This window comes from Rhodoferax sp. BLA1, from assembly GCF_013416775.1.
In the GTDB taxonomy this organism is placed as follows: domain Bacteria; phylum Pseudomonadota; class Gammaproteobacteria; order Burkholderiales; family Burkholderiaceae_C; genus Rhodoferax.
The window spans coordinates 1-112,987 of the sequence record NZ_SZVI01000013.1 but is presented as its reverse complement, the minus strand read 5'-3'; the positions used below and the strand labels follow the sequence as shown (position 1 = coordinate 112,987).

The 112,987-nt window shown below is 59.9% G+C and carries 112 protein-coding genes, 1 tRNA gene and 1 pseudogene (1 of these 114 cut by a window edge); 69 read left to right on the top strand and 45 right to left on the bottom strand.

What is annotated here, in order from left to right; all coding sequences use genetic code 11:
- The 3 genes in view from FDG13_RS16000 to FDG13_RS15990 are tightly spaced (at most 10 nt apart) and all read right to left on the bottom strand, a layout consistent with a single transcriptional unit that may run on beyond the window.
- Window positions 1–918, bottom strand: the 5' portion of a protein-coding gene (locus tag FDG13_RS16000) for an NAD(P)H-hydrate dehydratase (protein ID WP_180129966.1). It extends 546 nt beyond the left edge of the window; only the first 918 of its 1,464 coding nucleotides appear in the window; it begins with the start codon at window positions 916–918; the stop codon falls past the left edge of the window.
- 3 nt (window positions 919–921) lie between these two features.
- Window positions 922–1,809 carry an MBL fold metallo-hydrolase gene (locus FDG13_RS15995; RefSeq protein ID WP_180129963.1) on the bottom strand — a complete coding sequence of 296 codons (888 nt, stop codon included), beginning with the start codon at window positions 1,807–1,809 and terminating at the stop codon, window positions 922–924.
- Window positions 1,810–1,819: 10 nt separating this feature from the next.
- Window positions 1,820–2,671 (bottom strand): HDOD domain-containing protein, encoded by an 852-nt coding sequence (locus FDG13_RS15990; protein WP_180129960.1) that lies wholly within the window; start codon window positions 2,669–2,671, stop codon window positions 1,820–1,822.
- A gap of 296 nt (window positions 2,672–2,967) precedes the next feature.
- On the opposite strand from FDG13_RS15990, the gene rpsB reads away from it, so the two are divergent.
- The 21 genes from rpsB (at window position 2,968) to FDG13_RS15885 (ending at window position 24,681) form a co-directional block, all read left to right on the top strand.
- A complete protein-coding gene (gene rpsB / locus FDG13_RS15985; RefSeq protein ID WP_180129956.1) occupies window positions 2,968–3,720 on the top strand; it encodes a 30S ribosomal protein S2 in 753 nt (250 codons plus the stop codon).
- An 87-nt stretch (window positions 3,721–3,807) separates the two neighbouring features.
- Entirely contained in the window at window positions 3,808–4,731 is a 924-nt protein-coding gene (gene tsf, locus FDG13_RS15980) for a translation elongation factor Ts (RefSeq protein WP_180129951.1), read from the top strand.
- 63 nt (window positions 4,732–4,794) lie between these two features.
- Window positions 4,795–5,517 carry a UMP kinase gene (gene pyrH / locus FDG13_RS15975; RefSeq protein WP_180129947.1) on the top strand — a complete coding sequence of 241 codons (723 nt, stop codon included), beginning with the start codon at window positions 4,795–4,797 and terminating at the stop codon, window positions 5,515–5,517.
- A gap of 55 nt (window positions 5,518–5,572) precedes the next feature.
- Window positions 5,573–6,133 (top strand): ribosome recycling factor, encoded by a 561-nt coding sequence (gene frr, locus FDG13_RS15970; protein WP_180129942.1) that lies wholly within the window; start codon window positions 5,573–5,575, stop codon window positions 6,131–6,133.
- 6 nt (window positions 6,134–6,139) lie between these two features.
- Window positions 6,140–6,868: a polyprenyl diphosphate synthase gene (gene uppS, locus FDG13_RS15965; protein WP_180129937.1), complete on the top strand. Its 729-nt coding sequence runs from the start codon at window positions 6,140–6,142 to the stop codon at window positions 6,866–6,868.
- A 6-nt stretch (window positions 6,869–6,874) separates the two neighbouring features.
- Window positions 6,875–7,720, top strand: a complete 846-nt coding sequence (locus tag FDG13_RS15960; RefSeq protein ID WP_180129932.1) for a phosphatidate cytidylyltransferase — start codon at window positions 6,875–6,877, stop codon at window positions 7,718–7,720.
- Window positions 7,721–7,728: 8 nt separating this feature from the next.
- Window positions 7,729–8,940, top strand: coding sequence for a 1-deoxy-D-xylulose-5-phosphate reductoisomerase (gene ispC / locus FDG13_RS15955; protein WP_180129928.1), 1,212 nt, complete (start codon window positions 7,729–7,731; stop codon window positions 8,938–8,940).
- 21 nt (window positions 8,941–8,961) lie between these two features.
- Entirely contained in the window at window positions 8,962–10,320 is a 1,359-nt protein-coding gene (gene rseP, locus FDG13_RS15950; protein ID WP_180129923.1) for an RIP metalloprotease RseP, read from the top strand.
- Window positions 10,321–10,365: 45 nt separating this feature from the next.
- Window positions 10,366–12,666 (top strand): outer membrane protein assembly factor BamA, encoded by a 2,301-nt coding sequence (gene bamA, locus FDG13_RS15945; protein WP_180129920.1) that lies wholly within the window; start codon window positions 10,366–10,368, stop codon window positions 12,664–12,666.
- Window positions 12,666–13,181, top strand: a complete 516-nt coding sequence (locus FDG13_RS15940; RefSeq protein WP_180129917.1) for an OmpH family outer membrane protein — start codon at window positions 12,666–12,668, stop codon at window positions 13,179–13,181. The genes bamA and FDG13_RS15940 overlap by 1 nt, the downstream gene beginning before the upstream one ends.
- Before the next feature lie 22 nt (window positions 13,182–13,203).
- A complete protein-coding gene (lpxD, locus tag FDG13_RS15935) occupies window positions 13,204–14,202 on the top strand; it encodes a UDP-3-O-(3-hydroxymyristoyl)glucosamine N-acyltransferase (protein ID WP_180129913.1) in 999 nt (332 codons plus the stop codon).
- A 16-nt stretch (window positions 14,203–14,218) separates the two neighbouring features.
- Window positions 14,219–14,656, top strand: coding sequence for a 3-hydroxyacyl-ACP dehydratase FabZ (gene fabZ / locus FDG13_RS15930; RefSeq protein ID WP_180129906.1), 438 nt, complete (start codon window positions 14,219–14,221; stop codon window positions 14,654–14,656).
- 10 nt (window positions 14,657–14,666) lie between these two features.
- Window positions 14,667–15,461 carry an acyl-ACP--UDP-N-acetylglucosamine O-acyltransferase gene (gene lpxA, locus FDG13_RS15925; RefSeq protein WP_180129901.1) on the top strand — a complete coding sequence of 265 codons (795 nt, stop codon included), beginning with the start codon at window positions 14,667–14,669 and terminating at the stop codon, window positions 15,459–15,461.
- 16 nt (window positions 15,462–15,477) lie between these two features.
- Window positions 15,478–16,620, top strand: a complete 1,143-nt coding sequence (lpxB, locus tag FDG13_RS15920) for a lipid-A-disaccharide synthase (protein WP_180129897.1) — start codon at window positions 15,478–15,480, stop codon at window positions 16,618–16,620.
- Between the two features lie 31 nt (window positions 16,621–16,651).
- Window positions 16,652–17,329: a ribonuclease HII gene (rnhB, locus tag FDG13_RS15915; protein WP_180129893.1), complete on the top strand. Its 678-nt coding sequence runs from the start codon at window positions 16,652–16,654 to the stop codon at window positions 17,327–17,329.
- Window positions 17,326–18,123: an RNA methyltransferase gene (locus FDG13_RS15910; RefSeq protein WP_180129888.1), complete on the top strand. Its 798-nt coding sequence runs from the start codon at window positions 17,326–17,328 to the stop codon at window positions 18,121–18,123. Before rnhB ends, FDG13_RS15910 begins: the two co-directional genes overlap by 4 nt.
- Before the next feature lie 175 nt (window positions 18,124–18,298).
- Window positions 18,299–19,486, top strand: a complete 1,188-nt coding sequence (carA, locus tag FDG13_RS15905) for a glutamine-hydrolyzing carbamoyl-phosphate synthase small subunit (RefSeq protein WP_180129883.1) — start codon at window positions 18,299–18,301, stop codon at window positions 19,484–19,486.
- On the top strand, window positions 19,483–20,163 hold the full coding sequence (gene leuE / locus FDG13_RS15900; RefSeq protein WP_078363241.1) for a leucine efflux protein LeuE: 681 nt from the start codon (window positions 19,483–19,485) through the stop codon (window positions 20,161–20,163). The genes carA and leuE overlap by 4 nt, the downstream gene beginning before the upstream one ends.
- Window positions 20,164–20,231: 68 nt before the next feature.
- On the top strand, window positions 20,232–23,531 hold the full coding sequence (gene carB, locus FDG13_RS15895) for a carbamoyl-phosphate synthase large subunit (protein ID WP_180129865.1): 3,300 nt from the start codon (window positions 20,232–20,234) through the stop codon (window positions 23,529–23,531).
- 204 nt (window positions 23,532–23,735) lie between these two features.
- Window positions 23,736–24,212, top strand: coding sequence for a transcription elongation factor GreA (gene greA, locus FDG13_RS15890; protein ID WP_078363239.1), 477 nt, complete (start codon window positions 23,736–23,738; stop codon window positions 24,210–24,212).
- Between the two features lie 46 nt (window positions 24,213–24,258).
- Window positions 24,259–24,681, top strand: coding sequence for a DUF4149 domain-containing protein (locus FDG13_RS15885; RefSeq protein WP_180129845.1), 423 nt, complete (start codon window positions 24,259–24,261; stop codon window positions 24,679–24,681).
- Between the two features lie 76 nt (window positions 24,682–24,757).
- Here FDG13_RS15885 and FDG13_RS15880 read toward each other — a convergent pair whose 3' ends face one another.
- A complete protein-coding gene (locus FDG13_RS15880) occupies window positions 24,758–25,231 on the bottom strand; it encodes a YhbY family RNA-binding protein (RefSeq protein ID WP_078363237.1) in 474 nt (157 codons plus the stop codon).
- Window positions 25,232–25,258: 27 nt separating this feature from the next.
- Here FDG13_RS15880 and FDG13_RS15875 point away from each other — a divergent pair, with 27 nt between their 5' ends.
- The 7 genes from FDG13_RS15875 to FDG13_RS15845 all read left to right on the top strand — a co-directional run bounded on the left by FDG13_RS15875 (window position 25,259) and on the right by FDG13_RS15845 (window position 31,426).
- On the top strand, window positions 25,259–25,951 hold the full coding sequence (locus FDG13_RS15875) for an RlmE family RNA methyltransferase (RefSeq protein ID WP_180129842.1): 693 nt from the start codon (window positions 25,259–25,261) through the stop codon (window positions 25,949–25,951).
- Window positions 25,952–26,050: 99 nt separating this feature from the next.
- Window positions 26,051–27,970 carry an ATP-dependent zinc metalloprotease FtsH gene (gene ftsH / locus FDG13_RS15870; protein WP_078363235.1) on the top strand — a complete coding sequence of 640 codons (1,920 nt, stop codon included), beginning with the start codon at window positions 26,051–26,053 and terminating at the stop codon, window positions 27,968–27,970.
- Window positions 27,971–28,019: 49 nt separating this feature from the next.
- Window positions 28,020–28,925 (top strand): dihydropteroate synthase, encoded by a 906-nt coding sequence (folP, locus tag FDG13_RS15865; RefSeq protein ID WP_180129840.1) that lies wholly within the window; start codon window positions 28,020–28,022, stop codon window positions 28,923–28,925.
- Complete coding sequence (gene glmM, locus FDG13_RS15860) at window positions 28,922–30,253, top strand: phosphoglucosamine mutase (RefSeq protein WP_180129837.1); 1,332 nt, start codon at window positions 28,922–28,924, stop codon at window positions 30,251–30,253. Before folP ends, glmM begins: the two co-directional genes overlap by 4 nt.
- A gap of 9 nt (window positions 30,254–30,262) precedes the next feature.
- Complete coding sequence (locus tag FDG13_RS15855; protein WP_180129834.1) at window positions 30,263–30,766, top strand: N-acetyltransferase; 504 nt, start codon at window positions 30,263–30,265, stop codon at window positions 30,764–30,766.
- Window positions 30,767–30,787: 21 nt separating this feature from the next.
- On the top strand, window positions 30,788–31,120 hold the full coding sequence (locus tag FDG13_RS15850; protein WP_180129830.1) for a hypothetical protein: 333 nt from the start codon (window positions 30,788–30,790) through the stop codon (window positions 31,118–31,120).
- Window positions 31,121–31,207: 87 nt separating this feature from the next.
- The gene (locus tag FDG13_RS15845; protein WP_180129827.1) at window positions 31,208–31,426 is read left to right on the top strand and encodes a hypothetical protein; all 219 of its coding nucleotides are present in this window, start codon (window positions 31,208–31,210) and stop codon (window positions 31,424–31,426) included.
- Here the strand turns inward: FDG13_RS15845 and FDG13_RS15840 are convergent.
- From FDG13_RS15840 to FDG13_RS15835, 3 genes and pseudogenes are all read right to left on the bottom strand, one after another.
- Window positions 31,421–31,741, bottom strand: a pseudogene (locus tag FDG13_RS15840) (transposase); the annotation flags it as partial. The gene FDG13_RS15845 and the pseudogene FDG13_RS15840 sit on opposite strands and share 6 nt — an antisense overlap.
- A 113-nt stretch (window positions 31,742–31,854) precedes the next feature.
- Window positions 31,855–31,980: a hypothetical protein gene (locus FDG13_RS21195; RefSeq protein WP_255435294.1), complete on the bottom strand. Its 126-nt coding sequence runs from the start codon at window positions 31,978–31,980 to the stop codon at window positions 31,855–31,857.
- Window positions 31,981–31,984: 4 nt separating this feature from the next.
- The gene (locus tag FDG13_RS15835; protein ID WP_180129823.1) at window positions 31,985–33,205 is read right to left on the bottom strand and encodes an MFS transporter; all 1,221 of its coding nucleotides are present in this window, start codon (window positions 33,203–33,205) and stop codon (window positions 31,985–31,987) included.
- A gap of 122 nt (window positions 33,206–33,327) precedes the next feature.
- On the opposite strand from FDG13_RS15835, the gene FDG13_RS15830 reads away from it, so the two are divergent.
- From FDG13_RS15830 to FDG13_RS15800, 7 genes are all read left to right on the top strand, one after another.
- Window positions 33,328–35,298, top strand: coding sequence for a DNA topoisomerase IV subunit B (locus tag FDG13_RS15830; protein ID WP_180129819.1), 1,971 nt, complete (start codon window positions 33,328–33,330; stop codon window positions 35,296–35,298).
- A gap of 74 nt (window positions 35,299–35,372) precedes the next feature.
- The gene (gene parC / locus FDG13_RS15825; RefSeq protein ID WP_180129814.1) at window positions 35,373–37,766 is read left to right on the top strand and encodes a DNA topoisomerase IV subunit A; all 2,394 of its coding nucleotides are present in this window, start codon (window positions 35,373–35,375) and stop codon (window positions 37,764–37,766) included.
- Between the two features lie 182 nt (window positions 37,767–37,948).
- Window positions 37,949–38,659, top strand: coding sequence for an alpha/beta fold hydrolase (locus FDG13_RS15820; protein ID WP_180129811.1), 711 nt, complete (start codon window positions 37,949–37,951; stop codon window positions 38,657–38,659).
- A gap of 367 nt (window positions 38,660–39,026) precedes the next feature.
- A complete protein-coding gene (locus FDG13_RS15815) occupies window positions 39,027–40,079 on the top strand; it encodes an aromatic ring-hydroxylating dioxygenase subunit alpha (RefSeq protein ID WP_180129808.1) in 1,053 nt (350 codons plus the stop codon).
- A gap of 19 nt (window positions 40,080–40,098) precedes the next feature.
- Window positions 40,099–41,064, top strand: a complete 966-nt coding sequence (locus tag FDG13_RS15810; protein WP_180129804.1) for a PDR/VanB family oxidoreductase — start codon at window positions 40,099–40,101, stop codon at window positions 41,062–41,064.
- Window positions 41,065–41,243: 179 nt separating this feature from the next.
- Entirely contained in the window at window positions 41,244–41,417 is a 174-nt protein-coding gene (locus tag FDG13_RS15805; RefSeq protein ID WP_180129800.1) for a hypothetical protein, read from the top strand.
- Window positions 41,410–42,216: a hypothetical protein gene (locus FDG13_RS15800; RefSeq protein ID WP_180129797.1), complete on the top strand. Its 807-nt coding sequence runs from the start codon at window positions 41,410–41,412 to the stop codon at window positions 42,214–42,216. Before FDG13_RS15805 ends, FDG13_RS15800 begins: the two co-directional genes overlap by 8 nt.
- A gap of 136 nt (window positions 42,217–42,352) precedes the next feature.
- On the opposite strand, the gene FDG13_RS15795 is transcribed toward FDG13_RS15800, so the two are convergent.
- The 8 genes from FDG13_RS15795 to FDG13_RS15760 form a co-directional block, all read right to left on the bottom strand.
- Window positions 42,353–42,937, bottom strand: coding sequence for a hemerythrin domain-containing protein (locus FDG13_RS15795; RefSeq protein ID WP_180129794.1), 585 nt, complete (start codon window positions 42,935–42,937; stop codon window positions 42,353–42,355).
- Window positions 42,938–43,027: 90 nt separating this feature from the next.
- A complete protein-coding gene (locus FDG13_RS15790) occupies window positions 43,028–43,753 on the bottom strand; it encodes an ABC transporter ATP-binding protein (protein WP_180129779.1) in 726 nt (241 codons plus the stop codon).
- Window positions 43,746–44,531 carry an ABC transporter ATP-binding protein gene (locus tag FDG13_RS15785; RefSeq protein ID WP_180129775.1) on the bottom strand — a complete coding sequence of 262 codons (786 nt, stop codon included), beginning with the start codon at window positions 44,529–44,531 and terminating at the stop codon, window positions 43,746–43,748. Before FDG13_RS15785 ends, FDG13_RS15790 begins: the two co-directional genes overlap by 8 nt.
- Complete coding sequence (locus tag FDG13_RS15780) at window positions 44,528–45,502, bottom strand: branched-chain amino acid ABC transporter permease (RefSeq protein ID WP_180129772.1); 975 nt, start codon at window positions 45,500–45,502, stop codon at window positions 44,528–44,530. Before FDG13_RS15780 ends, FDG13_RS15785 begins: the two co-directional genes overlap by 4 nt.
- Window positions 45,503–45,504: 2 nt before the next feature.
- Entirely contained in the window at window positions 45,505–46,377 is an 873-nt protein-coding gene (locus FDG13_RS15775) for a branched-chain amino acid ABC transporter permease (RefSeq protein WP_180129769.1), read from the bottom strand.
- A 282-nt stretch (window positions 46,378–46,659) separates the two neighbouring features.
- The gene (locus FDG13_RS15770; protein ID WP_180129766.1) at window positions 46,660–47,832 is read right to left on the bottom strand and encodes an ABC transporter substrate-binding protein; all 1,173 of its coding nucleotides are present in this window, start codon (window positions 47,830–47,832) and stop codon (window positions 46,660–46,662) included.
- A 259-nt stretch (window positions 47,833–48,091) separates the two neighbouring features.
- Complete coding sequence (locus tag FDG13_RS15765) at window positions 48,092–48,889, bottom strand: GntR family transcriptional regulator (RefSeq protein ID WP_180129764.1); 798 nt, start codon at window positions 48,887–48,889, stop codon at window positions 48,092–48,094.
- A gap of 19 nt (window positions 48,890–48,908) precedes the next feature.
- Window positions 48,909–49,820 (bottom strand): LysR substrate-binding domain-containing protein, encoded by a 912-nt coding sequence (locus tag FDG13_RS15760; protein ID WP_180129761.1) that lies wholly within the window; start codon window positions 49,818–49,820, stop codon window positions 48,909–48,911.
- Window positions 49,821–49,924: 104 nt separating this feature from the next.
- On the opposite strand from FDG13_RS15760, the gene FDG13_RS15755 reads away from it, so the two are divergent.
- From FDG13_RS15755 to FDG13_RS15710, 10 genes are all read left to right on the top strand, one after another.
- Complete coding sequence (locus FDG13_RS15755) at window positions 49,925–50,635, top strand: substrate-binding domain-containing protein (RefSeq protein ID WP_255435293.1); 711 nt, start codon at window positions 49,925–49,927, stop codon at window positions 50,633–50,635.
- Between the two features lie 86 nt (window positions 50,636–50,721).
- On the top strand, window positions 50,722–51,915 hold the full coding sequence (gene pobA / locus FDG13_RS15750; protein ID WP_180132528.1) for a 4-hydroxybenzoate 3-monooxygenase: 1,194 nt from the start codon (window positions 50,722–50,724) through the stop codon (window positions 51,913–51,915).
- Window positions 51,916–51,998: 83 nt separating this feature from the next.
- Window positions 51,999–53,027, top strand: a complete 1,029-nt coding sequence (locus tag FDG13_RS15745) for an amidohydrolase family protein (protein ID WP_180129758.1) — start codon at window positions 51,999–52,001, stop codon at window positions 53,025–53,027.
- A gap of 25 nt (window positions 53,028–53,052) precedes the next feature.
- Window positions 53,053–53,736 carry a 4-carboxy-4-hydroxy-2-oxoadipate aldolase/oxaloacetate decarboxylase gene (gene ligK, locus FDG13_RS15740; RefSeq protein ID WP_180129755.1) on the top strand — a complete coding sequence of 228 codons (684 nt, stop codon included), beginning with the start codon at window positions 53,053–53,055 and terminating at the stop codon, window positions 53,734–53,736.
- Window positions 53,737–53,780: 44 nt separating this feature from the next.
- Window positions 53,781–54,725: an NAD(P)-dependent oxidoreductase gene (locus FDG13_RS15735; protein ID WP_180129752.1), complete on the top strand. Its 945-nt coding sequence runs from the start codon at window positions 53,781–53,783 to the stop codon at window positions 54,723–54,725.
- Between the two features lie 7 nt (window positions 54,726–54,732).
- A complete protein-coding gene (locus FDG13_RS15730; RefSeq protein WP_180132527.1) occupies window positions 54,733–55,656 on the top strand; it encodes an amidohydrolase family protein in 924 nt (307 codons plus the stop codon).
- Between the two features lie 74 nt (window positions 55,657–55,730).
- Window positions 55,731–56,171 carry a protocatechuate 4,5-dioxygenase subunit alpha gene (ligA, locus tag FDG13_RS15725; protein WP_180129749.1) on the top strand — a complete coding sequence of 147 codons (441 nt, stop codon included), beginning with the start codon at window positions 55,731–55,733 and terminating at the stop codon, window positions 56,169–56,171.
- A 3-nt stretch (window positions 56,172–56,174) separates the two neighbouring features.
- A complete protein-coding gene (locus tag FDG13_RS15720; RefSeq protein ID WP_180129747.1) occupies window positions 56,175–57,032 on the top strand; it encodes a class III extradiol dioxygenase subunit beta in 858 nt (285 codons plus the stop codon).
- 18 nt (window positions 57,033–57,050) lie between these two features.
- A complete protein-coding gene (locus tag FDG13_RS15715) occupies window positions 57,051–58,004 on the top strand; it encodes a Gfo/Idh/MocA family oxidoreductase (protein WP_180129744.1) in 954 nt (317 codons plus the stop codon).
- Window positions 58,005–58,045: 41 nt separating this feature from the next.
- Window positions 58,046–59,050, top strand: a complete 1,005-nt coding sequence (locus tag FDG13_RS15710) for an aldo/keto reductase (protein ID WP_180129742.1) — start codon at window positions 58,046–58,048, stop codon at window positions 59,048–59,050.
- Window positions 59,051–59,129: 79 nt separating this feature from the next.
- On the opposite strand, the gene FDG13_RS15705 is transcribed toward FDG13_RS15710, so the two are convergent.
- The 3 genes from FDG13_RS15705 to FDG13_RS15695 all read right to left on the bottom strand — a co-directional run bounded on the left by FDG13_RS15705 (window position 59,130) and on the right by FDG13_RS15695 (window position 61,190).
- Window positions 59,130–59,205, bottom strand: a tRNA-Lys gene (locus FDG13_RS15705).
- 175 nt (window positions 59,206–59,380) lie between these two features.
- Window positions 59,381–60,025 (bottom strand): hemolysin III family protein, encoded by a 645-nt coding sequence (locus FDG13_RS15700; RefSeq protein ID WP_180129740.1) that lies wholly within the window; start codon window positions 60,023–60,025, stop codon window positions 59,381–59,383.
- A 64-nt stretch (window positions 60,026–60,089) separates the two neighbouring features.
- Window positions 60,090–61,190 (bottom strand): quinone-dependent dihydroorotate dehydrogenase, encoded by a 1,101-nt coding sequence (locus tag FDG13_RS15695; RefSeq protein ID WP_180129737.1) that lies wholly within the window; start codon window positions 61,188–61,190, stop codon window positions 60,090–60,092.
- A 47-nt stretch (window positions 61,191–61,237) separates the two neighbouring features.
- On the opposite strand from FDG13_RS15695, the gene rpiA reads away from it, so the two are divergent.
- Entirely contained in the window at window positions 61,238–61,942 is a 705-nt protein-coding gene (gene rpiA, locus FDG13_RS15690; protein ID WP_180129734.1) for a ribose-5-phosphate isomerase RpiA, read from the top strand.
- A gap of 27 nt (window positions 61,943–61,969) precedes the next feature.
- On the opposite strand, the gene FDG13_RS15685 is transcribed toward rpiA, so the two are convergent.
- Complete coding sequence (locus FDG13_RS15685; protein ID WP_180129732.1) at window positions 61,970–62,980, bottom strand: nucleoside hydrolase; 1,011 nt, start codon at window positions 62,978–62,980, stop codon at window positions 61,970–61,972.
- Window positions 62,981–63,175: 195 nt separating this feature from the next.
- Here FDG13_RS15685 and FDG13_RS15680 point away from each other — a divergent pair, with 195 nt between their 5' ends.
- The 4 genes from FDG13_RS15680 to FDG13_RS15665 all read left to right on the top strand — a co-directional run bounded on the left by FDG13_RS15680 (window position 63,176) and on the right by FDG13_RS15665 (window position 67,988).
- Complete coding sequence (locus FDG13_RS15680) at window positions 63,176–64,156, top strand: BMP family protein (protein ID WP_078363327.1); 981 nt, start codon at window positions 63,176–63,178, stop codon at window positions 64,154–64,156.
- A gap of 244 nt (window positions 64,157–64,400) precedes the next feature.
- Entirely contained in the window at window positions 64,401–65,903 is a 1,503-nt protein-coding gene (locus FDG13_RS15675) for an ABC transporter ATP-binding protein (RefSeq protein WP_255435292.1), read from the top strand.
- Complete coding sequence (locus tag FDG13_RS15670; RefSeq protein ID WP_180129727.1) at window positions 65,900–67,027, top strand: ABC transporter permease; 1,128 nt, start codon at window positions 65,900–65,902, stop codon at window positions 67,025–67,027. The genes FDG13_RS15675 and FDG13_RS15670 overlap by 4 nt, the downstream gene beginning before the upstream one ends.
- Window positions 67,020–67,988, top strand: a complete 969-nt coding sequence (locus tag FDG13_RS15665) for an ABC transporter permease (protein ID WP_180129724.1) — start codon at window positions 67,020–67,022, stop codon at window positions 67,986–67,988. Before FDG13_RS15670 ends, FDG13_RS15665 begins: the two co-directional genes overlap by 8 nt.
- Window positions 67,989–67,993: 5 nt before the next feature.
- Here the strand turns inward: FDG13_RS15665 and FDG13_RS15660 are convergent, their stop codons facing one another.
- Together FDG13_RS15660 and FDG13_RS15655 are read right to left on the bottom strand one after the other, a co-directional pair.
- Window positions 67,994–69,757, bottom strand: a complete 1,764-nt coding sequence (locus FDG13_RS15660; protein WP_180129721.1) for an FAD-dependent oxidoreductase — start codon at window positions 69,755–69,757, stop codon at window positions 67,994–67,996.
- A gap of 48 nt (window positions 69,758–69,805) precedes the next feature.
- Window positions 69,806–70,078 carry an oxidative damage protection protein gene (locus FDG13_RS15655; RefSeq protein ID WP_078363322.1) on the bottom strand — a complete coding sequence of 91 codons (273 nt, stop codon included), beginning with the start codon at window positions 70,076–70,078 and terminating at the stop codon, window positions 69,806–69,808.
- 84 nt (window positions 70,079–70,162) lie between these two features.
- Between FDG13_RS15655 and FDG13_RS15650 the strand changes: the two genes are divergently transcribed.
- A complete protein-coding gene (locus FDG13_RS15650) occupies window positions 70,163–70,420 on the top strand; it encodes a hypothetical protein (RefSeq protein ID WP_180129719.1) in 258 nt (85 codons plus the stop codon).
- Between the two features lie 136 nt (window positions 70,421–70,556).
- Here FDG13_RS15650 and FDG13_RS15645 read toward each other — a convergent pair whose 3' ends face one another.
- From FDG13_RS15645 to FDG13_RS15635, 3 genes are all read right to left on the bottom strand, one after another.
- Complete coding sequence (locus FDG13_RS15645; protein WP_180129717.1) at window positions 70,557–71,261, bottom strand: mobilization protein; 705 nt, start codon at window positions 71,259–71,261, stop codon at window positions 70,557–70,559.
- An 89-nt stretch (window positions 71,262–71,350) separates the two neighbouring features.
- Complete coding sequence (gene argA, locus FDG13_RS15640; RefSeq protein ID WP_180129715.1) at window positions 71,351–72,700, bottom strand: amino-acid N-acetyltransferase; 1,350 nt, start codon at window positions 72,698–72,700, stop codon at window positions 71,351–71,353.
- 376 nt (window positions 72,701–73,076) lie between these two features.
- Window positions 73,077–74,267, bottom strand: coding sequence for a toll/interleukin-1 receptor domain-containing protein (locus FDG13_RS15635; protein WP_218942764.1), 1,191 nt, complete (start codon window positions 74,265–74,267; stop codon window positions 73,077–73,079).
- Between the two features lie 187 nt (window positions 74,268–74,454).
- Between FDG13_RS15635 and hrpA the strand changes: the two genes are divergently transcribed.
- On the top strand, window positions 74,455–78,384 hold the full coding sequence (hrpA, locus tag FDG13_RS15630; RefSeq protein WP_180129712.1) for an ATP-dependent RNA helicase HrpA: 3,930 nt from the start codon (window positions 74,455–74,457) through the stop codon (window positions 78,382–78,384).
- A gap of 106 nt (window positions 78,385–78,490) precedes the next feature.
- Here hrpA and FDG13_RS15625 read toward each other — a convergent pair whose 3' ends face one another.
- Window positions 78,491–78,937, bottom strand: coding sequence for a BLUF domain-containing protein (locus tag FDG13_RS15625; RefSeq protein ID WP_180129709.1), 447 nt, complete (start codon window positions 78,935–78,937; stop codon window positions 78,491–78,493).
- A gap of 113 nt (window positions 78,938–79,050) precedes the next feature.
- On the opposite strand from FDG13_RS15625, the gene FDG13_RS15620 reads away from it, so the two are divergent.
- The 3 genes from FDG13_RS15620 (at window position 79,051) to FDG13_RS15610 (ending at window position 82,536) form a co-directional block, all read left to right on the top strand.
- On the top strand, window positions 79,051–80,265 hold the full coding sequence (locus tag FDG13_RS15620; protein ID WP_180129707.1) for an FAD-dependent monooxygenase: 1,215 nt from the start codon (window positions 79,051–79,053) through the stop codon (window positions 80,263–80,265).
- A gap of 81 nt (window positions 80,266–80,346) precedes the next feature.
- Window positions 80,347–80,631: a FeoA family protein gene (locus tag FDG13_RS15615; protein WP_180129705.1), complete on the top strand. Its 285-nt coding sequence runs from the start codon at window positions 80,347–80,349 to the stop codon at window positions 80,629–80,631.
- A gap of 15 nt (window positions 80,632–80,646) precedes the next feature.
- Complete coding sequence (locus FDG13_RS15610) at window positions 80,647–82,536, top strand: ferrous iron transporter B (protein WP_180129702.1); 1,890 nt, start codon at window positions 80,647–80,649, stop codon at window positions 82,534–82,536.
- A 274-nt stretch (window positions 82,537–82,810) separates the two neighbouring features.
- Here FDG13_RS15610 and FDG13_RS15605 read toward each other — a convergent pair whose 3' ends face one another.
- The 5 genes from FDG13_RS15605 to FDG13_RS15585 are packed head-to-tail and all read right to left on the bottom strand — an operon-like array spanning window position 82,811 to window position 86,468.
- Complete coding sequence (locus tag FDG13_RS15605; RefSeq protein WP_180129700.1) at window positions 82,811–82,999, bottom strand: hypothetical protein; 189 nt, start codon at window positions 82,997–82,999, stop codon at window positions 82,811–82,813.
- Window positions 83,000–83,043: 44 nt separating this feature from the next.
- Window positions 83,044–83,910 (bottom strand): HDOD domain-containing protein, encoded by an 867-nt coding sequence (locus tag FDG13_RS15600; RefSeq protein WP_180129697.1) that lies wholly within the window; start codon window positions 83,908–83,910, stop codon window positions 83,044–83,046.
- Complete coding sequence (locus FDG13_RS15595) at window positions 83,910–84,236, bottom strand: hypothetical protein (protein WP_180129694.1); 327 nt, start codon at window positions 84,234–84,236, stop codon at window positions 83,910–83,912. Before FDG13_RS15595 ends, FDG13_RS15600 begins: the two co-directional genes overlap by 1 nt.
- 40 nt (window positions 84,237–84,276) lie before the next feature.
- Window positions 84,277–85,251, bottom strand: coding sequence for an ornithine carbamoyltransferase (gene argF / locus FDG13_RS15590; protein ID WP_180129691.1), 975 nt, complete (start codon window positions 85,249–85,251; stop codon window positions 84,277–84,279).
- The gene (locus FDG13_RS15585; RefSeq protein WP_180129688.1) at window positions 85,248–86,468 is read right to left on the bottom strand and encodes an aspartate aminotransferase family protein; all 1,221 of its coding nucleotides are present in this window, start codon (window positions 86,466–86,468) and stop codon (window positions 85,248–85,250) included. Before FDG13_RS15585 ends, argF begins: the two co-directional genes overlap by 4 nt.
- Before the next feature lie 226 nt (window positions 86,469–86,694).
- Here FDG13_RS15585 and FDG13_RS15580 point away from each other — a divergent pair, with 226 nt between their 5' ends.
- Window positions 86,695–87,030, top strand: coding sequence for a DUF3579 domain-containing protein (locus FDG13_RS15580; RefSeq protein ID WP_180132525.1), 336 nt, complete (start codon window positions 86,695–86,697; stop codon window positions 87,028–87,030).
- Window positions 87,031–87,050: 20 nt separating this feature from the next.
- Here FDG13_RS15580 and FDG13_RS15575 read toward each other — a convergent pair whose 3' ends face one another.
- From FDG13_RS15575 to rpsT, 3 genes are all read right to left on the bottom strand, one after another.
- Window positions 87,051–87,602 carry a YgjV family protein gene (locus FDG13_RS15575; RefSeq protein ID WP_180129686.1) on the bottom strand — a complete coding sequence of 184 codons (552 nt, stop codon included), beginning with the start codon at window positions 87,600–87,602 and terminating at the stop codon, window positions 87,051–87,053.
- Window positions 87,603–87,614: 12 nt separating this feature from the next.
- Complete coding sequence (locus FDG13_RS15570) at window positions 87,615–88,130, bottom strand: YgjV family protein (protein ID WP_180129683.1); 516 nt, start codon at window positions 88,128–88,130, stop codon at window positions 87,615–87,617.
- A 257-nt stretch (window positions 88,131–88,387) separates the two neighbouring features.
- Window positions 88,388–88,687: a 30S ribosomal protein S20 gene (gene rpsT / locus FDG13_RS15565; RefSeq protein ID WP_078363299.1), complete on the bottom strand. Its 300-nt coding sequence runs from the start codon at window positions 88,685–88,687 to the stop codon at window positions 88,388–88,390.
- Window positions 88,688–88,792: 105 nt separating this feature from the next.
- Between rpsT and murJ the strand changes: the two genes are divergently transcribed.
- Both murJ and FDG13_RS15555 read left to right on the top strand, forming a co-directional pair.
- Window positions 88,793–90,358 (top strand): murein biosynthesis integral membrane protein MurJ, encoded by a 1,566-nt coding sequence (murJ, locus tag FDG13_RS15560; RefSeq protein WP_180129681.1) that lies wholly within the window; start codon window positions 88,793–88,795, stop codon window positions 90,356–90,358.
- A gap of 12 nt (window positions 90,359–90,370) precedes the next feature.
- The gene (locus FDG13_RS15555; protein ID WP_180129678.1) at window positions 90,371–91,222 is read left to right on the top strand and encodes a SirB1 family protein; all 852 of its coding nucleotides are present in this window, start codon (window positions 90,371–90,373) and stop codon (window positions 91,220–91,222) included.
- 51 nt (window positions 91,223–91,273) lie between these two features.
- Here the strand turns inward: FDG13_RS15555 and FDG13_RS15550 are convergent, their stop codons facing one another.
- The 4 genes from FDG13_RS15550 to FDG13_RS15535 all read right to left on the bottom strand — a co-directional run bounded on the left by FDG13_RS15550 (window position 91,274) and on the right by FDG13_RS15535 (window position 94,728).
- Entirely contained in the window at window positions 91,274–92,272 is a 999-nt protein-coding gene (locus FDG13_RS15550) for a GlxA family transcriptional regulator (RefSeq protein WP_180129676.1), read from the bottom strand.
- Window positions 92,259–92,882 carry a DJ-1/PfpI family protein gene (locus FDG13_RS15545; protein ID WP_180129674.1) on the bottom strand — a complete coding sequence of 208 codons (624 nt, stop codon included), beginning with the start codon at window positions 92,880–92,882 and terminating at the stop codon, window positions 92,259–92,261. Before FDG13_RS15545 ends, FDG13_RS15550 begins: the two co-directional genes overlap by 14 nt.
- The gene (locus tag FDG13_RS15540) at window positions 92,879–93,448 is read right to left on the bottom strand and encodes an isochorismatase family protein (protein ID WP_180129672.1); all 570 of its coding nucleotides are present in this window, start codon (window positions 93,446–93,448) and stop codon (window positions 92,879–92,881) included. Before FDG13_RS15540 ends, FDG13_RS15545 begins: the two co-directional genes overlap by 4 nt.
- 143 nt (window positions 93,449–93,591) lie before the next feature.
- On the bottom strand, window positions 93,592–94,728 hold the full coding sequence (locus FDG13_RS15535; protein ID WP_255435290.1) for an alpha/beta fold hydrolase: 1,137 nt from the start codon (window positions 94,726–94,728) through the stop codon (window positions 93,592–93,594).
- Between the two features lie 189 nt (window positions 94,729–94,917).
- On the opposite strand from FDG13_RS15535, the gene FDG13_RS15530 reads away from it, so the two are divergent.
- Both FDG13_RS15530 and FDG13_RS15525 read left to right on the top strand, forming a co-directional pair.
- Complete coding sequence (locus FDG13_RS15530) at window positions 94,918–95,442, top strand: Rrf2 family transcriptional regulator (protein ID WP_180129670.1); 525 nt, start codon at window positions 94,918–94,920, stop codon at window positions 95,440–95,442.
- 118 nt (window positions 95,443–95,560) lie between these two features.
- Complete coding sequence (locus tag FDG13_RS15525) at window positions 95,561–95,755, top strand: hypothetical protein (protein ID WP_180129667.1); 195 nt, start codon at window positions 95,561–95,563, stop codon at window positions 95,753–95,755.
- A gap of 218 nt (window positions 95,756–95,973) precedes the next feature.
- On the opposite strand, the gene FDG13_RS15520 is transcribed toward FDG13_RS15525, so the two are convergent.
- From FDG13_RS15520 to FDG13_RS15510, 3 genes are all read right to left on the bottom strand, one after another.
- On the bottom strand, window positions 95,974–96,858 hold the full coding sequence (locus FDG13_RS15520; protein WP_180129665.1) for a universal stress protein: 885 nt from the start codon (window positions 96,856–96,858) through the stop codon (window positions 95,974–95,976).
- A gap of 105 nt (window positions 96,859–96,963) precedes the next feature.
- A complete protein-coding gene (locus FDG13_RS15515) occupies window positions 96,964–97,272 on the bottom strand; it encodes a hypothetical protein (RefSeq protein ID WP_180129663.1) in 309 nt (102 codons plus the stop codon).
- Between the two features lie 145 nt (window positions 97,273–97,417).
- On the bottom strand, window positions 97,418–97,819 hold the full coding sequence (locus FDG13_RS15510) for a GreA/GreB family elongation factor (protein ID WP_180129661.1): 402 nt from the start codon (window positions 97,817–97,819) through the stop codon (window positions 97,418–97,420).
- Between the two features lie 495 nt (window positions 97,820–98,314).
- Here FDG13_RS15510 and FDG13_RS15505 point away from each other — a divergent pair, with 495 nt between their 5' ends.
- Window positions 98,315–100,066 (top strand): ABC transporter ATP-binding protein, encoded by a 1,752-nt coding sequence (locus FDG13_RS15505; protein WP_180129658.1) that lies wholly within the window; start codon window positions 98,315–98,317, stop codon window positions 100,064–100,066.
- Window positions 100,056–101,813, top strand: coding sequence for an ABC transporter ATP-binding protein (locus FDG13_RS15500; protein WP_180129649.1), 1,758 nt, complete (start codon window positions 100,056–100,058; stop codon window positions 101,811–101,813). Before FDG13_RS15505 ends, FDG13_RS15500 begins: the two co-directional genes overlap by 11 nt.
- A 42-nt stretch (window positions 101,814–101,855) precedes the next feature.
- Here the strand turns inward: FDG13_RS15500 and yghU are convergent, their stop codons facing one another.
- From yghU to FDG13_RS15480, 4 genes are all read right to left on the bottom strand, one after another.
- Entirely contained in the window at window positions 101,856–102,731 is an 876-nt protein-coding gene (gene yghU, locus FDG13_RS15495) for a glutathione-dependent disulfide-bond oxidoreductase (protein ID WP_180129639.1), read from the bottom strand.
- 490 nt (window positions 102,732–103,221) lie between these two features.
- Window positions 103,222–104,079: a DMT family transporter gene (locus FDG13_RS15490; RefSeq protein WP_180129637.1), complete on the bottom strand. Its 858-nt coding sequence runs from the start codon at window positions 104,077–104,079 to the stop codon at window positions 103,222–103,224.
- Window positions 104,080–104,101: 22 nt separating this feature from the next.
- Window positions 104,102–104,617 carry a superoxide dismutase family protein gene (locus FDG13_RS15485; RefSeq protein WP_180129635.1) on the bottom strand — a complete coding sequence of 172 codons (516 nt, stop codon included), beginning with the start codon at window positions 104,615–104,617 and terminating at the stop codon, window positions 104,102–104,104.
- A 104-nt stretch (window positions 104,618–104,721) separates the two neighbouring features.
- Window positions 104,722–104,883, bottom strand: a complete 162-nt coding sequence (locus FDG13_RS15480) for a hypothetical protein (RefSeq protein ID WP_180129633.1) — start codon at window positions 104,881–104,883, stop codon at window positions 104,722–104,724.
- A gap of 200 nt (window positions 104,884–105,083) precedes the next feature.
- Between FDG13_RS15480 and FDG13_RS15475 the strand changes: the two genes are divergently transcribed.
- Window positions 105,084–105,647 (top strand): hypothetical protein, encoded by a 564-nt coding sequence (locus tag FDG13_RS15475; protein WP_180129631.1) that lies wholly within the window; start codon window positions 105,084–105,086, stop codon window positions 105,645–105,647.
- Window positions 105,648–105,873: 226 nt separating this feature from the next.
- On the opposite strand, the gene purM is transcribed toward FDG13_RS15475, so the two are convergent.
- Window positions 105,874–106,920: a phosphoribosylformylglycinamidine cyclo-ligase gene (gene purM / locus FDG13_RS15470; protein WP_180129629.1), complete on the bottom strand. Its 1,047-nt coding sequence runs from the start codon at window positions 106,918–106,920 to the stop codon at window positions 105,874–105,876.
- 132 nt (window positions 106,921–107,052) lie between these two features.
- Here purM and FDG13_RS15465 point away from each other — a divergent pair, with 132 nt between their 5' ends.
- From FDG13_RS15465 to FDG13_RS21315, 6 genes are all read left to right on the top strand, one after another.
- A complete protein-coding gene (locus tag FDG13_RS15465; protein WP_180129626.1) occupies window positions 107,053–108,138 on the top strand; it encodes an AI-2E family transporter in 1,086 nt (361 codons plus the stop codon).
- Window positions 108,138–108,824 (top strand): DnaA regulatory inactivator Hda, encoded by a 687-nt coding sequence (gene hda / locus FDG13_RS15460; RefSeq protein ID WP_180132523.1) that lies wholly within the window; start codon window positions 108,138–108,140, stop codon window positions 108,822–108,824. Before FDG13_RS15465 ends, hda begins: the two co-directional genes overlap by 1 nt.
- A gap of 45 nt (window positions 108,825–108,869) precedes the next feature.
- On the top strand, window positions 108,870–109,538 hold the full coding sequence (locus FDG13_RS15455; protein ID WP_180129624.1) for an HAD family phosphatase: 669 nt from the start codon (window positions 108,870–108,872) through the stop codon (window positions 109,536–109,538).
- A gap of 50 nt (window positions 109,539–109,588) precedes the next feature.
- Window positions 109,589–111,199, top strand: coding sequence for a polynucleotide adenylyltransferase PcnB (gene pcnB, locus FDG13_RS15450; protein WP_180129622.1), 1,611 nt, complete (start codon window positions 109,589–109,591; stop codon window positions 111,197–111,199).
- A 10-nt stretch (window positions 111,200–111,209) separates the two neighbouring features.
- Window positions 111,210–111,707 (top strand): 2-amino-4-hydroxy-6-hydroxymethyldihydropteridine diphosphokinase, encoded by a 498-nt coding sequence (gene folK, locus FDG13_RS15445; RefSeq protein ID WP_180129619.1) that lies wholly within the window; start codon window positions 111,210–111,212, stop codon window positions 111,705–111,707.
- Between the two features lie 85 nt (window positions 111,708–111,792).
- Window positions 111,793–112,987: methyl-accepting chemotaxis protein (locus tag FDG13_RS21315; protein ID WP_180129616.1), on the top strand; the 1,195-nt coding region annotated here is incomplete at its 3' end.

Sequence of the window (112,987 nt, the reverse complement as noted above, 5' to 3'; positions counted from 1 at the left end):
CATTGCGGACAGATCGAGTGACCTGAACGCACGAAACATCAGTTCGGGCTGTTGGACATCCACATACAAGGCTTGCTCATCCAGCAGTGCTACAAACACCCGACCCACGCCAGCATGTAATGCCGCACTGGCGGCCAGCAAGGCCGCGCCGGTCATGCCAGCGGCGCCGCCAATCACCGCCACATCGCCATAACTGCCTTTGTGACTGGCGTGTTGTCGGGCATGCACCACAGGGCGGGCATTCAGGCGAGCCAGGGGTGCCACTGTGTCTAGTGTGTGCTTCTCAGCGCCCAAGGCATCGAACCAGATCGCACCCGCCGCATCGCGTCCCTGGGTCGTGAACAGGCCAGGCTTCAGGGTGAGCAGGCTCAAGGTATGGCTGGCTTGCACAGACAGCTGGGTGGTCTGGCCAGTGTCGGCATGTAGGCCGGTCGGTAGATCAACGGACAGCACTGGCCCGCCCTGGGCGTTGATCTGCCGGATCCAGTCGGCCATGGGACCTTGGGGTTCCCGCAGGCTGGTGCCGATGCCGAGCAGGGCGTCGATGCACAGGTCAAAGTGGCCGCTGGGCAACTTTGTCTGAATGGAAAAACCTGCGTCCAGCAGTTTTTGGTGAGCCGCTGCTGAGTCGGCGGGGGCGTGTCCTGCGTCTCCGAGCCAGGTCACCACACAGTGTTTACCCCATTGCTGCAGGTGCAAGGCGGCTTCCAGTCCGTCGCCACCATTGTTGCCAGGGCCACAAGCGATCCAGATGCGTTGTGCGTGGGGTGCAATGGCCAGAGCCAGACGCGCAACCGCCAGGCCGGCGCGCTGCATCAGTGTGTGAGCGGGCAGGGTCAGCGCAAGGGATTGTTCCAGCTGTCGTGTTTGAGCTACCCCGTGCAAGAGGTGGTCGGTGCCGGAGGTGATGAGTTGCACGGTCTAGAACTCGTAACTGTCGCCTTCTTTGGCCAGTCGGTAGATAGGGTCTCCGGCTTGGCGCGGGTGTTCACGTAACACCTGTTCAAACACCTGGTCGAGTGCGTCGTCACTGCGAGTTGGTTCGTGATGGGTGCAAAACAACATCTTGGCCCCGGCCAGTTTGGCGTACTCGATGCTGGTGTCAAAGGTGCCGTGCCCCCAGCCTTTTTTGGCTGGGTATTCCGCGCGGGTGTAAGAGCTGTCGGCGATCAGAACGTCGACGCCAGCCATGGCCTGCAGGATGTCGGCCGTCTTGGCGTCGACAAAGCTCTGGTACTCGGCGAACTCGGGGTCTTCGGGGTCGTAAATATTGGGCGGGGGTTCATGGTCGCCGGTGAAAAAGACCGACTTGCCATTGGCTTCGATGCGGTAACCAAAGTCGATCACCGGGTGGTTCATCATGTAGGCTGTGATGGTGGCTGAACCTATTTGGATGCTCTCGTTGGGCGTCAGGGTGACGTACTCGATGCGAGCTTTTAACTCTGCCTCGCGCACCGGGAAGTAGCTGTACTGCAGCTGTACCGACATCACCTGCTCGACCCCCTTGCCCGATACCGGGTCATAAGCACCGTGCAGGCGCAAGGTATTGCCGGGGATGAAGTTGGGTACAAACAAAGGCAGCCCCTGGATGTGGTCCCAATGTGAATGGGTGATCAACACATTGGCAGTGACGGGTAACTCGGCCAGCAGGGACTGGGATAGCGGGAAGATGCCGGTGCCAGCATCGAGGATGATGAGTTCGTTGTTGTCGGTGCGCACCTCAATGCAGGTGGTGTTGCCACCATACCTGACTGTGGCTGGCCCCGGCGAGGCGATAGAACCCCGGACACCCCAAAATTTGACTCTCATGCAGCGCCTGTCATAAGGTGGCAAACAGTTTGGCGTCGTCGAACACCGAGTTCCAGTCATCCGACGCGGCAATGACTTCATCCAGTGTGCCGCCCATACGTCGCTGCACTTGTTCAGGAAGTGGGTGAATACACGGGTTGCCACCAAATCCAAACCCCAACTGTTTGCTGATCTGGTTGGCGGTGAAAACGCAGGCGAACAGGCCGGTATCGACTTGGTTGGCCTCATACTGGTGAGAAATGGTGTGGATCAGCTCGGGTGCAAAGCGCCATTTTTCAACCAACATGGCGCCTACCAGCGCATGGTCAACCCCAACCGTTTGGCGCAGGGCCTCGTGCAAGGACGACTTGTTGGTCTGACTCAGGCGCAAAGCCTGGCGGAATTCTTCGGGCAAAAACTGGGCAAACACCACCTTGCCAAAATCATGTAACAAGCCGCCAATGAAGCAGTCCATCGGGTCGGCATCGCCAATTTGGGACGCTAACTTTCTGGCGATGCCGGCCGTGGAGAGTGAGTGAAGCAGGTATTGGTCCACATCAAAGTCAGCCGCATTGTGTTTGGGCATCATGCCGATGGCTGCGATCGCCAGCGCCAGATTCTTGATGGTGTTGAAACCCAGGTACACCACGGCATTGTTCACCGAGGTGATTTGCCGAGGCAGGCTGTAATAGGCCGAATTGACCACCTTGAGTATCTTGACGGTGACCACCGGGTCTTTGTCAATCACCTGCACGATGTCTTTGGGTGTGCAATTCACGTCACGTGTGAGTTGCAGGATTTTCTCAACACTTTTAGGAAAGGCAGGCATGCCGTCAACCGCGTTGGCGAGTTTCAGAGAAAGATCCGGGGGTATGGTCTGCATGTTCTGGCGCTCGCGCATCGGGTCGTACGGCCTCGTCTTTTTAAATATTGCCTGTCAAGGTCATAGTCTAGGGTATTTGTCGCTTGGCTAAACCCGCGCACTCGTTTGGGCGAGGGGCTGATTGGACGTCAGCGATGCTATACTTGACAGGCTTTGTAGGTGGTGCTGGCAAGACGCTGGTACAGTGCAAAGCAAATCGCAAACCAGCCTCATCAAGGTGTTGCGGCGGCCAAGCAGAAAGATGTTTGGTTGATGCAAAACGAGCTGGATTTTAGACTTAACCTTCGGAGTTATATATGGCAGTTACTATGCGCGACATGCTGGAAGCCGGCGTCCATTTTGGTCACCAAACCCGCTTCTGGAATCCCAAGATGGCCCCCTTCATTTTTGGCCATCGCAATAAAATTCACATTATTAACCTGGAAAAATCGCTCCCGATGTTCCAGGAGGCTGCCAAGTTTGTGCGTCAAATTTCCGCTAAGCGCGGCACGGTGCTGATGGTGGGTACCAAGCGTCAAGCGCGTGAAACCGTGGCTCTTGAGGCGCAACGTGCTGGTGTGCCTTATGTTGATCAGCGTTGGTTGGGTGGTATGTTGACCAACTTCAAGACGGTCAAGACCTCCATCAAACGTCTCAAAGATATGAAGACGCAGCAAGAAGCTGGTCTGGATGCTATGAGCAAGAAAGAGCAGCTGATGTTTGCTCGCGAGCTGGAAAAGCTCGAAAAAGACATTGGTGGTATCCAGGATATGACCGTGTTGCCTGATGCTATTTTTGTCATCGATGTGGGTTACCACAAGATTGCCATTGCTGAAGCCAAGAAGCTGGGTATCCCGCTGGTGGCTGTGGTTGACTCCAACCATTCCCCTGAAGGCATTGATTATGTGATTCCGGGTAATGATGACTCCTCCAAGGCTGTGACGCTGTATGCGCGTGGTATTGCGGATGCCATCATTGAAGGTCGTGCTAATGCGATTGATGATGTGGTCAAGGCTGTGGCTGCTGAGAGTGCTGACGAATTTGTGGAAGTGAACGAGGCGACTGCCTGAGGTTCTTGCGACCCCAAAAAAGGGGGCTTGGGTGCCCCTTTTTTTTAATTCGATTTTTAACTGACTGAACTGAATCCGGAGATACAAATGGCTGCAATTACCGCAAGCATGGTGGCTGAACTGCGTGGCAAGACCGATGCCCCAATGATGGAGTGCAAACGTGCGCTGACCGAGGCTGAAGGCGATATGGCCAAGGCTGAAGAAATTTTGCGTGTGCGTCTGGGCAGCAAGGCAGGCAAGGCCTCCAGCCGTGTGACGGCTGAGGGTGTTGTGACTTACGCCGTAGAAGGTGATGTGGGTGCTTTGTTGGAAGTTAACTGCGAAACCGACTTTGTCACCAAGAATGACAGTTTCTTGGCTTTGGCTAATGCGGCTGCTTTGCTGATTGTCAAAAACAATCCTGCAGATCTGGAGGCCTTGGGTGCTTGTGCCTATGCGCAAGAAGGTTTTGGCCCCACCTTGGAAGACGTCCGCAAGGGTTTAATTGGCAAGATTGGTGAAAACATGAGCTTTCGCCGTTTCAAGCGCTTCGCTGCGGGTAACAAATTGGCTTCCTATTTGCACGGCACCCGCATTGGTGTGGTGGTCGAGTTTGAAGGTGATGAAGCTGCCGCCAAAGACGTGGCTATGCACGTCGCTGCCATGAAGCCAGTGGCTTTGTCGAGCGACGATGTGCCTGCCGATCTGGTGGCGCGCGAGCGCTCGGTGGCAGCTGCCAAAGCAGCTGAAGATGCAGCTGTGGCTACCGCCGCTGGCAAACCTGTGCAGTCTGCTGAAATCGTGGCTAAGCGCATCGAAGGTGGTGTGCAGAAGTACCTCAAAGAAGTCTCTCTGTTCAATCAACCGTTTGTCAAAAACGACAAACAAAGTGTTGAGCAAATGCTCAAGGCCGCAGCAACACAGGTGAAATCCTTCACCTTGTACGTTGTTGGTGAAGGTATTGAGAAGAAGGTGGATGACTTCGCTGCCGAAGTGGCTGCCCAGGTCGCTGCCGCCAAACAAGCTGCTTGATCGGCAGTTCCTTCCTGCCACCCAGGTCGTTTATCCATCAACCCCATTCAAAAGGAACGTCTCATGACAACTGCCAAACCTGCTTACAAGCGCATTTTGCTCAAGCTGTCAGGTGAGGCGCTCATGGGGGATGACCAGTTTGGCATCAACCGCAACACCATCGTGCGCATGGTGGATGAGATTGTGGAAGTGACCCAACTGGGGGTTGAGGTGGCTGTGGTGATTGGTGGTGGCAATATTTTCAGGGGTGTGGCCGGTGGCTCGGTGGGTATGGACCGGGCGACGGCCGACTACATGGGAATGTTGGCCACAGTCATGAATTCGCTGGCCTTGGGTGACACCATGAACAAGGCCGGGCTGACGGCTCGGGTGATGTCAGCTATTGCCATTGAGCAGGTGGTTGAGCCCTATGTCCGCCCCAAAGCTTTGCAATACCTGGAAGAGGGTAAAGTGGTCATTTTTGCGGCCGGTACCGGCAACCCGTTTTTCACCACCGACACGGCCGCAGCGCTGCGGGGTGCAGAAATAGGTGCCCAAATTGTGCTCAAAGCGACCAAGGTGGATGGTGTTTATTCAGCCGATCCCAAAAAGGATCCAACGGCAACGCGTTACAGCAAAATATCTTTTGACGATGCGATCTCGCAAAATCTGGGCATCATGGATGCCACGGCTTTTGCGCTGTGTCGAGATCAGAAGTTGCCCATCAAGGTCTTTTCGATTTTCAAGAACGGTGCACTTAAGCGGGTGGTTCTGGGTGAAGACGAAGGTACCCTGGTGTACGCCTAAGCGAGCGACAATTCGCTTTTTGCTGAAGTCATGACTGTGGAGTGAGGAGTAGAAGATGCCAATTGCAGATGTCAAGCGGACTGCCGAAGCCAAGATGGACCAGTCCATTGCTGCGTTTCAACACAACTTGACCAAGATTCGTACGGGGCGAGTGAATCCGGCCATTCTGGATACGGTGCATGTGGATTATTACGGAGCGATGGTGCCGATCAGCCAAGTGGCCAATGTGTCCTTGCTCGATTCCCGCACACTGAGTGTGCAGCCTTGGGAAAAAGGTTTGGGTGCCAAGATTGAGAAGGCCATTCGTGACAGCGACTTGGGTCTGAATCCGTCGTCCATGGGTGATTTGATTCGTGTGCCAATGCCCGCCATGTCGGAGGAGCGCCGCAAAGAGCTCACCAAAGTGGTTCGGGGCGAAGGTGAAACCGCCAAAATTGCCGTGCGCAATCTGCGCCGTGACGCCAATGAAGCGGTGAAAAAACTGGTGAAGGACAAGCTGGCCTCAGAGGATGAGCAAAAGCGCTGCGAGGCTGATATTCAAAAAGTGACCGACAAACACATTGTGGTCATTGATCAGTTGGTGGCAAGCAAAGAACAAGACATCATGGCGGTCTGACCGGCCATGGCCTACGACCAGGTGCCTCACCATATTGCCATCGTGATGGATGGCAATGGACGTTGGGCGAATAAGCGGTTTTTGCCGCGTATTGCCGGACATCGGCAAGGTGTTGAATCGCTCAAGCGTTGCGCCAAAGCCTGTGATGCCAGAGGTGTTCGGGTACTCACGGTGTTTGCTTTTTCGTCCGAAAACTGGAAACGTCCGACAGAAGAGGTGTCGGGTCTGATGGACCTGTTTGCCATGGCGCTGACGCGTGAGGTGAACCAACTCAAGGCTGCTGGTGTTCAGTTGCGTTTTGTCGGTGATCGCCGGGGCCTGTCACCGCGGGTGCTGCGCAGCATGGAAGAGGGTGAAGCGGCCACGGCGGGCAACACCCGGCTGATCCTCAATGCCTGTTTTAATTACGGTGGTCGCTGGGACATTGCCCAAGCGGCGCGCAAGGTGGCCGAACAGGGTTTGCCCCTCACCGAAGACAATTTGAACGGCGCCATGTCACTGGCACATGTGCCGGACCCCGACCTGTTGATCCGCACTGGTGGCGAACACCGCATGAGCAACTTTTTGCTCTGGCAAGGCGCTTATTCCGAGTTCTTTTTCACCGATGTGTTGTGGCCCGATTTTGACGAAGCTGCGCTGGATCAAGCCATAAGCTCGTTTGCCCAGCGCGAGCGGCGCTTTGGCATGACCTCAGACCAGCTCGATGGTGATGCCTCGTCGACGGGGTCGCGTTAGTCTGCCATGCTCAAACAACGGGTATTGACCGCGCTGGTGCTGCTGATGGTGCTGTTGCCAGCACTCTTCTATACACAACCTGAACCTTTTTTTGTGATTGCGGCGTTATTTATCGCAGCGGCTGGCTGGGAATGGGCGCGCATGAACGGCTTGAGCATGTCCACGTCACTGGTCGCTGGGGGCTTGTGTGTGTTGGCCTGTTTCGGGATGTGGTGGTCTGGCTTGTTGGCGGAGGCTTGGCCACGTGTCTGGTTGCTGACAGGTGCGGTCTGGGTGCTGGCCGGGGCCTGGATGCTCAAAGCGGGCGTGGCCGCGTGGTCTCAGGTGGTGCGTCCGGTGCGTCTGGTGCTGGGTTTGTTGGCCCTGTGGCTGACCTGGTTGGCTGTGGTGCAGGCGCGTTTGTTGGGTATCAACTTCCTGTTGTCGGTGCTGGCCCTGGTCTGGATGGCAGACATTGGCGCTTATTTTTCTGGCAGAGCTTTGGGCGGGCGTTTCATCCGCCGCAAGCTGGCGGTCTCCATCAGTCCCGGCAAAAGTTGGGAAGGTGTCTGGGGTGGTATGGCCGGGGTGATCCTGATGGCTTGCATCTGGCGTTATGCCGATGCCGCCAATGGCGCCAGCTCACCGAGTTTTTACACCCTGTTGGGTCAACGCGGCTTGGGTTTCATGGTGGTGGCTGTGGTGTTTATGGCGGCCATGAGTGTGGTGGGTGATCTGATTGAGTCGCTGGTGAAGCGCAGTGCTGGTGTGAAAGACAGCAGCGCCTTGTTGCCCGGACATGGCGGTGTGCTGGACCGGGTTGATGCGCTGCTGCCCACGCTGCCACTGGCAATGATGTTGGTATCTTTCTGAGAAGCTTCATGACAGAACAAACCGGACTGACAAAACAACGCGTGGTGATTCTGGGTTCTACCGGGTCGATTGGTGTCAGCACGTTGGAAGTCATTGCACTGCACCCCGAGCGTTTTGAGGTGTTTGCCCTGAGCGCGTCGACCCAGGTTGACAAGATGTTGGCGCAATGTGTGCAATTCAAGCCGGTGTTTGCGGTCATGGCCAGTGTGGAGCATGGCCGGGTTCTTGAGCAGAAATGTAAGGAAAATAGCCTTACAACCCGCGTCCTGTCTGGATCAAAAGCTATTGAAGAGATAGCGGAGCATGCGCAGGTGGATACCGTCATGGCGGCCATTGTGGGGGCTGCAGGTCTGGCGTCTTGCCTGGCCGCCGCACGTGCGGGCAAACGCCTGCTGTTGGCCAACAAAGAAGCGTTGGTGGTGGGCGGGGATTATTTCCTGGCGGCGGTGGCGGACGGTGGTGCCAAGCTGTTGCCGATTGACAGCGAACATTCTGCGGTGTTCCAGTCGTTGCCAGATGACGCCAGCACCTGGGCCAACCAGATTGACAAGATCATCCTGACCGCCTCTGGTGGGCCGTTCCGTCGCCGTGATCCTGCCGAATTTGCCGGTATCACGCCCGATCAGGCCTGTGCCCACCCGAACTGGGTGATGGGGCGCAAGATTTCGGTGGACTCGGCCACCATGATGAACAAGGCGCTGGAAGTGATCGAAGCCAAGTACCTGTTTGGCGTGCGGCCAGCACAAATTGAGGTGGTGATCCACCCGCAAAGCGTGATTCACTCGATGGTGCAGTACCGCGACCATTCTGTCATTGCCCAGCTCGGCACCCCCGACATGAAAGTACCTATTGCTTACGGGCTGTCCTGGCCGGACCGCGTGACCTCAGGCGCCACCGCGCTCGATTTTAGCCGCATGGCAGACATGAGCTTCGAGTCAATAAATTCCCATGGACATGCAGAACGTTTCCCCGGCTTGAAACTGGCCTGGTCGGTGCTGGATGCTGCACCGGGCAGCACAGCGGTGTTAAATGCCGCCAACGAAGTGGCTGTGGCCGCCTTTCTGGCAAAAAGAATCCGTTTTGATCAGATCCATACGGTCAATCTGGACACCTTGGCTGCTGTGTTTCCCAGCCCACCTCGTTCGCTGGACGACTTGCTGGCCCTGGACGCTGTGTCGCGCAGTGCGGCCGAGTCTGTGGTACAGCGTATTGGCCGCTGACCGCCGACCCATCTCTCGCGCATGTTGACCCTTCCCGCATTTCTGGTGGCGATAGCGCTGCTGATTGCCATCCATGAGTATGGTCACTATCGGATGGCGGTGGCCTGTGGTGTCAAGGTGTTGCGGTTTTCCATCGGTTTTGGCAAGCCCTTGCTGCGCTGGCAGTCCACGCCGACGTCGACCGAATTTGTGTTGGCCTTGTTTCCGGTGGGTGGTTTTGTCAAGATGCTCGATGAGCGTGAAGGACCGGTTGCCCCTGAGCTGAAACACATGGCCTTCAACACCCAGTCCTTGCGCCGTCGTGCTGCGATAGTGGCGGCGGGTCCGGCTGCTAATTTGTTGCTGGCGGTGTTGTTGTACGCGCTGGTCAACTGGATCGGAGTGCTCTTGCCCGAAGCCATTCTGAGTCCGCCGCCTGCCGCTTCTTTGGCGGCAAAGGCTGGTTTGCAGGGGGGTGAACGTGTTCTTCGCATGGGCGCCGTGGGGGCTGAGCCGACGGAGGTGGGGTCGTTTGAGGATGTTCGCTGGGCATTAACGCGTGGTGCCATGGATGGGGAAGACGTCAGCCTGGTGGTGGCTGGTGCCAACAACATCGAACGCGAAGTGCAGTTGTCCTTGTCCACGCTTGACAGCAGCCAGGTGGATGCCGAGTTGTTCAAAAGCATAGGCATTGCCATTCCCCTGACTTGCCCAACCATGGGCGAACTGCAGGCTGACGGAGCGGCGGCGCTGGCGGGTTTGCTTGAGGGTGATGAGGTGCAGTCGGTGGATGGCCAGCCCATCATGGACGGGCAACAACTGCGCAGTGTCATTCGCAACGTTGCCAGCCAAGGGCAGACCAAGACCCAGCGCTGGAAAGTGCTGCGTGGGACCCAGTTGCTGGAGTTGTCCGTGACCCCAAAACTGGTGCTTGATGGTGGTCAGACCATTGGTCGTATTGGCGGCTTTGTGGGCTCCCGCCCAGCCATGGTCACGGTGAGTTATGGACCGCTGGATGGGCTTTGGCGCGGCGTGAGCCAGACCTGGGACATTTCGGTATTGACGCTCAAGATGATGGGCAAGATGTTGGTGGGGCAGGCGTCCATCAAAAACATCAGTGGTCCGCTGACGATTGCCGACTATGCTGGCAAATCTGCTGGCATGGGTGTGATCCAATACCTGACGTTTCTGGCGCTGGTCAGCGTCAGTTTGGGGGTGCTGAACCTGCTGCCGCTGCCGGTGCTCGACGGTGGGCACCTGATGTATTATCTTTGGGAGGGCGCGACAGGTAAGCCGGTGTCCGAACGCTGGATGGAACGTCTGCAACAAGGAGGCATTGCGCTTTTGATCCTGATGATGTCTATCGCCCTTTTTAACGATCTCTCCCGCTTGCTCGGTTAACTTTTGTTGTGCTGTTGGCACAACCTACATTTCTTCATTTTCACCATGCAACTCAATCGTTTTCGCCTGAACGCACTCGCTGCGGTGGCCGCTTTGGTATTGGCCGCTCCCTCGGCTTGGGCCGTTGACCCCTTCACTGTCCGTGACATCCGTATTGAAGGTTTGCAGCGTGTTGAGCCGGGCACCGTGTTTGTGTCCATGCCAGTGCAAGTCGGCGACACTTATAACGATGACAAGGGCTCTGCGGCGATTCGTGCTCTGTTTGCCTTGGGCTTGTTCAAGGATGTGCGTATTGACATCAATGGTGATGTGCTGGTGGTGGTGGTCGAAGAGCGTCCCACCGTGGCCAACGTGGAATTTGTTGGTACCAAGGAATTTGACAAGGAAGTGCTGATCAAGTCGCTGCGTGATGTGGGCTTGGCCGACGGCCGACCCTTCGACAAGGCACAACTTGATCGCGCTGAGCAGGAACTCAAACGCCAGTACATCAACCGCAGTCTGTACGCGGCTCAGGTGGTGACCACGGTGACACCGATTGAACGCAACCGGGTCAACCTGACCTTCACCGTGAGCGAAGGTGAGCCCGCCAAGATCAGCGAGATTCACATTGTGGGCAACAAGGTGTTCAGTGAATCCACCTTGCGCGACCTGTTTGACCTGGACACCGGTGGCTGGATGAGCTGGTACACCAAGTCCAATCGCTACTCGCGCGCCAAGTTGAATGCTGACATTGAGACGCTACGTTCTTATTACCTGGCGCGCGGTTATTTGGAGTTCAAGGTCGACTCGACACAGGTGGCGATTGATCCCAACAAGACCGACATCGGCATCACCATCAACATCACCGAAGGTGAACGTTTTGTGGTCAGTGGTGTCAAGCTGGCTGGCAATTACCTTGGCAAAGACGACGAGTTCAAGTCTCTGGTGTCGATTCGCCCCGGCCAGGCCTATAACGCCGATGAAGTCGCCACAACCAGTAAGGCCTTCACCGACTATTTTGGTAACTTTGGCTACGCCTTTGCCCGGGTGGATGCCGTGCCTGAGATTGACCGGGCCAACAACCTGGTGACCTTGACCCTGCAGGCCAATCCGTCGCGACGCGCCTATGTGCGCAACATCAATGTGGCTGGCAACACCCGTACCCGCGATGTGGTGGTCCGGCGCGAATTCCGTCAGCTGGAGGCCTCCTGGTACAACGGTGACAAGATCCGTTTGTCTCGTGATCGGGTCGACCGTTTGGGCTATTTTTCGGATGTGGCGGTCGAAACCCAGGAAGTGGCTGGGGCACCAGACCAGGTGGACCTGACGCTCAACGTGGTCGAAAAACCCACGGGCAGTCTGAGTTTGGGCGCTGGTTTTTCCAGCGGTGACGGCTTGGGCTTGTCCTTCGGGTTGTCGCAGGAAAATGCGTTTGGCTCCGGTAACTCACTGGGCATCAAGATCAACACCAGCGATAGCAATCAATCCTTGGTGATCAGTACCACCGACCCGTATTTCACGGATGACGGTGTTTCCAGAACCCTGGACGTGTATCGTAGAGTCTCCAGCCCCTATGAGGACGAGGACTACTACAAGCTGGTGTCCTCTGGGGCGGCCATTCGTTTTGGGGTGCCTTTTACCGAGATTGACACGGTGTACTTTGGTGCCGGGATCGAGAGTACGACCATCAAGCCTGGCACGCTGTTGCCCACCTCTTACAAAGCCTATGGTGATGAATATGGGTATTCCAGTTCGGCCATCCCGTTCACCATGGGCTGGGCCCGTGACAGCCGCGACAGTGCCTTGGCACCCACCAAAGGCCGTTACCAGAAAGCCAATGCCGAGTGGTCGTTTGCCGGCGATGCCCGTTACCTGCGCACCACCTACCAGTTCCAGCAGTATCTTCCGTTGAGCAAGCAGTACACCGCAGCATTCAACGTCGAAGTGGGTGTGGGCAAAGTGATGGGTGAGCGCTCTTACCCGGTGTTCAAGAACTTCTATGGTGGTGGTTTGGGCTCGGTGCGGGGTTTCGAGTCCGGTACCCTGGGGCCAAAGGATATCAGTGACACCCACATCGGTGGCAACCGCAAAGTAAATGTCAACCTGGAGTTGCTGACACCGTTCCCGGGTGCTGGCAATGACCGTTCTCTGCGGATGTATGGTTTTGTTGATGCCGGTATGGTCAGTGGCAACAACGGTGGTCTGGCGATCAACGAAAACGCCAGCGCGCTGCGTGCCTCGACGGGTGTGGGTATCAGCTGGATTTCGCCAGTGGGTCCCTTGCGTCTGGCCTTTGCCAAACCTTTGAAGAAGTACGATGGCGATAAAATCCAGAGTATGCAATTTCAAATCGGAACGAGTTTCTAATGAATCAATATGTACGTCAGCTGGCCTTGGTGCTGGTGGGTGGTTTGTGTTTGGCTTCGGCGCAGGCCGAGGAAGTCAAAATTGGTTTTGTCAGTACCGATCGGGTGCTCAAAGAAGCGGCCACCGCCAAAGCGGCCCAAACCAAGCTGGAACAGGAATTTTCCAAGCGCGAGAAAGAGCTAACGGCGCTGGGTGCAAGCATCAAGACCTCTGCTGACACGTTTGAGCGTGAGGCCCCCACCTTGCCAGAGGTGCAGCGTGTCACCCGCCAGAAGCAACTGCTTGAGCAAGACCGGGACTTCCAGCGGAAACGCCGTGAGTTCCAGGAAGACCTGAACGCCCGCAAGAATGAAGAATTGCAACAGGTGATTGCGCGCGCCAACAAGGCCATCAAGGACATCGCCGCCGCTGAAAAATACGACATCATTTTTCAGGACGCGGTTTACGTGAACCCCAAGATCGACATGACCGATAAGGTCATCAAGGCGCTCAACGCCGCCACACCTGCCAAGTAACCGAGCGAAAGGTTGGCCGCAGGTGGCTTTGCGTGCGGAAACCCTCGTTGAGGCACTGGGTGGTGTGTTGTTCGGAGATGCTGATCGCTTGATCGAAGGCCTGGCGCCGCTGGAAACAGCGCAGCCAGCGCAGCTGAGTTTTCTCAGTCATCCCAAATACCAGCAACAACTCGCTGTCTCCAAGGCAGGGTGTGTCATTGTGGGTCCGCAGATGCAGACCCTGGCGCAGGCACGGGGTGACTGCATCGTGACCGACAACCCGTATCTGTATTTCGCCCGTGCCACCCAACTCTGGAAGGTCAGCCTGCCGCGCCGGGAAGCCCCTTTGATCCACCCGTCTGCCGTGATCGATCCTGAGGCCACTGTTCACCCGAGTGCGCGGATTGGCGCCTTGTGTGTGGTGGAGGCCGGTGCCAGCATCGGTGCAGATACCGTCTTGAAGTCACGTGTGACCATCAGCGAGAACTGCAGCATTGGTGAGCGCTGCCTGTTGCACCCTGGTGTGGTGATTGGTGCCGATGGTTTTGGTTTTGCGCCTGACAACGGGACCTGGGTCAAGATTGAACAACTCGGCAACGTGCGCATTGGCAACGATGTTGAAATTGGTGCCAACACCTGCATTGACCGCGGTGCGCTTGCGGATACGGTGATTGAAGACGGCGTTAAGCTTGACAACCTAGTCCAGATTGGCCACAACGTGTTTGTTGGTCAACACACTGCCATGGCAGGTTGTGCCGGTGTGGCAGGCAGTGCCCACATTGGTGCGCATTGCACTGTGGGTGGTGGCGCGGTGGTGCTTGGACATCTGACGCTGGCTGATGGGGTCAACATCTCGGCGGCCTCGGTGGCCACCCGCTCGATTCTCAAGCCTGGTCATTACACGGGCATGTTCCCCATTGACGACAATGCCGCGTGGGAAAAAAACGCGGCGTCTGTCAAGCAGTTGGCCAGTTTGCGCGAGCGCATTCGTGCGCTGGAAGCCCAGGTCAAGCTGCTGGCTCCCAATCCTTCTTCCAATTAAAAACAAGGTCAGATTCATGGATATCTATCAAATTCTCAAACAGTTGCCCCACCGATACCCGTTTTTGCTGGTGGACCGCGTGCTTGAGATCGACAAGGGCAAAACCATCAAGGCCCTGAAAAATGTCACCATCAACGAACCCTTTTTTGAAGGCCATTTCCCCCACCGTCCGGTGATGCCGGGTGTGCTGATGCTCGAAGCCCTGGCGCAGGCCGCCGCTTTGCTGGCCTTTGATGCGCTGGACACCTCGCCCACTGACGACATGGTCTATTACTTCGCCGGCATCGACGGTGCACGTTTTAAACAGCCGGTGGAGCCGGGTGACCAGCTGATCCTGTCGGTGGAACTGCTGCGTATGAAAGCCGGCATTTTCAAATTCAAAGCCCGTGCTGAAGTGGATGGCAATTTGGCGGTTGAAGCCGAGTTGACCTGTGCCATGCGCAAAGTGAGCTGAAGACAACACCATGACCACCATCCACGCCACCGCCATCGTGGACCCGGCGGCCGAGCTGGACAGCTCGGTCAGCGTCGGGCCCTACAGCGTTATTGGACCCCACGTCAAGATTGCTGCGGGCACCACGGTTGGCCCGCATGTGGTGATCGAGGGCCACACCACCATCGGTCGTGACAACCGTATCTTCCAATTTGCGTCGCTCGGTGCCATCCCGCAGGACAAAAAGTACGCCAATGAGCCCTGTGAGCTGGTCATTGGTGACCGCAACACCATCCGCGAGTTCTGCACCTTCAACATTGGCTCGCCCGGTGATGTGGGTGTGACCCGTGTGGGTGACGACAACTGGCTGATGGCCTATGTGCACCTGGCCCATGATTGCCAAGTGGGCAACAACACCATTTTTGCCAACAACACCCAGCTGGCTGGCCATGTGCATGTCGGTGACTGGGCTATTTTTGGTGGTTTTACCGTGGTGCACCAGTTTGTGCGCATTGGCGCCCACAGCATGACCGCGATGTGCACCCTGCTGTTTGCCGACCTGCCACCGTTTGTGATGTGCCAGGGCCAACCCGCTGCGGCGCGTTCGATGAACTTTGAAGGCTTGCGCCGCCGTGGTTTCTCGCCAGACCGCATCTCGGCCGTTAAAGCCATGCACAAGGCGCTGTACCGTGACGACCTGACCTTGCAGGTGGCCATGGAGCGCATCGCCGGTTTAAGTGAAAACCACCCAGAGGCCTTGTCAGACGTGGAGATGATGCTGTCATTTTTGAAGCAATCATCACCCCAGCGCGGCATTGTGCGCTAACCAGGTAGCTCCGTTCATGAACAACGCGGCGCTGGTGGCGGGTGAAACCTCTGGCGACCTGCTGGCGGGTTTGTTGCTGGACGGCCTGCGCGCGCGTTGGCCCGATTTACACAGCATGGGCATTGGTGGCCCGCAGATGGCGCAGCGCGGGTTTGAGGCCTGGTGGCCACACGACAAACTGTCCGTACATGGTTTTGGCTGGGAGGTGTTGCGCCGTTACCGCGAGATCGTTGGCATCCGCAAACAACTCAAACAGCGCCTGCTGGCCAGCCCGCCCGATGTGTTCATTGGTGTGGATGCGCCTGACTTCAATCTGGACCTGGAAGCAGACTTGCGCGCACAGGGCATCAAGACCGTGCATTTTGTCTGCCCCTCGGTCTGGGCCTGGCGGCCTGAGCGGCTGGAAAAAATCAAACGCAGCGTCGACCACGTCTTGTGCATTTTTCCCTTCGAGCCTGAACTGCTGGCCAGCCACGGTATCGCCGCCACCTATGTCGGCCACCCGCTGACCCAGGTGATCCCGATGCAGCCAGACCGGGCGCAAGCCCGCGCCAAACTGGGTCTGGGCGCCGAGGGCAGGGTGGTGGCGATCCTACCGGGCAGCCGTGAGTCCGAGGTGCGCCATCTGGTGGATGTGTTCTTTCAGGCTGCAGCCCTTATCAAAAAAGCGCAACCAACTACACAATTTGTAGTGCCCGCGATACCCGAATTGCAACAACGTATCGATGCCGCCGCTACGGCTAGCGGTTTGGGCGAGGCCTTGAAAGTCGTGCGCGGGCAGTCCCACGCGGTGTTGGCCGCCTGTGATGTCACCCTGATCGCCAGCGGCACCGCCACGCTGGAGGCGGCTTTGTTCAAACGCCCGATGGTGATTGCTTACCGCATGGGTGCGCTGTCCTGGCAGATCATGCGGCGCAAGCAGCTGCAACCCTGGGTTGGCCTGCCCAACATCCTGTGCCGCGAGTTTGTGGTGCCCGAGTTGCTCCAGGACGCTGCCACACCGCAGGCCCTGGCCAAAGAAGTCTTGACCTGGCTCGACGCCGTAGCCCATGCGCCTGCGACAATCCAGCGCCTTGAAAACCGCTTTAGCGCGCTGCACGCCGAGTTGCAGCGCGACACCCCGACCCTTGCCGCCCATGCCATTGCCAGCATCCTCTAAACCCAGACCGCGCCGCGCTGTGCAGGACAGCATGCAACAAGTTGCTCTGCAGTGGGAAGCGCAGGGCCTGGTGGCCGGGGTCGACGAGGCGGGTCGGGGTCCCCTGGCTGGGCCAGTGATGGCTGCCGCCGTGATTTTGGATGATCAACATCCCATTGCCGGGCTGGCCGATTCCAAACAGCTCACCGCGCTCAAACGTGACCAGCTGTTTGATGAGATTCGTGCCAAGGCCCTGTGTTTTGCCGTGGCTCAGGCCACAGTGGAGGAGATCGACCAGCTCAACATCCTGCAGGCCACGTTACTGGCGATGCGCCGTGCGGTGCTGGGCTTGCGCCTGCCGCCTAAACTGGTGTTGGTCGATGGCAACCGCCTGCCGGTGCTGCCGATGCGTTGTGAAGCCATCGTCAAGGGTGACGCTCTGGTTGCTGCGATTTCGGCGGCGTCGATCCTGGCCAAGGTCACACGTGACCGCTGGTGTGACGAGGTTGAAGTTCACTATCCGGCTTACGGCTTTGCCCAGCATAAAGGTTATGGCACGGCGCAGCATCTGGCAGCCTTGCAGACCCATGGCGCCTGCCCCTTACACCGCAAAAGCTTTGCCCCGGTGCGTGAGGTACTGGCCGCCAGGGCAGAGCACAGCGCTCTGCCGGTGGCACAGCGTCCTGCCTCTTGCCGGGTCGAGCCTCTTGGTATGGATGCCTTGTTATGACGTCTTCAGCGCCCCATCCGCAGCTGATCAGCTCGCGCGACAACCCTTTGCTCAAGGAAGTCAAGCGCCTGGCGCATGGCAGCACCGATTACCGCAAGTTCGGTCGTTTCTGGGCTGAAGGGGACCACCTGGTGCGTGCCGCACTGCTGCGCGGTGTGCACCCGGCGATTGGCATTTTTTCAGAGTCTTTTTGGCCTTTAGCCCAAGAGAAATATGGGCAGGCTGCTGCAAAAAACATAGTAATTCCTGATGCGCTGTATGACGGCCTGAGTGCGCTGGAGTCACCTGCGCGCATGGGGTTTGTGTTTGACCTGCCGACTGCCGCTCCTATACAAGCGGAGCTGGCCACGGTGGTACTGGACCGGGTTCAGGACGCGGGCAACGTGGGCGCGATTCTGCGCAGTGCCTCGGCCTTTGGCTTCAAACAAATCATCGCGCTCAAGGGCACTGCGGCCTTGTGGAGTCCCAAGGTTTTGCGTGCTGGCATGGGCGCCCATTGGGGTCTGCACCTGTTGGAAAGTGCCGAACTGACGGCGCTTGATCAGCTCGATCTGCCGCTGCTGGTGACCAGTTCCCACCGGGGTGATTTCCTGCACCAGTTGCTGCAACAACGAGTGCTGCCCATGCCTTGTGTCTGGGCGCTGGGACATGAAGGGCAGGGGATTTGTGCGGAACTCGAAGCACGTGCCAACCAGCATGTGCGCATTGCCCAGCCCGGTGGTGAAGAATCTCTGAATGTGGCCACCGCAGCCGCGATTTGCCTGCACGCCAGTGCTACCGCCCAGCTCGGGTAAACCCTAGTAAAGCCCCTGTCCTGGCGGGGGGTGACAAGAGCTGTCGGCTATACTTGGGGGCTTTTTCGCACCCAAGTACGTTCCCAGACACACAAGCCCCAACCCTACCAAAAGCAAGCCAGGAGGTCACTCTTGAGTGTGTATGGGCGTACCCGCAACACTTTCGGAGAACCCAGTGCTTTTGTCTCTCAAGGGAAATACCCCACCCGCCATCCTGGCGCTCGCAGACGGCACGGTCTATGTCGGTCATGCCATTGGTGCCACTGGCGCCACCGTAGGCGAGGTGGTGTTCAACACCTCCATGACCGGTTACCAGGAAATCCTGACTGACCCGAGCTACTGCCAGCAAATCGTCACGCTGACCTACCCCCACATCGGCAACTATGGTGTCAACCCGCAAGATGTGGAGGCCAACAAGGTCCACGCAGCGGGCCTGATCATCAAGGATCTGCCGCTCCTGGCGTCCAACTTCCGTTCCACCCAGACACTCAGTGAGTATCTTGTGGTTGAAGGCACGGTCGCCATTGCCAACATCGACACTCGCCAGCTCACCCGTCAGCTGCGCACGCAGGGCGCACAAAACGGCTGCATCTTCGCGCTGGCTGCCGGTGAAACGGTCACCCCGGCCGTGATCGAGAAAGCCGTGGCACTGGCCAAATCTGCACCCAGCATGGCTGGAGCCGACTTGGCCAAAGTGGTGTCTGGCACCACGTCTTACGATTGGCTTGAGACCGAATGGCAGCTGTTTAACCCGGCCCTGGGCAATACCCCGGGTTATGGCACGTTGACCGAGCCGCGCTTTCATGTGGTGGCTTATGACTTTGGTGTCAAGAAAAACATCCTGCGTATGCTGGCCCAGCGCGGCTGCAAGGTCACCGTGGTGCCCGCGCAGACCTCTGCGGCGGATGTGCTTAAACACCAGCCTGACGGTATCTTCCTGAGCAACGGCCCGGGTGACCCGGAACCCTGTGACTACGCGATCACCGCTGCCGCCGAGCTGATCGAATCTGGTATCCCCACTTTTGGTATCTGCCTGGGCCACCAGATCATGGCGCTGGCCAGTGGTGCAAAAACCTTCAAGATGAAGTTTGGCCACCATGGCGCCAACCACCCGGTCAAAGACCTCGATAGCGGCCGTGTCTCGATCACCAGCCAGAACCACGGTTTTGCCGTGGACGAGAAAACGCTGCCGGCCAACCTGCGTGCCACCCATGTGAGTCTGTTCGACGGCACCTTGCAAGGCCTGGCGCGCACCGACAAACCGGCGTTCTGCTTCCAGGGTCACCCGGAGGCCTCACCCGGTCCGCATGACATTGGTTACTTGTTTGACCGCTTCATCGCGTCAATGGAGGCGCAGGCGTGAGTTTCTACGGCGTCACCGACCTGTGGACCTACGTGGTGGGTGCGTTTGGCATCATCCTGCTGCCTGGCCCGAACTCGCTGTATGTGTTGTCGGTCGCCACCGCGCGCGGCGTGCGTGCCGGTTACCAGGGGGCCTTGGGTGTGTTTGTCGGTGACACGGTGTTGTTGATCTGTACCGCACTGGGGGCGGCCAGTTTGCTGCGCACCCACCCGGCGCTGTTTTTGGTGGTCAAGTACGCTGGTGCGGCCTACCTGTTCTGGGTCGGGCTGAACCTGATGTGGGGTGCGCTCAAAGGGTTGCGGGCAAACAAGGACGTGGTGCAGGCCACGGTCTCAGCCTCTGCGCCTGCCACGGCGGCCACCGCAGCCCATCTGCAGCAGCCGTTTCGTCGGGCGCTGGTCATCAGCCTGCTCAACCCGAAGGCGATTTTGTTTTTGCTCTCATTTTTTGTGCAGTTCATCGACCCCACATACGCCCAGCCTGAGGTGCCGTTCCTGATTTTGAGCGCCATCCTGATGAGTTTCAGCGCCGCTTACCTGACGGCGCTGATTTTTGCCGGTGCCCGCCTGGCACAGACTTTTCGGCAGCGCAAGCGCCTGTCGTCTGGCCTGTCGAGTCTGGTGGGGGCTTTGTTTGTCTGGTTTGGTAGCAAGCTGGCGACCGCCAGTCTCAATTAAGTTGATATAAAAATAGGAGCTGTCAACCCTTTTATCCATTGGGCTAGAGGCAGTTTTAATAGAAAATTATGACAAAACGTACTGACATCCAAAGCATCCTGATCATTGGTGCGGGTCCGATCATCATCGGCCAGGCCTGCGAGTTTGACTACTCTGGCGTGCAGGCCTGCAAGGCGCTGCGTGAGGAGGGCTACAAGGTCATCCTGATCAACAGCAACCCGGCCACCATCATGACCGACCCGGCCACGGCGGACGTGACCTACATCGAGCCGATCACCTGGCAGACGGTCGAAAAAATCATCGCCAAAGAGCGCCCGGACGCGATCCTGCCAACCATGGGTGGCCAGACCGCGCTGAACTGCGCACTGGACCTGTGGCACAACGGCGTGCTCGACAAATACACCGGTGCCGCTACAGGCAAGCCGGTCGAGCTGATTGGCGCCACACCGGAAGCCATCGACAAGGCCGAAGACCGCCTCAAGTTCAAGGACGCGATGACCAAGATTGGTCTCGGTTCGGCCCGCTCTGGCATCGCCCACAGCATGGCCGAGGCCTGGGAGGTGCAGCGCACGGTTGGTTTCCCCACGGTGATCCGCCCCAGCTTCACACTCGGCGGCACCGGTGGCGGCATCGCCTACAACCCCGAAGAATTTGAAGTGATCTGCAAGCGCGGCTTGGAAGCCTCGCCCACCAATGAGTTGCTGATTGAAGAATCCCTGCTCGGCTGGAAAGAGTACGAGATGGAAGTGGTGCGCGACAAGGCGGACAACTGCATCATCGTCTGCTCGATCGAGAATTTGGACCCGATGGGCGTGCATACCGGCGACTCGATCACCGTGGCTCCGGCACAGACGCTGACCGACAAGGAATATCAGATTCTGCGTAACGCGTCTTTGGCGGTGCTGCGCGAGATTGGTGTGGACACCGGCGGCTCCAACGTGCAGTTCTCGATCAACCCGAAAGACGGCCGCATGGTCGTCATTGAGATGAACCCGCGCGTGAGCCGTTCCTCCGCATTGGCCTCCAAAGCCACCGGTTTTCCGATTGCCAAGGTGGCGGCTAAGCTGGCGGTGGGTTACACGCTCGATGAACTGCGCAACGAGATCACCGGCGGTGCCACGCCAGCCTCGTTCGAGCCGTCGATCGACTACGTGGTCACCAAGATCCCGCGTTTTGCCTTTGAGAAATTCCCGGCCGCCGACAGCCGCCTCACGACCCAGATGAAGTCGGTGGGTGAGGTGATGGCCATGGGTCGCACCTTTCAGGAATCGTTCCAGAAAGCCCTGCGTGGCCTCGAAGTCGGTGTGGACGGCATGAATGAAAAAACGCAGGACCGTGAGCTGCTCGAGAAAGAACTCGGTGAACCCGGCCCGGACCGCATCTGGTACGTCGGTGACGCGTTTGCTGCGGGCTGGAGTGTGGATGAGGTGTTTGACATCACCAAGATTGACAAGTGGTTTTTGGTGCAAATCGAGCAGATTGTCCAGCTGGAGCTGGAAATCGAACGCTTGCCACAACCTGCCGTGGGTACTGCGCTGGACAGCATTGATGCGGCCACCCTGCGTGCCCTCAAACAAAAGGGTTTCTCGGACCGTCGCCTGGCCAAGCAGTTCAAGACCACCGACACCGCTGTGCGCGCGCGCCGCCACGCCTTGGGTGTGCGCCCGGTCTACAAACGGGTCGACACCTGCGCCGCCGAATTTGCCACCAACACCGCCTACCTGTATTCCACCTACGAAGCCGAAGGCTCGGAATGTGAGGCGCAGCCCACCAACAAGAAAAAAATCATGGTGCTCGGTGGTGGCCCGAACCGCATTGGCCAGGGTATTGAATTCGACTACTGCTGCGTGCATGCCGCATTGGCGATGCGTGAAGACGGCTACGAGACCATCATGGTCAACTGCAACCCCGAAACCGTGTCCACCGACTACGACACCTCGGACAGGTTGTACTTCGAGCCGCTGACGCTCGAAGACGTGTTGGAGATCGTCGACAAGGAAAAACCGCACGGCGTGATCGTGCAATACGGCGGCCAGACGCCTTTGAAACTGGCGCTGGACTTGGAGGCCAATGGCGTGCCGATCATCGGCACCAGCCCCGACATGATTGATGCGGCCGAAGACCGCGAACGTTTCCAGAAGTTACTGAACGAACTCAAATTGCGCCAGCCGCCCAACGCCACCGCCCGTACCGAGGCAGAGGCCCTGGAAAAAGCGTCCGAACTGGGTTACCCGCTGGTGGTGCGCCCAAGCTACGTGCTCGGTGGCCGTGCCATGGAAATCGTGCACGAACAGCGCGACCTGGAGCGTTACATGCGCGAAGCGGTCAAAGTGTCACATGACTCGCCAGTGCTGCTGGACCGTTTCCTGAACGACGCTATCGAGTGTGATGTGGACGCGGTGCGCGACTCGGTAGGTCGGGTCTTCATTGGTGGGGTGATGGAACACATCGAACAAGCCGGTGTGCACAGTGGTGACTCGGCTTGCTCGTTGCCACCGTATTACCTGAAACAAGCCACCGTCGATGAGCTCAAACGCCAGACCGCAGCCATGGCCGAAGGCCTGAACGTGGTGGGTTTGATGAATGTGCAGTTTGCCATCCAGCAAAAGGATGGCCAGGACATCATCTTTGTGCTCGAAGTGAACCCACGTGCCTCGCGCACCGTACCCTTTGTCTCCAAGGCCACCGGCATCCAGTTGGCCAAGGTCGCTGCACGTTGTATGGTCGGCCAGACGCTTGATGCCCAAGGCATTGGCGCCGAGGTGCATCCTCCCTATTTCTGTGTCAAGGAAGCGGTCTTCCCGTTTGTCAAGTTCCCCGGTGTGGACACGATTCTTGGCCCGGAGATGAAATCCACCGGTGAGGTGATGGGTGTGGGCAAAACCTTTGGTGAAGCCTTTGTCAAGTCGCAGATGGGGGCCGGCTCCAAGCTGCCGCGTCCATTCAAGGCCGATGGTTCACCCAGTGGCAAGGTGTTTATCTCGGTCAAGGGCAGTGACAAGCCGCAGGCGATCGAGGTGGCACGGGCGCTCACTGCTATGAATTTTGCTGTGGTGGCCACCAAAGGCACGGCGGCATCCATCAACGCCGCTGGTGTGCCTTGTGCTGTGGTCAACAAGGTCACCGAAGGCCGCCCACATATTGTGGACATGCTCAAAAACGACGAGATTGTGCTGGTGATCAACACCGTGGAAGAGCGTCGCAACGCGATTGCCGACTCGCGCCAGATCCGCACCTCCGCGCTGCTCAACCGCGTGACCACCTTCACCACGATTGCCGGGGCCGAGGCGGCGGTGGAGGGCATGCGTTGTATGGACTCGCTGGATGTGATTTCGGTGCAGGAGATGCACGCGCAATTGAAGGGTTAAAAGAGTCGTCAACGCGCCCAATTCGCGGCATAATTGAACAACACCGCCGGACGGCAACGTTCGGCGGTTTCATTTTGGCTTGCGCAAAACCGTTCCCACAGTCTGCTCCCACCTGGCGGTACCCCTTGTGTCTGCCGGGGTGGTCTATCTGTTGGGAGGGTTGTGTGTGTGTCTGGTTGAACTATTTTTATAACGGAGCTTCACGTGGCGACACTTCCCATCACCAAACGCGGTGCAGACAAACTCAAAGCTGAGTTGCACCAACTCAAAGCCTTTGAACGTCCAGCGGTGATCAACGCGATTGCCGAAGCGCGGGCACAGGGTGATCTGAGCGAAAACGCCGAGTACGAAGCCGCCAAGGACAAGCAGGGTTTTGTGGAAGGGCGCATCCAGGAGATTGAAGGCAAACTCTCGGCTGCACAAATCATTGACCCAGCCGATTTACACGCCGATGGCCGTGTGGTGTTTGGCTCGACCGTCGCACTGGAAGACGAAGACACCGGCGACAAAGCCAGCTACCAGATTGTTGGGGAAGACGAAGCCGACATCAAACTGGGTCTGGTCAACGTCAACAGCCCGATTGCCCGTGCCCTGATTGGCAAAGAAGTGGGTGATGTGGCTGAAGTGCAAGCACCTGGTGGCCTGCGCCGCTGGGAAGTGATCAGCGTCAGCTACCTGTGATGGTCTTGGCCTGGTTGTTCCAGCAGGTGAAAGCAGGCCTTTGTTCATGAGAGATTTTTTACCTCGCTCCTCGGTCTGGGTTGCGGCCCTGTGGTGGGGCAGCCTGACCACGGTGGCTGGGTATGTTGTGCCAATGTTGTTTGCCCACCTGCCGAGCCCGGCCATGGCGGGCAACATGGCGGCCAAGCTGTTCACCGCACAGACCTGGGTGGCGCTGGTGTGTGGCCTGTTGCTGTTGATGGTTTCAAGGTCAAATCAGCCTCTGGCCCAGGTAGAGCAAGCGCAGTCTGCTATTGTTTATATAGTGTTTGGGATGTTGCTGGCCTTGTTGTCAGAGCTGGCCGTGGCGCCACGCATCGTGGCACGCCAGAATTTGCCGCTGTGGCACAGCGTGGGTGTGGGGCTTTACATTGCACAGTGGCTGTGTGCAAGCCTCACGTTCAAGAAGCTGCTTGGCAGAGCCGGTTGATCAGAGAAGTTGGGTGTAGAGCGATCCGTGGGGTGCACGGATCGCAGCGTTAGCAAACGCCGATGAGCGCAGCGGCTCAGTTCTGGTTGCGTTTTTTGATGCTGATGGGTTTCTTTTTGGCGCGTTTGATCTGGCCACCGGAGGTCAGGCGCTGGTTGCCCAGTACACGCAGGGTTTTGACTTCGGGGCGTTGGCCGCCGCGTTTACTGAACTTGAGGACTTTCACATCCTTGGGGCCAGGCATACGGTCTTCGTCAACGGTTTTTTCGCGCTCGGGCATGGGCCGCCAGAGCACCAGCAGTTTGCCGATGTGCTGGATCGGCGCCGCGTTCAGTTCGTCGGCGAGGGTGGCAAACATGGTTTCGCGGGCGGCGCGGTCATCGGAAAACACCCGCACCTTGATCAGCCCGTGGGCATTCAGGGCGGCATCGGTTTCTTTTTTGACGGCAGCAGTCAGGCCGTCACCACCGATCATGACCACGGGGTCGAGGTGGTGCGCGTCGGCGCGGTGTGATTTGCGCTGGGCAGGGGTCAGTAATATTTGAGGCATGGCCGTATTATCGGCGAGATACACAAAATGAAATCAGCAGTTAAAAGCAGCAAGGTCAATCGCGCGTGGCTCAATGACCACGTGAACGATACCTACGTCAAATTGGCCCAAAAAGACGGTTATCGGGCGCGGGCGGCCTACAAACTCAAGGAAATTGATGAGAACCTGCACCTCATCAAACCCGGGCAACTGGTGGTGGATCTGGGGTCCACACCGGGCGCCTGGAGCCAGTATGTGCGGCGCAAGATGTCGCCCAAGTCGGCGCAGGGCGGGGGCGCCGCTGCGGGGCAACTCAATGGCCGCATCATTGCACTGGACATCCTGCCGATGCAGCCGATTGAAGACGTGTTGTTCATCCAGGGTGATATCCGTGAAGATGATGTGCTCGCTGAACTGGCTGGTCATCTACAGGGTCAACTGGCTGATCTGGTGATCTCGGATATGGCGCCTAATCTGTCGGGCATTGATTCAGCCGATGCTGCCCGTGTTGAGCATCTGGTGGAACTGGCGCTTGAATTTGCGCAGTTGCACCTGAAACCACAAGGGGCCTTGGTGGCCAAGGTGTTCCACGGGGGCAGTTATGACAGCCTGGTCAAACGCTTTCGCGAGATGTTTGTCACTGTCAAGTGCATCAAGCCCAAGGCATCACGAGACCGTTCGTCCGAGACTTTTCTGGTGGGGATGGTGCAAAAAAATGCTGCATTTCCATGTGCTCGCTGAGGATGATCCCTTCTCGGTGCTGGTTGCCAGCAGCTGAAAAGCCTAGAATTGTGCCCTTGAGTTTTTAACGCCTGTCATGCGTTTTTATTGGAGCTTCGCTTGAACAATCCATGGTTTTCAAAAATTGCGGTCTGGCTGGTTATCGCGATGGTGTTGTTTACTGTTTTCAAACAGTTTGACACCCGTCCGGCTGCCGGTGCCTCGTATGTAGGCTATTCCGATTTTCTGGATGAAGTTCGCAACAACCAGATCAAGAGCGCGGTCATTCTGGAAGGGCAAAACGGCACGGAAATTGTGGCCACCACCAGTGATGACCGCCGAGTCCGCACCACCGCCACTTACCTGGACCGCGGTCTGGTGGGAGACCTGATTGCCAATGACGTCAAGTTTGATGTGCGTCCCAAAGAAGAGGGCTCGCTCCTGATGACCCTGCTGGTCAGCTGGGGCCCGATGTTGTTGTTGATCGGCGTCTGGGTGTATTTCATGCGCCAGATGCAAGGCGGTGGCAAGGGCGGAGCGTTCAGCTTCGGCAAAAGCAAAGCCCGTCTGCTCGATGAAAACACCAACACCGTGACTTTTGCCGATGTGGCTGGTTGTGACGAGGCCAAGGAAGAAGTCAAGGAAGTGGTTGACTTCCTCAAAGACCCGGCCAAGTTTCAGAAGCTTGGCGGTCGCATTCCGCGCGGTCTGCTGCTGGTGGGCCCGCCCGGCACCGGTAAAACCCTGCTGGCCAAGAGCATCGCCGGTGAAGCCAAGGTGCCATTTTTCAGCATCTCGGGTTCTGATTTTGTCGAGATGTTTGTGGGCGTGGGTGCCTCCCGGGTGCGTGACATGTTCGAAAACGCCAAAAAGAACGCACCTTGCATCATCTTCATCGATGAAATTGATGCGGTCGGCCGCCAACGTGGCGCAGGCCTGGGTGGTGGCAATGACGAACGTGAACAAACCCTCAACCAGATGCTGGTTGAAATGGACGGTTTCGAAACCAACCTGGGCGTGATTGTGGTGGCTGCCACCAATCGCCCCGACATTCTGGACGCTGCATTGTTGCGTCCGGGCCGTTTTGACCGCCAGGTGTATGTGACCCTGCCCGACATCCGTGGCCGGGAACAGATTCTGAACGTGCACATGCGCAAGGTGCCGGTCAGCGCCGATGTGAACCCCGGCGTGATTGCCCGTGGCACACCCGGCATGAGTGGTGCGGACCTGGCCAACCTCTGCAACGAAGCTGCCTTGATGGCGGCACGACGCAACGCCCGCACGGTGGAGATGCAGGACTTCGAGAAGGCCAAGGACAAGATCCTGATGGGCCCCGAGCGCAAGAGCATGGTCATGCCCGAGGAAGAGCGCCGTAACACCGCGTACCACGAGTCGGGTCACGCTTTGATTGGCAAGTTGCTGCCTAAATGTGACCCGGTACACAAGGTCACCATCATCCCGCGTGGCCGCGCTCTGGGCGTGACCATGAGCCTGCCCGCGCAAGACCGCTACAGCTACGACAAGGAGTTCATGCTCAACCAGATCAGCATGTTGTTTGGTGGCCGGATCGCTGAAGAAGTGTTCATGAACCAGATGACCACCGGTGCCAGCAATGACTTTGAGCGCGCCACCCAGATCGCCCGCGACATGGTGATGCGTTACGGTATGACGGCGGCCTTGGGTCCGATGGTCTATGCCGAGAACGAAGGCGAAGTGTTCCTGGGCCGCTCGGTGACCAAAACCACCAACATGAGTGAAGAAACCATGCAGAAGGTGGATGCCGAAGTGCGCCGCATCATTGACGAGCAGTACGCCCTGGCGCGTCGCCTGATCGAAGAACATAGCTCCAAGATGCACGCCATGGCCAAGGCCTTGCTGGAATGGGAAACCATCGACAGCGAGCAACTCGACGACATCATGGCTGGCAAGGAGCCACGTCCGCCCAAGGACTGGACACCGCGTATGCCAACGGCTGGTTCAGACACTGGCAGTGGCGGTACTCCCGCTGTGAAAACAGACGCAGCGCCTCACGCGGCCTGATCTAAGCAGATTAAAAAAAACGGGGCGCGAGCCCCGTTTTTTATGGACTATGTATTGGCAAACCACCCGCTTCCAGATTGACCTGAGCGCCCCGAAGGTGATGGGCATCGTCAACGTCACGCCCGATTCCTTCTCGGATGGTGGCCACCATGACAGCACAACAGCGGCGCTGCGGCATGGCGAGTTGCTGCTACGCGACGGAGCCGATATCCTGGACATTGGTGGTGAATCGACGAGGCCCGGTGCGCCACCTGTGGGATTGGCGGAGGAACTGGCACGGGTTGTGCCGGTGGTCAAAGAGGCCGTCAAATTGGGTGTGCCGGTGTCGGTGGATACCTACAAACCGCAGGTCATGAAGGCTGTACTTGACCTAGGGGCCGACATCATCAACGATGTGTGGGCCTTGCGCTGGCGTGATGCGCAGGGTCTGGCCGATGCCACATGGGTCGTGGCGTCGCACCCGAATTGTGGTGTGTGCTTGATGCACATGCACCTGGAGCCACAAACCATGCAAGTTCAGCCCATGCAGGCTGATGTGGTTCCCCAGGTACTCTCGTTTCTGGAGCAATCAGCTCAGGTTCTATGCGGGCTAGGGGTTGAAAAGACCAGAATTTTGCTGGACCCGGGCATCGGCTTTGGCAAAACCGTGGCGCAGAATTTTGCGCTGCTGGCTCGCCAGTCCGAGCTGCTCGTAGCAGGCTACCCCTTGCTGGCGGGTTGGTCACGCAAGTCGTCACTGGCGGGCATGACAGTGCGCGCAGATCAGGGCGAGAAGCTCGCGCCCCAGGAGCGGCTGGCACCCAGCCTGGCGGCTGTTCTGTGTGCTGTGCAGCAGGGAGCGTCAGTGGTGCGTGTGCACGATGTCAAGGAAACCGTGCAGATTTTGAAGGTGCTCGAGGCGATAAGATCAACCCAACTCACTCCGATGGATTCACAAGGACACACCGCTTCATGACGCGTCAATATTTTGGAACCGATGGCATTCGTGGCACCGTGGGGCAAAGCCCTATCACCGCCGATTTTGTGTTGCGTCTGGCGCATGCTGTGGGGCGCGTGCTCAAACGCTCCGAGGCGCGGCCCACCGTGCTGATTGGCAAGGACACCCGCATCTCGGGCTACATGCTGGAGAGTGCGCTGGAGAGTGGCTTCAACTCGGCCGGTGTCGACGTGGTCTTGCTTGGCCCTTTGCCTACACCCGGCGTGGCCTACCTGACCAGGGCGCAGCGCGCCTCTCTGGGCGTTGTGATCAGCGCCAGCCACAACCCGTTTGATGACAACGGCATCAAGTTCTTCAGCGCCCAGGGCACCAAGCTTTCCGACGAATGGGAGCGTGATGTGGAAGCGGTTCTGGCGATGGAGCCGGTTTGGGGGGATTCGGCCAATCTGGGACGTTCACGTCGCCTGGATGACGCCGCTGGTCGTTACATCGAGTTCTGTAAAAGCACCTTCGCCAACAACCTGACGCTCAAAGGGATGCGCATCGTGGTCGATGCCGCCCATGGCGCCGCCTACAACATCGCGCCCAAGGTGTTCCATGAACTGGGTGCTGAGGTGATTGCCATCGGCTGTGCGCCCGACGGTCTCAACATCAACCGTGGCGTGGGCGCCACCCATCCCGAGGCGCTGGTGGAGGCCGTCAAGGCACACCGGGCCGACATGGGCGTGGCACTCGATGGTGACGCCGACCGGCTGCAGATTGTGGATGCCCAAGGGCGGCTGTACAACGGTGACGAGTTGCTCTACCTGATGGTCGATGACCGGCTTCGTCGTGGTGAACCGGTGCCGGGTGTGGTCGGCACCTTGATGACCAATATGGCGGTGGAACTGGCCTTGATCGCACGTGGTGTGGCTTTTGTACGCGCCAAGGTGGGTGACCGTTATGTGCTCGAAGAGCTCGAAAAAAACCAGTGGTTGCTGGGTGGTGAGGGTTCCGGGCATTTGCTGGCACTGGACAAACACTCCACAGGTGACGGTCTGATTTCTGCCCTGCAGGTGCTGCAAACCGTGGTGCGCAGCGGCCAGAGCTTGGCTACCTTGGTCAAGGAGGTGGTGCTATTTCCCCAGACCATGATCAATGTGCGCCTGCAACCGGGTCAGGACTGGAAGGCCAGTCCGCAGCTGGCACCGGAGACCCGTGCGGTCGAGGCCGAATTGGGCCAAAGCGGGCGGGTGCTGATCCGTGCCAGCGGTACCGAGCCCCTGGTGCGCGTCATGGTCGAAGCGCGTGACGCCACCCAAGCCAAGGCATGCGCCCAACGTATTGCCAAAACCCTTGCAGCCTGAGATCAGCCAATGAGTCGCACCCCGAACTTGCGCCTGTGTCGCGCCGCCTACACCAACCCGATCCATGCGTCTGCCCTGGTGGGTTTGCTGGATGCTTACGCCCAAGACCCGACCGGTGGTGGCGAGCCTTTGTCAGCCTTCACCAAGGCCAATTTGCCTGCCGCTTTGCAGGCGCGCCCCACAATTTTCAGTGTGCTGGCGTTTGATGATGCGCAAGCGGGTTTGCCCGTGGGCCTGGTCAACTGTGTTGAGGGTTTCTCGACCTTTGCCTGCCAGCCGCTGGTGAATATCCACGATGTGGTGGTGGCCGCCAGCCACCGTGGGCTGCGTATTGCGGAGCAGATGCTGGCCTTGGTGGAGCAGCTCGCGCGTGAGCGCGGTGCCTGCAAACTGACGCTGGAAGTGCTCTCGGGCAATGCACCGGCAGCCAAACTGTATCGGCGCATTGGGTTTGACAACTACCAGCTTGAACCCAGCATGGGCCACGCTCAGTTCATGCAGAAGTGGCTCTGAAGCCACCAGCAAGCACACACCATGTCTTGGCTCAACAAACTTCCGGGTTATCAGAGAACGCCTTACGGTTTTGAGTGGCGTTTGCTCAAACGCTTGCCACAGGTTCTGTTGGCTGGCACGGTCTTACCTGCGCTAGCGGCCTGGCTGGCGCGGTTTTTGCTGACGCAGGGCAGTGCCTCCGAAATTGAACGACATGTTCAGGCGTTTGATTTCTTGATGGTGGGCATCGTGGCTTTTGTCTGGACGGCTGTTTTGACCGTTGGCATTGGCTGCATCATTGTCTGGCTGATGAAAGGGCCAGCGTATGTGGCTGATGGCTACGAGGTGTCGCACAGCGACAAACCCAAGCTCTGACCCCGAGGCTGTTGTGTAACGGTAAATAACCATTGTTACAAAGTGGGTTTGGTCACATGGCTGAGTTGCCCTTAAAGTGCAAGCAACATGCTGTTCAAGAAATTACTAAAACGTCAAGAGTCCGTGCCGGTCAAAGGGGGCAAAGGATCAGCTGTTTCTGAGAACCTTGCCAGCAACCCCGCAGACAACACCCTGCCAGAACGGCGGCGTTTTCCGCGCCCCATGCCCATCCCCGAGGTGATTGAGCACGATTGGGACGTCTGGGTGGATCTGACGAAAGATAAAACCTCTAAAAAATCAAATTAAGGCCGCATCATCCATGGACAGGCCGATGAACCATCGAAACAACAGGTTATATTGGGTCTGTTCCATGAGCATGCGCTCTGAGCGGATGCTGTAGAAAATTTGCAGGAGCATGGCACGCAACAACTTCTCTGGCGCAATGCTGGGTCGCCCGCCTTTGATGATGGCGACGTACATGCCTGAGAGCAGTGGTTCGATGTTCTTCAAGGCTTGGTTGACCATCTTTCGCACGGGACGCAGCGGGTGGCTAACTGGAACGAAGTCATCCAGACGGCGCATCGTGAACAAGCTCTCTGTGAAGGTGTCGGCGCCGCGCATGCTCGGTGTCTTTTGTCTCGGGTGGAGGGGGTTGTGGCTACGCCGCTTCAAACTTTACCGCTCAGGGGGGGTATTTCAGTAGCCTGCTAGCTGTCTGTCTGGAACAGAGACACTCAGAAACAGCCCCAGACCTGGTTTGCCAAGGTCAACATGAAGTCGGGCTGGCCATACAAAGCAAACACCAGCGCCAGCAGCCCGAGCATCAGGGCGTACCCCAGGAGTTTGATGGCGGGTTTCATGGTCTCATGCGGCCTGTGGCGCGGGGGTGCGCACAATCGCCGCTTCTTTGATCGGCAGGTTCACCAGCGCGGCCAGCACCCCCAATGCAATGGCGATGTACCAGACGATGTCGTAACTGCCGGTGCGGTCATACAACCAGCCGCCGAGCCAGACCCCCAGAAACGAGCCGATCTGGTGGCTGAAAAACACAAAACCACCCAGCATCGACAAATGCGCCACCCCAAAAATCTGCGCCACCGCCGCATTGGTGGGCGGCACGGTGGACAGCCACAGCAGGCCCATTACCGCTGAAAAAACGTAGACGCTTAACGGTGTCAGCGGCACCAGTAAGAAGACACTGATCACCACCGCACGCGCCAGGTAAATGAAAGCCAGGATGTGTCTCTTTTGCAGGCGTTGCCCCAGCACGCCGGCGGCATAGGTGCCAAACACGTTGAACAAGCCAATCAAGGCCAGCGAATAACTGGCCACCTGGGGCGACAGGCCATGGTCCTTGAGGTAGCTTGGCATGTGCACACCAATGAACACCACCTGAAAGCCACACACAAAATACCCGGCCATGAGCAGCTGGAAGCTGCGGTAGTGCAGAGCCTCACGCAGCGCCTGCAGGATCGACTGCTCACGGAAATGTCCGGCGCCACCCCGGGCATCGGGTTCACGCAGCCCCCAGGCCAGCGGAAGCAGCACCAGCGCGGCCAGCGCCAGGGTGACCAGTGCGTTCTGCCAACCCAGTTGGTTGATCAGGAAACCTTCGGTCGGCACCATCAGAAACTGGCCAAACGAGCCCGCGGCAGCGGCAATGCCCATGGCCCAGGAGCGTTTGCTGGCCGGCACATTGCGGCCAATCACGCCGTAGACGATGGCGTAGGTGGTGCCGGCCTGCGCCAACCCAATCAACACCCCGGCGGTTAATGAAAAAGCCAGCGCCGTGGTGGCATACGCCATACCCAACAAACCCAGCGCATACAGCAGGGCACCAGCCACAATCACGCGAAAGGCGCCAAACCGGTCTGCCAACATGCCGGCAAAAATGCCAGCCACGCCCCACACCAGATTCTGGATCGCCAACGCCAGGGCAAAGGTTTCACGGCTCCAACTCTGCGCCTGTGTGATCGGTTGCAACCACAGGCCAAAACCGTGGCGGATGCCCATCGAAACGGTCACGATGGCGGCACCACAGATCAGAATTTGGGTGAGGGAGAGTTTGGGGCTGTGTTCAGACATCGCTGGAATATAGCCAATTGGCATGAAACCAGTCACATCCGGGTTAAGGGCTCAGCCGTTTGGGTTTAAAAGCCTGTTTTTGTATCCAGTGGATTGCCGGCCCATGACTACAATCACGGGCTATGGCTACCAAACCCAACTCTGAATACTCTGAAGGCTCGATCCGCGTTTTGAAAGGGCTCGAGCCCGTCAAACAGCGTCCGGGCATGTACACCCGCACCGACAACCCGCTACACATCATCCAGGAAGTGCTGGACAACGCGGCCGACGAAGCGCTGGCCGGACATGGCAAAAAGATCAAGGTCACGGTGCATGGCGACGGCTCAGTCAGCATCGAGGACGATGGCCGCGGCATCCCGTTTGGCCTGCACCCGACCGAAAACGCACCGGTGATTGAACTGGTGTTCACCCAGTTGCACGCCGGTGGCAAGTTCGACAAAGGTACTGGCGGCGCTTACAGCTTCTCGGGTGGTTTGCATGGTGTGGGTGTCAGTGTGACCAATGCCTTGAGCAGCCGTCTGGAGGCCACCACCTACCGTGAGAGCCAGGTGGCGCGGCTGGTGTTCTCGGGCGGTGATGTGATTGAGCCGCTGGAAGTGCGGCCAGCGGGGGACGGCGAACGGCGCAGCGGCACGCTGGTGCGGGTCTGGCCCGATGCCAAATATTTCGAATCGATGGCGCTGCCGATGGCGCACCTGGAGCACCTGTTACGCAGCAAAGCCGTGTTGATGCCCGGTGTGACGGTGACCCTGACCCAGGAGAAGACCAAGGACACCCAAACCTGGCTGTTCAAAGGGGGTCTGCGCGACTACCTGACCCAAACCCTGAACGGTGAACCGGTGATCCCGCTGTTTGAAGGGGATGGTTTTGCCGACGCCCAAAACGACAGTTTTGCCGATGGCGAAGGTGCCGCCTGGTGTGTCGCCTTCACCGAAGATGGCCAGCCGGTGCGTGAAAGTTATGTCAACCTGATCCCGACCACCGCCGGAGGCACCCACGAGTCCGGCCTGCGCGACGGCCTGTTTACCGCCGTTAAAAGCTTCGTCGAGATGCATTCCTTGCTGCCCAAGGGCATCAAGCTGTTGCCCGACGACGTGTTTGCACGCGCCAGTTATGTGCTCTCGACCAAGGTGCTGGACCCGCAGTTCCAGGGCCAGATCAAGGAGCGCCTCAACTCGCGCGACGCGGTGCGGCTGGTGTCGAGTTTTGTGCGCCCGGCGCTGGAGTTATGGCTCAACCAGAACGTGGAACACGGCAAGAAGCTGGCCGAACTCGCGATCAAGGCCGCACAAAGCCGCCAGAAGGCCAGCCAGAAGGTCGAAAAACGCAAGGGCTCAGGCGTGGCGGTGTTGCCCGGCAAGCTGACCGACTGCGAAAGCCGCGATATTCTCGAGAACGAAATGTTCCTGGTCGAAGGTGACTCGGCCGGTGGCAGCGCCAAGATGGGCCGCAACAAGGAAAGCCAGGCCGTGCTGCCGCTGCGTGGCAAGGTGCTCAACACCTGGGAGGTCGAGCGTGACCGCCTGTTTGCCAACAACGAAATCCACGACATTGCGGTGGCCATTGGGGTCGACCCGCATGGTGCCAACGATGCACCGGACTTGAGCGGTTTGCGTTACGGCAAGATCTGTATCCTGAGTGATGCGGACGTGGACGGCTCACACATCCAGGTGCTGTTGCTGACCCTGTTTTTCAAACACTTCCCCAAGCTGGTGGATGCCGGTCATATTTATGTGGCGCGCCCGCCCTTGTTCCGGGTCGATGCACCTGCGCGTGGCAAAAAGCCCGCGTCCAAGGCCTATGCGCTGGACGAAGGTGAGCTGACGGTGATCCTGGACAAGTTACGCAAGGAAGGTGTGCGTGAAGGCGCCTGGACCATCAGCCGTTTCAAAGGTCTGGGTGAAATGAATGCCGAACAACTGTGGGACACCACCCTGAACCCCGACACCCGGCGTCTGCTGCAGGTGGGGCTGGGCGGGCTGGATACCACACAGACCGCCGAGCTGATGACCAAGCTCATGGGCAAGGGTGAAGCCGGTGCCCGGCGCGACCTGATGGAGTTGCACGGCGATTCGGTGGAGCTGGATATTTAGTCTTTTTTGCCACCAGCCCTTATAAGTAAAGGGCTAAAAGCTACAACAGTTAGAGCAGATCACAAGAGTTCCCCATGACCGACATCATTCTGATAGACCCACCCCAACCGATCCAGCCCGAGCCGGACGAGACCCCCAGCCTGGCCAGTTACGCCCAGCGCGCTTACCTGGAGTACGCGCTCAGTGTGGTCAAGGGCCGCGCCTTGCCCGATGTGTGTGACGGCCAGAAGCCGGTGCAGCGGCGCATTCTTTATTCGATGTCGCGCATGGGTCTTGGTTTTGGTGGTGCCAATGGCAACACTGGCGCCAAGCCGGTCAAGTGTGCCCGCGTGGTCGGTGATGTGCTGGGCCGTTACCACCCGCACGGCGACAGTGCGGCGTATGACGCGCTGGTGCGTATGGCGCAGGACTTTTCGCAGCGCTACCCGCTGATCGACGGCCAGGGCAACTTTGGCAGCCGGGACGGCGACGGTGCCGCCGCCATGCGTTACACCGAAGCGCGTTTGGCCAAGATCACCAGCCTGTTGCTCGACGAAATTGACGAAGGCACGGTCGACTTCACGCCCAATTACGACGGAAGCACCGAAGAGCCGCGCCAGTTACCCGCGCGCCTGCCGTTTGCGCTGCTCAACGGCGCCAGCGGTATTGCGGTCGGTTTGGCCACCGAAATCCCGAGCCACAACCTGGGTGAAGTAGCACAAGCCTGTGTCGCCCTGATCAAGAACCCCGAGCTGAGTGACGAGGACTTGTTCACGCTGGTGCCGGGGCCGGATTACCCCGGTGGTGGTCAGATCATCAGCAGCGCGGGTGAGATTGCCGAGGCGTATCGCACAGGCCGGGGCTCGCTCAAATGCCGTGCACGCTGGAAGATCGAAGACCTGGCGCGAGGCCAGTGGCAACTGGTGGTGACCGAGTTGCCGCCCGGTGTCAGCACCCAGCGCGTTTTGGAAGAGATTGAGGACCTGAGCAACCCCAAGGTCAAGGCCGGTAAAAAGGCGCTCACGTTGGAGCAGAACCAGCTCAAGGCCACGCTGCTCTCGGTGCTCGACGGGGTGCGCGACGAGTCCAGCAAAGATGCCGCCGTGCGCCTGGTGTGTGAACCCAAAACCAGCCGCATTGGCCAGCAGGAGCTGATCAACACCTTGCTGGCGCACACCAGCCTGGAGACCACCAGCCCGATCAACCTGACCATGATTGGCCTGGATGGCCGACCCACACAGAAATCGCTACGCCAGATGTTCACCGAGTGGATTGCGTTCCGCCAGACCACGATAGAGCGGCGTTCTCAGCATCGTTTGAACAAGGTGCTGGAGCGCATCCACATTTTGGAGGGTAGGGTGCTGGTCTTGCTCAACATCGACGAGGTGATTGCGATCATCCGCCAGAGTGACGAGCCCAAGGTCGCGCTGATCGAGCGCTTCCGACTATCAGAACGCCAAGCCGAAGACATCCTCGAAATCCGGCTGCGTCAGTTGGCCCGATTGGAGGCGATCAAGATCGAGCAGGAGTTGACGGGTCTGCGCGGTGAGCAGCAAAAGCTTGAAGAATTATTGGGCAGCCCGGCTGTGTTGCGCCGCCTGATGGTCAAGGAGATCGAGGCGGATGCCAAAACCTTTGCCGACCCACGCCGCACGCTGATCCAGGCCGAGAAGAAAGTCGTGCTCGAAGTCAAGGTGGTTGATGAGCCGGTGACCGTGGTGGTCAGCCAAAAAGGCTGGGTGCGTGCGCAAAAAGGCTGGGCCAAGGAACGCACGGCAGGTGCAGCAACGGCCGGTGCCGCGCAGCCGGAATACACCTTCAAGGCTGGGGATGCCTTGTACGGCACGTTTGAATGCCGCACCATCGACACCTTGCTGGCCTTTGGCTCCAATGGCCGGGTCTATTCGGTGCCGGTGTCGCTGTTGCCGGGTGGCCGGGGTGACGGCCAGCCGATCACCAGCCTGATCGAACTGGAAGCGGGCACCCAGCTGCTGTATTACTTTGCTGGGCCGATGAGCGCCACACTGCTGCTCTCCAGTTCTGCCGCTTATGGTTTCCTGGCGTCTGTTGAGAACATGGTCAGCAAATTCAAGGCGGGCAAGGCCTTTGTCACGGTGAACGACGGCGAAGTGCTGTGTGCGCCTTCGGTGGTCGCTTGTGAGGCGGGATCGACGCCGTGGCCAGCCGCCAGCCATGTGGCCTGTGCCTCGGTGGGTGGGCGGATTCTGACTTTTGAGATCAGTGAACTCAAAACCATGGCCAATGGCGGACGTGGTCTGATGCTGATTGACCTGGAAGACAAGGACTCGCTGGCTGGTGCCTGCGCCTACAACCGAAGCGTGCGCATCGACGGCATCGGTCGTGGTGGCAAGGTGCGCGATGAAACCCTGGAGATCCGTAGCCTCAACAACGCCCGGGCCGCACGGGCGCGCAAGGGCAAGCTGGCGGACCTGGGCTTCAAACCGGCGTCGGTGACACGGGTCGAGTGATCTGACAGCCAGTTGTCATACCAGGCTGCGATGATCTGAGGTGTCGGCGCCGGGATGTCGGTCAGACCACGCTGTGCACCAGACCCGACCTTGTTCTGGACGGGATACTGGCAAGCTTATTGCAGTGTCCTGGTGCTTGTGCCTGCTGTGTTGGCCCCTGCGATTGACTGGAGTGACTTGAGATGAAACCCGTTTTGATCCTTTGCCCCGGGCTGATGTGTGATGACGCCGTCTGGGCACCACAACTGCCCGCCTTGTCGGCCACCCATGACTGCATCGTGATGGACTACGGCCTGCACACCACCTTGGCCGACATGGCCCGCCAGGTGCTGGAGACCGCACCGCCAGGGGTGTTTGCGCTGGCTGGCCATTCGATGGGCGGGCGCGTTGCGCTAGAGGTGGTGCGCCTGGCGCCGCAGCGTGTGTCACATCTGGCCTTGCTCGATACCGGCACCCACCCCCTGGCCGAGGGGGAGCCCGGCGTCAAGGAAAAAGCGGGCCGACTGGCCCTGGTGGCACTGGCCAAAGAGCAGGGCATGCGGGTCATGGGGCGCCAATGGCTACCCAACATGGTGCACCCGGATGTGCACGGTACGCCGCTGTTCGAGTCGATTCTGGACATGTTGGAGCGCAGCAACCCCGAGCGTTTTGCCGCACAGATCCACGCGCTGCTGGCCCGTCCGGACGCGGCGGTGGTGTTGCCCACCATCAACGGCCCGACCCTGGTGCTGACCGGTGAGCAAGACCTGTGGAGCCCGCCCGAGCAACACGCGGCGTTTGCCCGCGTCATCCGCGATGCCGAGCTGGTGGTGGTCCGCCACTGCGGCCACATGAGCACACTGGAGCAGCCCGAGGCCGTCACGGCCGCGATGCAACGCTGGTTGCAGCGTTAAGCTGCTGCAATATCAGGAGCTACTGGCCCTTGTTGGATAAGGACTAGATGCCGATTTGGCTTGAAATCCGTGGCCAAGCCGACACCCTAACCGGGCACACGGGTTTGCCTCGCAGCTGACTTCAAAACACCAAACCTCCTACCCCGTTGATCCGGGGCGCTCACCTTCTCCACGGTGGCGCTTGGCGGGGTCGCTGTCAGGTGCAGGGGTGAGCGGTTCAACATCTTGTTATATCTGCTATTGGATACAACAGACTAGGATTTACCCTTTATCAAGGGCAAATCAGCTTGTTTTAGGGGTTTGTTGTATACAGAATTGGTGCATCCAACGGTTTACTTAGCCCTTAGCCTATCCCATAGAGGTCACCATGTTCCTGAAAAACACCTGGTATGTTGCTGCCACCCCAAACGAGATCGACGACAAACCCCTGGGCCGCACCATCTGCGGCGAGTCCATCGCCTTCTACCGTGGCGAGGCCAACAAGGTGGCTGCGGTGGAAGACTTTTGCCCGCACCGGGGCGCACCGCTGTCACTCGGTTATGTGTCTGAGGGCAAGCTGATCTGTGGTTACCACGGCCTGGAAATGGGCTGTCAGGGCAAAACCATTGCCATGCCGGGCCAGCGGGTGCGCGGTTTTCCCGCGATCAAAAGTTACCCGGTGGTGGAGCGTTACGGCTTCATCTGGGTCTGGCCAGGTGATGCGGCCCAGGCCGACGAGGCCCAAATCCCGCACATGGACTGGTATGACAACCCCGAGTGGGCCTATGGTGGTGGGCTGTACCACATCGCTTGCGACTACCGCCTGATGATCGACAACCTGATGGACCTGACGCACGAGACCTATGTCCATGCCAGCAGCATCGGTCAGAAAGAAATTGATGAGACGCCCTGTAAGACCACCACCGAGGGCGACATGGTGGTCACCAGCCGCTTCATGAGCGGCATCCAGCCGCCGCCGTTTTGGAAAATGGGTTTGCGTGCCAACAACCTGGCCGATGATGTGCCGGTGGACCGCTGGCAGATTTGCCGCTTCACCCCGCCGAGCCATGTGATGATTGAAGTGGGTGTGGCGCACCAGGGGCATGGTGGTTACGACGCGCCCAACCACAAAAAAGCTTACAGCGTGGTGGTCGACTTCATTACGCCCGAGACCGAGACCTCGATCCATTACTTCTGGGGCATGGCGCGCAAGTTCAAACCTGAAGACCGGGCGCTGACCGCCAGCATCCGCGAGGGCCAGGGCAAAATTTTTGCCGAAGACCTGGAGATGCTGGAGCGCCAGCAAAAGAACCTGCTGGCGCACCCCGAGCGCGCCCTGCTGATGCTCAACATCGACGCCGGTGGTGTGCAGTCGCGCCGTGTGCTGGACCGCTTGATCGCCCAGGAAGCCGCACAGCCCCCGTCCGTGTTGGCTGCTTGACTATTTTTCTCATAACAACATGACAAGTTCGACACTTTCTGTGCAGGTGGCACGCAAATGGACCGAGGCGCAGGACATCTGTGCGCTGGAGTTACACGCCTTGCCGGGGCAGAGCCTGCCCGCGTTTTCGGCGGGCGCCCACATCGACGTGCATTTGCCCGGCGGCTTGACCCGTTCTTATTCGTTGTGCAACGACCCGCAGGAGCAGCATCGTTATGTGATTGGTGTGCTGCGCGACCCGGTCTCGCGCGGTGGTTCGGTGGCCGTGCACAACCTGGTGAACGCTGGGCAAACCTTGCAGATCAGTCCACCCAAAAACCACTTTGCCTTGCAGCAGGATGCCCAACGCCATCTGCTGCTGGCCGGTGGCATTGGCATCACGCCCATTCTGTGTATGGCTGAGCAACTGGCCAAGATGGGGGCTGACTTTGAGCTGCATTACTGCAGCCGTTCTCGGGAACGTACCGCCTTTGTCCAGCACATCGCAGCGTCGGCCTTTGCCCAGCGTGTCCAGTTCCATTTTGATGACGCCGCACCCGCACAACAACTGGACCTGACGGCGCTGCTGGCAACCCCCACACAGGGCTTGCACCTGTATGTTTGTGGTCCCAAGGGTTTCATGGATGCGGTGCTGGGCAAGGCCCGCGCCAACGGCTGGCCCGAGGCACAGTTGCACTACGAGTTTTTTGCCGCCGAGGTGGAACACAGCGCGGACGAGGCCAGCTTTGAAGTGCAACTGGGCAGCAGCGGCAAAGTGATCCCAGTGGCGGGTGGCCAGACGGTGCTGCAGGCCTTATCTGCTGCGGGGGTGGAGATCGAGTTTGCCTGCGAGCAGGGTGTCTGCGGCACCTGCCTGACCCGGGTGTTGCAAGGTGTGCCCGAGCACAAAGACAGCTACCTGACCCCTGAAGAACAGGCCGCCAACGACCAGTTTTTGCCCTGTTGCTCCCGCGCCAAGACGGCGCGGCTGGTGCTGGATCTGTGAGCCAGATTGGTTGAGAACAGGAGGGCCGTGGTGCACCCTCCTGCACCTTGGATATTTCTTCCATATTCCTCAATAGAGGATGCCCAAAATCACGCCTTCTTCTGTAAAGTCGACGACGCAGAAGTAAATGATCCCATCCAGCATCCAATGATGTGGGTCGTCATAAAAGAGTGCGTGTGATGATCCAGAACAACCAGGGGGCGGTGCTAGATACGCAGGACGATGACGGTCATGTCGCCCTCCTGCATAACCTGGCAGGGATCGGCCTGCAACCTCGTTTTGAATGCCATCGTTGGCGCTACAGGGTCAGCAGCCGTCGGGTCAATAACAACACCGAAGAACACCATGTATAAGACAACCACGAACAGCACAGCCTTTAACTTGCTGCAGAGAACGCTGAGCATGTTTGCTCTTTGGATTTTGAGCCTGGGGGCATTAAGCGCCTGTGCGGTTGCACCCGGCGGCCTGGGTGGTGGGGACACCTGGCAGGAAGAAGTGCTGCTGCATGATGGGCGAACTATTGTGGCCGATCGCTTTGTTCGACGAGGGGGACGAGCTGAGGTCGGACAAGCAGGTGCATACGTTGAACAGAAGTTGAGCTTTACTGTGCCCGATAGTGGACAGATCTATAACTGGAGTGACAGCTACAGCGCGGAGCTGGGCATGTCCAACTTTTTGTTGCTTGCGTTGGATGTGGTGGACAACGTGCCCTATATCGTTGCTGACCCGATGGGCTGCCAGTCATACAACAAGTGGGGACGTCCCAACCCGCCCTATGTGGTCTTCAAATGGCAAGACAACACATGGCAACGCATTGCCATCGAGCAATTGCCGAGAGTCGTCGCGAGGGCCAACCTCATCCACTCTATGCCGGATAAAGAGATACGCAGGCTAGGCACCCGCCGTGCCACCTCGGGGCAGATACAAAAACTCAACGCCAGTGACCAGCCCCAATACCAATCCATTCTGCGGGAGCCGATGACAAACGGGGGAAACTCGTGCCGCCTGGAATTCACAAATGGCAAAGGAATTTGGCTAAGTGCAGATTGGTTTAGTGGGAAACAAGATTTGCAGAGCTGTGTAGCTTTATGCAAGCGAGAGGAGTTTTCAGAAGAGGCGTGCCCGTGCACGAAATTTTTCAAAGGGGAGTGAAAAGTGGCTCCAATTAAAACGTTTGACAACCCCACCCTGGCCGCAGATGTGACGGTTGGGAACCTGGACTGTGTCACAACGTGGGCCAGGTGGTAGGTTGGCCCATGGCGCGTTAGGCGTTACGTAAAAATCAGGTTCACCCCTCACCCAACCCAATCGGCGCAGGCGCCTGGGTCACGATCTGGGTGAACAGGCGGTCGTAGATGGGGTCGCGCGGGTACTTGCCGGTGAGGGGGTCGCAGTTGGTCTCAAAAGCGGCATCAATCACAGACCAGTCCTCGGCACTGAGCACCCGCAGGGCCGCAGGTAACACCACGGTTTCTTCCAGGCGCATGTGGGTCATGTAAAAACTCAGGTAACGCCGGGCGGCGTTCTCAAACACGGCGCGGCGGGTCTCGCCCAGCAGTTCCCAGGCCAGCAGTTGGTGTTGCAATTCACGCACCGCGACTTCGCCATGGGCGTGGTCCTGGCCCAGTTGCTCAATCGCGGTGCGGGTTTCGGGCGCCAGCTTTGCTACTGGCGGGAACAGCAGCTCGGTCTCTTTGGGGTGGTGGCGTTGTTCGGGAAACTCGTCGATGTAGAACAACATCGCACGCATCACCTCAAAAAAAGCCTGCGGGTTGGCTCCCGGGCCACGGTCGAGCATCATGCCGATGGAGCGCAGCATCGAGGCCAGGGCGGTGTGTTCGTCGTGGATGATTTGAATGCTGGAGTGGATCAACTGGATTCCCCTTGGGTTTGAGTATCAAAACAGGCTGTAGCCCTTATTTTGAAAGGGTTTGTAGCTCTACAAATCAGAGTGAGCAAGGTGTCAACGCGCCACCCCCAGCAACTTGTCGAGCAGTGCGGGCTGCTCCTGCAAGCTGCGTGCGCTGCCCGCATACACCACGGTGCCATGGTCCAGCACCGCCGCGGCGTCCGAGATCGCCAAAATCGCCTGCGGGTGCTGCTCCACAATGATGGCTGAGAGGCCTTCCTCGCGAGTGATTCGCCGGATGGCCCGCAGCAGCTCCTGCACAATGATCGGGGCCAGGCCTTCGCAGGGTTCGTCCAGCAGCAGCAGCAGCGGATTGAGCACCAGGGCACGGCCCAGGGCCAGCATCTGTTGTTCACCGCCCGAGAGTTGGGTGCCTAGGTTGCTTTTGCGCTCGGCCAGGCGGGGGAACAGTTCGTAGACCCGTGCTGGTGTCCAGGGGCTCGACGCTCGGCCAGCACGCGCCGGGCGTGCCACGGCCGTGAGGTTTTCATGCACCGTGAGTGACTTGAAGATGTTGCGCTCTTGGGGCACCCAGCCAATACCCGCCGCCGCACGCTCGTGGGACGGCAGCTTGTGTAACAGCTGGCCGCCCAGCAGGATGCTGCCCGCGTGTTGCTGGGTGGCGCCAGCCAGGGTGTTGATCAAGGTGGTTTTGCCGGTACCGTTGCGCCCGAGCAGGGCCAGCGTCTTGCCCTGGTCGATCGAGAGTGACACCTCATGCAACACCACGGCTTCGCCGTAACCAGCGCTCAAGCCTTGGACGTTTAACAGTTCAGCCATGGGTTGCGGCTCCCAGCGTGTCGTTGAGTTCATCACCGTGGCCCAGGTACACCGCCTTGACCTGCGGGTCATTGGCGATGGTGTCGGGGTCACCTTCGGTGAGCACCGTGCCGTTGACCAGCACCGTCATGCGTTTGGCAAAGCTGAACACCAGATCCATGTCGTGTTCGATCAGCAGCACCGACACCTCGGTCGGCAGGGCGGCCACGGTTTGCAGCAGTTCCTCGCGCTCACCGGCGGGCACACCGGCCACCGGCTCGTCGAGCAGCAGCACACGCGGCTCGCAGGCCAGGGCAATCGCAATCTCCAGCAGGCGGCGCTTGCCATAGGCCAGCACGCGGGTTGGCTGGTCCATCACCGTGGTCAGGTGGAACTGCTCCAGCAGTTGTTCGCAGCGCTCGGTCACACCTTGTTTGGCGCCCAGCGCTTGCCACCACCTGTTGCCCAGGCCCTGGTGTTGCGACACCGTCATGGCCAGGGTCTCGAGCGGGGTGAGCGAGTCAAACAGCTGGTTGATCTGAAAGGTGCGCACCATGCCACGGCGCACACGTTGGTAGGGCGCCAGCTGGGTGATGTCCTGGCCCTCCAGCGTGATGCTGCCCGAGGTGGGTTGCAGCACACCGGTCAGCAGGTTGATCAGCGTGGTTTTGCCCGCGCCATTGGGGCCGATCAGCGCATGGCGTGCACCCTGTTTTAAATCAAGGGTGACGTGGTTGGTGGCGGTGATGCCGCCAAACTTCATCACCAGATTGTTGGCAGAAAGAACCGTCGCGCTCATGAGTGGCTCCCGCTGTGGCCGGGTTTGAACCAGCGCCAGGGCCGGATCAGCCGGTCGCGCCCGACCAGTACCAACACCACCAGGAACAGGCCGATCCAGAAGGTCCAGTACTGCGGGGTGATGCTCGACAGTGCATCCTGCATCAGCTTGAACACAATCGCACCGGTGATACCGCCGTACAGCCAGCCGACACCCCCCACCACCAGGATCAGCATCACGTCAGCCGAGCGGTGAAACTCAAACAAGTCGAGCGAGGCAAAGCCGGTGGTCTGCGCCATCACCGCACCGGCGGCGCCCGCCACCGCAGCGGCCACGGTGTAGATCAAGGCCAAGCGGCTGTTGACCGGGATGCCAATCGCCATGGCGCGCAACCGGTTGTCACGAATGGCTTTCAGGGTGGCGCCAAACGGTGAGTTGACCAGACGCCGGGCCAGCGCAAACACCAGCAGCAACACGGTCAGGGAATACCAGGCCGAGGTGCGGCCATACAGGTCAAACTCGAACTGCCCCAGCAGCGGCCCCATGATCACACCTTGCAGGCCATCGGCACCACCGGTTAACCAGTCGAGTTTGTTGGCGAGCTCCATCAGGATCAGGCCAACCCCCATGGTCACCATCAGCCGGGTCAGGTCGGTGCCGCGCAAAATGGTGGCGCTGCACAGTGCGCCGAGCAGGGTGGCGGTCAAGATACCAAAAGCCAGGCCCAGCAGCGGGTCGGGCATCACCAGTTTGGCAAACAGCGCGGCCGAATACGCGCCCATGCCAAAAAAGGCGGCATGGCCGAGCGAGACGATGCCGGTGAAACCCAGGATCAGGTCCAGCGACAAGGCAAACAGCGCCACGATGGCAATCTCGTTGATGATCAGCGCGTGGCTGCCCAGCAGCAGGGGTGAGGCCAGGGCAAGGAGCCACAGCGGGATTTCCCAGAGCTTCCAGCGGCCCTGGTTTTGCAACAGTTTCTGTGTGCCCATGGTCATTTGCCTCCTTTGCGCACAAACAGGCCTTGCGGGCGCCAGATCAGAATCAGGATCATCAAGCCGTACACAATGAAGCCTCCGAGTTTGGGGATGTAGTACTTGCCCGCCACGTCGGCAATGCCCAGCAGCAGCGCGGCCAGCAGCGGCCCGGTGATGCTGGAGGTGCCACCCACGGCCACCACAATCAAGAAGTAGGTCATGTACTTCAGGGCAAAGGTGGGTTCCAGACCCAGCACTTCGGCCCCCAAAGCGCCACCCAACCCGGCCAGGCCGGAGCCCACGGCAAAGGTGCCCAGAAAAATCATGTTGACATTGATGCCCATGCCAGCGGCCACCCGCTGGTCGTCCACCGAGGCGCGCAACTGGCTGCCAAAACGGGTTTTGGTCAGCACATATTGCAGACCCACGGTGAGTGCGGCGCAGACCACAATGATGAACACCCGGTAATGCCCCATGCCCAGCATCAGCGCACCTTCACCAATTTCGGTGCGACCCTTGAGCCATTCGGGCAATTGGACGATTTGCTGGCTTGACCCAATGAAGTAGTCGGCACAAGCCACCGCCATGAAGGTCAGGCCGATTGAAAACAGCACCTGGTCCAGGTGCGGCTTGTGGTAAAGCGGGCGGTACAGGGTGCGCTCCAGCACCCCGCCCAGCAGCGCTGAGCCAATAAACGCCAGTGGCAGGCACAGCAAAAAGGGCACTCCCATCTTTTGCATCAGCAACACGGTGATGTAGCCGCCCACCATGGCAAATGCGCCGTGTGCCAGGTTGATGAAATTCATCAGCCCCATGGTCACGGCCAGGCCAACCGACAGGATGAACAGCAGCATGCCGTAGGCGATGCCGTCGAAGAGGATGGTTAGCATGGGAAATTGGTGTTCATCAGGGTAAGGAACAAACAGGAAAAATCAGGGAGTTTTCGGCAACCGGCAACAACAAAGTCTCGATTGGGTAGGGTGATTGGGCAATGTGACCGGGCTTCGGGGTGGAAGGCGCGGAGACAGGCGCGGGATAGCGGCCAATCGTGCCCGCGTGATTTCACCCCGAAACCGCATGCGCATTGCCCAGTCGACCTGCCCAATACCCACAGCCCTTGCGCCCAATCACCCCATCCAAGGCGAGACTCGTGCCCAAGCTTATTTAAACCCTTACTTGGCCTTGCCCGGGTCTTTCACGTCTTTGATCACGTCAAACTCGATGTTGTAGAGCTGACCGTCTTTTTTCTCGACCTTGCGCAGGTAGATGTTTTGCACCACATCACGTGTTTGTGCGTCGATGAACATCGGGCCACGTGGGCTCTCGAAAATCTGGCCCTTCATCGCCGCCAGCAGGCCATCACCACCGCCCTGGCCCTTGGACGTTTTGAGCGCTTCGTAAATCACCCGCATACCGTCATAACCACCGATGGCCATGAAGTTGGGGCGCATGCCGGGGTTGGCCTTTTTAAACGCGTCCACAAACTTCTGGTTCAGCGGCGAAGGATGGGCGGCCGAGTAATGGTGGGAGGTGACCACCCCCAGCGCGCCATCACCCATGTCGTTGAGTTGGTCGTCGTCGGTGATGTCACCGGTGCCAATCAGTTTGATACCGGCCTTGTCCATGCCGCGTTCCAGAAACTGCTTCATCACCGCTGCGCCAGCGCCCGAGGGCACAAACACAAACAAGGCATCAGGCTTCAAATCGCGCACTTTTTGCAGGAACGGGGCAAAGTCAGGGCTGCGCAGCGGCACCCGCAAAGACTCGGGAACCTGCCCACCGTTGAAGATGAAGCGTTCCTTGAAGTACTTTTCAGCGTCGATGCCCGGGCCGTAGTCGCTGACCAGGGTCACCACTTTCTTGATGCCGTTTTTAGGCGCCCAGTCACCCAAGGCAACCGAGGCCTGGGGCAGTGTGAAACTGGTGCGCACCACATAGGGTGATGCCTCGGTGATGCTGGAGGTGGCGGCTGCCATCACCACCATCGGTGTTTTGGACTGGGTGGCCAGCGGCGCGGTGGCCAGGGCTGAGGGTGTGATGCCAAAACCCGCCAGCACATTGACTTTGTTGTTGACGATCAACTCCTGCGCCAGGCGTTTGGTCACCTCGGGCACGCTGGTGTCGTCCTTGACGATCAGCTCCACCTTTTTGCCCGCCACGGTGTCGCCGTTTTGCGCCATGTAGAGCTTGGCCGCTGCCTCTATCTGGCGGCCGGTGCTGGCTTGCTGGCCGGTCATCGGCAGGATCAGCCCGATTTTGAAGGTGTCGCCCTGTGCTATGGCGTTGGTAGCTGCCAAGCCACAAATGGCAAGGGCTGTGGCGTGAAGGAATAATCTCTTGTGCATGGTTTGTCTCCAATATGTGGTGTGGATCTGCTTTTGTTTGCAGTGACTGTGCCGTGAAACACCACCACATGCAATAGCGATTCCTGACTCTTTGTTATAACGCTTTGCAATAACCCAGCCACCACCAGAAGCCGCCGCCGGGTCAGCTCGGCAAAGTGTAGGGGGCATCCATGGGACGAGGGGTGTGCACCCGGATTGACCTGCAAAAGGCGGCCAAGGTGTTGGCCCGATACCCGCCGCCAAGCGGGCGGGTGCGCTGTCAGCTGCGCTGTTGGATCAGCTGCACACCGGGCACGGGGTGCTTGGCCTGGTTCAGGATGGCATCGCGCAGGTTGCGCTGGGCAATACGCGAGTGTTCCCGCATCAGTGCCTCGGCGCGGCTGCCTTCGCGCCGCTCAATCGCATCGAGCACCTGCCAGTGCTGGTCTTGCGCCACGACGAGCCGGTCGCGCGCCTTGGGGGAGTGGGCCTGCGCCACGACAAAACCCGAAGGGGAGGCAAAGGGCAGGCCGTAGACCCGCTCCAGCTCCTTGGTCATGAGGCTGCTGCCGGCCATCTCGCTGAGCAGCGCATGAAAACGTGCGTTCAAATCCACATAACGCGAGAACGCGGCAGCGTCCAGCGCGGCTTGGTCCAGCAAAGCGTCGATGGCTTGCAGGCAAACGCGTGCTTCAGCCAGCAGCTTGGGTGGGGCGCCACGCTCGGCACACAGGCGGGCGCACAGCCCTTCGAGCGTGCCACGCAACTCAATCGCCTCGGACACATCCCGATCCGAGAAGGTTTTGACCGCATAACCGCCGTTGGGTAGGGCGTCCAGCAGGCCTTCCTGCTCCAGGCGCAGCAACGCGGCCCGAATTGGGGTGCGTGAAAAGCCCAGTTTATCGACCACAGCCAGCTCGGCGATGCGGCTACCGCCCGGCCATTCGCCGTCCAGGATCATGGCGCGCATGCGCAACAGGGCCTGCACCTGTACCGGGGTGGTGGCAGCAGCAGGCTGGGTGGGTGCTGTGCCGTCCGGGCTGTCAGGGCTGCTGTTCATAGGGTCGGAAGGGTTCATGGTGGGCGCTGTGCTGAGTTCAAGCGGCGGTGACCACGCGCGCCAGGGTGTCTCGGATCAGGTTCAGCGTCGTTTGCTGGGTCAGGGTGGTTGGGCGCAAGGAACTGGTGGCTGCCGAGATGCGGGTGCGTAACACCGGCGCATGGATGCCCCGCACGGTGAAGGCTGAGGGCCGCACCGAGTTGGCCACCGCGTTGCGCGACAACACCGCGCTGCCAATGCCGTCTTCGACCAGGTCCAGGATGGCGGACACCCCGTCTACCTCCAGCGCAATACGTGGGCGGCAACCCAGGTTGACCAGTTCCGACTCCACCTGGCTGCGAATCGCGTTGGGGCGGCTTGGGATGATCAGCGGCAAGTCGGCCAGCTCGCGCAGTGCTATCGGGCCGGGCGGCGGGTCTTCGGCCAGGCCTTTGGGGCGCGCCTGTACCAGGCACAACTCTTCTTCTTGCAGCGGCAGCACCTCGATCTCGCTGCCTGGCTGGACGTTGTACAAGACCGCAATGTCGAGCCGGCCATTGATCAGCGACTCCTGCAAAGCCACCGACAGGCCTTCACTGATCGAGATCGTGGCATCCGGCAGGGCCTCGCGAAAAGCGGTGATCAATGGCACCGTGAGCACCCGCGCCAGACTGGTGGCCAGCCCCACCGCCACGCGCCCAGCCAGCGAACCGCGCACCCGGCCAAGCTCTTCTTTGGCGCGCGACACCTGGTGCAAGATGCCACGGCTGTGCGCCAGCAGCAGTTTGCCCGCTTCGGTCGGCAGGGCGCCGCGGCCGTTGCGGATCAGCAGGTTCTGGTGCAACTCCACCTCCAGCAGCCGCACCTGGCGGCTCAGGGCCGGTTGCGCCACATCGAGGGCGATGGCGGCGCGGGTGAAACTGCCCATCTCGGCCACCCGCACAAAGTACTCCAGTTGTTTCAAGTCCATGGCGATGATTGGGAATAACTAAACAGACATTATGCCAATCTGAAATAACTGCTAGTGTTGGCTTGCGCTTCTCACGACCTGTGCCAAGCCACAGAATCCGGGCCATGCAAGTCAACAACAACCACTCTGTTGCGCCACTCACCGGTATCTCGTCCATGGCCACGCGCCAGCTGCTGGCCGAACTCACCCAGGCCTATGCCAAGCGCAGCGGCCAGGTGGTTTGCATTGAATCGGTCGGCGGTGTCGACGCGGCCAAACGCGTGCAGGCTGGTGAGGTGTTTGACCTGGTGGTGCTGGCCTCGGATGCGATGGCCAAGCTGATTGCTGCCGGGTATTTGTCGGCCGAGAGTTTGACCCCGCTGGTGCACTCCGGTGTGGCGGTGGCCGTGCCTGTGGGCAGCGCGGTCCTGGACATCAGCAGCGAAGAGGCCTTGCGCGAGGCTGTGCTGGCCGCGCCGACGCTGGCTTATTCCACCGGCCCCAGCGGCGTGGCGTTGGCCCAACTGTTTGAGCGCTGGGGCATCACCGGACACATCAAAAACCGCCTGGTCACCGCACCGCCCGGTGTGCCGGTGGGCAGTCTGGTGGCCAAAGGTGAGGTGAGCTTAGGTTTCCAGCAGCTCAGCGAACTGATCCATGTGCCGGGCATCTTGGTGCTTGGCCCCTTGCCCGATGTCATTCAGATCACCACCACCTTTTCTGCCGCGATGACCAGCGCCTGCACACGACCGACCGAGGTGCAAGCCTTGTTGAGTTTCATGGCCTCTAGCGAGGTGGCCGTACTCAAACAGAAACAGGGGATGATGCCTGCCTGATATGTATTTGATAGCTGCTTGCGCTGATAAAACAAGGGCCAGAGGCCAAAAACACTGATAAGAGGAGTACACACATGAGTTTGTCCATTCGCACCCAGGTCGCCATCATTGGCGCCGGGCCATCCGGTCTGTTGCTGGGCCAGTTGTTGCACAAGGCAGGTATCGACGCGGTGATTGTGGAGCGGGTCTCGGGCGACTATGTGCTGGGCCGCATCCGCGCCGGGGTGCTGGAGCAGGTGGCCGTGGACCTGCTCGATGAAGCCGGTGTGGGCACACGCATGCACCACGAAGGCCTGGTGCATGGCGGGTTCGATTTGCTCTACGCCGGGCAGCGCCACCGTATCAATATGAACGCACTCACTGGCGGCAAAAACGTGGTGGTCTACGGCCAGACCGAAGTCACCCATGATTTGATGGATGCCCGCACCGCTGCGGGCCTGCCCACGTATTACGAAGCGTCTGGGGTGCAGGTCCACGACTTTGACACCACCCACCCGCGCGTCACCTTCACCCACCAGGGCCAGGCCATTGAGCTGGCCTGTGATTTCATCGCGGGTTGTGACGGCTTTCATGGTGTTTGCCGGGCCAGCGTGCCACGCCAGTCGATTCAAGAGTTTGAGAAGGTGTACCCCTTTGGCTGGCTCGGTCTGTTGTCCGACACACCGCCAGTGCATGACGAGCTGATCTACGTGAACAGCCCGCGCGGTTTTGCGCTGTGTTCCCAACGCAGCAAAACCCGCAGCCGTTATTACCTGCAAGTGCCGCTGACCGACCGCCTGCAGGACTGGACCGACGACGCCTTCTGGCAAGAGCTGCGCCTGCGGCTCGATGCCGATGCCCGCGCCCGTTTGGTCACCGGGCCGTCGATTGAGAAAAGCATTGCCCCGTTGCGCAGTTTTGTCACCGAACCGATGCGTTTTGGCCGCTTGTTCCTGGCCGGTGACGCAGCCCACATCGTGCCGCCCACCGGGGCCAAGGGCCTGAACCTGGCTGCCACGGATGTGAAGTACCTGTGCAACGCGCTGGTCGACTTTTACCAAAACCGCAGCGAGGAGGGCATCAACACCTATTCCGAGCGCTGCCTGCGCCGCATCTGGAAAGCCGAGCGTTTTTCGTGGTGGTTCACTTCACTCATGCACCGTTTCCCGGACGACGGCCCGATCACCGCCAAGTTTCAGGAGGCCGAGTTGGACTACCTGGTTCACTCCGAGGCCGGGTCGCGTGTGATGGCTGAGAACTACGTTGGCCTGCCGCTGGATTTTGCCGAGCCATCTCGCTGAGTTACACAAATTTGATAGCTGTCTGCCCTTATCAATAAAGGGCTAGAGGCCAAATAACAGATAGATAAAAGAGGGACAACACCATGATCATCGACTGCCACGGCCACTACACCACGGCCCCCAAAGCGCTGGAAACCTGGCGCAACCAGCAAATTGCCGGCATCAAAGACCCGTCTGTGATGCCCAAAGTGTCTGACCTCCAAATCAGCGACGACGAGTTGCGCGAGTCCATTGAGAGCAACCAGCTGCGCCTGATGAAAGAGCGTGGTTCCGACCTGACGCTGTTCAGCCCACGCGCCAGCTTCATGGCGCACCACATTGGCGACTTGGCCGTCTCCAGCACCTGGGCGGCGATTTGCAACGAGCTGTGCTGGCGCGTCAGCCAGCTGTTTCCCGAGCACTTTGTGCCGGTGGCGATGTTGCCGCAAAGCCCTGGCGTCGACCCCGCCACCTGCATTCCCGAGCTGGAAAAGTGTGTCAAGGAGTACGGCGCGGTGGGCATCAACCTGAACCCCGATCCATCCGGCGGCCACTGGACCTCACCGCCCTTGAGCGACAAACACTGGTACCCGATCTACGAGAAGATGGTCGAGTACGACCTGCCCGCCATGATCCACGTGAGCACCAGTTGCAACGCGTGCTTCCACACCACCGGCGCGCATTACCTGAACGCCGACACCACAGCCTTCATGCAGTGCCTAACCAGTGATTTGTTCAAGGAGTTCCCGACGCTCAAGTTCCTGATTCCGCACGGCGGCGGCGCGGTGCCTTACCACTGGGGCCGTTTCCGTGGCCTGGCGCAGGAGCTCAAAAAACCGCTGTTGCAAGACCATTTGCTCAACAACATCTTCTTTGACACCTGCGTTTACCACCAGCCTGGCATCGACCTGCTCAACACCGTGATCCCGGTCAAAAACGTGTTGTTTGCCAGCGAAATGATCGGCGCGGTGCGCGGCATCGACCCCGAAACCGGCCATTACTACGACGACACCAAACGCTACATCGAGGCGTCAAAAATTTTGAGTGACGCAGACCGTCAGCAAATTTATGAAGGCAACGCCCGGCGTGTGTTCCCACGGCTGGATGCGCTGCTCAAAGCCAAAAATCAATAACCCGGACCCCCTGCGGAGCAAGACCATGAACAACCTCGGCATCGTCAAACGCAATATCACCCGCGCCGACAAAGCGGCGGTCGACAAACTCTCGCGCTTTGGTGTGGCCACCATCCACGAAGCCATGGGCCGCGTCGGCCTGATGAAACCCTATCTGCGCCCGATCTACAACGAGGCCAAGATTTGCGGCACGGCGGTGACCGTGCTGCTGCAACCCGGCGACAACTGGATGATGCATGTGGCTGCCGAGCAGTTGCAGCCCGGTGACGTGGTGGTGGCCGCCTGCACCACCGACAACTTTGATGGCTTTTTTGGTGACCTGCTGGCCACCTCGTTCAAGGCGCGTGGCGCTGTCGGACTGGTCATTGACGGTGGTGTGCGCGACGTGAAAGACCTCACCGAGATGGGGTTCCCGGTGTTCTCCAAAGCCATCCACGCCAAAGGCACGATCAAGGCCACGCTCGGCTCGGTCAATATCCCGGTGGTCTGCGCCGGTGCCCAGGTGGAGCCTGGCGACGTGGTCATTGCCGACATCGACGGTGTGGTGGTGGTGCCCGCTGCCATTGCGCAAAAGGTGGCCGATGCGGCCGAGGCACGCGAGGCTAACGAAGGCGCCAAACGCGCCATCTTTGCCAGCGGTGTGCTCGGGCTGGACTATTACAAGATGCGCGAAGGCTTGGAAAAGGCCGGCATGCGCTACATAGACTGAAGCACGATACCCATATTTCGTAAGGGCTGGAGGCCAAAAACACCATGAAACCTGCAAACAACTGGACCATTGGCCTGATCGGTTACGGCGAGGTCGGCCGGATCCTGGCCGAAGACCTGCGCGCGCAGGGTCTGGCCGTCTGCGCTTATGACATCAAGCTCAACAAAGCCGACAGCGCGATGGACCTCTCCATTCACGCGACCGAGTTGGGTGTGGCTTTGCTGGGTGACCACGCGGAAGTGGCCAAAAACAGCGATCTGGTGATCAGCGCGGTGACCGCCAGCCAGACCGTGCTGGTGGCGCAGGCGGTCGCCTCGGGCATGGTGCAGGGTGCGTATTTTCTGGACTTCAACTCGGCCTCACCCGGTGCCAAACAACAAGCCGCGAACCTGATCGACGCAGCAGGTGGCAAATATGTCGAAGGCGCGGTGATGACCAGTGTGCCGCCGTACCGCATCAAGGTGCCGCTGTTGCTGGGTGGTTCTTTTGCCGCGGAACTCGCACCGCACCTCAGCACGCTGGGCTTCTCGCCCAAGGTGGCCAGCGACAAACTGGGTGTGGCCAGCGCCACCAAGATGTGCCGCAGCGTGATGATCAAGGGTCTGGAGGCCATGGTGATCGAGAGTTTCACCACCGCCCGTTTCTACGGTGTGGAAGACGCGGTGGTGGCCAGCCTCTACGAGACCTTTCCCGGTATCGACTGGGAAAAACAGGCAGCCTACTTCTTCCAGCGGGTCATCGAACATGGCCGACGCCGCAGCGAAGAAGTGCGCGAAGTCGCCGAGACCGTGTGTGACGCCGGCCTGGCCCCGTGGAGCGCCAGCGGCACTGCCGAACGCCAGGCCTGGGTCGCCGACCTGGCCGACACCGGCCTCTTTGGCGAACGTGGCAGCCCCGAATTTGCCCGCAGTGCCGATTGGCGGGTCGAGGCGGACCGGATGCTGGCGTATGTCCAGAGCAAGGATGAAACCCGTGAACCCAAACACTGAGCACCCCATGGGCAAACCCACCACAGGCGATTTCACCAAAACCCCCGGCTGGCTCGACTGGTACAGCGGCCCGAGCAAACCGCGTTTTCAACTGCCCGCAGGCGCGGTCGATGCGCATTGCCATGTGTTTGGCCCGGGCGCCGAGTTTCCGTATGCTACCGAGCGCAAATACACACCGTGTGACGCGTCCAAGGCCCAGCTGTTTGCGCTGCGTGACCACCTGGGGTTCGAGAAAAACGTGATTGTGCAGGCCACCTGCCATGGCGCCGACAACCGTGCGCTGGTGGATGCGCTGATCGCCAGCCAGGGCAGGGCACGCGGTGTGGCCACGGTCAAACGTTCGGTCACGGATCAGGAGCTACAGGCCATGCACAACGCCGGTGTGCGCGGTGTGCGCTTCAACTTTGTCAAACGTCTGGTCGACTTCACGCCCAAGGACGAGCTGCTGGAGATTGCAGGCCGCATCGCCAAACTGGGCTGGCATGTGGTGATCTATTTTGAGGCGGTCGATTTGCCCGAGCTGTGGGACTTTTTCACGGCTTTGCCGACCACCGTGGTGGTCGATCACATGGGCCGCCCCGATGTGTCGCTGCCAGTCGATGGGCCGCAGTTTGAGCTGTTCCGGCAGTTCATGCGTTTACACCCTAATGTGTGGAGCAAGGTCAGTTGCCCCGAGCGCCTGAGTGTGACCGGCCCCAAAGCGCTCCAAGGTGAACAGAACGCCTACCGCGACGTGATCCCGTTTGCCAGAGCTATCGTCGAAGAATTTCCGGATCGGGTGTTGTGGGGTACCGACTGGCCACATCCGAACCTGAAAGACCACATGCCCGACGATGGCCTGCTGGTGGACTTCATCCCGCACATCGCCCCCACGGCTGAGTTGCAGCACAAGCTGCTGGTGGACAACCCAAACCGTTTGTACTGGAGTTGATAGCGTAGTACCCTGATGGCATAAGGGCTAGAGGCCATTTTTATATATCAATGACAAACCACTGAGGAGACACTGTGGCACTTGAGAAACCTTACAAGGACATCCCCGGCACGATCATTTTTGATGCCGAACAAAGCCGCAAAGGCTACCACCTCAACCAGTTTTGTATGAGCCTGATGAAAGCGACCAACCGTGAACGTTTTAAGCGCGACCAGCGTGCTTATCTGGACGAGTGGCCGATGACGGAGGACCAAAAACAGGCGGTGCTCGACATGGACCTGAACCGCGCCATGGCGCTGGGTGGCAACATTTATTTTCTGGCCAAGATCGGCGCCACCCATGGCCTGAGTTTTCAGCAGATGGCAGGCAGCATGACCGGCATGAGTGAAGAGGCGTACCGCGCCATGATGCTGGCCGGAGGCCGCAGCATCGAAGGCAACCGTTTCCTGGGCGAAGACGGCAACGCCCAACCGCAGCACCAACCCCAAGGCCAGGCTGGCCGCAAAGGACTTTGAGCCATGGCACGTATCACCGCCTCCGTTTACACCAGCCACGTGCCCGCCATTGGCGCAGCCATCGATCTGGGCAAAACCACCGAGCCGTATTGGCAGCCGATGTTTCAGGGGTATGACTACTCCAAACAATGGATGAAGGACAACAAGCCGGATGTGATCTTTCTGGTCTACAACGACCACGCCACCGCGTTCAGCCTGGACATGATCCCCACCTTTGCCATTGGCACAGCGGCGGAATTCATACCTGCTGACGAAGGTTTTGGCCCGCGCCCGGTGCCCAAAGTGATTGGCCACCCGGACCTGGCCAGCCACATCGCGCACTCGGTGATCCAGCAGGACTTTGACCTGACCATCGTCAACAAGATGGAGGTGGACCACGGCCTGACCGTGCCGCTGAGCCTGATGTGTGGCCAACCGGATGCGTGGCCGTGCCCGGTGATTCCGTTTGCGGTGAATGTGGTGCAGTACCCGGTGCCCAGCGGCCAGCGTTGCTTCAATCTTGGCAAAGCGATCCGCAAGGCGGTTGAGAGTTACGACGAAGACCTCAACGTGCACATCTGGGGCACCGGCGGCATGAGCCACCAGCTGCAGGGCGCCCGCGCCGGGTTGATCAACCGCGAATGGGACAACGCCTGGCTGGACCAGCTGATAACCGACCCTGCCACGTGCGCCAAGACGCCGCACATCGACTATGTGCGCGAGGCGGGCAGTGAAGGGGTGGAACTGGTGATGTGGCTGATTGCCCGAGGTGCTATGCAAGATATAGCTGGTGACCCAGGTAGCATCAGGGTCAAGCACCGTTTTTACCATGTGCCCGCCAGCAATACGGCGGTGGGGCATTTGATTTTGCAGGATGTGTGAGTTGATAAGGAAACACCCATGAAACCCATCAAAGTCGCACTGGCTGGCGCCGGTGCTTTTGGCATCAAACACCTGGACGGCATCAAAAACATCGACGGTGTCGAAGTCGTCTCATTGATCAGCCGCGAGCTGGACAAAACCAAGGAAGTTGCCGCCAAATATGGCATCCCACACGTGAGCACCGAGCTGGCAGACAGCCTGGCGCTCAAAGAGGTGGACGCGGTCATCCTCTGCACACCAACCCAGATGCACGCCTCACAAACGCTGGCCTGTCTCAAGGCAGGCAAACATGTGCAGGTGGAAATCCCGCTGTGTGATGTGCTGACCGATGGGGAGGAGGTGGTCCAGCTCGCCGCCAAGAACGGCCTGGTGGCCATGTGTGGCCACACCCGGCGCTTCAACCCCAGCCACCAGTATGTGCACAACAAAATCACGGCGGGCCAATTCAACATCCAGCAGATGGATGTGCAAACCTACTTCTTTCGCCGCAGCAACATGAACGCGCTGGGTCAGCCGCGCAGCTGGACCGACCACCTGCTGTGGCATCACGCCGCCCACACCGTGGACCTGTTTGCCTACCAGTGTGGCAGCCCCATCGTGCAGGCCAACGCCATCCAGGGTCCGATCCATCCCACCTTGGGCATCGCCATGGACATGAGCATCCAGCTCAAGGCCGCCAACGGCGCGATTTGCACGCTGAGCCTGAGCTTTAACAACGACGGCCCGCTGGGCACCTTCTTCCGCTACATCGGCGACAGCGCCACCTACATCGCACGCTATGACGACCTGTTCACCGGCAAGGAAGAAAAGATTGACGTCTCACAGGTGGCCGTGAGCATGAACGGCATCGAATTGCAAGACCGCGAATTCTTCGCCGCCATCCGCGACGGCAGGGCACCCAACAGCTCGGTGGCGAGTGTGTTGCCGTGTTACCAGGTGCTGCACGCGCTGGAGCGGCAGCTGTCCAGTTGAGGCGGCACAATCGGTTGCCAACCAACAGATCTTTTTTTGACATGCAAACACGACAACTCGGCCCTTTCTCCGTCTCTGCCATCGGCCTGGGCTGCATGAATCTCAGCCAGGGTTATGGCGCCCCCATCACTGACAAACAAGGCGAGTCTGTCTTGTTGGCCGCGCTCGATGCTGGCGTCACGTTGTTTGACACCGCCTCGCTCTACGGCTTTGGCGCCAACGAAACCCTGATGGGCCGGGTGTTGAAGACACAGCGCCAGCGTTTCACCCTGGCCAGCAAATGTGGCATGACCGGTGTCGACGTCAAGGGCGACGGCAAACTGGTGCGGGTGATCGACGGCCGCCCCGACACCTTGCGGCGCACCTGCGAGGCCAGCCTGCGCCGCCTGCAGACCGATGTGATTGACCTCTATTACATCCACCGGCTCGACAAAACGGTGCCGATTGAAGACAGTGTGGGTGCTTTGAGCGACCTGGTGCGCAAGGGGTATATCCGCGCCATCGGCTTGTCTGAAATGTCGGCCGCCACCCTGCGCCGCGCTCACGCGGTGCACCCGATTGCCGCGATGCAGACCGAGTATTCGCTGTGGACGCGCAACCCCGAAATTGCAGTGCTGCAGGCTTGTAAAGAACTGGGCGTGGCTTTTGTCGCTTTCAGTCCGGTGGGGCGTGGTTTTCTGGCGAGTGAGCCGCTGTTGCCCGAGAGCTTTGAGGCCGCCGACTTTCGCCGCAGCATGCCGCGATTTGAGGGATCCAACTGGGACGCCAACGCCCGTCTGCTGCCGGCCTACCGGAGACTGGCCGACGAGGTCGGTTGCAGCCCGGCGCAGCTGGCGCTGGCATGGCTGCTGCAGCGTGCCGAGCACATCATCCCGATCCCTGGCACCACCCGCGTTGACCACCTGCAGGACAACCTGGGCGCCTTGGAGGTGACCTTGAGTGCCGATGTTTTGGTGAAATTGGATGCCTTGATCAACCAGCACACCGTGGCAGGCAGCCGCTACAACGCGCAGGGCAATCTGGACGCGCAGACGGAGCAGTTCTGAGGCAGGCTTGGCGCTGCCAGCCAGCGCCACAAAGAAAAAAACCGCACTACCAAGGTGATAGTGCGGTTTATTCTGAATTTGGTGGGATGTGCGGGGGTCGAACCCACGACAAACGGATTAAAAGTCCGCTGCTCTACCAACTGAGCTAACATCCCTGATTCTTCTTGAGGGACTCAAGATCAGACAAGCCCTAAATTATAGCCATAAATTTAGGGCTATACGCAGATCTTCAGCTTTGGAAGATGCAAATTCAAAAAAATGGCCTCAAAAACAGCGTGTGATGTGGTCCGATGGGTGTCGCCGGTTGGCCGCTTGCAGGCCAACACCGCTTTAGGCCGAGAAGTTTTGCACGGCCACAAAGTGGCAGGCCGTGCCGGTGACCACAAAGCCGTGCCAGACCGCGTGTGAATAACGAATGCGCGAGTCCAGCACAAAAAAGATGACCCCCACGGTGTAGGCCAGGCCGCCAGCCACCAACCACAAGATGCCTGGCAAAGGCACACGCTCCAACAAGGGCACGGCCGCAACCACCACCAGCCAACCCATCGCCAAATACAGGCCGGTTGACCACCAGGGGTGGGTCAGGCAGTTCAAAGCTTTGAGCGTGATGCCGATGGCAGCCAGCACCCAGACCACCGTGAACAGGCTCCAGCCCCAGGCCCCATTGAGGGCGCCCAACGCAAACGGGGTGTAGGTGCCCGCGATGAAGAGGTAGATGGCGCCGTGGTCGAGCTTGCAGAAAACCTGTTTGGCACGCCCCTCCGGCATGGCGTGGTACAGCGTTGAGGCTAAATACAGCAGCACCATGGTGATCGCAAAAACAAGGGTGCCGACAAAACTCGCTGCGTTTTGTTGCCCCGCTGAGGCCAGCAAAAAGGGCATGCTGAGCAGCGCGGCCAAAAGCGCCACGCCATGGCTCACACTGTTGGCGATTTCCTCGCCCAAAGTTTGTGGACGTTTTGTCATGCCAGCCATTGTGCATGGCCGACAAGTCATACCGGTGTCAACAGGGTGAAAGCCCTGTGAATCTGCGGCCTGATCAGGACGCGCAGCGGGTTTTGATCAGTGCCGCCGCTTCCTTGACCAGCCCCGGGCCGCGGTAGATCAAGCCGGTGTAGATCTGCACGGCGTCGGCGCCGGCCTTGATTTTGCTCACCGCGTCCTCGGCGCTCATGATGCCGCCCGCACCGATGATGGGAAAGCTTTTGCCCAGCGCGGCACGCAACTGGCTCACCACCTGGTTGCTTTTGGCCAGCACTGGCGCACCGGATAGGCCGCCGGTCTCCTCGGCGTGGGCCAGACCTTTGACCGCGTCGCGGCTCAGCGTGGTGTTGGTGGCGATCACGCCCCAGGCGTTGTTGACCTGGCCGGTGTTATCGGTGCCGTAGCGCAGCAGCGTCTGGGCAATCACGCTGACCTGATCCGCGTCCAGATCCGGTGCAATTTTCAGGAAGATGGGGATGTGTTTGCCGTGTTGCTGCGCCAGCTGTTCGCGTCGTTCGGAAATCGCGCCCAGCAGAGCGTCCAGCGCCTCGTCACTTTGCAGGCTGCGCAGGTTCTTGGTGTTGGGGCTGGAGATGTTGACGGTGACGTAGTCGGCATAGGGGTAGACACCGTCCAGGCAGGTCAGGTAGTCGTCGGTGGCGCGCTCGATCGGGGTGATGGCGTTTTTGCCGATGTTTAGGCCCAGCAACATCGGGTTCGGGCCACAACAACCGGTGCCACGACCTTGGTACAGCGCGGATTGTTTGACGTTAGTGATGAAGCTTTGCAAGCCGTCGTTGTTGAAACCCAATCGGTTGATCAAAGCCTTGGCCTCGGGCAGGCGAAACAGGCGCGGCTTGGAGTTGCCGGGTTGCGCCAACGGTGTCACCGTGCCGACTTCGACAAAACCGAAACCCATGGCACCCAGGCCGTCGATGCAGCGGGCGTTTTTGTCCAGCCCGGCGGCTAGGCCCACGCGGTTTGGAAACCTCAGGCCTGCCAGGGTGATCGGGTCACTCACTGGTGTGCTGGCGTAGGCCCAGCGCAGCGCCGAGCCTTGGGTGTGTGTTAGCGACGCGATCGTCAGCTCATGCGCGGCCTCGGGGTCCATACCAAACAAAAAGGGGCGCGCCAGCGCGTAAGGGAGAAGAGCCATTGGATAATTCCTCAAGATAAACCGATCAATCACAAGGATTTTCCCCGATGACGTCCACCCCAAGCTCGACCGCCGCTGTTTTGTCCCAGGATGACCTGAAAACCCTGGTGGGTCAGGCCGCCTTGAAGTATGTGGTGCCGGGGGAGATTGTGGGTGTCGGCACCGGCTCCACCGTCAACAAGTTCATCGATGCGCTGGCCAGCATGAAAGATCAGATCACCGGTGCGGTGTCGAGTTCGGTGGCCAGCACCGAGCGGCTGCAAGCGCTCGGTATCACCGTGTTTGACTGCAACGAGGTGACCGAGCTGTCGGTCTACATCGACGGCGCCGACGAGGTAGACCCGAACGGTTACCTGATCAAAGGCGGCGGCGCGGCCTTGACGCGCGAGAAGATTGTGGCCGCACAGTCGCGCCGTTTTGTCTGTATTGCCGACGAGTCCAAGCTGGTGCAGACCCTGGGCAAGTTTCCGCTGCCCGTCGAGGTGATCCCGATGGCGGTCAATCGCATCACCCGCCAGTTTCAGGTCATGGGCGGCACCGTGGTGCTGCGGCTCAAGGATGGTGCGCCGCTGGTCACCGACAACGGCCAACACATCCTGGATGTGACCGGCCTGCAGATCAGCGAACCGCTGGCCTTTGAGTCGCAGGTCAACCAGTGGCCCGGTGTGGTCACGGTCGGCGTCTTTGCCTTCCAGAAAGCCCAGGTGTGCCTGGTGGGCACGGCCAGTGGGGTCAAAACGCTGACGTTCTGATACTCCTCAAAGAGGAGCTATCCACCCTTATTTAGCAAGGGCTAGAAGCGGATTTTGCAACCAATCCCGCTGCAGAGTGGTTTGCACCACAGCCCGGCAGGCCTCGGCCTGAACCTGCATACACACCTGGGTGTGCGGAATCTCCTCGTGCCAGCCATGCTGCGGGTAAGTCACCGCCTTGCGCTGCATCATGGTCTGGCCCTGCGCCAGGCCGTCCACCGCCACCCGCACCCGTCCGGCCTGCAGGGTGAAGAGTTCGGGGTTGGTCAGCACCACAAAGGCCAGCACGTCGTGGCCGTAACAACCGGTGACCTGGCCCACCACCGGGTCGCGTTCACTGTAAAACGCGCTGTAAAACGCCACCGCGTGGTGCAAGGTGTCGGTGGCAATGTGCTGGTGGTGTTCGGCAATCTGCTTGAACAGCGACAGCGGCAGGATCACCTGGTGCGTCACATCCAGCCCGACCATGGTCAAAGGCCAGCCTGCGGTGAACACCGCGTCGGCGGCGTGCGGGTCGTTCCAGATGTTGGCCTCGGCCACCGGTGACACATTGCCAGATTCGAGCACCGCACCGCCCATCAAGATCACCTCGCGCACCAGGGTGGGCAACTCGGGCGCCAGTTGCAGCGCGGTGGCCAGGTTGCCCAGCGGGCCGACCGCCACCAGGGTGATCTCACCGGGGAATTGGCGCGCCGTGTCGACGATGAACTGGGCCGAGGAGCGCGGGTCCAGTCTGCCCTGGGTGGCCAGGCGATGGGGCAGGTTGCCCAGACCATCGGCACCATGGATGTAGTCGGGGGGCGGCTCTGCGGTTTTCATCAGGGGTTGCGCCACGCCCTGTGTCACCGGGATCAAGCGGCCCGCCAGCGCGCTGAGGTACAGCGCGTTGGTCGCGGCCTGTTCCACATACACATTGCCAAAAGTGGTGGTGATGCCGACCACCTCGATGCCGGGGTGGGCCAGCGCGTAATACAGCGCCATGGCGTCGTCCACGCCTGGGTCGGTGTCGTAAATGACTTTTTTGGGTAGGTGGGACATCGCGGTGTGGGTCATGGGGGTGGGTCAAGCAGTTGGCAGCGCCGCCAAGCAGCATCAGGGGCCTATTTTTGAGTCAGTAGGGGGCCGCCATTATGTCGCGCGGGCTGGCAGCGCCTAAATCGTGGCATAGTGCCTGCTTGTCTTTGTCCGCCCGGTTTTTACCGGGGTTTGTTCAACTTTTGAAAGTGATTTGTCATGGCTCTGAAATCTGTTTTACGTCTGAGTGTTGTCGCCGCTGCAGCCCTGGTGGCAACGGCTGTGTGGGCCGAACCTTCGGTGGTGTACGACATGGGCGGCAAGTTTGACAAGTCGTTCAACGAGGCGGCTTACAACGGCATGGAGATGTGGAAGAAGGAAACGGGCAAGAAATACCTAGAGTTTGAAATCTCCAACGAGTCCCAGCGCGAACAGGCCCTGCGCCGTATGGCCGAACGTGGCGCCACACCGATCATTGGTGTCGGTTTCAGCCAGGCTTCCGCCATCGAGAAGCTGGCCAAAGAATTCCCCAAGCTGCAGTTCGCCATCATTGACAGCGTGGTGGACCTGCCCAATGTGCAGTCGGTGGTGTTCAAGGAACACGAAGGCAGCTTTTTGGTCGGCGCCATGGCCGCGATTGCCAGCAAGACCGGCAAGGTCGGTTTTATTGGCGGCATGGACATCCCGTTGATCCGCAAGTTCCAGTGCGGCTACGAGCAGGGCGCCAAATACATCAACCCCAAGGCTGAAGTGTTCAGCAACATGACCGGCACCACGGGTGCGGCCTGGGCCGACCCGGCACGCGGTGGTGAGTTGGCCAAGGCCCAGTTCGCCAAGGGCGCCGATGTGGTGTTCGCCGCAGCGGGCGGCACCGGCATGGGTGTTTACCAAGCCGCCAAGGACAGCGGCAAACTCGCCATTGGTGTGGACAGCAACCAGAACCATGTGCAACCCGGCACCATGCTGACCTCGATGGTCAAGGGCATCGATGTGGCGGTGTACGACGTGGCCAAGTCGTTCAAACCCGGCGTTTTGGTGCTCGGTCTCAAGGGCAACGGCGTGAGTTATGCCATGGACCAGTACAACGCCAAACTGGTGACCCCTGAGATGAAGAAAAAGGTAGAGGCCGCCAAGGCCGACATCATCAGCGGCAAGATCAAGGTGGCTGATTACATGGCAGACAACGCTTGTAAATACTGATGTTGTGGCGGCTCGGCGCGTGCTGAGCCCGGTCCATGCGGCTGTTGATGCGACTTCGCCCCGTCCAGGTGGCGTGCGTGTGTCAACAGCCCTGAATCACTCTCATAGATATAGCTAATCACCCAAGCAGAATAAGGGCTAGAGCCCAAAAAGATGTATAAAGTCTGGACACACACCTCTTCAGGCCACCCGGCCAACCACCGGGCTTTGCAAGATGCTTGAACCAACCCCAGTGGCGGTCCGTATGACCGCCATCCACAAACACTTTGGTGCCGTGGCCGCCAATGCCAACGTCGACTTGACGGTGCGCACCGGCACGGTGCATGGCATCGTGGGTGAAAACGGTGCCGGCAAAAGCACGCTGATGTCGATCCTGTACGGCTTTTACCAGGCCGACAGCGGGCAGATCGAGGTGTTTGGCCAGAGCGCCGATATCCGCAACGCCGATGACGCCATCGCGCGTGGCATTGGCATGGTGCACCAGCACTTCATGCTGGTCGACACCCTGACCGCGCTGGAGAACGTGATGCTTGGCGCCGAGCCACATTGGCTGCTGCAGCGCTCTGACGCCCAGGTGCGCAGCAAGCTCAACGACTTGATGGTTTCCACCGGTTTACAAATCCCGCTCGACAGTCTGGTAGCGGATCTGCCTGTGGGCGACCGCCAGCGCCTGGAAATTCTCAAGACCCTGTACCGCGGTGCCAAGATCCTGATTCTGGACGAGCCCACCGCAGTGCTCACGCCGCAGGAAACCACCCAGCTGTTTGGGGTGCTCAAGCGCCTGCGTGAGCAGGGCACGACCCTGATCCTGATCACCCACAAACTCAAGGAAGTGATGGCGCTGTGTGATGTGGTCACCGTGATGCGTGCTGGCCAGGTGGTGGCCGAGGTGCCGATCGCTGAAGCCTCGGTCGAAGGCCTGGCGCAGGCCATGGTGGGGCGCAAGGTGCACATGGGTCGCTCGGCCGACAGCGCCCAGCAGCCCGGTGAGGTGTTGTTGCAGGCCGATCACCTGTCGGTGACTGACAGCCTGGGTGTGTTCCGACTCAAAGATGTTTCCTTGAGCCTGCGTGCCGGTGAAATGGTGGGTGTGGCCGGTGTCTCGGGCAATGGCCAGAGTGAGTTGATGGATGTGTTGACCGGCCTGCTGACCCCAGACCAAGGCCAGCTGCAGGTGCTGGGCAGCCATTTTGAGCCGCCGAACTGGCTCAACCCGAGCCAGGCTCGTGCCCTGGGCCTGGCCCATGTGCCCGAAGACCGGCACGCCCGTGCGCTGGTGATGGCCTTTGCGGCCTGGGAGTCGGCGGTGTTGGGTTACGACGACTTGCCCGAGTATTCCAGTGGTGGTTGGATGAACCATGTCCACATGCAACACGCTACCGTGGACATGATGGAACGTTTTGACGTGCGCCCACGCGACCCGCTGCTGCCGAGCAGCAAGTTCTCGGGCGGCAACCAGCAAAAGCTGGTGCTGGCACGCGAACTGGGACGGGCGCCCAAGGTGCTGCTGGTGGGGCAACCCACCCGTGGTGTGGACATTGGTGCCATCGAATTCATCTACACCCAGCTGCGCGCGCTGCGCCAAGCTGGTTGTGCGGTGTTGGTGGTGTCGAGTGAACTCGATGAAATTTTGGCGCTCTCTGACCGGGTGCTGGTGATGAACCAGGGGCGGATCGCTGGTGAGTTGCCGATTGCGGACTGCACCGAAGCTGCGTTGGGGATGTTGATGACGGGGTGCCAGGTATGAACACATTGCCGCGTTGGGCTGATCTGGTGCTGTTGCCGCTGGTGAGTTTGTTGGTGGCGCTGCTGGCTGCTGGTGCCGTGGTGGCGCTGGTGGGCCAGGACCCGTGGGAGGTGATCCAGGTGCTGGTGTACGGCGCTTTTGGCACCGCACGCGGCATCAGCTACACCTTCTACTACGCCACCACCTTTGTCTTCACCGGGCTGGCTGTGGCGGTGGCATTCCATGGGGGGCTGTTCAACATCGGTGGTGAAGGCCAGGCCATCATGGGGGGCTTGGGCACCGGTCTGGTGGCGCTGTGGTGGTCGGCATTTTTGCCCGCCTGGTTGATGCTGCCGATCATGATGCTCTCAGGCGCCTTGTTTGGCATGGCCTGGGCGGCGGTGCCGGGGTACTTACAGGCCTACCGGGGCAGCCATGTAGTCATCACCACCATCATGTTCAACTTCATCGCCAGCACGGTGCTGGTGTATGTGTTGGTGAACCATTTACGACCCAAGGGCGAGATGTCGCCCGAGAGTGTGGCGTTTTCACCCTCGGCCAAATTGCCGGCGATGCACGAGGTGCTGCGCCATATCGGCATCGACTGGCCGTCTTCTCCGCTGAACCTGAGTGTGCTGCTGGCCGCACTCGCAGCGGTGGCCGTTTACCTGTTTTTGTGGCGCACACGCGCTGGTTACCGGCTGCGCGCGGTCGGGTCGAGCCCGGGCGCGGCGGAATATGCGGGTATCAAGTCCCGCCATCAGGTGGTGATGGCCATGGCGATCTCGGGTGCGCTGGCCGGACTGGTGGGCATGAACGAGGTAGCCGGTGTCAGCGGCAAGCTGATTCTGGAATTTGTGAGTGGTGCGGGTTTCACCGGCATTGCGGTGGCGCTGATGGGGCGCAACCACCCGCTGGGCATTGTGCTGGCCAGCCTGCTGTTTGGCGCCTTGTTCCAGGGTGGTGCCGAGGTGGCGTTTGAGGTGCAGGACTTCAGCCGTGACATGGTGGTGATGTTGCAGGGTTTCATCGTGCTATTTTCGGGCGCCATGACCTATGTGATTGCACCGATCCTGGCGCGATTGCTGGGTTGGTTCGGCCAAGCCGGGGTCAGCAAAACCAACACAGGAGCCAGCCATGGATGAAGCTCTGATCAGCGCCATGCTGGCGTCCACGCTGCGGGTGTCGACCCCGCTGATTTTTTGTGCACTGGCGGGTCTGTTGTCGGAACGCTCGGGCGTGGTGGACATCGGGCTGGAAGGCAAGATGCTGCTCTCTGCTTTTGCGGCGGGGGCTTGTGGTGCAGCCTATGGTTCGATGACACTGGCGATTTTGGCCGCCATGGGTGTGGCTGTGGCTTTGTCCTGGGTGCACGGTCTGGCCTGTGTCAGCCACAAGGGGGACCAGGTGGTGTCCGGTGTTGCTATCAACATCATTGCTGCAGGCCTAAGCGCTGTGCTGGGTACAGCCTGGTTTCATCAGGGTGGACAGACGCCGCCGGTGAGTGACGCGGTGCGTATCCAGGCGTTGTGGCCGGGTCTGGCCGAGGCGGCGCGTGGACTGCCGCTGGTGGGTCAGGTGCTCGGTGATGGCCTGCTGGGCCACAACGCGCTGGTGTACCTGGCCCTGTTGCTGGTGCCGGTGTTGTGGTGGGGGTTGTTTCGCACCCGTTTTGGTTTGCGCCTGCGTGCGGTAGGTGAGAACCCGCAGATGGTGGACGCCGCCGGTGTCTCGGTGATGCGCCTGCGTTACACCGCACTCACCTTGAACGGCATCTTGTGTGGCCTGGCGGGCAGTTACCTGGTGCTGGCGCAAAGTGCCAGCTTTTCACAGAACATGAGCGCCGGGCGTGGTTTCATGGCGCTGGCCGCGCTGATTTTTGGCCGCTGGCACCCGGTCAAGGCCTTGTGGGCCTGCCTGCTGTTTGGTTTTCTGGACGCGGCGGCCATCCGCTTGCAAGGCGTGCATCTGCCGGGCATGGGTGAGGTGCCGGTGCAGGCCATTCAGGCCTTGCCTTATCTGATGACAGTGGTGTTGCTGGCGGGCTTCATTGGCAAGTCCATTCCGCCAAAGGCGCTGGGCATTCCCTACAGCAAGGAACGCTGAGCTGCTCAGCCGCGCAGCGCGTGAAGTGCCTTGGCCAGCTTGGCCTCCACAGGTAGGGGTTCGGCGCCCATTTGGGCCGCCAGCAGCTCGGCACACAACACCGAAAAACTCAGGCCACGTGACCCCAGCGCGGCGCAGAGCCACAGACTGGGTTGCGCCCCTGCGTCCAATGGCCCCACCAAGGGCAGGCGGTCGGCGCTGATACACCGTGTGCCTTTCCAGGTTTGCAGGTTTTTAGAGGCAAAGTTGGCGGCCAGGGGCCCCGCCAGACTTGGCAACAGTTCTTTCAGGTGTTCCCAATTGCGCACATGGTTGTCGGCATCCGGGCGTTCCACCTGCTGTTCTGGCTGGTAGCTTGAGCCCATGAACCAGGCCGGGCCTTGATCGGTGGGCACGTGTGACACCAAGCCGCTGAAGCCATTGACCGGAAAGGGTGGAAAAGCCGCCTTGTCCGCAGTCGAATCGCTGTGCAACGCCCAGCTCAGCAGACCCCGCATGCCCTGGGTGCTCGGCAATCTCTGCAGTTGTGATGACAGATCGGGATGGCTGTGGGCCAAGTTGTCCAGCAGCGGGCGCGCAGCACCGGCATTGGCAAACACCACACGTTCGGCACAACACAACACCTGCTGCGCCTCATCCAGCAACTGCCAGACGCCGTCGATATGTTGCACATGGCACACCTTGGCACCACCCTGAAACCTCACACCCGGCTGCTTGAGCCAGGCCGACACCAGCGCGGCGGGTTGGATCCAGGCGGCTCGTGGGTGCCACAGACCCGGGCCATCGGCCAGCTTGTCGGGGGCAGAAATCGACCAGTCCTGACCCTCCGGCTGCCAGTGGCTGGGTAGCTGCGGTGTGCCACCCACCTGCCGCTCCAGCACACCGGTTGCCGCCCACTGTGTGCCTGGCTGCAAATGTTGCCGGGCTTGTTGCAGGGTGAGGCGCACACCGGCGCGCGACAGGCGTGACAGTGGGCAGTCGTCGCTGGAGGTGTGTGGCACCACCAGGCCCACCGGCAAACCCGACGCTCCTGCTGCCGGGGCTGGCGCGGCGTCCAACACCAACACCTGCCAGCCGCGTCGGGCCAGCGCCGCCGCCACACTGGCACCAGCCAGGCCTGCACCCACCACGGCGCAGCGCTGAACGGGCAGGGCGCTGCTATGGTTTTGTCGGCTGGTTTTGAGGGGCCAGGGTGGGTCAAAACGTGCCTGAAACTGTCTTTCGGCGTCCGTGCTGTTGTCGCTGATGGCGAAGCCGCTGGAGCACAGCTGTTGGTGCAGGTCCGATGCGTCGGTGCTTGTGGGCAGATGAGCATACAGGGTGGTGCCGCGCCGGCAGCAGCGTGCCAGGGCCTTGATGGCCCAGGGATTGTGGGCGTCGAACTCACCGGGCTGCTCAGGCGCATCCAGCGCGACACACACCTCATCCGCCAAAAACGTGTGCTGGCGCAGCGCCTGCAAGGCATCACCGACACACAGTGTCAAAGTCACTTGACCGTTGGCCAGCAAAAAACGGTGAAAACCGGGCAAGAGACCAAACCAGTGCGCCACCAGCTCGTTGGCCAGCGGCAACAGGTTGGTGTCGCTGCCGCAGGCTTGTACCAGTGTTTCGGAGGTGGGCGCACGGGGGCACAGGGCCACCACATGCAGCATCCGGGGCCGGTCTGTGGTGTGTTGCCAGGTGTGCCAGGTTCTCAGAAAACCCAAGCCATCCTTGAAGCAGGTGTCCAGGATCTGCAAGCGTGGCAAACCCAACCAGTCAGGTGTCATGGGCTGGGGACACAGCAGCGTTCTCAGGCCGCTGTGTGGGACGTGGGATCACGCCTTGGGGGGAACGAAACCTTGCGCGGCGTCGGCGCCTTCACCAAAAAAGTGGTTCTCCATTTGGCGCGCCAGGTATTGGCGGGCGCGGGCGTCGGCCAGGTTCAGGCGGTTTTCGTTGACCAGCATGGTCTGGTGCTTGAGCCAGTCGGCCCAGGCTTGTTTGCTGACGTTTTCCCAAAGGCGTTTGCCCAGTTCACCGGGATAAGGTGCAAAGTCAAGCCCTTCGGCCTCGATCCCCAATTTGATGCATTTCACCGTGCGCGCCATGGTTTACCTTTGTGTGTACTGTCAAAAGTGTCAACTTTAGCAAGGTTTTTGCTTGGGTCGCACACTGAAGTAAAATCCACCCCTATGGCAAAAGCAGATACCAAAACCAAAATCGTGGCCGACGGCCTGCGTTACAAATCCAAAGTGTCCGGCTCCCCGTTCACGGCGGCCACTTCCTTTGGCGCTGCCACGATGTCGTGTTTTTTATGTGGCAAACACCGCGCCCGTTCCCAGATGGTTTCCAAGAAGATCCTCGGCAAGTCTCAGGCGGTGTGTTCACCGTCCTGCAAGGCGCTTGACCTAGCATTGGAAGAAGCCAACAAAAAACCATCCGCTGAGTGAAGCTGCCGGGCTGCCCAGCAGCCCGTGTGCTTCGGTGAATGGTTTGCTACCTGATTTGTAGCTACTACCCGTTTGTTGACTAGGGCTAGAGGCTTAAACGCCTCTAAAACTGCGCGGCCACTTGGCCGCAGCTGTGTCACAAACTCAGGCTGTCAAAACCTTCGTAAGATTTTTTGAGCCAGGATTTGACGCGTTGGCGCTCCAGCAGGCCCAGTGCATCTGCCTCAGGCTTGCTGTGGATGGCAGCCCAAAAACTGGCGTTCTGGCGGTCAATCTTGCGCATGCTGGCCTCATGCAGCGCGGGCAGGGTGATGACTTTGGCGCCACGCGACAGTGCGGTTTCTAGTGCGGGTGACGCATCCAGCTGAGAGAAGTCGCTGCCACGCCCGTGGTTTTTCACCACGATGTAGTTAGGCCCCGTCTCATAGGTGCTCAACAGACGGCCCAGCAAGTCCACCGAATCCTTGCCCGCATCGGACACATGCCAGAAATTGACGGTGATGCCCATGTCTGCCAGCACCGCAAACACGTCCGAGTCCTTGATCCAGCGCGCCAGGGGTGCAGCGGTCTGCGCGGCCAGATCCACCACCACACGGGGTGGTGCACCCGTGGGATCGGCACTTTCAAACGCGCTGGCAATCGCGTCCAGCCCTTCATAACTGTCAACCACCACCGGGCTGGCGTAGTCGGCATAAAAACGGGTGAACGAGGTGTGCGAGCGGTCGGTGTCAAAGCCGACAAAAGGCTGCTCCTTGTCGATGAAATACTGTGCCAGCAGACGCGCCAGCACCGATTTGCCGACGCCACCTTTTTCGCCGCCGATGAAATTGAGAGAACTCATGTTTGCTTTCTGTTGTGTTGGAAACGGGTGCCCGCAGGCGGCTAGGGTGACAGAAGCAAAATCTGTGCTGGTTGGCGGCAGGTCGTGCTTTAAAGGATGTTTTTCACCAGCACCTGGCTTTTGCGGTCCCAGTTGTACTTGCGTTTGCGCGCATCGGGCAGCCAGTCGGGGTCGACCTGGACAAAACCACGTTTGATGAACCAGTGCATGGTTCGGGTGGTCAGCACAAAAATGCTGTCCAGCCCGGCCAGCTTGGCGCGTTGTTCAATGCGTTTGAGCACCCGGTCACCGTCGCCCTGGCCTTGTACATCGGGCGACACGGTCAGTGCGGCGAGCTCGGCGGTGCGTTCCTCGGGGTAGGTGTACAGGGCGGCGCAGGCAAAGATCACACCGTCGTGCTCGATCACGGTGTACAGGCCCACATCACGCTCGATCTCGGTGCGGCTGCGTTTGACCAGGGTGCCGTCTTTCTCGAACGGTTCAATCAGCTGCAGGATGCCACCCACATCGTCCACCGTGGCTTCACGCAGGCTCTCCAGTTTTTCATCCACCACCATGGTGCCGATGCCATCGTGCACATAGACTTCGAGCAGGATCGAGCCGTCCACCGCGTACGGGATGATGTGGCTGCGCTCCACACCACCTTTGCAGGCCTTGACGCAATGCTGCAGGTAAAACGCGGTGTCGGTGGGTTTGTCGGCACTGGGCAGGTCGGCCAGTAACTTCTCGGCGATGTCCAGTGGCAATTCGGTGTCAATCGGGTTGTCTTCACTGAGTAGCTGGCGCACATCGGTGGCAATACCTGGCACCTCGGTCACAAAAATCAGTTTGTCGGCCTGCAAGGCGGTGGCCACCGAAGTGGCGACTTCTTCCATGGTCAGGTTGAAGGCCTCACCGGTGGGGGAGAAGCCAAACGGCGACATCAGCACCAGCGCACCCATGTCGAGTGAACGGGTGATGCCTGCGGTGTCGATCTTGCGCACCACGCCCGAGTGCTGGAAGTCCACCCCATCCACAATGCCGACCGGGCGCGCCGTCAAAAAGTTGCCCGAAATCACCCGCACCGTGGCCCCGGCCATGGGTGTGTTCGGCAGGCCCTGGCTGAAGGCGGCTTCAATCTCGTAACGCAACTGCCCAGCGGCTTCCTGGGCACAGTCCAACGCCACCTCGTCGGTGATACGGATGCCCTTGAAATACTTGGGTGAGTGGTTCTTGGCCTTGAGCTGTTCGTTCACCTGCGGCCGAAAGCCGTGCACCAGCACAATACGCACGCCCATGCTCTGGATCAGGGCCAGATCCTGCGCCAGATTGGGCAGCTTGCCAGCGGCAATCGCCTCACCACACACACCGACCACAAAGGTCTGGTGGCGGAACTTGTGGATGTAGGGGGCGACGGAACGGAACCAGGGGACAAAGGTGAAGTTGAAGGGCAGGCTCATGGGGTAGGTTGGCAAAGAGGGCAGCAGTCAATAGGGGGCAACACCACCCTATTTTGCAGCACGTGTGTGAAGGCTTTGGTAGCTATCGGCACATCGCCGAGTTGGCCACCCAACCCAACGGTCTGACACCTTGGTGACCGGCCAGTCAGTGGTAATCATTCTCAAGCTGAAGACGAATGGCTAAGACAACAACGTCGTGGTGGTTAGCCGACAACCAAATTTTCAGTCTGCAGAAGTTCAACGCCATAGTTAACCGGCGCCGTAGCATGAAGCGCGAAGGGTACAGCTACAGGCCAAGAGAATGCCGAAGGCGTGGGCTGTAGCGGTGTCCGCGTTGAACGACCAATTTGGCGGCTGGTGCGCTACGCGAAATTGTTTAGCTTTGCTCTTCATCAGTTGGACGCGTCTCCAACAAACGGTCCACAGCAAACAGAACATCCTCTAAGCCATCGTTGTAGTTTGAACGAAAGTCTGCGTACTTCTTTGTTTTTAGGAGTTCAGGGATAGTGCAGTCTTCAATGAGCAGCGGCAAAACAATGGTTCGGTTTTTTTCAATTTCAGACCAATACTTCGCATGCCACTCCCGCTCCATCCACTTAGATTTAATCGAATTTGTTGACAGCACCACAATGATGAAGTCTGCACTAGATAGGCCGTCAGATATTTTCTCTGGAATAGATTCACCAACGCAGATGTCCCACTCGTCGAACCACGGCGTGTGCCCAGACGTTTTTAAGTCTGTGCCCAGCCATGTTGCAAACTGTTTGTCTTTTGATGAGTGCGAGATGAAAATCTTGGCGCCTTGCCCTTTGTTGCTATAGCGAGCATGAATCATTCGATCCACAAGCACTCCTTCCACGAAATGTAATTCGGTAAGCAATTCGATCTTTCTTTTAGCTCCTACTTTTGGCGAGCCTTTCGCTGCAGCAAACCGTCCTATAAGGTTATGGAGCTCTTCGCGCCGCTTCAAGAGATCGGCCGTAGTGACTTCTCTAACGTACTCATCTGGAATGATGTAGTACCCATTGGCCAGGAAAAAGTCTCCAAAATAGACTATTGCTACACGCCGCCCTTCAATGTCATCGTCGTCTCCAACCAAATCAAAGTCAATGTCGTCCGAGAATTCTGTGTCATTGTCATCGTAGTTGCCAATGCGACCCGAGTGAGGTCCATCCGTGATGTAGACGGGACCGTAAGGGATGTGCTCTGTACTCATAAATTCGACGTGGAGGCCTAACGTAATGTTCAGAGCAACATCCGCTCTATAAGTTGGAAATTGCTCCATATGTTGGCCATCAAATCCTCCTGAAAGCGGCTTGCAGCTTTGTTTTTGCTGCTTTTTCACCGCATCAATCGTATCTCGATATTCTGGCAGACCAGACGTGGGACAACAGGTGAGTTCTGGGGTGATGTTCTGAATCGATGAGTAAATTTGGCAGATGTTCCGAATGGCCGCTCCCGCTGCAAACCGGGTACCCGTTTCCTCTTGGTTTGTGTCATTGTTGGTGTCCTGATTGCTTGAGCGCAAAAGTCGCTTGCGTTTGGAATGGGTTGGGGTGGTGGTCATATCTCGTCTTTTGACGGCCACGGTTACCGGCAGGATGCATCCTCGGCCAACCATCTCCATCACAGCACATCACTACATATTCCGTAGCTGCGAGCCCTCGTATCAAGAGGGCTAGGCGCCAAATAGGCTTACAACAGCATTCACCCCCAAATCCCGCCCCGGCGCCGCCACCGATAATGGCGCCCCAATGTCGAACCCTCTGAACATCGAATTCCCCGAATCCCTGCCGGTCTCGGCGCGTCGCGAAGAAATTATGGCCGCGATGGCCGCGCACCAGGTCATCATCGTCTGTGGTGAAACCGGCTCGGGCAAAACCACCCAGCTGCCCAAGATCGCCCTGGCGATGGGGCGTGGCTTGTGCAACTACCCCAAAACCTTGGCCGATGGCCGACCGGCGCCGCGTGGCAAGCTGATTGGCCACACCCAGCCGCGCCGCATTGCCGCCAGCAGTGTCGCCAAACGCATTGCCGAAGAGCTCAACACCACGCCGGGTGAGGTGGTCGGTTTTAAAGTGCGTTTTCAGGACCGTCTGGGGCGCGACGCCTCGGTCAAGCTAATGACCGACGGCATTTTGCTGGCCGAGACACAAACTGACCCGCTGCTCAAAGCCTACGACACGATCATCATCGACGAGGCGCACGAGCGCAGCCTGAACATCGACTTCTTGCTCGGGTATTTGAAGCAGATCCTGCCGCGCCGCCCAGACCTGAAGGTGGTGGTGACCTCGGCCACGATTGACGCGCAGCGTTTTGCTGATCACTTTGCGTCCAGGCATGGTCCGGCGCCGATCATTATGGTCAGCGGGCGCATGTTCCCGGTGGAGCAGCGTTACCGCCCGTTTGAAGAAGCGCGTGACTACGATCTGAACCACGCGATTGCCGATGCGGTGGACGAGCTTTGGCGCGATGTGCACAACAGCGGCGACATCCTGGTGTTTTTGCCCGGTGAGCGCGAGATTCGCGAGGCGGCCGACCATCTGCGTGGCCACCTGAGCCACCAGCCGGTGTTTCGTGGTGCCGATGTGTTGCCGCTGTTTGCCCGGCTGAGCCAGGCTGAACAAGACCGTATTTTTGACGGCCACAACGGGCGGCGCATTGTGCTGGCTACCAATGTGGCTGAGACCTCGCTCACCGTGCCGGGCATCCGATACGTCATTGACGCAGGCACGGCGCGCATGAAGCGCTACAGTTTCAGAAGCAAGGTGGAGCAGCTGCTGGTGGAGCCGATCAGCCAGAGTTCGGCCAACCAGCGTGCGGGCCGCTGCGGGCGGGTGGCCAACGGCATTTGTATCCGGCTCTATGACGAGAAAGATTTCATTGGCCGCCCCAAGTTCACCGACCCCGAAATCCTGCGCTCATCCCTGGCCGGGGTGATTCTGCGCATGAAGTCGTTGCACCTGGGCATCGTCGAAGACTTCCCGTTCATCGAAAAACCCTCGGGCCGGGCCATTGCCGATGGTTATCAGTTGCTCAATGAACTCGGTGCGGTGGACGAAGCCAATGAATTGACCGCCATGGGTGGTGAGCTGGCCAAATTGCCGCTGGACCCGCGTGTGGGCCGCATGATTCTGGAGGCACGCAGCCGCGAGGCACTGGATGAGGTGCTGGTGATTGCCAGCGCGCTGAGCGTGCAGGATGTACGCGACCGCCCGATGGAGGCGCAGCAGCAGGCCGACCAGGCACATGCCAAGTTTGACGATGAAAAGAGCGAGTTTTCGGGCTACCTGAAGTTATGGAAATGGCTGGAGACCGCGCGGGGTGGGCAGGGCGCTGAGCACAAACTCAGCAACCGCCAATACGAACAACTGCTGCGACAAAACTTTGTCAGCATGCGCCGGGTGCGCGAGTGGCGCGACATCTACAGCCAGCTGCACACCGTGGTGGCCGAGCACAAATGGCGCATCAACACCGCGCCTGCCAGCTACGAACAGTTGCATTTGTCGATGCTGTCGGGTTTGCTGGGCAACATCGGCTGCAAGCTGGAGACCGAAGGCTCGGGCGGCGAATACCTGGGTGCACGCAGCATCAAGTTTTACCCGCACCCCGGCGCGCATCTGGTCAAAAAGCCAGGGCGCTGGATTGTGGCGGCTGAGTTGGTGGAAACCACCCGCCTGTTTGGCCGAGGCATTGCCGCGATTGAGCCGCAGTGGCTGGAGCAGGTTGGTGCCCATTTGCTCAAAAAACAGCTGCTCGACCCGCATTGGGAAAAAAAGGTGGCCGAGGTCAATGCGCTGGAGCGCGCCACGCTGTACGGCATCGTCATCTACAGCGGCAGGCGCGTGAACTACAGCCGGGTCGATTTGCCCGGTGCGCGCGAAATTTTCATCCGCGAGGCGCTGGTCGGTGGCCAGTGGGAGACCAAGCTGCCGTTCCTGGCCGCCAACCAGAAGCTGATCAAACAGGTGGAAGACCTGGAGCACAAGGCGCGCCGCCAGGACGTGTTGGTGGACGACGAGCTGATCTACGCCTTTTATGACCAGCAGTTGCCACCCGAGGTGTGCAGCGGCTTCACCTTTGAGGCCTGGTACCGCGACGCGGTGAAGATCAACCCCAAGCTTCTGTTGCTCACCCGCGAGGAGCTGATGCGCCACGAGGCGGCGGGCATCACCACCCAGGCCTTCCCGAAAACCGTGCGCCTGGGTGGTGTCGATTGCGCTGCCACCTACTTGCACGAACCCGGCGATCCGAAAGACGGCTTGACGGTGACGGTACCGATTTTTGTGCTGAACCAGGTCAACGAGGAGCGTTGTGAGTGGCTGGTGCCCGGCATGCTCAAGGACAAGATCCAGGCTCTGATCAAAACCCTGCACCAGCGCCCACGCTCGCGCCTGGTGCCGCTGCCCGAGTCGGCCAGCAAAATGGCGGCCCAGCTCAACGAGCCTGCGTTATTTGGCCACGGCTCGCTGATCGAGGCGGTGCTGAAGCTGGTGCGCTTGGCCACCACGGTGGACGTGGTGCGCGCCGACATCAAGGTCGACATGTTGCCGCCGCACTTCTTCATGAACTTCCGCGTGGTGGACGAGCATGGCCGCCAACTCGGTCAGGGTCGTAACCTGGGCGCGCTGAAGTCCGAACTCGGCGCCCAGGCACGTGGTGCGTTTCAGGCGCTGGCCGGGCTCAAGCTGGCCAAAACGGCCTCGCCGGAAGTCCCCAAGCCAAATCAGTCTCAAGCCCTCATAAATCAAGGGCAGGTAGCTACAAAAAAGGCAGTGAGTGAACCCACCACCAAAGCCACGCCAGCCGGTGTTAAACACACGGCCTGGACCTTTGGTGAGCTGCCTGAGCTGCTGGAAATCCAAAAAGGCGGCCAGACCCTGATTGGTTACCCGGCGCTGCTCGACGCGGGCGATGCCGTCACCATCGAAGTGTTTGATGAACCCGAGGTGGCTGCTGCCAAACACCGCGTCGGCCTGCGCCGTTTGTTTGCGTTACAAATCAAGGACGCGCTCAAGTACCTGGAAAAGAACGTGCCCGACCTGCAAAAAATGGCCGTCACCTACATGCAGGTCGGCAAAAACCCGGATGGCAGCGGCACCGGCGGCACGCTGGAAGAGCTGCGTGAACAGATCATCCAGGTGGCGCTGGACCGTGCCTTTTTGCTCGACCCGTTGCCCACCGACGAATTTGCGTTCAAAAAGCGCGTGGACGAGGGGCGAGGGCGCCTGACCCTGATCTGCACCGAAGTCGCCCGCCTGAGCGCCAGCATCCTGGCTGAATACGCGGTGGCCGCGCGCAAGATCAAGGACAGCAAAAATGCGCCAGAGGCCTCGGCGGATGCGGCCCAGCAGCTATCAAAATTGATGACCAAGAAGTTCTTGAGTGTCACTCCCTGGGGCAGCCTGCAGCACTTTGCGCGTTACCTCAAAGCGATCACCGCTCGGCTGGAAAAGTACCGTGCCGACCCGGCCCGTGACAGCGCCCGCCTGAAAGAGTTGCAACCACTGGAGCAGCGCTACTGGCGCCTGGTGGCTGAGCGCAAAGGTGTGGTGGATGATCGCCTGCAGGAATTCCGCTGGCTGCTCGAAGAGTTGCGTGTGAGCTTCTTCGCACAAGAACTGCGCACCCCGCAGCCGGTGAGCGTGAAGCGGCTGGAGAAGGCTTGGGCGCAGCTGGGGTGAGCTTGCTCGCCTGACTGGCCCGGTTCACAGGTCAAATCACTGTTTTGCCCAATTTATATAAGGGCTGGTTGCTTTTGTATTAATAGCAACCGTGAGCCTGTTTGGTTTACACCGAGGTCTTGCGAATGCGCTGGCCTTTGGCCACCAGGTCCGCCACCATCTTCAGCACCGATGCGCCAGGTGCCGAGTAGGGGTCGAATTCAGGGTGGTGGAGCTGGACCATCGGGTCATCGTCGGCCAGCAGCACATGGGCCATGGCCCAGTCGGCATAACGGCGCTGGCTGATTTCTTCGAGCAACAACAACTGCACATCCTGATGGCGCCGGTCCTGCGTGATGCGGTTGTAAAGGGCGTTGATGACACCTCGCTCACCTTCGAGCACCTGCAGGTACAGGCCTTGGCCCTGGCACAAAACGCCAGTGATGCCGCGTTGTCGGTTGGCACTTTGTGCGACGGACAGGATCGAGTCCGTTACCGCCGTTGTTTGGGGTCCCACAGCCCGACTCACATACAAAAGTCGAACCAGCTGAATGCGTTGTCGTGTTTCGTCCATGGTCAAAGTGTACGCCCGCCAAGCTACAAAAAAATAAGTGCTCGGGTTGATAAGTGAGGTCTGACTTTGCCGACAATCGCCACGATCAATGGTTGGTCGACGAAAGAGTTGTCATGGCTGAGGTTCTTGTTGCGGGTGGGGGGATTGGTGGTTTGTCTGCGGCGCTGGCCTGTGCCCAGGCGGGTGCCAAAGTGTCTTTGTACGAGCGCGCTGCCGCGTTTTCCGAGTTCGGCGCGGGCATCCAGCTCGGCCCTAATGCGGTGCGGGTGTTGCACGGCTGGGGTTTGAAAGATGACCTGACCGGTTTGGCCGCGTTTCCACACCGCTTGCAATTTCGCAGCGCCACATCGGGCACGGTACTGGGTGAACTGACGTTGGGTGCGGACATGGTTCGGCGTTATGGCGCACCGTATATCACCATCCACCGGGCAGATTTGCATGCTTTGTTGGTGCGGGTGCTTCAGCAGCGGGGTGATGTGGCGCTGCATCTGGCCAACGCGGTCACCAGCGTGGCGCAGACCAAGGCCCATGTCACCGCGCAATTGCAAGACGGCCAGCAGCCGCAGGCCGATGTGTTGGTGGCCGCCGATGGCGCCTGGAGCAACCTGCGCCAGCAACTGTTACACGACGGCAAGCCCCAGCCCACCGGGCATCTGGCCTACCGCACCATGGTCAAGCAAAGTGACTTGCCCAAACATCTGCAAACCCAGCAGGTCACCGCCTGGTTCGGGCCGCGTATGCATGTGGTGCAGTACCCGGTGCGCGGGGGGGACTGGATGAACGTGGTCGGTATCGTGCACGGTCAGGTCCAGGGTGACATCACCAGCTGGGACCACAGTGCTAACGCAGCCGATTTGCAGCGCATTGTGGCGGACAGCTGTGCCCCCTTGCGTGACCTGATCCATGCCATCGAGGCTTGGCGCCTGTGGCCGCTGAGCATCCGCCTGCCGATGCGCGGTGCGCACGAACATGCGCTGGGCCGGGTGGCGCTGCTGGGGGATGCGGCGCACCCGATGGTGCCGTACCTGGCGCAGGGAGCTGCCATGGCGATTGAAGACGCAGCCACACTGGCCAAGCTGCTGGGGGCTGCGGGTGTATTTGCTGCGGAGTCAGGCAACCAAGCTGTGCTGGGCCGGGTGCCGGCACTGATCCAGGATTACGCCAACCAGCGCTGGCAGCGCAATGCCAAGGTGCAGGCACGCGCTCTGCAGAATGGCCAGATTTACCACCTGACCGGGCCGATGCGCCTGGGCCGTGACCTGGCCATGCGTGTGCTGGGCCAACGGTTGCTGGATCAGCCCTGGTTGTATGGGGGTGGGCCGGCTTAACGGCCACTTGTGTGCCGGGCGCGCGATGGCGCCGTTTTGAAGATGACTAAACTCGGCACAGTTCTCGCTTCACATGTTCTCATGACCTCCCCGCAACCGACCACACCAAGCGACCAGCCGAGCATCGGTCTGGACCAACTGGCCAAACAGGCGCGCGCCGTGGTGGTGGGCATGGCCGACACTCACGACGAGGAAGAACGCGGCATTGCGCTGCGTTTGCTCGAAATCGGTTTTTTGCCTGGTGAGGTGGTGCGGGTGATCGCCCACGGTTACCCGGGGCACGATCCGTTGGCGGTGCGTGTGGGGCACACCACCTTTGCCTTGCGCAGCCACGAGGCAGCGCTGGTTCAGGTTCGTCCGCTCTGACTCAGATCGCCCTGCATGACGGATCACACCCACCTTCCTCCGCTGCGCGTGGCACTGCTGGGCAACCCCAACTGTGGCAAAACCGCCTTGTTCAACCTGCTCACCGGCAGCCGCCAGAAGGTGGCCAACTACGCCGGTGTCACCGTGGAGCGCAAAGAGGGGCACTTGGAGACCGCCTCGGGCCGCCAGGTGGTGGTGCTGGATTTGCCCGGTGCCTACAGCCTCAACGCCCTGAGCGCTGACGAGCAGATCACCTGCGACATCGTCACCGGGCAGCGCCCCAACGAGCCCTTGCCGGACCTGGTGGTGTGTGTGGTGGATGCCACCAACCTGCGTCTGAACTTGCGCCTGGTGCTCGAAGCGCGTGCGCTGAATTTGCCGCTGGTGCTGGCGCTGAACATGAGTGACGCAGCGCGCCACAGTGGCATCACGGTGGACCGTGCGCTGCTGGCGCGAGAGCTGGCCATGCCGGTGATTGAGACGGTCGGTATCCGCCACGACGGTGCCCAGGAGCTGTTGACCTACCTGGCCAAGGTGGATCTGGCCAAGTCGAAAAAACGCCTCAAACAGCAGATGACCTGGCATGCACCGCAGGTGGACGAGGTGATGGCCACCCAGCAGGAGGTGCGTCGTGTGATCAAGCTGGCGGTGCAGGAGCCTGAAGGCAGCCTGCACACCGACGATGCGATTGACGCGGTGGTGTTGCACCCGCTGTGGGGCATGCTGGTGCTGGCCGCCACGCTGTTTCTGATGTTCCAGGCGGTGTTCAGCTGGGCCGTGTGGCCCATGGATCAGATCAAGTCGCTGGTGGAGGGCTTGTCTGATGGGGTGCGTGGCCTGTTGTCTGACGGGCCGTTGAGCAGCCTGCTGGTGGATGGTGTGCTGGCCGGGGCCGGTGGGGTTCTGGTGTTTTTGCCGCAGATCCTGATCCTGTTTTTTTTCATTCTGGTGCTGGAGGACTCTGGTTACCTGCCGCGTGCGGCGTTTTTGCTGGACCGGGTGATGGGCACGGTGGGCTTGTCCGGGCGCTCCTTCATTCCACTGTTGTCGAGTTTTGCCTGTGCGGTGCCGGGCATCATGGCCACGCGCAGCATCACCCATTGGCGTGATCGGCTGGTCACCATCATGATTGCGCCGCTGATGACCTGCTCGGCCCGGTTGCCGGTTTATGCGCTGCTGATTGGTGCCTTCATCCCGAGCCGCACGGTCTGGGGGGTGTTTAACCTGCAGGGGCTGGTGATGTTTGGCCTGTATGTCGGGGGTATTGTCTCGGCCATGGCGGTGGCCGCGGTGGCCATGTTGTGGCGCGCCCAGGCGCGGCCGACGCCGCTGGTGATGGAGCTGCCAGCCTACCGCCTGCCCAATGTGCGCAATCTGGCGCATGGCTTGTACGAGCGGGCCGCGATTTTTGTCAAACGGGTGGGTGGCATCATCCTGGCGCTGACCATCCTGCTCTGGTTTTTGGCGACTTTTCCGGCAGCGCCTGCTGGGGCAACCGATGCGGCCATCAACCACAGCTTTGCCGGTATGTTGGGGCACTGGCTTGAGGTGCTGGTGGCACCGATTGGTTTCAACTGGCAGATTGCGGTGGCCCTGGTGCCTGGTATGGCGGCGCGAGAGGTGGTGGTGGGTGCCCTGGGCACGGTCTACGCGTTGTCGGCCACCGGTGAGGATGTGGCGGCCCAGCTGAGTCCGCTGATTGCACACAGCTGGTCGCTGGCCACCGCCTTGTCGCTGCTGGTGTGGTTCATTTTTGCACCGCAGTGTATCTCGACCCTGGTAGCGGTGCGCCGTGAAACCAACTCCTGGCGTTACCCCTTGCTGGTGACGCTGTACCTGTTTGCGCTGGCTTACCTTGCCAGCTGGGTCACATACCGACTGGCCCTGATGTGGGGGGCGGGCTGAGATGGGCCAGACCTGGGCGGTGGTCGTGCTGGTGAGCTTGGCGGCGCTGTACTGCCTGTGGTATGTGCTGCCCAACACGCTACGCCAGCGACTGGGGCGGCTGCACCGCGCTTTGGGTCGTGCCCCCAGCTGCCACTCTGACTGTGGTCGCTGTGGCCAGTGCCCGGGCTCGATAACGGCAGCGTCGACACAGCCCCAGCCAGAGCAAACCGTGCATTTTCACCCCAAGCGCTGAGCATCACCTTGTGGTGCCAGCGGTTCGGGCGGCGGCTTGTCAGCGCTTGTTGCGAATGGGGGAGTCTTTGGCAATGCCCCAGTCGGTCGTCGGTGGGGTGTCCGGCGGCGCATAGGTGTTGTATTTGGCGGTGTAGTACAGGCCAACACCAAAAAATGTGATCAGAGCAATCGCGCCCAGTGCCAGCTTGAGCACCAGCATCCAGAATTTTTTGTCTTTGTCATTCATGGCAGGGTCTCTGAAACATCTGGAGCAGGGTGTTTGAACATGAATCAACGGGCCTGGTTAAAAAACTGGTTGGCGTGTCGGCTACGTGCCTCGATCTGGCCAAACAGCGGTCGGATGTTGTCGTCCCACACCAGCTCCAGCGTCTGACATGCGGCGCTGGAGATATGGGTGACGCGGTTCTGGTCGCGGTGACCCAGGTCCAGCGCATTGCCCAGCACCTCGGCCACATGGAGCAAGGGCACCAGCGGGTTGTCCAGCGCGCTGTCCGGGTTGTGGTGGTGCTGGATGGCCTGCACGATGGTGGGGGGCAGCTTCCAGTGCTCGGCCAGCCAGGCACCGATGATGGCGTGGTCTAGGCCAAAGGCCTCTCGCTCCAGTTCCTCAATGCCCAAATCGGAATGGATGGCTTGTTGCCAGCAAGCGCGCGCGGTGTCGGCATCCAGCGCAAAAAGCCAGAGTTGGCCGATGTCGTGCAACATGCCCGAGATCAGCGCGGCGTCTGGACTCACCGGCTGGGCCACATGGCGGGTAAGTTCCTGGGCGCAGATGCTGATGGCCACGCTGTGTTCCCAAAACGCGGTGGGCAGCGTGAGTGCGGCCGCTTTTTGGATGAAACCACCCAGGCTGCTGATCAGGGTGATGCTGCGCACCTTGGCCAGACCAATCAGCGAGGTGGCGGCAAAAATGTTGTTAACGTTGGCATCCCGTTGCCTGCCTGAGGCGGCGGCATTGGCCACCGACAGCACGCGGGCTGTTATTACCGGGTCCAGGTTGATGTAGTTCGCCAGGGTGTTGAGGTTGGTGTCGGGGTTGTCCAGCGTGGCCAGAATCTCTTGCACCAGGATGGGAAAACTCGGCATCAACCGGCTGTGCTGGATGACCGTGTCGCGGGTGATGGGTGGGTGGCTCATCATGCGGTACGGTAAGCCATCACCTGGTCAAACAGCGACAGCAGGGTGGGGTCATCCAGCTTGCAGTCTTTGAAAATCTCTTGCACCCGGCGCGCCGCCTGCTCGGTGTCCAGAGCGATTTGTTCGTCGCTGCGATCATCGGGCTGGTCGATACAGATGTATTCGGCGTGGTGGGCACGCAACTGGTTGAGGTTGTCGGCGGTGAGCGGGTGGCCGGGTGGCAACACCATGCTGAGCAAACCACGCTCCACCACCTGGACGGTCTCGCCCAGCACCATGCCGGGCTCGATGTCGGTGACGGGAATGTACTGGCGGCGCGTTTTCATGCGGGTGCTCGCAAAACCTCGGTCTGGCAGCGCAGCGCCATCACGCTTGGCGGCCCAGCAGCAGGTATTCCATCAGCGCCTTTTGCACATGCATGCGGTTTTCGGCCTCGTCCCAGACCACACTTTGTGGCCCGTCGATCACCTCGGCATCCACCTCTTCACCGCGGTGGGCGGGCAGGCAGTGCATGAACAAGGCCTTGGGTTGGGCCACGGCCATCATCTCGCTGCTGACCCGCCAGGTGGCAAAAGCCTGTTTACGCACCTCGTTCTCGGCCTCATAACCCATGCTGGTCCAGACGTCGGTGGTGACCAGGTCAGCGCCGCGGCAGGCGTCCAGCGGATTGCTAAAGTTTTCATAGCTGCCTGCCCTTATGCCATCTGGGCCAGAGGCTATTTTTTCATTGACTTCGTAACCACTGGGTGTGCTTACATTGACCTTGAAGTCCAGCAGCGTGGCAGCCTGCAGCCAGGTGTTGGCCATGTTGTTGCCGTCACCGACCCAGGCCACCGTCTTGCCCTGGATCGGGCCACGGTGTTCAATGAAGGTGAAGATGTCGGCCAGGATCTGGCAGGGGTGAAACTCGTTGGTCAGGCCGTTGATCACCGGCACGCGGGAATATTCGGCAAAACGCTCGATCTTGGTTTGCTCGTAGGTGCGGATCATCACCAAGTCGGCCATGCGGCTGATGACTCGCGAGCTGTCTTCAATCGGTTCGGCACGGCCCAACTGGCTGTCGCCGGTGGTCAGGTGCACCACGCTGCCACCGAGCTGGTACATGCCGGCCTCAAAACTGACACGGGTGCGGGTCGAGGCCTTTTCGAAAATCATCGCCAGCGTGCGGTCCACCAGCGGCTGGTGCCGGGTGAAGGTCTTGAACTTGGCCTTGATGAAGGCCGCGCGCTCGAGCAGGTAGGCGTATTCATCGGCCCGCAGGTCAGAGAACTGCAGGTAGTGACGCACCGGTGGTGCGCCTTTGGGGATGGTGCTGGGGATACCGAAGTTGACCGGGTTCATGGGGCTTCTTTCAACAGAGCGGAAATCAGGGGGCACAACCGGGCAACGATCTCGTCGGCCTCGGCTTGGCTCAGGATCAGCGGCGGCACCAGACGCACCACGCTGTCGGCGGTCACGCTGATCAGCAGGCCCGCATCGGCGGCACGTTGGGTCAACACACCGCAGGGTTTGGCCAGGTCAATGCCCAGCATCAGGCCTTGGCCACGAATCTCTTTGACCATGCCGGCTGCCAGTTCGGCCGCCAGGGCGGTCTCCAGACCGGCTTTCAGGTGGGCGCCGACTGTAGCGGCATGGGCCAGCAGGCCGTCTTCTTCCATGATGCGGATGGTCTCCACCCCGGCCCGCATGGCCAGCGGGTTGCCACCAAAGGTGGTGCCGTGGTTGCCGGGCTGGAAAATCTGGGCGGCCTTGGGGCCAGCCACCACCGCACCCACCGGCACGCCGGAACCCAGGCCCTTGGCCAGCGGCATCACGTCGGGCACGATGCCCGCCCACTGGTGGGCAAACCATTTGCCGGTGCGACCCATGCCACATTGCACCTCGTCAATCATCATCAACCACTCACGTTCATCACAGAGCTTGCGCAAGTCGCGCAGGTAATCCAGGTGCATCGGGTTGATGCCGCCTTCACCCTGGATGGCTTCAAAAAACACTGCCACGACATTCGGGTTGCCTTCGGTGGCGGCCTTGAGAGCCTCGATGTTGTTGATCGGCACACGGATAAAACCTTCTACCAGCGGGCCAAATCCGGCCTGGACCTTGGGGTTGCCGGTGGCGCTCAAGGTGGCGATCGAGCGGCCGTGGAAGGCTTTTTCATACACCACGATTTCCGGCCGTTCAATGCCCTTGTCATGGCCAAACTTGCGCGCCAGCTTCAGTGCGGCCTCGTTGGCCTCCAGCCCGGTCGAGCAGAAAAACACATTGCTCATGCCCGAGAGTTCGACCAGCTTTTTGGCCAGCGCTTCCTGGTTGGGCACATGGTAGTAATTGCAGCTGTGGATGATCTTGCTGATCTGGTCCTGCAGTGCGGGCACCAGCTTGGGGTGGTTGTGACCCAGGGTGTTGACCGCAATACCACCGAGCGCATCCAGATAGACCTTGCCGTTGACATCCCAGACTCGGCAGCCCTGGCCGTGTGACATGGCGATAGGCAGGCGCCCGTAGGTGTTCATCACGTGGGGCGAGGCGGCTTCAATGAAGGGATGGGGTGCGTTCATGCGTTGATCTCCGTGGGAAAACAAAGCGGCCCAACGCAGGTTGGGCCGTTGAAGCGTGATTTTAGACCGATCAAATCCATGGTCTGGTCAGCCGCAGTGGTGGTCTGGGTTGTGGGGGTGCGGCGCTGCTGAAAACCCCAGGTCTTGTATAAGACTTGGGAAGCGCACTACAATGCCCGCTGCGTTGCAACATCTCGTCAACACCCCCAAGATTGGCCGCCACAAGATGGTTTCACCTGTTCCACCAAAAGTCTATATCCTGGGTGTGACCCACAGCGGTCGCGCTTTTCGCCCCAGTGACTGGGCAGAACGGTTGGCCGGTGTCATGAGCCAGTTTCGACCGGGCCAGGCCTTACCGGGGCGCCACTACACCTATTCACCGTGGTGTGTACCCACCAGTGTGGAAGGAACCCGCTGTGTGATTCTGGACGAAGCCTTGCGCACCCACGATGTGATGGCCTGGGACTTTTGCATGAACTTTGCCAAGGACAACGAGTTGCAGACCTTTCAGGGCCCGCCACCGGTGGGCCACGGCCTCAAGCCCAAAACGCCACGCGGCTGAAGGAGTTGGCCGCTGGCGGCTCAGATCTCTTGTGCGGGTGTGGCTGGGTTGCTGAGTGGCAGGCTGGCGGCTTCACGTGCTTTGATCCGCATTTTGTAGATGGTGTAGGTGTTGGTGATGGCAATCACCACTTCGAGCGCTGTGCCACCAATGGAGCCCGAGAGCACGTTGTTGACAATCCACAGCGCGGTGCCCAGCAGCATCACCATGCGCATCTGGATGCCCTCCAGAAGAAACAGCGCCAGTGTGCCGACGCAGGAGGCCATCAGCGGGATCCAGTTCCACCACACGGTGGCCAATTTGAACCCCAGCCCGATGTTGATGGCCACAAAAATCAAGGCAATCCACAGCGACTTGGAGTAGATTGACACCAGCGAGCGGGTCATCGACACCAGGGAACTGGCGCCTGCTGCCGGATTGCCCAGCAGCGTGAAGTGCACCACGTAGGCCACACATTCGGCAGCCATGTAGAGCTTGAAGCGGATGTCGTTTTTTTGTAAGAACGACGCTACACCCAGAAAAAATGCAGCGTAGCCAAACAGTTGTGCGGTATCGAGCCAGTGGTCAAACACAAATAATCTTTCTCAAACAGTGGTCTGTGTTTTGGCTGCACGCCAGGCGCCGTAGGCGGCGGCCACGCCATTGAGGGTGTTGCCCAGCATCTGCCACCACGAGTCGTAGGCCCAGGCGTTGTACATCCACAAGCTGGCCACACCAATCATCGCCAGTCGCAAAGCCACACCACGCATGTAAAACATGGCATAGGTGGCCAGCATCGACCCGGCCATCGAGAACAGGGTGGTGACGCCGTTCCAGGTGAGTGCCCCAAGCAGCAGCGTGACCAGCAAAAACGCCAGACAAGACCACAGCTTGGTGCGTGCGCTGCGCCCCTGCGCATTGGAGGCGGACACCTGTCGACCCACACTGAGGGCGCTCAAGGCGGCGGCACTTTGCGCGCCCATCAGCAGGTTGTTGGCGGCCCACAAGGCCGAGGCCCAGCCGGTGGAATGGCGCAGTGAGCGGTCTGAGGTGCGCACCAGACCGGCGATATTCAGAGACAAAGCCGCCAGGCCAGTGATATCGACAAGAGTTGGGGTCATGGGTGGTGCGCCAGGCAAGGATGCGGCGCCAAGTCGTGCTGAAAGTTAGGTGTAAGCTATTGTAAGGGTTAACCCTAGTTTCTGCTTGACAGCATGTGCGCGTTGGCGTTTGTTGCCCAAGCGGTGTGCCAGACAGGTCGCAAGCGCCAGACGCAAAAAAGCCGTCCAAAGACGGCTTTTTTGCTTTTGCTGACAGCGCACCCGTTACAAACGGCGTTGTCCTGATCCCTCAGGACAACGTGCGATTTGCCTGAAAATCAGGCGGCGAGGGCCAAGGCTTTCACCTTGGTAGACAGGCGGCTCTTGTCGCGTGCAGCCTTGTTCTTGTGGAAGATGCCCTTGTCAGCCACGGTGTCCACCACGGCTTGCATCTTGCCAAACAACTCGGTTGCTTTGGCCTTGTCGCCAGCGAGAACGGCTTTTTCAACGTTCTTGACAGCGGTGCGGTATTGGGAACGCAGCGAGGTGTTCGCGGCGTTGATCTTGATGTCCTGACGGACGCGTTTACGGCCCGACGCCAGGCGCGGGTTCTTTTTCTTGGGTTTTCCAGATGCCATGATTGATGTTCCTTGAGTCTGTGGATGTTGTCAGCAAAGCCTGCGATTCTAGCAGTGACTCGCAAACACCTGTCTACCCGCTGCGGCGCAGCTACACTTTGCGGCGTGAGCCTCTTCAAATCCGCCTCCATCGTTTCCCTCCTGACCCTGGGGTCACGTATCACTGGCCTGATGCGTGAGCTGCTGATGGCGTCTATCTTTGGCGCCTCCGCCATGACCGACGCCTTCAACGTGGCGTTTCGTATTCCCAACTTGTTCCGGCGCTTTTTTGGCGAAGGCGCCTTCAGCCAAGCTTTTGTGCCGGTGCTGGCAGCCTCCAAAGCGCAGCAGGGGGATGACGCCACGCGCCTGGTGATTGACCGGGTAGCCACGGTGCTGGTTTGGGCGCTGCTGGTTCTGAGCATTGTGGGGGTGCTCAGTGCCGGCGGGTTGGTCTGGATCATGGCCAGCGGTTTGCAACAAAACCCGCGCGGTTTTGATGTGGCAGTGGTGATGACGCGCTGGATGTTTCCCTACATCGCCTTCATGTCGCTGGTGGCTTTGGGTGCCGGGGTGCTCAACACCTGGAAACACTTTGCCGTGCCTGCGGCCACACCGGTGCTGCTCAATGTCTGCATGATTGCAGCCACCGCGCTGGGTGCACCCTGGTTCAAAAGCCTGGGTATTGAGCCGATTTATGCGTTGGCTGGGGGCGTGCTGCTGGGCGGGGCCTCCCAGCTGGCGGTGCAGTGGTGGGCCTTAAAACGGCTGGCCTTGCAGCCACGTCTGCGCTGGCGTTGGTCAGCCCTGCGTGAGGCCTGGGCCTGCACCGAAACCCAGAGTGTGCTGCGCCTGATGGGCCCGGCGCTGTTGGGTGTGAGCGTGGCGCACATCTCGATGCTGATCAACACCCAGATTGCCTCGCACCTGCGTCCTGGCAGCGTGAGCTGGATCACCTATGCCGACCGGCTGATGGAGTTTCCCACCGCCTTGCTCGGCGTGGCCATGGGCGTGGTGTTGATGCCGCAGCTGGCCGGTGCACGTGCCAGTGGTGACACCGCCCGGTATTCCAGCATGCTGGACTGGGGCCTGCGCCTGGTGGCCTTGCTGGCAGTGCCTTGCGCGGTGGCGCTGCTGGTGTTTCCGAAGCCACTGGTGGCGGTGCTCTACCACTACGGCGCCATGACCGCCTTTGATGTGCAGCAGGTCACCTATGCATTGATGGGTTGGGGCACCGGGCTGATTGGTATTGTGGCGATCAAGGTGCTGGCACCGGGCTACTACGCCAACCAGGACACCAAAACCCCGGTGCGTATTGCGGTGGGTGTGCTGGTGTTCACCCAGTTGCTCAACTTGGTGTTGGTGCCGATGTTTGCGCATGCGGCGCTGACCTTGTCGATTGGTATCGGCGCCTTGGTCAATGCGCTGTGGCTGCTGGTGGGGTTGATCAAACGGGGTAGCTACAAACCCGAGCCGGGCTGGGGGGTGTTTCTGCTGCAGGTGCTGGCGGGCTGTGTCTTGCTAGGGGTTTTCCTGATGTGGGCCAATGGCCACTGGGACTGGACCGCTTTGCGTGCCGAGAGTTTCAAGAGAATTTGGCTTCTAGCCCTTATATTGATTGGGTCTGCTGCTATTTATTTGGGAACTGTCAGTGTGGCAGGCCTGCAATTGCGCCAACTCCTGCGCCGGTAGACAATGGCCCCTATGAATTTTTCTCTGAATGTCCCGACGCCGCTGGAGTACTTTGCCTCTCTGGTGCACACCGACGCCGACTTTGCCCTGCTGGAGGCTGCCGTCAGCCTAGCCCAGGACGAGTACCCCGACATCAGCGTGCAGCAGGTGCTCGGTGAGGTGGACCAGCTGCTGGCGCGCCTGCAACGGCGCCTGCCGACCGACGCCGGGCCGCTGCAAAAGTTGCGCACGCTCAACCAGTTTGTCTTCCGCGACCTGAACTTTGCCGGCAACTTCAACAACTTCACCGACCCCGACAACAGCTTTGTGCATGTGGTGTTACGCACCCGGCTGGCGATCCCGATCTCGATGGCGGTGATCTGGCTGGAGCTGGCCCAGGGCATCGGCCTGAAGGCACGTGGCGTGGCGTTTCCGGGGCATTTTCTGGTCAAGGTCAACCTCAGCGAAGGCCAGGTGGTGATTGACCCCTTGAACGGCCAGTCGCTCAGCCGTGAAGAACTGGCCGAGCGGCTGGAGCCCTACCGCAACCAGGCCAGCCTGGTCGATGAGCAAGAGCTGCCGCTGGGCCTGTACCTGCAGGCCGCCAGCCCGCGCGAGATCATTGCCCGCATGTTGCGTAACCTCAAAGAGATCCATGCCGCGCAGGAAGACTGGCACCGCCTGATTGCTGTGCTGGACCGGCTGATTGTGCTGCTGCCCCAGGCCTGGTCCGAGTACCGTGACCGCGGCTTGGCCCATGCCCAAGCCCGCCACCCCGGCCATGCGCTGGAAGACTTGGAAACCTACCTGGCCAATGCCGGGGCCGCCAGCGACCGCCCGGCCATCACCGCCCGCGCAGCCGAGCTGCGCCGGGCAACACACTGATTGAGACGTCAAATCGGGCGCTAGCCCTTACCAATAAAGCGCCTTCAGCTATTAATTTGGTATTTTGGAGCTGGATGGGGTGCCACCGTCGGCAAACTGGTGCCAGGCGCGGCGCAGCTGGGTGTCGGAGCTGAAGCCCGCCAATTCGGCCGCCTGGGTCACATTGCGGCCCGACTGCAGCGCGGTCTGCGCCAGCGCCAGGCGGATGCGGCGCAGATAGGCCAGCGGCGCAATACCTGCGTGCTCTACAAACAGGCGGGTCAAATGCCGGGGCGAGGTGCAGGCCAGCTCGGCCATGTGGTTCAGACTCCAGCTGTCGGCGGGTGCGCTGCTGATGGCGTCCTGTACCCGGTGCAGGGCCGGGTGCAAGTGGTTTCGGTAGCTCAGAAACGGTGACAACTCGGGGTCCTGCGGGCCCCGCCGCAGCGCCACCACCATGGTCTGTGCCACCTGGGCGGCCACGGCCTCGCTACAAAGGTTGGCAATGCGGTGCAGCATCAGGTCAATGCCGGTGGTCACACCGGCGCTGCTGTATACCGGCGCGTCTTCCACAAACACCCTGTTGGCCACCACCTGGCAGCTCGGCGCCACCTGTTGCAACTCTGCCAGATGCTGGTGGTGGGTGGTCACATGGTGGCGTGCCAGCAGCCCGGCGTGGGCGGCCAGCACCGCCCCGGCGCACACGGTGACCAGCTCCAGCTCAGGTGTGGCCAGCCGCAGGCCACGCAGCCAGTGCAGCAGGGCGCGGGCCGGTTCCGAATCCACCGCGATGGACTGCCCGGGCATGCCCAGCAGCACCACCCAGCTCGGCTGCGGCAACACCGTGGGCAAGGTCTCGATGCCGCTTAAGCGCAGGCCGACCGAGCTGACTTGATCGGCGCAGGGTCCCACAAAACGCAGCACAAAACGTGGCGCCAAGCCTTTGGCCACCAACACCTGGTTGGCGATGCGCAGCGCCTCGGCTGGCCCGGCCCAGTCCAACGCCAGGGTGTCTGGCAGCAGCACAAAAAACACCTCAATTGGGTTGGCAGGTGTTTCAGCCAATGGCATCGTCGCTCCAGGGGTAGTCCATCTGGCGGGCGGTCAGGTGCGCCAGTTCTGGCCCGGCCAGCCGCGCCACCAGATGCAGGCACATGTCGATGCCCGCGCTGATGCCCGCCGAGGTGATCAGCGCGCCGTTGTCGATCCAGCGCGGGCCTTCACACACCTCCAGCTTGGGGAAGGCCTGGCGCAGGTCGGCCACATCCTCCCAATGGGTGGTGACGCGGCCCTGGTCTAACACCCCACTGGCCGCCAGCAAAAAGGCACCGGTGCAGACCGAGGCGCTGATTTGTGCAGCAGCAGCCGTGCGGGCGATCCAGGCCAGCGTGGCCGGACAGGCTTGGGGCGCAGTCACCACACCGCCGGGCACCAACAGCAGATCACAGGGCGGGTGGTTGTCAAAACTGTGTTCTGGCAAGACCCGCAAACCGGCCCGCGCCTGGATCGGGCCACCGTCCCGCGAGACACAGGCCACCTCAAACAAGGCGCCCGCACCGGGGTTGCGCCTGCTGTGCACCCGGCTGGCGGTGGTGAACACCTCGTACGGCCCGGCAAAGTCCAACACCTCGACCGCGTCAAACACCAGGATGGCCACCTGTATCGGCAAGGGCGCGCTCATGCCGCTTGCTCCATCGCACGTTGTACTGCCTGCGCCGGGTTACACAGAGTGGCAAAACGACCGGCCAACACGGTGGCGGTGCGGGTTTTGATGTCGGCCGCGCTCAAGGTCTGACCATCGGGCTGTTGCATGTCCCAGGTCAGCGTGGCGTCCAGGCAATAGTCCACCTGCCAGCCCAGGTCAGAGGCGTGGCGGGTGGTGGTTTCGCAACACTGTTCGGTGCGGATGCCGCTGATGATCAGCCGCTGGAAACCGTGCTCGGTCAGCCACACATCCAGCCCGGTGCCCACCAGCGCGCTGTGGCGGCTTTTAACAAAGGTGGCGGCAGGCTCAAATACACGCAACTCGGCCAGCGGCCTGATGTGGCCCGATGCCTGGGCAAACGGGTTGTCGCTGGATGCCGGGCCACTCACATGGAACACCCGCACGATCGGCACCCCGGCCGCCAGGCAGCCGTCGATCAGCGCGTTTTGCGCCTGGGCATAGGCGGGCAGGTCGGTGTCGGTGAAAAACGGGCGGTGGCGGAAGGACTCTTGTGCATCAATCACTATCAGACATGTTTTCATCAAGATTTCTCCGGTATTAAAACCCTGATGATCCATTATCTATGAGGGCCTAGCCACTTTGAAAGAGACAGATACCAATCATATTCGGACATTCATGTCTGTGTCTGATCCACCCACACCGTGGGCCTGGGTAGACAGCGCGCTCAAGTGCGCAGGAAGGTCAGCAGTGCGTCGTTGAAGGCCTGCGCGTGCGACACGTTCAGGCCGTGTGGTGCACCGCTCACCGTCACCAGCTGGCTGTGGCGCACCGCCTGGTGGGTGCGCAGGCCCGAGCCCTCGATCGGTACGATGGCATCCGCGTCACCGTGGATCACCAGGGTGGGCACGGTCAGCCGCTTCAGGTCTTCACGGAAGTCGGTGGTGCCAAACGCATCCATACACGCCAGTGCCGCGGCTTGTGCCGACTGCTGGCACAGGGCGACAGCCTCACGGCGCTGCGACTCGGTCACCAGGAATACCCCATTGGCCGAGTAGAAGTCTTCGGTGAACTGCTCAAAAAACGCATTGCGGTCCAGTTCCAGCGCGCGACGGGATTTTTGCGCTGCTTCGGGGGTGAGTGGTCCGTCGGGGTTGTCGACCGACTTCATCAGGAACGGCGGCACGGCGGCGGCAAACACCACGCTGTGCAACAGTGATTCGCCGTACCGCGCCACATAACGTGCCACTTCGCCACCCCCCATGGAAAACCCCACCAGCGTTACATCCTGCAGTTGGCAGTGGTCCAGAACACGTTGCAGGTCGTCGGCCAGATCGTCGTAGCTGTAGCCTGATTCTGGTTTGTCTGAGCGCCCGAAGCCGCGCCGGTCGTACGTGACCACACGGTAACCGGAGCCTTGTAACACCAGTACCTGCTGCTCCCAGGCCATGGCTGACAGCGGCCAGCCATGGATCAGCACCACGGGTCGGCCGTCACCACCGCTGTCTTCGATGTGCAGGCGCACCGAACCTGCGGGCAGGGTGGCCACATCCTCAGCACTCGCCGCAGCGCCTGCGGCGGCACCACCCAGCGCACCAGCCATCGCACCCAGCGAGGCTCCCACCAGCACCCCCACCGGCCCGGCCACCGCCACACCGATGACCGCACCCGTGGTCGCACCCGCCATCACGCCGCCACCGACCAGCACCGAGTTGGCTTCGCGTTCAGCGTCTTTGGGGTCCAGTGGCGTCTGTGCCCCAGCATTGGGGTCCTGCGAGGGCACACCGTGGCCTGGATTGGCCTGTTCGGCCATGTCGCTGTCGGTGGGTTCGGGTACGGGCGGCAGGGGAGGCAATCGGTTCATGGGTTACTCCTGGTTCAGTGGCATGGGGGAAAGCGCCGTCAAAAAGTGCGCTAGGCCCACCTTAGATCCCGACAACGAGCCCGTCAGTGCGACAGCGCACGCTGGCTGGGCCTGTGTTTGTGTTCGTTGGCAGACCGACAACACCGGTCGGCCGTTGTGCAATGGGATGTCTGAACCGGAGGAATCAACATGCGTTTAAGTACCAAAGGCCGTTTTGCCCTGACCGCCATGATTGATGTGGCTTTGCGTGAAAAATTTGGGCCTGTTCCGCTCAACGAGATCGCGCAGCGCCAACACATCTCACTGTCTTACCTCGAGCAGTTGTTCAGCAAGCTGCGCATGCAAGGGCTGGTCACCAGCATCCGTGGGCCGGGCGGCGGCTACTCGCTGGGCAGTCAGACAGACGTCATCACCGTGGCTGACATCATCTGCGCGGTGGAGGACGACCCGCCCTCGACCAAACAGGCAGACGCATCACCCGTGCAAAACATGACACAAGACCTGTGGGACGCCATGAACGCCAAGGTGCTGAAGTTCACCCAGTCGGTCACCTTAAAGAGTCTGGTGCTCGACCAGCTGGCCCTGGGTGTGGAACTGGCACACAAATCACCGCCCAACCGCGGGGTGTTTAAACAGCCCTTGCCAGCTGCCTTCCATCCCCAAGGCCCCAACTCGGTGTTTGCGCTGGGCCAGACTTTTCGGGCGCAGGTTTGAAACTGGCCAAGGCGCCCAAGGGATCGCAGGCCAAGCCAGGTTTGCAGACCGGCCACCCTGTGCTTCTGTGGTGTGGCAACGCACAGACGCCTGCCTTGCCCACACCAAAAATAGACGCATGAAACAACCCAACTTCACCATGAACGTCGACATACCCGCACCGGAGCCGATGCTAACCACACCGACACCCATGCCACCTATGCCAACGCCCCCCATGCCGACACCTCCGTCGCCAGCACCGCTGCCGTCCGAAGTGCCGCGTCCAACTCCACCACCCTCACCATTGCCCACACCGCTGCCGATGAAGGTGTGAATGCGCTGACCTTGCAGATGTGATATTCAATTTGTAGCTGTCAGCCCTTGATACAAAAGGGCTTGAAGCATATTTTGTATATTTTTTTGCATGTAGCTTCCGGGAACTGAGCGGCACCCTTGTTGGCCTGGGTTCTGCGTGTCGCCTTGGTATTGAGGCGATCTCTGGCGTTCAAACCCAAAACCATATCAGCCGCTCCAACCCGGCTTGGATGCGGCTTACACCGATACCAGCAGGTCGCCCTGCAACTCGGCCAGCACGTGTTTGGTGACACTGCCCAGAAGCATCTCTTCCAGCAGGCTGTCGCCGTGTCTGCCCATCGCGGTCAAGTCGCAATCAAGCTCTTGTTCCTGCTCAAGGATGCGCAGGGCCGGGGCGCCGTGCAGGACCAGCAGGCTGGTGTTCATGTTGTTGAGCCCGACTTTGTCCCGCAAGGTCTGGAGCTTGTGCAGCGCTTCCTTCCGGGCAGTCACCCGGTGCTGCTGGATCGTGTCTTCGTTCACTCTGGCATAACGCAAGAGCCCCTCGAAAGGCACTTCAAACGCATGCATCAACACCATGTTGGCCTGGGGCGCCAGGCAGCGTGCGTGGTGCAGGGCCCGAAGCGACGCGCTTGAAAAATCGACCGGTACCAACAGCCGCTTGTAGGCGCCACGGGGTGGCTGTTTCACCACCAGAACGGGGCACTTTGTTTTGCCCAGCAAACGCAAGGCCGTTGTTCCCAGTGCGAAGCGGCGAAAAACACTGTCGCCCTTGGCACCACAAACCAGCAGGTCTGTTGCCAAGGCATCGGCTGACTTGGCCAGTTCGGTGAGCAAGTCGCCGGCAACGACCCGTGTGGCAGGTGTGATGCCAACGCGTTGCTGCAGCTCAGTGGCGAGCGCCATCAGCCTGGTCTGTTCCGCTTGCAGGACCTTGTCTTCCAAATCGCCCGCTGTGGTGCCCATCAGTTGGCCAAGCCGCTCCAGCGGAGCCAGGTTGGTCACGTGCAACAGATCAAGCGTCGCCGCGGTCTCCTTGCTGACCAGTGCCGCACGTTCAGCAGCATGGCGAGCCGGTGCTGACAGATCGGTCGCCGCCAGAATGTGATTGAGTTGATACATGGTGTCCACCTCCAATTTGACGTTGTTGACACAGTGGGTCTTCAGTCCATGGCTGAGTCTTCGCATCGGCGTGGGCGTCTGGTCGTCCGGGGTGGCCGCGCACGCTCATGTGTCCCGGGGGCCCACCACACCGGCGACAAAGTCGGGGTCCTGGCTTCGGTCCTGGCTGCGGGCGATGAACTTCAGCAGGCCCAGCTTTGAGGTCTGGGACTTGATATGTGCCTGCCCTGACAGCAACAGCTCTTCCACCCGTGCCAAACCGATCAGACTGCTGGCGACATTCAGGGTCAGCACATCTTCCCCACTTGCAGGCACAAGACCAGGCTCGACTCGGGCGTAGTAACCCAGCTCACCCAACTTCATGGCGGCCTCTTCCAAAATGGCGCTGACTTGCGGGTTAAAACGAATACTCATGATGGTTTGAAGACTCTGGAAGATCTGATGGTCGAATCCCTGCTCTCAAGCAGGGTTCGAGGTCGAAGTGACGGATTCAAAAAGGCAGGAGATGTTCTTTCTTGCCCCACTTGTGCTCCGGCGCTCACGCTTGCCTGAACGTGACTCAGGTGGTGTAGTCGCCAGAGGCTTCTGGCTGAAACAAAACGGCCACCACCTTGGCGGAACGGGCCTCACCCTGAGGCATGTTCCAACACGCGGTGTCGCCAACGCGTCGGCCCAGCAAGGCAGCCCCGACGGGCGACAGAACCGAGATCAGCCCCCGGCCTGCGTCAGCGTTGGCGGGGTAACACAGGGTGAACTTCTGGCGCTGTGCCGAGCCGTCATGGACGATTTCGACCTGCGAGTTCATCGTGACAATATCGGATGCGATGTCTCGCGAGACCACCAGGTCCGCCGAGTTCAAATCCTCCGCCAGGTCTTCTGGAAGTTGGCCTCGATTCAGTTTTGAAAGTCGCGTGAAATCGAGCTCGGTCAGCAAGCGCTGACCGGAAAGGGTGGTGTGCATGAGGTTTCTCCATCAAGCGCGGCCAGACATCGTTATGCAGAAGAACGGCCGCTATCGCGCTGAGCTGGTGCCCGGCGATAGGTGCTTGCGCAAGATAGGGGAAAAAGTTTATCGCCGGGCGGGGGAATGTGCGACCGGCTTGTATGGCCAGATATCGCGCACACCCACGTACTCCCGAACACACCGGCTATCGAATACGCCGGTGGTCATGGGTAGTTGGAGCGTGGCCATCAGACGATGCCATAACTGTTGTTGCATGGCCGGATGATAGCAAGCTGAGTTATCCACCCAACAACCATGAGGATAGCGGTGTAGTCAGGTCACGGCTTTCAACATCTGCAGGTAACGGGGTGGCAACCCGCGCCGCAGTTTTCGATATCTTTAAAACCTCTGATCTTCAAAGTGATGAGGATCATTGACTTTGTTGGCTTAACCGAATCAACCCTAGAATTCGTCTCTCCCCAACCGTCATTCACGCCATTGCGGCGCACTCCCATGACCCTGACCAGCCTGATCGCACTTTATGTGCGCCAGAACTGGCGCCCCTATTCGCTTGCGGCGCTGATGCTAGCGGCGGTAAGCGCTCTCACAGTCTTCATTCCACGACATGTTGGTCGTATCGTGGACGGACTGGCTGGCGGGCAACTGGACAACACGGCGCTATTGGCGCAGTTGGGCTGGCTGGTGTTGGCAGGCGTGTTGATTTATTTCCTGCGGGTTGCGTGGCGCTTGCAGCTGTTTGCGGCCAGCTACCGTCTTGGGGCCGAGCTGCGCACACGCCTCTACGCTCGCTTGTGTTTACAAGGGCCTCACTTCTTTCACCAGCGTGGCACGGGTGACCTGATGGCGCAGGCCACCAACGACATTGACGCTGTAGAAATGGCGTCGGGGGAAGCCATGCTGGCAGGATTTGATGGCACGCTGACCCTGATCCTTGTCGTCGCCATGATGACACTCGGCATTGACTGGCGACTGGCACTGGTAGCCCTGCTGCCGTTTCCCTTCATGGCATTCGCGTTTTGGCGCATCTCAACGCACATTCACCTGGCGTCCAAAGATTCGCTTGAGCGATTTGGCAAACTCAATGACCACGTGCAGGAGACGCTCACCGGTGTGCGTACTTTGCGAGCGCTGGGTCTGGAGGAGCGCAGTGCCGCGCGCTTTTCCGAGTTGGCGGAAAACGCGGCCAGTGCCAGTCTGCAAGCTCAGCGATGGGAGGCTGCGCTCGAACCCACAGTGGGGATCACCTTGATCTGTGCCACGGTACTGACCCTGGGGCTGGGCGGTACCCTGGTCTGGCAAGGGGTGCTGACCCTTGGTGCGTTGACGGCGTTCAGCATGTACCTGGGCCAATTGATCTGGCCGATGTTTGCTGCTGGCTGGGTGTTGTCTTTGATCCAGCGGGGACGAGCCGCCTGGGAGCGATTGCAGCCGACCTTGGCGGCGCCGCTGTCGATCGATGACAGTGGCACAAAGACAGAAACACCCGTGGGCGCGTTGGCGTTCAAAGACGTTTCGTTTTCTTATCCAGGGCATCAGGCACGGGCCCTGTCGAGAATCAGTTTTTCTGTGTTGGCCGGGCACACGCTGGGCATCGTAGGTGCCACCGGTGCGGGGAAATCCAGTCTGGTTCGTTTGATCTTGCGCCAGTATGCAGCCAACCAGGGCAACATCAGTTGGGGAGCCCACGGACTGGCTGACTACACCCTGGAGACCTTGCACCAGTCAATGAGCTGGGTGCCACAGGAGCCGTTTCTGTTTTCTGCAACGATTGCCGAGAACATTGGGCTGGTCAAGCCAGATGCCACCAGGGCCGAGATCGAAAACGCGGCTCGCCTGGCCTGTATTGATGAAGACATTGCACGGATGCCACTGGGTTATGACACCCCGGTTGGGGAAAAAGGCATCTCGCTGTCAGGCGGGCAGCGTCAGCGGGTGGCCATTGCACGCGCGATGCTGGCCGATGCAACCCTGTTGCTGCTGGACGATGCCTTGTCTGCCGTTGACACGCAGACCGAAACCAGCATCCTGCAGCACCTGCAAGAGCTGCGCAAATCCAGCCCAGGCAGGACAACCATCATCGTCAGCCACCGCCTGAGCGCCGTGATGGATGCTGAACACATCCTGGTGCTCAAGGATGGGTGCATTGCCGAGCAGGGCGACCATGCCAGTCTGCTGGCGCTTGATGCCTGGTACACCTCCCAATGGCGCTATCAACAGTTACAAGCGAGTCTGGATGCAGACTGAAACCACTCCACAGCCACGCAACACGCGCCAAGCCATTGCCCTGTTGCTGCATGCGGCCCGATCCGAGAACCACCACGTCTGGAAGGGCGGTTTTTGGCTGATTGTGGCGGCGCTGCTCGAAGCCGCTGGCCCCTTGTTGGGCAAGTATTTCATTGACCACACGCTGATACCGCGGCGATTTGACCCGATGGAGGTGGGTTGGCTGCTGGGTGGCATTTTGCTTGCGGGTGCCATCGCCTGCGCCATTCGCTACACCCAGTTGGCCCGTCTGGCCGGGGTGGCCATGCGCTCGGTTCGGCGATTGCGCGAAGAGGTTTATGGCCACGTGTTGCGTCTGCCCATGGCTTTTTTTGACAAGGCGATCACCGGGCAGTTGGTCAGCCGGGTCACCAACGATACCGAGCAGGTCAAGAACCTCTATGTCCAGGTGCTGTTTGTGATTCTTGACAACAGCATTGTTGTGCTCGGTGCTTTTGCTGCAATGGCCTGGCTGGATTGGCGCTTGATGCTGATTGTGCTCATGCTGGTGCCAACGGTGGTGGTGATTGTCTGGTTCTACCAGCGCTGGAGCGCCCCTGCTGTGTCACGTGCGCGGCAGAAACGCAGCGACATCAATGCCCTGATGTCAGAGTCCATTGCCGGCATGCCGGTGCTCCAGGCCAGCAACGCGCAGTTGCGTTTTCGCCACAAGTTTGACCGCATCAACCAGCAGCATCTGGGTGCCCGCATTGCGGAGATGCGTGTGAATGCCTGGCTGCTGCGTCCGATGCTGGACTTGATCAATGTGTTGCTGCTCGTCGCTGTGATTTACAGCTTTGGTCTGAGTGCCTTCAACGGGCTGCAAATCGGCGTGTTGTATGCCTTTGTGAGCTACCTTGGCCGCGTGGTGGACCCACTGATTCAGATCACGCTGCAGTTTGGGCAGCTGCAACAAGCCATCGTTGCTGCCGCCCGGGTGGACGCATTGCTTCAAGAACAACGCCCGAAGGTGATGACCGGCCCCGAGCGTATATCCCAAGGCGCGGTGAACATCCAGCGACTTCGGTTTGGCTACAACCCAGAGACGGTGATCCTGCACGACCTGAGCCTGCAGATTCCTGCGGGTGCCTTTTACGGGTTGGTCGGGCACACTGGCAGTGGCAAGTCCACCTTGCTCAGCCTGTTATTGCGCTTTTACCAAGCGCAATCAGGTGACATCAGCATTGATGGCATACCCCTGGCTCAGTTCAGCGACGCGCATTTTCGTGCCGATGTGGGCTTGGTGCCGCAGGATCCTTTTTTGCTGGCCGCGAGTGTGCGTGAGAACATTGCGATGGGTCGCGATATTGCCGAGCACGACCTGCAATCGGCCGCACGGGCCGCACATTGCCACGACTTCATCATGCAGCTAGAGCAGGGCTATGACACCCTGCTGGGTGAAGGCGGGGCACGCTTGTCGGTCGGGCAAAAACAGCTCATTGCCATCGCGCGGGCCTTGGCAGGCCAACCACGCATCTTGTTTCTGGACGAAGCGACCGCCCACATCGACTCCGAAACCGAGCAAATCGTGCAACTGGCCTTGACCGAACTGCGCGGCCGCGTGACCGTGATCGCCGTCGCCCACCGCTTGTCGACGATCCGCGCCGCTGACTGCATCGTGGTACTCAACCATGGCCACATTCACGAGCAGGGCAGCCATGAGGCGTTGATGGCGATCCCTCAAGGTGTCTACCAGCGGCTATACCTGTTGCAGCAACTGGAAAGCTAGGGCGAGAGCGCCCTTGGGCGGGGGCACAGTCTCACGGCGCAATCATGTTGACGGCAATAGCTTGTCCTGTGTGCGGGTGTCAAAGTCGCTCGCATCGTGGCGTTCGTGCAATTGACTCTCAGGCGGACCATTCACCCGGTTGACCATGCGGCCACGTTGCACTGCTGGACGCTTGGCAATCTCGTCGGCCCAGCGAATCACATGGGTGTACTCGTGGACCTGAAGAAACTCACCCGCTTCGTAGATGTGGCCTTTGACCAGGGCTCCGTACCAGGGCCAGATGGCGATGTCGGCAATTGAGTAGTTATCACCACCGACATAAGAGCTGTCGGCCAGGCGACGGTTCAGCACATCAAGCTGACGTTTGACCTCCATCGCGAAGCGGTTGATCGGGTACTCCATCTTGCTAGGCGCATAGGCATAGAAGTGGCCAAAGCCGCCGCCCAGGTAGGGCGCACTGCCCATCTGCCAAAACAACCACGACAGACATTCGGCACGTTTGGCTGCATCTGTTGGCACAAAAGCCCCAAATTTTTCCGCCAGGTAGAGCAGGATCGCGCCGGACTCGAACACCCTGACCGGCTCGGGCCCGCTGCAGTCCAACAGTGCAGGAATTTTGGAGTTGGGGTTCACCGCCACAAAACCGCTGCCAAACTGGTGGCCCTCGTTGATGCGGATCAGCCAGGCGTCATACTCAGCGCCGCTGTGGCCAAGTGCCAACAACTCCTCCAGCATCACCGTGACCTTGACACCATTGGGTGTGGCCAGTGAATACAGTTGCAGAGGGTGTTTGCCGCGTGGCAATACAGCCTCGTGTGTGGCGCCGGCAATGGGGCGGTTGATGTTGGCGAATTGCCCCCCGTTGGCTTTATCCCAGGTCCAGACCTTGGGCGGGGTGTAAGCAGGCAGTTCAGACATAAGTTGGTCTCACTTTGGGAAGCTTGAAATGCAGCATGGTATTTGAAGCAATGCCCAAATCCAGGCGCACCGGCGGGATTCCGTAAGCTCAGGCTGATTTCACCAAGGGCGCCGGGTAATCCCACTATCCGTAGACTACCTGTTTATTGGCATTCACCCCTTTATTCGTAGACATATCTCGCCTTTGCAGCGGTTGCGGGTACTGGCGAAAGGCGGGTTACTGGAAGTCTACCTGGGTGCATGTCAGCACGGGGTCGTAGACACAGATGTCGGGGCATGGCTCATGGCTCGCAAAGCCTCCAGCAACCTGGGGCTCAGGACAGGTTCGATATTCCTCAGCATCGGTGCTCCTCCTTACTGGGTTTGGATCAGAGCGATTTGGCAGCACCGGCCCCGGGTGACATACAGGCCATGACCTCAAACACCTTGAAGATGGCAGAGGCATTCTGCTCACCCCAGCCCATATCCTGCGCGACTGAACACGCAGACCCTATTTCTTCTCCAGAATCACCAGTGTGATACCGCCCAAAATGGCGGCCGACGCTAGCAGCATCGGCAGTGTGAGTCTTTCACCCAGAAATACCACGCCACCCAGCGCGGCGATCACCGGCACGCTGAGCTGCACCGTGGCGGCCTGGGTGGCCTTGAGCGCCGGCAGCGCCTGGTACCAAATGGCGTAACCCAGCCCAGAGGCCAGTGCGCCCGACACCACCGCGTAGGCCAGCCCCGCGCTGTCCCACGCAAGATGCGGCCACAGCAACAGACTTAAAACAAGCGCCATCGGCACGGTGCGCGCAAAGTTGCCAGCCGTCATCAGCGTGGGGTTGCTGGCGCCCCGGCTTTGCAGCAGCTTGCCACGCAGCGAGTACGCGCCCCAGGCCACGCCTGCGCCGAGCATCGACATGGAGCCCAGCATGCTCGGCGTGGCCAGCCCCGGCAGCATCAGTACCACCAACCCAGCCAGCGCCAGCGCAAACCCGGCGACTTGCGACAAACGCAACCGCTCGCCTTGTATCAGGCCATAACCGATCATGGTGGCCTGTACCGCGCCAAACAGCAGCAACGCGCCGGTGGCTGCCGTCATGCTTACATAGGCAAACGAAAAACCCGCCGCGTAGGCAAACAGCGCCGCCGCCGACCACCAGTTGCCAATATTGGCGGGCGTCACCACGCCGCGTTTGAGGCGCACCACGACCAGAAGCATGATTGCCCCGGACACCAGCCGCCCCAGGGTGAAACTGGTCGGGTCGATGCTTGTGTGTTTGAGCGCCATTCGGCACAGCAGCGAGTTGCCAGCAAACGCCAGCATCGCCACCGACACCCATCCCGTCAACCGCCACGACGTCATGAAGAGGAGGAAAAACGGCTCATCAACCCTTGGCAATCACGGCGCAGGCCAGCCGCGGGCCAGAGTTGCCGGTTGGCTGAGTCTTGAAGTCGTCCGCGTCGCGGTGCACGATCAGGCCACGGCCGATGACATCAGCCACGCCATCGCCAACAGTGAGCGAGCTGGTGGTGTAACTGAACTTCGCCAAGCCAGATGAGTCTGATTTCAGGCTGAGCAAGTCACCCGCATGGTGCTCGCTGGCCGTGTTGGAGCCATGCGCTGCGCCTGTTGGGTTGAAATGTCCGCCTGCACTCATACCGTCGCCGCTGGAACAGTCGCCCTTTTCGTGGATGTGAAAGCCGTGTTCGGAGTTGGGCGCCAGGCCTGTTACCTCGCCCACCACACGCACCGCATCCCCAATCTTGGTGAAGGTAACCGTTCCGGAGACAGCGTTTCCGGTGGTTGGTCGCAAAGTCGCGGTAGCGCTGGGGCCACTTGGATAGCCAGCACAGGCACTGACCAGTATGGCAGCGGCCATGGGAGCGAAGAACTTGATCATCGTGATGTGTCCTTTCAGGTTGATGGGGAAACCGGTGGCGAATTTGCGTCAGTGTGCCGCATCTCGGCGGCATCCGCTTTCTGACATAAATCCAGCTACTCGACCTACCCCAGCAACGTGCCTGCTGCCCAGGCGTCCTGCGTACGCTGCAGGTGCACCGCACCAACGGTCTGCTGCTCCACGTCAGGGGCCGCCTGGGCTATGTCCGGGTGCAGCAAACTCGCCACCTGTGCTCGCTCACACTGGCTAAAACCTAGGTCGGCCAAGGCTAGTTGCTGTCATTCACGCAGTAACTTCGTAAGTCACGTACGCAGCGGTTGCAGTCATTCAGTTTCGCCCCTCATTTTGGGGATATCTGGCCAGAGAATTCGCCGTCAGAATTTCGGAAAATACTTGCCGACAAAATTGCACCTGCAACCGAACTCACGCAATAAGTCGGAGTGCTGGTAATTCTGGAGCTGTTGCTATGGACCTTTTGTACGCCCCGAACACCACTACTGTGGGCACCGTGGACTTTCGTCCCTACATGGTGGAGGTCGCCTGGAACTACTGCCAGCTAGTACTCGGGTCTACTCTGAAGAGGGGAATGATTGAGCAAACACTTGCTGCGCTTGCAATCGAGATTGTTCTCAAGAGCTACAACGCCGTCGTAGTCGACAACGTTGGCGAGCTCAACGAGACCTATCAGTTTCAGTTGCCTGCGGGTGCGAAGGTTTCGAACAAGCACAATCTGGTTGCACTCGCGGGGCTGCTGCGCACTGATCTACGGCAGTTTCTCATTGAGCCCTTGGACGAAGCGGAACTCGAAGAGAATCAGGACGCGTTCAGCAACTCAAGGTACTACTACGAGGCGTCTGCACCCACGTCTTCCTCAGACTCGGCAATGAAATTGGCCATAAAGCTCATCTGCAAAACGCTGTTTCTGTACAAGCAACGAGGTTGTACCGATCCGTTCGTAACCGCCTTTGATGTGAACGCCGTCTACTTTACGCATGTCCAGCGCTTTGCCTTTGTTCCCGCTGCGACCTAACTTAAATGTTGACTGACCGCTGACTGAATATCTGGAAGTCTGCTTCCAGCCTTAAGCCGTCGTCGAAGTTCATAGCCAAACCGTTCACGGCAAGCCCGCCGCCCACCTGGGGTCAAGTCAGAATCATATGAATTTTCGGCCTCTAGCCCTTATGGATAAAGGGCAAGTAGCTACCTAGTCAGTAGCACTCAGACCAAGCAAGGGGCTATGCAGGCAGGCAAAACCCTCAGCCCACCACCACCGCAGCGCCATCGCCTTTGGCTGCAATCACGCCAATCTCGTACACCGTTTCACCGGCCGCACGCAGGGTCGCCGCGCAGGCGGCGGCGTTGGCGGCGTTGATCACCACCACCATACCGATGCCGTTGTTGAAGGTGCGGTTCATCTCGATGTCGTCGATGCCTGCGGTGGCTTGCAACCAGGCGAACAGTTCGGTTTGTGGCCAGCTGCCTTTTTTCAGGTGCGCGGCGGTGCCTTCGGGCAACACGCGCGGGATGTTTTCCAGCAGACCGCCACCGGTGATATGGGCCAGGGCCTTGATCGGGTGGGCGGCCAGGGCGGCCAGCACGTTTTTGACGTACAGGCGGGTGGGCTCCATCAGCGCTTGTTTGAAGGGTTTGCCGTCCAGCGTGGCCGGGGCGGAATCACCTGCGCGCTCGATGCATTTGCGCACCAGGCTAAAGCCGTTGGAATGCACACCGCTGGACGCCAGGCCCAGCACCACGTCGCCCGGTTTCACATCGGCGCCGGTCAAAATTTTGGATTTTTCGACCGCGCCGACGGCAAAACCAGCCAAATCGTATTCACCAGCGGGGTACATGCCGGGCATTTCAGCGGTTTCGCCACCAATCAGCGCGCAGCCGGACAACTCACAGCCTTTGGCAATGCCACCGACCACCGCTGCGGCGGTGTCCACATCGAGCTTGCCGCAGGCAAAGTAGTCCAGAAAAAACAGCGGCTCCGCGCCTTGCACCAGCACGTCGTTGACACTCATGGCCACCAGGTCAATGCCAACGGTGTCGTGCATTTGCCACTCAAACGCCAGTTTGAGCTTGGTGCCGACACCGTCGGTGCCGCTCACCAGCACCGGCTCCTTGTAACGTTTGGGCACCTCGAACAGGGCGCCAAAACCGCCAATGCCGGCCAGTACCCCTTCGCGCATGGTTTTTTTGGCGAGAGGTTTGATGCGCTCCACCAGTGCATCGCCAGCGTCAATGTCGACGCCTGCGTCTTTGTAGGAGAGGGCGGTGGTGGGGGTGTTGGTTGTGCTCATGGGTGGGTTCAATCAGGCCAAATGCCGGGGTGGATCGGTTAACTTGCGGGTCGGCTGGTTCATGAGAGCCAGGCCGATAGAATTTGCGCTGATTTTAAGGGTACGGCCCCCAGCCGGTTGTTCGGGCAATTGATGCAATTCACCTCCACTCAAAAACGGGCTGCGGCCTGGCTGGCACTTTTGGTCGGCCTGGTGCTGTTGCTTTGGCTGTTGGCCCCGGTGCTGACCCCCTTTGTGGTGGCGGCCATTCTGGCTTATGCGCTGACACCGGTGGTGGACTGGCTCGACGACCTGGGCCGTGGCCGTATTCCGCGTCTGCTGGCGGTGGTGGTGGTGGAGCTGGTGTTTTTGCTGCTGCTGTTGGCCTTGATGCTGCTGGTGGTACCGATTCTGGTGAAGCAGTTGCCGCTGCTGCGTGAGCAGGTGCCGCCATTGCTGGACCGTTTTAATGAATTTTTGCAGCCCTTTTTGTCGCAGTTTGGCCTGCATGTGTCGCTGGACGTGGCCGGGCTCAAGGCTTTTGCCACCGAGCACCTCAACGCCAATTTTGAAGACAGCCTGGGACGCTTGCTGGAGTCGGCCAAATTTGGCGGCAGTGTGGCGCTCTCCGTGCTGGGCAATGCGGTGCTGATCCCGGTGGTGCTGTTTTACCTGCTGATGGAGTGGCGCCGTTTTATGGCGCTGCTGCTGAACCTGGTGCCGCCGCGCCTGCGCGCCGTGGTCAACAGCTTCACCGACGAGGCCGACAGTGTGATGGGCCAATACCTGCGCGGCCAGCTGGTGGTGATGCTGGTGCTGGCGGTGTATTACAGCGTGGGCTTGGCCTTGTTCGGGCTGGACCTGGCGCTGCCGATTGGGGTGTTTACCGGCCTGGCGGTGGCGATTCCCTATGTGGGTTTTGGCCTGGGGCTGGTGATGGCGCTGCTGGCGGGTTTTCTGGAATTTTCAACGCAGACCGGGCACATCAGCGCCTTGGTGATGGTGGCGGTGGTCTACGGGCTGGGCCAGCTGGTCGAGAGTTTTGTGCTGACGCCGCGCCTGGTGGGTGAGCGCATTGGCCTGCACCCGCTGGCGGTGATTTTTGCCCTGCTGGCCTTTGGCCATTTGCTGGGATTTGTGGGTGTGTTGATCGCCTTGCCTTTGAGCGCCGTGCTCCTGGTGGCTGGTCGCCGCCTGCGTAGCACCTATTTGGACAGTGCGCTGTACCGTGAACCATGATGAAACAACTGGTGCTTGACATGGGGTTGGCCAAGGGGCCGAGCCTGAGCAATTTTTGTGTGGGGCCCAACGCGGCGGCGGTGGACCACCTGACACTGTGGCTGGGCCAGCCCGGCTCGGGTGTGCGGCGCTCACCGGTGCCCACCTATTTGTGGGGTGGCAGTGGTTGTGGCAAATCCCATTTGTTGCAGGCTGTGCGCAGCGCTTTGTTGGCCCAAGGTCAGCGTGTGGGTTGGCTCGATGCCAGCATTCCTGTAGCTGCTGAGTACGACGACACCTGGTCTGCAGTGCTGATGGACGATGTGCACGCGTATGACGCCACCCAGCAGCAGGCCGCATTCAACTGGTTTGTCAATGCGCAAACCCAACAGGTGGCGGTGCTGGCGGCGGGCAGCTTGCCGCCGGCCGACCTGAAACTGCGTGACGACCTGCGCACCCGCCTGGGCTGGGGCCATGTGTTTGCATTGCAGGCGCTGGATGACACCCAGCGCCGCCAGGTGCTGCGTGACAACGCCCAGGCACGTGGTATTGCCCTGAGCGACGAGGTGATGGACTTCATGCTCACGCGCTTCAGCCGTGACCTGGGCAGCCTGATGGAGCTGCTGGACCTGATGGACGGTTACGCCCTGCAAACCCAGCGCGCCATCACCATCCCGCTGATCAAAACCATGATGGACAACGCGTGAGGCCGTGCGGCGCCGCGTGTCGGCTTTGATCGACAATTGCAGCTTATGAAACTGACCCTGTTTGACCTGGACCACACCCTGATCAACACCGACTCTGACTACGAGTGGGGTGTGTTCACCACCGCCCTGGGCTGGAACGACGCGGCCGACTTTGCCCGCCAGAACGACGCCTATTACCAGCATTACAAGGCCGGCACGCTCGACATCCACGATTACATGCGTTTTGCCACACGCGCTATCCGACAGCAAGGTGCTACAAAATCTGAAGCTGCTCACGCAGATTTCATGAGGTCTGTGGTGCAAAACGCCATCAAGCCACAAGCGTTGGACCTGGTGCGCCAACACCAGGCAGCGGGTGACGCGGTGGTGATCGTCACCGCCACCAATGAATTTGTCACGCGCCCAATTGCCAGCGCTTTTGGTGTGCCGGAGCTGATTGCCGTCAACTTGGTGCGTGACCCGGCCAGCGGCTGGTTCACTGGCGAGATCGACGGCACACCGTCATTTCGCGAAGGCAAAATCGCCCGTGTGCAGGCCTGGCTGGCTGAACGCCAGTTGGACTGGGCCGACGTGGACAGCACCTTTTACTCCGACTCCATCAACGACCTGCCCCTGCTGGAGCATGTCAACCACCCCGTCGCCACCAACCCGGACGACCGCCTGCGGGCGATTGCACTGGAACGTGGCTGGCGCATACTTGAACTTTTCCACTGAGACATCGGCACGGCGCTGGCAACACCAGCGCGCCTGTCAGGACAACAACAATGATCAAACGTTTCATCGACAAACTTCTGGGCAAATCTGCCCCCGCTGCCGCCAAAAGCCGTTTTGGCAAACGTGCCGAAATTGGCCCGGAGGTGCATGGCATCAACCCGCAGCTGGTGGACGAACGCGCCATCAACGTGGTGCGCACCCTGAAAAACGCCGGGTTTGAGGCCTACATCGTGGGTGGTGCGGTGCGTGACCTGATGCTCGGCTTGGCGCCCAAAGACTTTGACGTGGCCACCAACGCCACGCCCGAGCAGGTCAAAAACCTGTTTCGCCGAGCCTTCATCATCGGGCGGCGTTTTCGCATCGTGCACGTGGTCTACGGCCGTGGGCGTGAACATGAGGTGATTGAGGTTTCGACCTTCCGCGCCTACCTGGACAACGCGGCTGCCGAGCAGGTCGCTGGTAATGAGAAAACCAGCAAGAGTGATCTGGCCGGCATGAAACACGCGGTGGACAGCACCGGCCGGGTGCTGCGCGACAACGTCTGGGGTCCGCAGGACGAAGACGCGGCGCGACGTGACTTCACCATCAACGCCATGTATTACGACCCCGAGACACAAATCGTGGTCGACTACCACCACGGCATGAAAGACGCCAAGGCACGCGTGATCCGCATGATTGGCGATGCTGCCACGCGTTACCGCGAAGACCCGGTGCGCATCATCCGCGCGGTGCGTTTTGGCGCCAAATTGCATGGCCTGGGCTTCAAGCTGGAGCCTAAAACCGCCGCGCCGCTGGTCAAGAGCCAGTCGCTGCTGCTGGAGGTGCCGCAAAGCCGTATGTTTGACGAAATGCTCAAGCTGTTACAAACCGGCCACGCCCTGGCGTCGATTGAAAAACTTAAGGAACTCGGCATGGCGCGCGGCATTTACCCGCTGCTCGACGTGGTGGTGGAGCGTGCCGAGCAGCCGTTCGTCAAAGCCGCGCTGTTAGACACCGACCGCCGTGTTGGTGAAGGCAAGCCGGTGGCGCCGAGCTTTTTACTGGCCTGCGTGTTGTGGGCCGATGTGCGTGACGGCTGGGCCAAGCGCCTGAACGCGCGCCAGCATTCACACCCGGCGCTGATGGACGCGATTGACGATGTGTTCAACACCCGCATTGGTGATGTGTCGGGCCGCGGCAAGCTCGGTGGCGACATGCGCGACATCTGGACCATGCAGCCACGGTTTGAGAAACGCACCGGCAGTGCTGCTTTTGGCCTGGTGGAGCAACCCCGTTTTCGTGCGGCGTTCGATTTCATGCGTCTGCGTGCTGAAAACGGTGAACTCGACGAGGTCTTGTCCGACTGGTGGCAAGAATTCAGCGTGGCCGACGACAACCTGCGCAACGACATGGTCGAGGAAGTCAAGCTGGAGCAACAACAACGCGCCAAAACCGCCCGCCCACCGCGTGTGCACCGGCTGCCTGCCCGTGCTGCCACCGATACGGCAGTCGCCGGTTCTGAAGGAACGAATGAGGCCGACCCGGTAGCGCAGCGCCCGGATGCTGAGTCGGCAGGTGAGGGTGGTGAAGCGCCCAAAAAACGCCGCCGCCGTCGCCGTAGCCCTAATCGCAACACCGGTGGCGATGGGGATGCTCCCGCAGCTCCCGAATCACAAGCCTGAGCCTCGCCCCATGACCGAGGCCACCCAAGCCGAGGTGCTGGCCTATGTGGCACTCGGGGGCAATCTGGGGGATGCCCGGGCCACGGTGCAGCAGGCTTTGGACGGGTTGGCCAGTTTGCCGGACACCCGTTTGTTGCGTGCCTCCAGCCTGTACCGCACCGCACCCATGCAGGCCAGCGGGCCGGATTTCATCAACGCGGTGGCCGCAGTGGCGACCCGGCTCAGTGCTTTTGAGTTGTTGGCAGCGTTGCAGCAGATGGAAAACGCGCAGGGTCGAGAGCGGCCCTATGTCAACGCACCACGCACCCTGGACCTGGACATCTTGCTGTATGGCGACACCCCCATCAACAGTCCCACGCTGCAGGTGCCCCACCCACGCATGTGTCAGCGGGCGTTTGTGCTGGTGCCTCTGGCTGAAATTGCGCCGCAGCTGGTGTCTGTTGAGCAGTTGGCTGCTGTGCGAGAGCAGCAGGTGGAACGTGTCGAATTGCACATAAACACGACATAAAAGCTTCACCAGAGTGTGTATCCGCGCGTAAGATGTTGTTACATCTAGAAACTGGGCCAAACGAGCCCGCCGCACGGAGACCACCATGAACCTTCAAAATTTGCGTCTGACCTCCAAGCTCTGGCTGTCGGTGTTGTTTATTGTGCTGGCGCTGCTGGCCGTGGTGGGGTACACCGCCTACCGCACCGCTGAAGATCGAGCCGAAAGCGCCCAGGCCTTGCACAAACTCAATACCCGCGTCAACGCCTCCCTGCGCTGGGCCGGGTTGACCCAGGCCAACGCCGCGCGCACACAAGCCATCATGCTCAGCAGCGACCCCGTGCTCGAAGCGGGCCTCAAAGAAGCAATGGCCGACACCACCGCCCAGATCAGCAAGATCCAGAAAACCATCGAAGACGACGAACTCACCGATGAAGACCGCCAACAGATGAAAGTCATCGCGGCCAACCGCAAAAAGATGATCGAGGCACGCACGGCTGCCGTCAAGGAACGCTCGGAAGGTCGCCCCGAACAGGCCGCCGCCATTGTGAAAGACAGCTTCCAGCCCGCCATGCAGGCCTACCAACAATCCCAGCGCGACTTTGTGGCCCTGCAAGAGAAGTCTTTCCTGACCACGGAAGAAGAGTTTGCCCAACGTGCCCAGAACCTGATCTACCTCACCGGCGCCATGATGCTGCTGCTTGTGGCCGGCATCTTGGCGGGTGCGGCCTGGCTGATCCGCTCCATCCGCCAGCCGCTGGACACCGCCAACGATCTGGCCGCCAAAATAGCCCAGGGTGACTTGAGCATGCGCATTGACACCACACGGGGTGACGAATTTGGCGACCTCATGAAGTCACTGTCGAGCATGAACGCTTCGCTAGGCACCATGGTCAACCAGGTGCGCCACAGCACCGACAGCATCGCCACCGCCAGCTCCGAGATCGCTCAAGGCAACAACGACCTGGCCCAACGCACCGAACAAACCTCCAGCAACCTGCAGTCCACCGCCTCCAGCATGGACCACCTCACCCAGACTGTGCAACTCAGCGCCGACAACGCCCGCCAGGCCAGCTCCCTGGCCGCCAACGCCTCCAGCGTGGCCGAGCGCGGTGGTGCGGTGGTGCGCCAGGTGGTCAGCACCATGGAAGAAATCAACGACAGCAGCCGAAAAATCAGCGACATCATCGGCGTCATCGACGGCATCGCCTTCCAGACCAACATCCTGGCCTTAAACGCTGCGGTGGAAGCCGCCCGAGCCGGTGAACAAGGCCGCGGCTTTGCGGTGGTCGCCAGCGAGG

Coding starts and splice junctions, on each gene's coding strand:
- FDG13_RS15995 (WP_180129963.1), bottom strand. CDS start 1,809: ATGAGAGTCAAATTTTGGGGTGTCCGGGGTTCTATCGCCTCGCCGGGG.
- FDG13_RS15990 (WP_180129960.1), bottom strand. CDS start 2,671: ATGCAGACCATACCCCCGGATCTTTCTCTGAAACTCGCCAACGCGGTT.
- rpsB (WP_180129956.1), top strand. CDS start 2,968: ATGGCAGTTACTATGCGCGACATGCTGGAAGCCGGCGTCCATTTTGGT.
- tsf (WP_180129951.1), top strand. CDS start 3,808: ATGGCTGCAATTACCGCAAGCATGGTGGCTGAACTGCGTGGCAAGACC.
- pyrH (WP_180129947.1), top strand. CDS start 4,795: ATGACAACTGCCAAACCTGCTTACAAGCGCATTTTGCTCAAGCTGTCA.
- frr (WP_180129942.1), top strand. CDS start 5,573: ATGCCAATTGCAGATGTCAAGCGGACTGCCGAAGCCAAGATGGACCAG.
- uppS (WP_180129937.1), top strand. CDS start 6,140: ATGGCCTACGACCAGGTGCCTCACCATATTGCCATCGTGATGGATGGC.
- FDG13_RS15960 (WP_180129932.1), top strand. CDS start 6,875: ATGCTCAAACAACGGGTATTGACCGCGCTGGTGCTGCTGATGGTGCTG.
- ispC (WP_180129928.1), top strand. CDS start 7,729: ATGACAGAACAAACCGGACTGACAAAACAACGCGTGGTGATTCTGGGT.
- rseP (WP_180129923.1), top strand. CDS start 8,962: ATGTTGACCCTTCCCGCATTTCTGGTGGCGATAGCGCTGCTGATTGCC.
- bamA (WP_180129920.1), top strand. CDS start 10,366: ATGCAACTCAATCGTTTTCGCCTGAACGCACTCGCTGCGGTGGCCGCT.
- FDG13_RS15940 (WP_180129917.1), top strand. CDS start 12,666: ATGAATCAATATGTACGTCAGCTGGCCTTGGTGCTGGTGGGTGGTTTG.
- fabZ (WP_180129906.1), top strand. CDS start 14,219: ATGGATATCTATCAAATTCTCAAACAGTTGCCCCACCGATACCCGTTT.
- lpxA (WP_180129901.1), top strand. CDS start 14,667: ATGACCACCATCCACGCCACCGCCATCGTGGACCCGGCGGCCGAGCTG.
- lpxB (WP_180129897.1), top strand. CDS start 15,478: ATGAACAACGCGGCGCTGGTGGCGGGTGAAACCTCTGGCGACCTGCTG.
- rnhB (WP_180129893.1), top strand. CDS start 16,652: ATGCAACAAGTTGCTCTGCAGTGGGAAGCGCAGGGCCTGGTGGCCGGG.
- FDG13_RS15910 (WP_180129888.1), top strand. CDS start 17,326: ATGACGTCTTCAGCGCCCCATCCGCAGCTGATCAGCTCGCGCGACAAC.
- carB (WP_180129865.1), top strand. CDS start 20,232: ATGACAAAACGTACTGACATCCAAAGCATCCTGATCATTGGTGCGGGT.
- FDG13_RS15885 (WP_180129845.1), top strand. CDS start 24,259: ATGAGAGATTTTTTACCTCGCTCCTCGGTCTGGGTTGCGGCCCTGTGG.
- FDG13_RS15880 (WP_078363237.1), bottom strand. CDS start 25,231: ATGCCTCAAATATTACTGACCCCTGCCCAGCGCAAATCACACCGCGCC.
- FDG13_RS15875 (WP_180129842.1), top strand. CDS start 25,259: ATGAAATCAGCAGTTAAAAGCAGCAAGGTCAATCGCGCGTGGCTCAAT.
- folP (WP_180129840.1), top strand. CDS start 28,020: ATGTATTGGCAAACCACCCGCTTCCAGATTGACCTGAGCGCCCCGAAG.
- glmM (WP_180129837.1), top strand. CDS start 28,922: ATGACGCGTCAATATTTTGGAACCGATGGCATTCGTGGCACCGTGGGG.
- FDG13_RS15855 (WP_180129834.1), top strand. CDS start 30,263: ATGAGTCGCACCCCGAACTTGCGCCTGTGTCGCGCCGCCTACACCAAC.
- FDG13_RS15850 (WP_180129830.1), top strand. CDS start 30,788: ATGTCTTGGCTCAACAAACTTCCGGGTTATCAGAGAACGCCTTACGGT.
- FDG13_RS15845 (WP_180129827.1), top strand. CDS start 31,208: ATGCTGTTCAAGAAATTACTAAAACGTCAAGAGTCCGTGCCGGTCAAA.
- FDG13_RS21195 (WP_255435294.1), bottom strand. CDS start 31,980: ATGAAACCCGCCATCAAACTCCTGGGGTACGCCCTGATGCTCGGGCTG.
- FDG13_RS15835 (WP_180129823.1), bottom strand. CDS start 33,205: ATGTCTGAACACAGCCCCAAACTCTCCCTCACCCAAATTCTGATCTGT.
- FDG13_RS15830 (WP_180129819.1), top strand. CDS start 33,328: ATGGCTACCAAACCCAACTCTGAATACTCTGAAGGCTCGATCCGCGTT.
- parC (WP_180129814.1), top strand. CDS start 35,373: ATGACCGACATCATTCTGATAGACCCACCCCAACCGATCCAGCCCGAG.
- FDG13_RS15820 (WP_180129811.1), top strand. CDS start 37,949: ATGAAACCCGTTTTGATCCTTTGCCCCGGGCTGATGTGTGATGACGCC.
- FDG13_RS15815 (WP_180129808.1), top strand. CDS start 39,027: ATGTTCCTGAAAAACACCTGGTATGTTGCTGCCACCCCAAACGAGATC.
- FDG13_RS15810 (WP_180129804.1), top strand. CDS start 40,099: ATGACAAGTTCGACACTTTCTGTGCAGGTGGCACGCAAATGGACCGAG.
- FDG13_RS15805 (WP_180129800.1), top strand. CDS start 41,244: ATGATCCAGAACAACCAGGGGGCGGTGCTAGATACGCAGGACGATGAC.
- FDG13_RS15800 (WP_180129797.1), top strand. CDS start 41,410: ATGTATAAGACAACCACGAACAGCACAGCCTTTAACTTGCTGCAGAGA.
- FDG13_RS15790 (WP_180129779.1), bottom strand. CDS start 43,753: ATGGCTGAACTGTTAAACGTCCAAGGCTTGAGCGCTGGTTACGGCGAA.
- FDG13_RS15785 (WP_180129775.1), bottom strand. CDS start 44,531: ATGAGCGCGACGGTTCTTTCTGCCAACAATCTGGTGATGAAGTTTGGC.
- FDG13_RS15780 (WP_180129772.1), bottom strand. CDS start 45,502: ATGGGCACACAGAAACTGTTGCAAAACCAGGGCCGCTGGAAGCTCTGG.
- FDG13_RS15775 (WP_180129769.1), bottom strand. CDS start 46,377: ATGCTAACCATCCTCTTCGACGGCATCGCCTACGGCATGCTGCTGTTC.
- FDG13_RS15770 (WP_180129766.1), bottom strand. CDS start 47,832: ATGCACAAGAGATTATTCCTTCACGCCACAGCCCTTGCCATTTGTGGC.
- FDG13_RS15765 (WP_180129764.1), bottom strand. CDS start 48,889: ATGAACCCTTCCGACCCTATGAACAGCAGCCCTGACAGCCCGGACGGC.
- FDG13_RS15760 (WP_180129761.1), bottom strand. CDS start 49,820: ATGGACTTGAAACAACTGGAGTACTTTGTGCGGGTGGCCGAGATGGGC.
- FDG13_RS15755 (WP_255435293.1), top strand. CDS start 49,925: ATGCAAGTCAACAACAACCACTCTGTTGCGCCACTCACCGGTATCTCG.
- FDG13_RS15745 (WP_180129758.1), top strand. CDS start 51,999: ATGATCATCGACTGCCACGGCCACTACACCACGGCCCCCAAAGCGCTG.
- ligK (WP_180129755.1), top strand. CDS start 53,053: ATGAACAACCTCGGCATCGTCAAACGCAATATCACCCGCGCCGACAAA.
- FDG13_RS15735 (WP_180129752.1), top strand. CDS start 53,781: ATGAAACCTGCAAACAACTGGACCATTGGCCTGATCGGTTACGGCGAG.
- FDG13_RS15730 (WP_180132527.1), top strand. CDS start 54,733: ATGGGCAAACCCACCACAGGCGATTTCACCAAAACCCCCGGCTGGCTC.
- FDG13_RS15720 (WP_180129747.1), top strand. CDS start 56,175: ATGGCACGTATCACCGCCTCCGTTTACACCAGCCACGTGCCCGCCATT.
- FDG13_RS15715 (WP_180129744.1), top strand. CDS start 57,051: ATGAAACCCATCAAAGTCGCACTGGCTGGCGCCGGTGCTTTTGGCATC.
- FDG13_RS15710 (WP_180129742.1), top strand. CDS start 58,046: ATGCAAACACGACAACTCGGCCCTTTCTCCGTCTCTGCCATCGGCCTG.
- FDG13_RS15700 (WP_180129740.1), bottom strand. CDS start 60,025: ATGGCTGGCATGACAAAACGTCCACAAACTTTGGGCGAGGAAATCGCC.
- FDG13_RS15695 (WP_180129737.1), bottom strand. CDS start 61,190: ATGGCTCTTCTCCCTTACGCGCTGGCGCGCCCCTTTTTGTTTGGTATG.
- rpiA (WP_180129734.1), top strand. CDS start 61,238: ATGACGTCCACCCCAAGCTCGACCGCCGCTGTTTTGTCCCAGGATGAC.
- FDG13_RS15685 (WP_180129732.1), bottom strand. CDS start 62,980: ATGTCCCACCTACCCAAAAAAGTCATTTACGACACCGACCCAGGCGTG.
- FDG13_RS15680 (WP_078363327.1), top strand. CDS start 63,176: ATGGCTCTGAAATCTGTTTTACGTCTGAGTGTTGTCGCCGCTGCAGCC.
- FDG13_RS15675 (WP_255435292.1), top strand. CDS start 64,401: ATGACCGCCATCCACAAACACTTTGGTGCCGTGGCCGCCAATGCCAAC.
- FDG13_RS15670 (WP_180129727.1), top strand. CDS start 65,900: ATGAACACATTGCCGCGTTGGGCTGATCTGGTGCTGTTGCCGCTGGTG.
- FDG13_RS15665 (WP_180129724.1), top strand. CDS start 67,020: ATGGATGAAGCTCTGATCAGCGCCATGCTGGCGTCCACGCTGCGGGTG.
- FDG13_RS15660 (WP_180129721.1), bottom strand. CDS start 69,757: ATGACACCTGACTGGTTGGGTTTGCCACGCTTGCAGATCCTGGACACC.
- FDG13_RS15655 (WP_078363322.1), bottom strand. CDS start 70,078: ATGGCGCGCACGGTGAAATGCATCAAATTGGGGATCGAGGCCGAAGGG.
- FDG13_RS15650 (WP_180129719.1), top strand. CDS start 70,163: ATGGCAAAAGCAGATACCAAAACCAAAATCGTGGCCGACGGCCTGCGT.
- FDG13_RS15645 (WP_180129717.1), bottom strand. CDS start 71,261: ATGAGTTCTCTCAATTTCATCGGCGGCGAAAAAGGTGGCGTCGGCAAA.
- argA (WP_180129715.1), bottom strand. CDS start 72,700: ATGAGCCTGCCCTTCAACTTCACCTTTGTCCCCTGGTTCCGTTCCGTC.
- FDG13_RS15635 (WP_218942764.1), bottom strand. CDS start 74,267: ATGACCACCACCCCAACCCATTCCAAACGCAAGCGACTTTTGCGCTCA.
- hrpA (WP_180129712.1), top strand. CDS start 74,455: ATGTCGAACCCTCTGAACATCGAATTCCCCGAATCCCTGCCGGTCTCG.
- FDG13_RS15625 (WP_180129709.1), bottom strand. CDS start 78,937: ATGGACGAAACACGACAACGCATTCAGCTGGTTCGACTTTTGTATGTG.
- FDG13_RS15620 (WP_180129707.1), top strand. CDS start 79,051: ATGGCTGAGGTTCTTGTTGCGGGTGGGGGGATTGGTGGTTTGTCTGCG.
- FDG13_RS15615 (WP_180129705.1), top strand. CDS start 80,347: ATGACCTCCCCGCAACCGACCACACCAAGCGACCAGCCGAGCATCGGT.
- FDG13_RS15610 (WP_180129702.1), top strand. CDS start 80,647: ATGACGGATCACACCCACCTTCCTCCGCTGCGCGTGGCACTGCTGGGC.
- FDG13_RS15605 (WP_180129700.1), bottom strand. CDS start 82,999: ATGAATGACAAAGACAAAAAATTCTGGATGCTGGTGCTCAAGCTGGCA.
- FDG13_RS15600 (WP_180129697.1), bottom strand. CDS start 83,910: ATGAGCCACCCACCCATCACCCGCGACACGGTCATCCAGCACAGCCGG.
- FDG13_RS15595 (WP_180129694.1), bottom strand. CDS start 84,236: ATGAAAACGCGCCGCCAGTACATTCCCGTCACCGACATCGAGCCCGGC.
- argF (WP_180129691.1), bottom strand. CDS start 85,251: ATGAACCCGGTCAACTTCGGTATCCCCAGCACCATCCCCAAAGGCGCA.
- FDG13_RS15585 (WP_180129688.1), bottom strand. CDS start 86,468: ATGAACGCACCCCATCCCTTCATTGAAGCCGCCTCGCCCCACGTGATG.
- FDG13_RS15580 (WP_180132525.1), top strand. CDS start 86,695: ATGGTTTCACCTGTTCCACCAAAAGTCTATATCCTGGGTGTGACCCAC.
- FDG13_RS15570 (WP_180129683.1), bottom strand. CDS start 88,130: ATGACCCCAACTCTTGTCGATATCACTGGCCTGGCGGCTTTGTCTCTG.
- rpsT (WP_078363299.1), bottom strand. CDS start 88,687: ATGGCATCTGGAAAACCCAAGAAAAAGAACCCGCGCCTGGCGTCGGGC.
- FDG13_RS15555 (WP_180129678.1), top strand. CDS start 90,371: ATGAATTTTTCTCTGAATGTCCCGACGCCGCTGGAGTACTTTGCCTCT.
- FDG13_RS15550 (WP_180129676.1), bottom strand. CDS start 92,272: ATGCCATTGGCTGAAACACCTGCCAACCCAATTGAGGTGTTTTTTGTG.
- FDG13_RS15545 (WP_180129674.1), bottom strand. CDS start 92,882: ATGAGCGCGCCCTTGCCGATACAGGTGGCCATCCTGGTGTTTGACGCG.
- FDG13_RS15540 (WP_180129672.1), bottom strand. CDS start 93,448: ATGAAAACATGTCTGATAGTGATTGATGCACAAGAGTCCTTCCGCCAC.
- FDG13_RS15535 (WP_255435290.1), bottom strand. CDS start 94,728: ATGAACCGATTGCCTCCCCTGCCGCCCGTACCCGAACCCACCGACAGC.
- FDG13_RS15530 (WP_180129670.1), top strand. CDS start 94,918: ATGCGTTTAAGTACCAAAGGCCGTTTTGCCCTGACCGCCATGATTGAT.
- FDG13_RS15525 (WP_180129667.1), top strand. CDS start 95,561: ATGAAACAACCCAACTTCACCATGAACGTCGACATACCCGCACCGGAG.
- FDG13_RS15520 (WP_180129665.1), bottom strand. CDS start 96,858: ATGTATCAACTCAATCACATTCTGGCGGCGACCGATCTGTCAGCACCG.
- FDG13_RS15515 (WP_180129663.1), bottom strand. CDS start 97,272: ATGAGTATTCGTTTTAACCCGCAAGTCAGCGCCATTTTGGAAGAGGCC.
- FDG13_RS15510 (WP_180129661.1), bottom strand. CDS start 97,819: ATGCACACCACCCTTTCCGGTCAGCGCTTGCTGACCGAGCTCGATTTC.
- FDG13_RS15505 (WP_180129658.1), top strand. CDS start 98,315: ATGACCCTGACCAGCCTGATCGCACTTTATGTGCGCCAGAACTGGCGC.
- FDG13_RS15500 (WP_180129649.1), top strand. CDS start 100,056: ATGCAGACTGAAACCACTCCACAGCCACGCAACACGCGCCAAGCCATT.
- yghU (WP_180129639.1), bottom strand. CDS start 102,731: ATGTCTGAACTGCCTGCTTACACCCCGCCCAAGGTCTGGACCTGGGAT.
- FDG13_RS15490 (WP_180129637.1), bottom strand. CDS start 104,079: ATGACGTCGTGGCGGTTGACGGGATGGGTGTCGGTGGCGATGCTGGCG.
- FDG13_RS15485 (WP_180129635.1), bottom strand. CDS start 104,617: ATGATCAAGTTCTTCGCTCCCATGGCCGCTGCCATACTGGTCAGTGCC.
- FDG13_RS15475 (WP_180129631.1), top strand. CDS start 105,084: ATGGACCTTTTGTACGCCCCGAACACCACTACTGTGGGCACCGTGGAC.
- purM (WP_180129629.1), bottom strand. CDS start 106,920: ATGAGCACAACCAACACCCCCACCACCGCCCTCTCCTACAAAGACGCA.
- FDG13_RS15465 (WP_180129626.1), top strand. CDS start 107,053: ATGCAATTCACCTCCACTCAAAAACGGGCTGCGGCCTGGCTGGCACTT.
- hda (WP_180132523.1), top strand. CDS start 108,138: ATGAAACAACTGGTGCTTGACATGGGGTTGGCCAAGGGGCCGAGCCTG.
- FDG13_RS15455 (WP_180129624.1), top strand. CDS start 108,870: ATGAAACTGACCCTGTTTGACCTGGACCACACCCTGATCAACACCGAC.
- pcnB (WP_180129622.1), top strand. CDS start 109,589: ATGATCAAACGTTTCATCGACAAACTTCTGGGCAAATCTGCCCCCGCT.
- folK (WP_180129619.1), top strand. CDS start 111,210: ATGACCGAGGCCACCCAAGCCGAGGTGCTGGCCTATGTGGCACTCGGG.